Below are 111,542 nucleotides of genomic sequence, written 5' to 3'. Positions count from 1 at the left end.
GCGCCGCGCACGCGGAAATCGGGCGGCATCGGCTGGCCGCGGCCGAAGCCCTCGGCCGCCTGCGCGAGCTTCTGGATCGGGCGAATCTGGTTGCGCAGGAACAGGATCGCGATCAGGATCAGCACCAGCGACGTGCCGACCATCCAGAGCAGGAAGATGTGGCTGTTGGAGGCGTAGGCCGAATTGCGGGGCGCGAAGATGCGCAGCATGTGGTCCGGCAACTGGATTCGGATTTCGACGATCCGGGACTCGCCGAGCGTGTCGATCCAGAAGGGCCGATTGATCTGCCGGGTGATCTCCTCCGACAGGATGCCGTCGAGAATGTTGAAGAAGGGCTTGGGCGCCGGGGCGGGCAGGGGCTCGGGCGGCAGCACGAGGACGTTCAGCGCCAGGCGCTCGCGCGCGATGCGCGTCACCTCGGCATACTCGCCCGCCGGGTCGGGATAGGTCTGGATCATGTCGATCACGGCCGAGATGTCCTGCACCACCGAGGCCGAAAGGCGCTGCGTCACCGTCTGCCAGTGGCGCTCCATGAAGACGAAGGCGACCACCGACTGGAGCAGCACCATCGGCGCGATGATGATGATCAGCGACCGGGCGTAGAGGCCCTTGGGCGTGCGACGCGAGACGAAGCGCCGAACCTGCCGCGACAGGCCGCGCAGCGACGCGCCCCAGCCCCGCCGCGGCGGCGGCCGCTTCGGTCCGGTCTCGCTGCCCGCCTCGGCGATCACCGAGGCGTCGATGACGCGTTCAATCGACATTCAGCCGGTAACCGATCCCGCGAACCGTCTGGAGCCACAGCGGATTGGCGGGATCGCTTTCGATCTTGCGGCGCAGGCGGTTGATCTGCACGTCCACCGTACGCTCGCCGACCTCGGTATCGTTGGTGAGGAGATCCTGGCGGGGAATGGTGTCGCCCGCCTTCTGCGCGAACTGCGTCATGATCTCCTGTTCGCGCTCGGTCAGGCGGATCACCTCGGGCCCCCGTCGCAACTCCTTGCGCGACAGCGAGAACGAGAACGGCCCGAAACGGACGTGCTCGACCTTCTGCACCGGCGTCGTGCCGCCGCGCTTCAGGATATTGTTGATGCGCAGGAGAAGCTCGCGCGGATCGAAAGGCTTGGAGAGATAGTCGTCGGCCCCGGCCTCGAGGCCGAGGATGCGGTCGTCGGTTTCCGAGCGGGCGGTGAGCATCAGGATCGGAATGTCGCGATGGGGCGAGACGGACCGCACGAGGTCGAGTCCGCTCTCGCCCGGCATCATCACGTCGACGATCATTAGGTCGAACTCGAGGCCCTGGAGGATGCGGCGCGCTTCGGCCGCGTCGGAGGCGACCGAGACGCGGAAGCGGCGCTCCGACAGGAAGCGCGACAGGAGGCCGCGGATGCGCCGGTCGTCGTCGATGATCAGGAGATGCGGGGCATCGTCCATCGATTCGTCGGTCGCATGGTCCTCGGCGAGCGTCATGTCAGCGATTCTCCCTTCCGATGCCCTTGCGCGCGAACCAGTCCCGCGTCGCCTTCCGGTCGGCGCCCATCTCCAGGAGAAAGTCGTTCACGAGGCCCGGATCGTCCAGTGCGGCCGCGCGAAAGGCGGCGTCGATCCGCCGTCCCTGCGCGCGGGACAGTTCGAGCGTCAGATCGCGGCCTTTCTGCGTCGGATAGAGCCGGCGCTGGCGCCGGTCGTCGGTTCCCTGCACCTGCGCGATGAAGCCGTCGTCGATCAGCTGGCGCAGGACGCGCGACAGGGATTGCTTGGTGATCTCCAGAAGGTCCAGGATCTCGGCGATGGTCATGCCGGGGTCTCGGTTGACGAAATGCAGGATGCGGTGATGCGCCCGCCCGAACCCGTAGCGCTCCAGGATCGAGTCGGCGTCGCCCGTGAATTCGCGATAGGCGAAGAAGAACAGCTCGATCAGCCGGAAGTCGAGTTCGCCGCGCGTGGGCAGCGCGTCCTCGACGATCGCATCGTCCGGGGCTGGGGCATCGGCCAAGGGCAGGTCCATCGGAATAGGTCAGCAGTGTTGACGTATCTACCGCCCATTGTTACACCTGCGCAAGCGCTCGCAAACAGCGATCGCGTTTCGAAAGGCTCGGCAGACGCCCGCACGAGCGGCGTGCGCGGGGCCTGCCGCAATTTCATCCCATGAGCGCCGCATCCTTGCCGGGACCGACGGTCATGCCACCGCGCCCGGGCGGTCGGGAGGGTCGACGCATCGCCGGGTCGATGCGTGAACGAGACAGGAAAGGGCGCCTTCGGCGCGGTCCCACAAGATGAGCAGCGTTCCCTTCGACCAACTCGACGGCCAGATCTGGTACAACGGCGAATTCGTGCCCTGGAAGGATGCCAAGGTCCACGTGCTGACGCACGGCCTGCACTATGCCAGCGCCGTGTTCGAGGGCGAGCGCGCCTATGGCGGCGAGATCTTCAAGCTGCGCGAGCACACCGAACGCCTGATCGAGTCGGGACGCATCCTCGGCTTCGAGATCCCCTACAGCGCCGAGGCGATCGACGCGGCCTGCAGCGAGCTCCTGCGCCGCCAAGGCTTCCGCGACGCCTATGTCCGCCCGATCGCCTGGCGCGGCTCGGAATCGATGGGCGTCTCGGCGCAGAAGAACACCATCAACCTCGCCATCGCGATCTGGCAGTGGCCGAGCTACTTCGACCCCGAGCAGCGGATGAAGGGCATCCGCCTCGATCTTGCCGAGTACCGCCGGCCGGACCCGAAGACCGCCCCGTCGCGCGCCAAGGCCGCCGGCCTTTACATGATCTGCACGATCTCCAAGCACGCGGCCGAGGCCAAGGGTTACGCCGACGCGCTGATGCTCGACTGGCGCGGCCGGGTCGCCGAGGCGACGGGCGCCAACGTCTTCTTCGTCCAGGACGGCGTGATCCATACGCCCGATCCGGACTGCTTCCTCGACGGCATCACGCGCCGCACGGTGATCGATCTCGCCAAGCGCCGCGGCTACGAGGTGCAAGTTCGCGCGATCATGCCGGAAGAGCTCGAGGGCTTCACCGAGTGCTTTCTGTGCGGCACCGCCGCCGAGGTGACGCCGGTGGCCGAGATCGGCCCCTATCGTTTCATGCCGGGCGAGGTGACGCGCCGTCTGGTCGAGGACTACGCCGCCGAAGTGCAGCCGAAGCGCCTCGCGGCCGAATAAAGGGTCCCGCCATCAGACCACCGCAAGGGCTCGCCGCAGGGCGGGCCCTTTTCTTTTCGAGGTCGCGGATCATCATCCCTCGACCCGCCGTCTCAGGATTCGCTTCATGAGCCTTGCCGCCGAGATCGTCCCCGTCACCCCGTTCCAGCAGAACTGTTGCATCCTCTTCGACGACGGGGACAAGTCGGCCGTCGTGGTGGACCCCGGCGGCGACGTCGAGCGGATTGAGGCGGCGGTCAAACGGCTCGGCGTGACGGTTCAGGCCATCTGGATCACCCATGGCCATATCGACCATGCCGGCGGTGCGATGGACCTGAAGGACGCGCTGGGGGTCGAGATCGTCGGCCCGCACCGCGCGGACGAAATGCTGCTCGGTCGGCTGGAGGATCAGGCTCGCATGTTCGGGCTGCCGGGGACGTTCCGCAACTGCACGCCGGACCGCTGGCTCGACGAAGGCGAGGCGCTGACGCTCGGGTCTCACCGTTTCGAGGTCATCCACGCGCCGGGCCATTCGCCCGGCCACGTCGTCTTCTTCCAGCGCGAGGCCCGGTTCCTACACGCGGGCGACGTGCTCTTTGCCGGCTCGATCGGGCGCACCGACCTGCCGGGCGGCGATCACGACCAGCTTCTCGCCACCATCCGCGTCAAGATCCTGCCGCTCGGCGACGAGGTCGGCTTCATCTGCGGCCACGGGCCCGGAAGTCGGCTCGGCGTCGAGCGCCGCACCAATCCGTTCCTGCGCTGACGTCGTTCAGGGCTCGCTGGTGCAGAAGCGTCGCTGGCCCGCCTCGTTGGTGTAGGTGCCGAGCGAGGCGTCGAAGTTCGGATGGTGCGCCACGCAGTCGCGCAGCCATTCGGCCGACCACGGCTCCAGAACCGCGCCCGCCGGGGTTGAGGCTTCCACAGCGCCACCGGTCGCCGGTGCGGCGACCGCCGCGCGGCGCGAGGCCGGCGGATCGACCGGGCGCTCGATCGCTTCGGGATCAGGGAACACCGTCACCGCGCGCTCCTCCGGCGGCAGTTCGGCAAACGGCGTCGGCGCGTTCTCGTCCGCCTCGGAGGCGGACGGCAGGTCGCGCCCCCTGCGGAAGTCCGGAGCGATGCGGATGATCTTGGCGGTCCCGACATGCGCGACGGCCAGACCGTCCTTGCCGTAGGGTTGGCGGTCGAGGCGATCGGCATGGACGTTCAGGATCTTCGGACCACCGCCGAGACCGCCGTAACGCACCGAGGGCAGAGCGGTCGCATCCGTCGGCAGGCCGACGACGATCACGGACGAGTTCGCGGTTCCCGCAGTCCCGTAGAAGCTGCCACGCTCGATGGCCCCGCCGTAGGTGCTCACATCGACGAAGGAGCCGATCCGGCGGTAGCGGCTGCCCTCGTTCCAGCGTTGGTCGCCTCGACGATAGAGGTCGTCGCCGACGTGATGAACGGAACCGTGGCGCCCGCCGCGGACGGCCTCGCCGCGAGTGTAGCGGTCGTATTCCTCGGCGGTGGACCGCTCGTACCGGGCGTGGCCGCTGACGGCGGGCGCGATGCTGGTATCGTTGCTGCCGCGGGCGACCGCCGGGTAGCGATCGAGCGTCAGCCCGCCGTCGAGGGCCGACGCGGCCTCGGGCGCGTTGACGGCGAGGGCTGCGGCGAGCGCCTGGAGAATCCGCTTCATCTGACGTCCTGCCTCGTTAATCCTCCATTAAGGATTGTGTGAGGGGGCTTCCAAGTCAAACGTGCGGGGGGAATGAGTTAAAACGGAGTTAACACGCAAAACGGCCCGCCGAGGTGCGGCGGGCCGTTTCAGAATGGGAAGGGCAGCCGGACGAGCCGGGCCGCGGGTGGGCAGGCTCAGTCGGCCGCCTCGAGGTTCACGGCCTTGGGGCCCTTGCCGCGCTTGTCCGGCTCGGTCTCATAGGAGACCTTCTGGTTCTCGACCAGACCCGGCAGGCCCGAAGCCTGAACCGCGGAGATGTGGACGAAGATGTCGGCGCCACCGTTGTCGGGCTTGATGAAACCAAAGCCCTTCTCGGTGTTGAAGAACTTGACCGTGCCGGTCTGAGACATGTCGTATACCCTTTTCCTTGGGCTATGTATGGTCCCCTTACGGGGTTTGCAGGCAAGTCTTGATGCGAGGAAAAGGAACAGATACATCGCGGCCCGCTTTCACGGCCCACTCGAGGGATGCGCCCCCGATACGCAATTCGTCCATCACCCGAGTTCGCGAAATTGCCCGAACAAGAAAAGTGTGCAAGCACTCGCTTGACTTTGCAAGCGAAAGTTTCAGCCGCCCCGTTCCTGTCCGCCGCCCGTGTCCATTTGGTCTGCTTTGTGACGCCCAAGTGGAGATAGATCGTTAGACTGACCAAATGGTCAGCGCCTCGGTTTCGCCCCGCCGCCGACGCGGCGACGCCCCCTTTTCGGTGGGGCGGCGGACCCTTGGCCGGGTCACGAAAACCGCCGGAACGATCGCGGCCGGCGGCGCTTCTTCTCCCGAACCCCCTGACGGGGACCAACGATAGGGAGAACGAACATGAAGCGGATCCTGACCGCCACGGCCGCCCTGGCCTTCCTCGCCGCCCCGGCGCTCGCGCAGTCCACCGACGGTGGCTCGACCTCGGGCGGCACGACGATGATGCCGCCGGCGGGCGCGACCGGCACCACCACGACGGGCGGTGCGGACGCGATGGGCGACGCGGCGCGCACCGGCAACACGGCGGCCCCGACGGGCGGCGCGGCGATGGGCATGGACGACACGTCCACCAGCTCGACGACGCCGGAAGCGCCGATGGCCAACGGCACGCCGACGCAAGGGATGGACCCGGCCGCGGGCGCGGCGGCGAGCAGCTCGACCCCGTCGGGCGGCATCGTACCGGGCCAGACGCCGGACTGATCCGGGCCTACCCCGATCGAGGGATGCCGACGCCGCCCCGCCTTGCCGCGGGGCGGCGTTTTTCGTGGGAACGAAGGCACCAATCGTGGCATTACTGCAGCAGACTCATTCCGAAGGACTTGTCCCATGTTCCGGCCGATCGCTTCCGCACTCCTTCTCGCCGCCGGCCTTGCCGCGCCCGCCGCGGCGCAGTCGTCGATGGCGACGGACGACGTCCGCCAGACCCGCTCGGTGTCGCAGCCGGCGCAAGGGCTGCCGGGCGTCGGCATGGATATCGGAACGGCGGGCGGCGACCGCGGCCCGCGCGGCGCGGGCGGCCTGCAGAACGGCATCGGCGCCTACGGCAACATGACGCCGGACGCGTCGGGCTCGGCGGGCAACGCGCTGACGCGCGTGCCGGGCGCGATCCCGGAAGGCGGTCGCAGCGGCATCGGCATCCCGCTGGGCGGCACCTCGGCGAGCGGCGGCTGATCGCCCGCCGACCCCCGCACGGCGATGTGATCGAGGCCCGCTCCGGCGGGCCTTTTTCTTGCACTTTGTCGAGGGAACTCAAGGCTTTGCCCGACCGTTGCCACCCCAACGACACAATCGGCGCCGCGCGGCTTGCTTTCAGCCCGGCGCCCCAGCCAGGGTGGACGACGATGAAGGAATGCCTCTACGCCAGCGCCGGATTGGCGCTCCTGATCGCCGCGTTTCCGGCGCTCGCCAACGATCCGCGCGAGTCGGGCACGATCCTGTCGCCGCGCGAGCGCGAACAGGTGGTGCGCGAGGTCGTGCTGCCGGACGGGCGCGTGGTGCTGCAGACGGACAACTACGGCTATCCGGCCGCGTTCGGTCTGGGGGATGCGACGGGCAAGGCCTCGTCGGTGCCGCTGGTGAACGGGCGGACGCCTTCGGTCGAGGCCTCGACGCCGTCGGGCGGGCTCGTGCCGGGGCAGGAGCCGGAATAAGCGTCCCGACGACGGACGCGCGAAAGCGGCCCGCGCCACCTCGGTGGCCGGGCTTTTTCGTGGGGGCTACCTGTCGGTCGCCGTTCGGGGAACAGGCGACGGGCCGCCGGAGGCGAACCTCCGTGGGTAGAAAACAAAAGTGGTCCGCCTCCGGCGACCCGCGCGGTGTTTGCGGTTCGGCAGGGTGTGCGAGACCCCGCCAYCGAGCGCCTCTCGTATTGGAGGCTGAACCGGACTTGCCAGAACCGTCCGGGCCACGGTCCCCTCCGGCAGGGGGCGTGTCGCGGACACCGCCCGCCAGCCCCTCCGAACGATCCCGGTGATCATTCGCGCCTGTTCGATGGGGCGGCGATGGGCGGAAGGTTAGGGCCGGACGGCAGCGGCGGGGAGAAAACGGGGAGGGGCGCCTCGCCATGCCCCCGCGCGGACGCTATAGGCGGGGCCTTCCGGCGCGGCCGGCGATCGTCCGGCGAGCCGCGTCTCGACGGGCGGCGCCAAGGGCCCGCCGGTCCACCCCGCACCCCGCCGCCGGCCCCGCCCGGCCGCTGCGGCTGCGAAATCAAAAGGCCGCTTGCCCTTGCCCCGTATCCTCATGCTCCTCACCGCGCTCGCCCTTCTTGCCGGCTGCGCGGAGATCAACAAGCCGATCACGGCGAACGACAGCTGGCGCGAGAAGGCGACGCGCGACAACGGCATGCCGCGCTGACGGCCGTCGATCTGAAGGCAGGATGACGATCAGGTTCAGGAACCGTTCAGGTGGCTGGAGGCTTACTAGGCCATCCATTCAACGGACGGAGTTGATCCGATGAAGAAGACCGTGATCCTCGCCCTTTCGGGCATTCTCGTCGCCACCTCGATGCCGGCGATGGCGCAGACCTACCGGTCGGACGTGCGCCAGTATCGCCAGCACGACCGCATCGAGCGCGGGCTGCACACGGGCCGCATCACGCCGAAGGAGGCGCGACGCCTCGCCCGCCAGCAGCACCGCATCGAGCGCGTCGAGCGCCGGGCGCGCTACTACAACAACGGTTACGTCGACCCGCGCTCGGCCCGCAAGATCGAGCGTATGCAGGACCGCGCCAACCGCAACATTCACCGCGCAGCGCGCAACCATCACCGCTGGTAAGCGGCGGGCCGCGGCCGTGGCCTGATGGAACCGAGCGAGGGGCGCGGGAGCGGAATGGCTTCCGCGCCCCTTTGCTGTTCCGAATCGGTGCGGCGCTCGAAGGCCGATGTGTTCGGGAGAGCGTTCGCAGGGCGCGAGGGGACGGGATGCCTGTGCGTCGCCTGTGGGCCACGCGGCATTTGCATCCCGCATCCCCCGCGTCGGGCTCGATCCCGAGCGCTCACCGGCGACCACGCTGCCGCCGGCGACCCCGACCCGACGCTTTCAGCAACCGTTCAGGCGTCGGAGCGTCCTCTTCCCCGAGACGACGATACCCCCAAGGAAACACAAGCGATGAAAACGACCCTTCTCCTTTCCGCCCTGGCGCTGACGCTGACCGCCCTGCCGGTCGCCGCGCAGGACCTCGTGCTGCCGTCCGGCCCGCCGCGCAACGCGGCCGAGCAGCGGCTGCAGGACCGCGTGGACGCGCAGATCCAGATCAACCGCGAGCGCGGCTTCTACAGCCCCGGCCAGATCCGTCGCCAGGAGCGCTACGAGCGCCGCCAGCGGGCGCAGCAGCGCTGGGAGCGGGAGGAACGGCGTCGGTGGGAGAGGGAGGAGCGACGGCGGGATCGGTACTGGGGCAACTGAGTACTTACAACAATCACACGGCCCAGCGCTCAATCAATGATTTTATCGTCCTGGGCCGTTTATGAAAGAAAATAATATCTAAATCTAGAGAATATCGCCCATCAAGACATCGAAAAACGCGGTATTTCTCTTCTTGGCGTTATCGATAAGCTTTTCATATGACAATGCTTCGATGAATATGTCTTTCTTATCGTGATATTTATAATAACCGTTGCGATCCCATGTCTCGTCAAAATCGTGGCTCTCATAAACATCAACTAGGGATGGTTCTAAATCGGCGACAATATAAGCAAAAATCTTTGTTCCATCCGGTACGGCAATTCTCGATCCGTCAGTTGCTATGAGGGACTTGGTTTCTCGAATTTTTCCAGACGTACTCACCACCTGCGTTACAGGATCTGACTTTTCTGGGCCAAATCGATAGTCATCCCGTCCCGGCCTTTTAAACTCGATTAATACGAGGGAGCTTTCGTCCTTATTTCGATAAACAGAGCAGTCATCAAAGAAAACTAGGTCTGCTACTTTATCTCCAAGGCTTCGGCGGCCGCCATGAATGGTTCGATCGCTGGAAAGATACGAGACGAAAGATAGGCGATCGTCTATAAGCCACAAGTTATGCTCGTAGAATTTTGTTGTCTTTATATCTTGATGCCGAGGGTGAACCAGATCGTGGAAAACATCCTCGAGGCTCATCTTTCCTGATGGCTGGATTCCAATTGCCTTCTGCGCGATATCAATGACCGTTCGCCTATGGACAACGTAGGCGGCTAAAGAGTCTCTGTTCTCTTGCTCAATCCGATCTAGAAGTTGCCTTCTGCGATCCTCCATTTGTTTGGGGTCTTTAACAACGTTTTCAATCTCTCTCTCCCAACTGCTCTGTTTTCGGTAGCGTCTCAGAGAAAGATCGGACACGAACTCCTCGGCTGACCAACTCATTGGTTTCGAAGAAATGTAATCATCTAACGAGGTCTCATGCAACGATGCCCTAAGCAGCGGGTTTCGTTTGAGGACATGAACAACATCCGTCCGCTGGGTGCTTCGCTTGCGCTGAACGAAGTCTTTTTCCTGCAAAAGAAGCTGAGAGGTAACGTGCGAGACAATCTCGTCGATTTCGGCTTCAGGAGCTTCGATGTCTGTTCGAGCGTTGTTGGCTCTTGTGTCTAAATAATCGCTTTTCACAGTGATCACTGCGACTGTTTGTTTCCCTTGATCGTCGAGGAAAAAGGGGGCTCCAATCTTTCGCTCTATGTTGCGGCCGCTGCCGATGATTCGGTCATCAGCAAAAAACAGAATGGAATGAGTATTGAAAAGGCTGCCCTTCGGCGACTTTGATACGCCAATCTCGAACGGCAAGAGCTCACCATTAACTGTAATCATTTCGATGGATGTCGTGTCGCTTTTGATTGCCTCCGAAAACCTATCGCGCGGATCATAGGTTGTGCCATTGTAATTAACGGCAATGTTAGGCATTCTCCCAGTAGCGAAATATGGCAGAAAATATCTAACTATCGAATCGATGAAGTCTTCTGCGGTTATTTTACCCTCTACCCATTGGAAATCTTTGCGGAGTTGTGAAAACTCAACTGTGCAACCCGATTCGCGCAGCTTTGGGTCAAATGGTCGCCTAAACTGAAACTCATTCTGAGAGACCAGCTTAAAATCAAACGCAATTCGTCCACTTGCTCCATCTCCCGCCATGTATTGAGAGTCATAGGAGATTGAGTCAAAGACCTTGGAGGCAATAAATCTTCCAAATCCCTTTCCGCCCTTGCGAAGCTTATGGCCCGTAAATGGAGTCCGAAACTCGTCGAAATTCCTGACGTTAAGACCAGGACCGTTGTCTCGTACTCGGACAACCAATGGGCTTGAATACACCTCAATATCTATACGCGGAATTCCAATAAGCGGAGATGACGACTCTAAAATTGCGTGAAGGCTATTTGATATGGCTTCGAAGATGGGCAACATGAAGCCGTTGAAATCGTTCCGTAAATTCGTTCGTGAAACAACGGCTATCATATCAGCGTGTTTCAATGGCAACGATTCGTCGATTACGGCGCTCACAGAACCCCCAGCGCTTAGCGCATTCCCAAATGAGATAATTAGGTCTGTTTAACAGAACAAATTCAAGGGCTCATCGTGCCGCTTGAGGATTGCTACCTTCCCGGCCGCCCCGTCTTCGCCTTCCGCCTCCCGCGCTTCTTCTCATCCGCCGGGTCCTCGTAGCTGCCCAGCCCGATCTTCTCGCGGCGGATGGGCTTGAGGTCGTCGCCGGGCTTCGGGGGGAGGGGACCTGAGGCGCGGGGCTTTTCCGTGCGGCCGACGGTCATCTCGTCCAGCGTGTTCTTGCGGAAGAGCGTGCGGTTGGGCGTCGCCGTGTCGGTGCCGGGGCCCATGTCGTCGAGCGAAGGCTTGGCGAAGTAGGAGGCGCCGTCGCCCCGGTCGGAGCGCAGGCCCTGGACCTCGCCGATGGCGGCGTGGCCGCGCGCGGCGGGCGGCTTGATGCGGGCGGCGAGGGGCTCGCCGTTGGGGCCGAAGCGCGGGTTCTGGTGGTTCACGCCCTTCTTGCGGCCGCCGCGCGATCTGGCGCTGCCGCCGCCCTCGGAGAACATGTCGACGTCGAGGTCGCGCGCCATCGGGTCGTCGGCGACGGCGAGCTCCGTCGCCTGGAGGCGCTTGATCTCGTCGCGCAGGCGCGCGGCGGTCTCGAAGTCGAGATCGGCCGCGGCGTGCCGCATCTCCTTTTCCAGATGCTCCAGATGGCTCTTGAGGTTGTTGCCGACGAGCGCGCCCTCGGCCGCGTGGGCCCCGGTCGGCACGCGCACGTGATCCTTCTCGTAGTAGCTGTCGAGAATGTCGGCGATCTTGGCCTTCACCGATTCCGGCGTGATGCCGTGCTCGCGGTTGTAGGCCTCCTGCTTGTCGCGGCGACGGTTGGTCTCGGCGATGGCGCGCTCCATCGAGCCCGTCACCTGGTCGGCATAGAGGATGACGCGGCCGTCGACGTTGCGCGCGGCGCGGCCGATCGTCTGGATCAGCGAGGTCTCGGAGCGGAGGAAACCCTCCTTGTCGGCGTCGAGGATGGCGACGAGGCCGCACTCGGGGATATCGAGGCCCTCGCGCAGGAGGTTGATGCCGACTAGCACGTCGAAGGCGCCGAGGCGCAGGTCCCGGATGATCTCGATGCGCTCGAGCGTGTCGATGTCCGAGTGCATGTAGCGCACGCGGATGCCCTGCTCGTGGAGATACTCGGTGAGGTCCTCGGCCATGCGCTTGGTGAGCACGGTGACGAGGGCGCGGTAGCCCTTGGCGGCGACCTCGCGGATCTCGCCGAGGAGGTCGTCGACCTGGGATTTGGCGGGCCGAATGTCGATCGGGGGATCGGTGAGGCCGGTCGGGCGGATGACCTGCTCGGCGAAGACGCCGCCGGCCTCCTCCAGTTCCCACTTGCCGGGCGTCGCCGAGACCGCGACGGTGGGCGGGCGCATGGCGTTCCACTCCTCGAAGCGGAGCGGGCGGTTGTCCATGCAGGAGGGCAGGCGGAAGCCGTATTCGGCCAGCGTCGCCTTGCGGCGGAAGTCGCCCCGGTACATCGCGCCGATCTGCGGGATGGTGACGTGGCTCTCGTCGATGAAGACGAGGGCGTTGTCGGGCAGATATTCGAACAGCGTCGGCGGCGGGTGGCCGGGCTGGCGGCCGGTGAGGTAGCGCGAGTAGTTCTCGATGCCGTTGCACGAGCCCGTCGCCTCGATCATCTCGATGTCGAAGGTGACGCGCTGCTCCAGCCGCTGGGCCTCGAGGAGGCGGCCGGCCTTGTTCAGCTCGACGAGGCGGTGCTTCAGCTCCTCCTTGATCGACTTCACCGCCTGCTGCAGCGTCGGGCGCGGCGTGACGTAGTGCGAGTTGGCGTAGATCTTCACCGACTTGAGGTCGTCGGTCTTGGAGCCCGTCAGCGGGTCGAACTCGTGGATCGCCTCGATCTCGTCGCCGAAGAGCGAGATGCGCCAGGCGCGATCCTCCAGGTGGGCGGGGAAGATCTCGATCGTGTCGCCGCGCACGCGGAACGAGCCGCGCACGAAATCCATGTCGCGGCGCTTGTATTGCTGGGCGACGAGGTCGGCGAGGAGCTGGCGCTGGTCGAGCCGGTCGCCGACCGACATCTGGAACGTCATCGCCGTGTAGGTCTCGACCGAGCCGATACCGTAGATGCAGGAGACCGAGGCCACGATGATGACGTCGTCGCGCTCGAGCAGCGCGCGCGTCGCGGCGTGGCGCATGCGGTCGATCTGCTCGTTGATCGAGGATTCCTTCTCGATGAACGTGTCGGAGCGCGGGACGTAGGCCTCCGGCTGATAGTAGTCGTAGTAGGAGACGAAGTACTCGACGGCGTTGTCGGGGAAGAAGTTCTTGAACTCGCCGTAGAGCTGGGCCGCGAGCGTCTTGTTGGGCGCGAGGATCAGCGCCGGGCGCTGGGTGCGCTCGATGACGTTGGCGACGGTGAAGGTCTTGCCCGAGCCGGTGACGCCGAGGAGCACCTGCGTCTGGTCGTTCTGCTCGGTGATGCCGGACACGAGGTCGGCGATGGCCGTCGGCTGGTCGCCCTTCGGCTCGTATTCCGAGGCAATGCGGAAGGCATGGCCGCCTTCGGACTTCGAAGGACGCTCCGGCCGATGCGGGATCCAGAGCTCGCCGTTCTTGAACAGCGGGTTGCCGGAGGTGATGAGGTCCTGCAGCGCCTGGACGGTGGCGGTGACGCCGCTCTCGGGCAGCGCGGCCGCGTCCTCCAGGCTGACGTTCATGCCGGACACGGGATTGAGGCCGGCGCGGGCGCGCTCGGCGGGCGAGTTGGCGAAGCCCATCGACGTGCCGCGCGCGGTCTTGCCGGGCTTTGACTTCGGCGCGTCCGCCGGGGCGGAAGGCTTCTTCGCCTTCCGGGCGGGCGCGGCGGCCTTGCGCTCGGCCTGCTCTTCCAGATCCTGCGCGATCTGATCCGCCCAGCCGGACAGCGGGCCGGTCAGCGGCGTGCCGTCGAGATCGGGCTGTGGCGCCTCACCGAAACCCGGATGCAGGCGCTCGGAGGCGTCGGAATAATCGAGAAGCGGCGAGCGCTTGGGGGACTGCTTGGGATCGGCCATGGGGCCGAATATGGGCCGGGAGCGGGGCGGAATAAAGGGGGAACGGAGTAGCATCTGATGCGCGGGGCGATGCGCCTGGAGCAGGCCGTTCTGGCGATCGTCCGGCCAAAGCCCATCTGGATTTCAGATGTCTACGCTATCGCGTCGATCGGCTCGATCCGTCGTCTCGGTTGTGGGATATGCGGGAGCGCTGATCCGGCGCATGGTGACGCGGTTCTTGCGCCAGCGCTCCAGCCGCCCGAATGGCACGCCTAACAACTTCATGGCGAAAACCGCCGCTACGCAGATGATGGCGCCCGCGACGCCATGCACGGCGTAAAAGAACATATAGGCATCATGCGGGTCATCGGACGCCTGGATCGGGGACATCCAAGGGCCGAGCAGATATACGCTGGCCATCACCCCGAGCAGCCAGCGGGCTCGCCACGTCCGAAGCTTTTTGATGGCAGGTGAAGGGGCGGGCGGCTTCCACCACTTCGACGGTTCCGATGGTGTCGCCAAAAGACTACTCCTGCTCAGGGGCTGGAGTCTTAGCGCTCTCCGGTTAGTGGCTGATTGAAACCTTACCTCGAATGATCTTTATGGAAAGGGCCTCGAAGAGCGATCGAACCATTCAACGGTCGTCACTGTCGCGCTCTGATCCGCATTCGATCGAACCCGTTCATCATTCGTTGACCAAGCCGACCCTATCCTCCGTCTCGTCCGCTCGAGTTTCGCGGAACTGAGGGCCAGCCGGATGGTATCGAGTCGAACCGGATGGCGTATCGTCACGCTCGCCGTCGCCGTGTCCGCGGCGGCGAGCGCCGATCGCCCGCTGCGGGCCATGGATTTCAAGCCCGTTCCCCCCGCCGACATTCCGGGCGAACTGCCCGTCGCGCGCGATCCGCAGACCGGCGCGCGTCTCGTCTGGGGCGGCCCTGTGCCGCCGGCGCCGGTGCCGGGCGCCGATCTTCCCGCCTATGCGCCGAGCCCGGCCGCCGTCGATCCCGTGCCCGAGCCCGTCTATGCCGCACCGGAGCCGAGCGCCGAGCGCGGGCCGGGCGACTACGGGCGCACCTATCCCGTTCAGGAAGCTGCGCCACCCAAGATGCAGGAGGCCGCGCTGGAGCCGCTCGCAGCACCACGCGTGATCGACGACGGTGGGGCGCTGCCCGAGGCGGAACTGCCCGAAAGCGGCTTCGATCCGTGGGAGGGGCTGACGGATCCGGAGGTCGAACCGCCGCCCGAGCCGAAACCCCGGCAGCCGGCGGCGCGTCAGAGCACGGTGCCGAGCTGGGCCTCGCTCGGCGGCGATCGCCCGCTCTCGCCGATCGCCCGCCCGCCGCGCGGCGCGCTGGAGAGCGAGACGCCGAGCGGATATCGCCCGGTGGCGCGCTCCGAGGCGATGTGCCGGCGCGAGCTCCAGAAGCTCGGCGTCCGCTTCACCGACATCTCGCCCGTGTCCTCGGGACGGGCCTGCGGGATCGAGGATCCCGTGCGCGTGAGCGTGGCGGTCAAGGGCATCGCGATGTCGCCGCCAGCGACGCTCAACTGCCAGACCGCGCTGAATGTCGCCCGCTGGCTGCGCGACGACGTGAAGCCCGCTGCGCGCTGGAAGCTGTGGAAGCAGCCGACGGCGCTGATCAACCTCTCGTCCTACCGCTGTTCGCGCATCGCCGGCTCGCGCACGATCTCGGAGCATGCCGGCGGCAACGCGCTCGACGTCGGGGGCTTCCGGTTCGCGGACGGATCAGTGGTGAAGGTCGAACCGAAGGGCGTATTCGCCTGGCGCGAGAAGCCGTTCCAGACCCAGATCCGCCAGGCGAGCTGCCGTCACTTCGGGACGGTGCTCGGGCCGGGCTACAACCGCGCCCATGCCGATCACCTGCATCTCGATTCCAAGACGCGGCTGCGCCCGATCTGCAAGTAGGCGCCTTTCCTTGCCGCTCCGTGTGACGGTCGGAAACGGTCCGGACCGGCCTTCAGCAGACCGGTGGAAAATAGTTTCCGCAGCGGCATGTCGCGTCGCAGGCAACGAAACGCGACGGCTCACGTTTCAGCCGGCGTGCGGTATGCCGCCGCACGCCCTGGCATAGGACACGTTGATGCTGAAGCCCTTGACCCTTGTGGCCGTTCTCATGGCCACCACGGCGCCGCTGGCGCACGCACAGGAGATGGACGACTACGGCGACCGCCTCGAGCGCGTCGATCGTGGCGACGACCGTGGCGACCTGCCGATGCGCGACGTGCGGCGCGGCGATCGCTGGGCGATGGATCGCGAAGATCGCGCGGACGACCGCGGTCCAGGCGATCGCGATCGTGACGAAGAGCGCGACCGCGATCGCAAGAAGGACGACGACAAGGACAAGGATCGCGACCGTGATCGCGCCGAGATGCGCGACCGCGATGATCGGGGTCCGCGCGACCGCGACCACCGTGGTCCCCACATGCGCGGCCCGGATGGTCCGGACGGCCGCCGTGGCCCGCCGCCCCCGCCGCCGCCGCGCGCCGGGTTCGAGATCAGCCTCGGTGGTGGTCAGACGATCCGCGTCGACTGCGGCGACGAGCCGTTCGCCCGCTGCATCGAGGCGGCCAAGCCGATCATCGATTCCGCGCGTGATATGGCTCGTGGTGGCCCCGCCGCCGGTGGTCCGGAAGCCCCGGTGACGCAGGTTCCCCCGCCGCCGGCCGACCTCGTGACGCCGCCGGCCGGCGAAACCCCGCCGCCGCCCGCGCCGACCCCGGCGAACTGACGCCGACAGCCATGAGACAGGACGCCCTCCCTTTGCGGAGGGCGTTTTCGTTTGAAGGCGGGCGAGCCGAGGGGCTCAGTCGAGCTCCGGCGGGATCGGAGTCGGCTGCCCCGCCGCGTCGAGCGCCACCATCACGAAGCTGCCTTCGGTGACGAGCTCGCGCCGCTGCGAGAGATAGCGACGAGCCCAGGCCTCCACGTGCAGCGTGACCGAGGTGCGGCCGACCTTCTCGATCCGCGCGTAGACGCAGAGTGTGTCGCCGATCTTCACCGGCTTGCGGAAGGCGAGCGACTGGACCGCCGCGGTCACCACGCGCCCGCCGACCCTTTCGGCGCCGCGGACGCCGGCCGCGAGATCCATCTGCGACATGACCCAGCCGCCGAAGATGTCGCCGGCCGCATTGCTGTCGGCCGGCATGGCCTGCACCCGGATGATCAGGTCGCCGGTGGGCTTGTCTGGCGAATCGGACATCGTGCGCTCCTTGAATTTGCCTTGATCCTACAAAGATCGCGCGGACTTGCCGACCGACTTGTCAGGGAGCCCGCGGACGGCGCACCCTGCGGCGGGTTCTTCGGGAGGACGCGATGAGATCGAGACTTTGGGCCTGCGTCGCTCTTCTCGGGGCCGGGTTGCCGGCCGCCGCTGAGACGGGCGGTACGTTCCGCGACTGGGCGCTGACCTGCACGCCGGGACTGCGCTGCACGGCGGAGACCTTCGCGCCGGCCGGCGCGGCGCTCTACGGGCTGGGTCTCGAACGCTCGGTCTCGGCGGATGCGCCGCTTCGGCTTGTCCTGTCGCTGCCGTCCGATGCGTCGATCGCCGGTCCGGTGACGCTGTCCGTCGCGGGCGCCGACCCGGTGTCGCTGTCCGCATCCGCCTTCGAGGCGGACGCGGCCGGCCGCATCCGCAGCTCGGGCTTGTCCGTCCCACCCGACCTTCTCGGCCGGATGCGCGACGCGGCCACGGTGCGTGCCGCCGTCGACACGACGTCCGGTCGGCTGGAGCAGACGTTCTCGCTGTCCGGGCTCGTGGCGGCCTTGCGCAAGATGGACGACGACCAGGGGCGCATCGGCACGCCCACCGCCCTGACGGACCGGGGCGACAAGTCCTTGCCCGACCGCGCCGGACTGCCCGCCGACATCGCGACGCCCGAGGACCTGCCCGCGCCGGTGCGAGCGCTCTGGCAGGCCGGCGGCGACTGCGCGGACCGCGGCGACGTCGCCGACGCGACCGACCTCGGGTTCTCGATGCCGATGGGCGAGGGGACCCGTCTGTTCGTGATCGCCTGCGGCATGCCGGGCGCCTACAACTACCCGTCGCGGCTGTACCAGTATTCCGACGGTGCCGGCACGGCGGATGCCGTGCCACTGGTCTGGATGACCACCGAGGGACCGACCGCCGATCTCGCGATCTGGAACGTTGACCTCGACGGCGACACGCTGTCGTCCTTCTTCAAGGGCCGCGGGATCGGCGACTGCGGGCGCTTTTCCACGTGGCGCGTCGAGCCCGACACGGCGCAGGTCGTGCTCGTGGAGGCTAGAGAGAAGGAGGACTGCGATGGCGACGCGGGCGACGGACCGGAGAGCTGGCCGCGTCTGTGGCCGCCAAGCTGACGGAGGCGCGATCCGCGTCGGGTCGTTGGAACCGATCACGCCGCAGTGCCTTTAGCTGACACGCGCCGGGCCCATGCGGGCTTTGGTCGCAGATATCAGCCAAGAGGTTTGTTCATGAAGTCCTTCGTCCTCGCCGCCGGCCTTGCCACCCTGATGACCGGCGCCGCGCTCGCGCAGACCTCCACCACCACGACGACCGGCGGCACGATGGCCCCGGCGGCGACCACCACGACGACGCCCGCGACGGCCGCTGCCGGCGGTCCGTTCTACACGGTGCAGGCCCCCGCGAGCGGCCAGATGTCGATGAGCCACCTCGCCAGCGACCTCGACGACAAGGACGTCTACGGCGCCAACAACGAGAAGATCGGCGAGATCGAGGACTTCGTCATCAACTCGGACGGCACCGTTGCGGCGGCCGTGATCGAGGTCGGCGGCTTCCTCGGCATCGGCGAGAAGGACGTGCTCGTGAACTTCTCCGAGCTGCAGATGGCGATGGACGGCAACAAGATGCGCATCAACGCCCCGACGCTGACGCGCGAGGCGCTGACCAACGCGCCGGACACCGATCTCGACACCGTGTTCCCCGACCACGACTGATCCACGATCCTTGGATCGATCGGGCCCGCATCGGAGACGATGCGGGCCTTTTTCGTGCGCGCGACCCGGACGCGCCGAAGACGGTGGGGTTTGCCCGGCACCACGTCCTTTCATCTTGCGCCGCACACGGTGCGCGACTAGGGTCCGCCCGCCTCGGTCGGCAGCGGGTCCGGCGTGGGGCGCGATCCAATTCGACCCGCTTCGTCAGTTCAGAACGGAGCCGTTCCATGGCCTTCCTCGCCGCTTCCCTCGACCGCGTGAAGCCTTCCGCCACGATCGCCGTGTCGCAGAAGGCGCGGGAGCTGAAAGCGCAGGGCATGGACGTCATCGGCCTCGGCGCCGGCGAGCCGGACTTCGACACGCCCGACAACATCAAGCAGGCGGCGGTCGAGGCGATCGCGCGCGGCGAGACGAAGTACACCCCGATCTCGGGCATCCCGCGGCTGCGCGACGCGATCTCCAAGAAGTTCAAGCGCGAGAACGGCCTCGACTACAAGCCGGAGCAGACCATCGTCTCGACCGGCGGCAAGCACGTCCTGTTCAACGCCTTCATGGCGACGCTGAACCCGGGCGACGAGGTGATCATCCCCGCGCCCTACTGGGTGAGCTATCCCGAGATGGTGTCGCTGTGCGGCGGCACGCCGGTGGTGGTCGAGACGCGCCAGGAGGACGGCTTCAAGCTGACGGCCGAGGCGCTGGAGCGGGCGATCACGCCGAAGACCAAGTGGTTCCTGTTCAACTCGCCCTCGAACCCGACGGGCGCGGCCTATACCCATGACGAGCTGAAGCGCCTGACGGACGTCCTCATGCGCCACGAGCATGTGTGGGTGATGACCGACGACATGTACGAGCATCTCGTCTACGGCGACTTCACCTTCGCCACCCCGGCGCAGGTCGAGCCGGCGCTCTACGAGCGCACGATCACGATCAACGGCGTCTCGAAGGCCTATGCGATGACCGGCTGGCGCATCGGCTATGCCGGCGGGCCGCTGAAGTTGATCAAGGCGATGGACATGATCCAGGGCCAGCAGACCTCGGGCGCCTGCTCGATCGCACAGTGGGCGGCGGTCGAGGCGCTGAACGGCACGCAGGACTTCATCCCGAAGAACCGCGTCATGTTCGAGCGCCGCCGCGACCTCGTGGTGTCGATGCTGAACCAGGCGAGCGGCATCGAATGCCCGTCGCCGGAGGGGGCGTTCTACGTCTACCCCTCGGTCAAGGGCACGATCGGCATGAAGACCAAGGCCGGCAAGGTGATCGCGACCGACGAGGATTTCGTCACCGCGCTCCTCGAGCAGGAGGGCGTTGCGGTCGTCCATGGCACGGCGTTCGGCCTCGGTCCGAACTTCCGCCTGTCCTATGCGACGTCGGACGAGCTGCTCGAGGAAGCCTGCTCGCGCATCCAGCGCTTCTGCGGCAGCCTGCAGCGCTGAGCGCATCGAAAGCTCGAGGTTGATCGGGGCGGCGGAGCGATCCGCCGCCCTTTTTCATGCGATGAGCTGAGCGACCAGCGCAGCGCCTGCACTTGCCGCGACGACGAGAAGCGGTGGCAGGCGGGCGACATGGAGCGCGGCGAAGGCGAGGGCGACGATCAGCCCGTCCGCCGGGGATGCGATCGTGCCACCGAGGACCAGTCCGACGAGGGCAGCCGCGAGAAGGCCGACCACGGCGGCGTTGGCACCGGCCAGCATGGCACGGGCGGCCGGTGAGGCGCGAAGGCGTGTCCAGGCGGGGAGCGCCGCAAGGAGAAGCAAGAAGCCCGGCAGAAAGATCGCAGCGAGCGCGACCGCCGCACCGACGGCGGGCGAGGGGGCGGGCGCTGCGAGCGCGCCGAGGAAGGCCGCGACGGTGAAGAGTGGACCCGGCATCGCCTGCGCCGCGCCGTAGCCGGCAAGGAAGGTCGACATGTCGAGCCAGCCGGGCGCCACGAGTTCGGCTTCTAGAAGCGGCAGGACGACATGACCGCCACCGAAGACCAGCGAGCCGCTGCGGAAGAAGGCGTCGAAGAGGTCGATGAGGGAAAGCGCCCCGTTCGCGGCAAGTAGCGGCGGCGCGATCGCGAGGGCGGCGAACAGCGCGAGCGCGATGAGGGCCGCGCGCGGGGAGAGGCCGAACTCGTGGTGCTGCGTCGCAGGAGGCAGGGCGGCGGCGTGGCCGAGCAGGCGGTAGGCGAGCGCGCCGGCGGCGATCGCCAGAACCTGCGCGAAGGCGCTTGCGACGAGAAGCACGATCGCCGCGGCAAGGAGCGCGATCACGCGGCGCGACAGGTCGGGCGTCAGCGTCCGCGCCATGCCGAGCACCGCGTCGGCGACGACCGCGACGGCCGCGAGCTTCAACCCGTGGAGCAGCGCCGCGCCGAACGGACCCTCGATGCTGGCCGCGCCGAGCGCGGCGGCGAACATGAGAAGCGCCGACGGGAGCGTAAAGCCGGTGAAGGCGGCGAGCGCACCGAGCGGGCCGGCGCGGGCGAGGCCGATCGCGAAGCCCACTTGGCTCGACGTCGGCCCCGGCAGGAACTGGCAAAGCGCGACGAGGTCGGCATAGGACGCATCGTCCAGCCAGCGTCGCTTCTCGACGAAGGCGCGACGGAAATAGCCGAGATGGGCGATCGGGCCGCCAAACGAGGTAAGGCCGAGAACGAGGAACGCGCCGAAGACGGCGCCGACGCTGCTCGGCCGGTCGAGGGGGTGCGTGGTCATGGCGCAGCCTTACGACGATTCGACGAAAGGTCGGTGACGGCGGCGCGGCGCCGGGATGCGGGCAAGAAAAAAGCCGGGCTCACGAAGAACCCGGCCGAAAAATAAGGGGCTTTCGAAAAAGCAAACCCTTGGGAGGAAACAGTCGGGAGCGAAGCAGCTTGGGAGGAGGTAAGCCCTCCGCGACCCGACTGAGAAGAGTTATAGAGGAGCGAGGACGCAGGACCATCGTTCATTCGACATGTCAGGCATGCGGTGAGCGCATGCAACGTTTGGGAGCCTTGTGCCCTCGCGCGAGCGACGTCAGTAGGACCAGGTGCGCGCTTTGCCGATCAGGAAATCGCGGAAGACCTTCAGCTTGGCCGCGTCGCGCAGCTGTTCGGGATAGCAGAGGTAGGTGTCGAAGGACGCGAGGTCGAGGTCGGGCAGGACCTGAACCAGCTTCGTGTCCTTGTCGATCATGTAGTCGGGCAGGAGGGCGAGGCCGATGCCGCGCTCGATCGCCGACTTCATCGCCATCAGGTTGTTGATCTGGAGGATCGGCGCGCGGCTCTGGCCCTCGGGAAGCCCCGCGGTCTCCAGCGCGTTGAGGTTGCGCAGGTAGTTCGGCGCCGGCTCGCCGAAGGTGATGATGCGGTGCCGGTCGAGATCGTCGCTCGTCTCCGGCGTGCCGTAGCGGGCGAGGTAGCTCGGCGCGGCATAGACGTGGAGATGCACCGTGAAGAGGCGGCGCTGAATGAGATCGGGCTGCTGCGGCTGGCGCAGGCGGATCGCCGCGTCCGCCTTGCGCATCGTCAGATCGATCTCCTCGTTGTCGAAGACGAGCTGCAACTCGAGCTCGGGATAGAGCTCCAGGAACTCCTGCGCGCGCTGCGTCAACCAGCCGGAGCCAAGGCCGACCGTGGTGGTGACGCGCAGCTTGCCCTGCGGCTTCTCGCGCGTTTCCGTCAGCTGCATGCGCACCGTTTCCAGCCGCTTCAGGACGTCGGTCGCGGTCTGGTAGAGGAGCTCACCCGGCTCGGAGAGGACGAGGCCGCGCGCGTGCCGGTGGAAGAGGGGCGCGCCGATCTCCTGCTCGAGCGCCGCCACCTGACGCGAGATCGCGGACTGCGACAGGTTCAAGCTGTTCGCGGCATGGGTGAACGACCCGGCTTCGGCGGCTGCGTGGAAGATCCGCAGCTTGTCCCAGTCGAGCGCCATTGGTCCGCAGCCTCCCCCGAAGCCTCAAGAGTTCGTCGTTATTCGGCGGCTTGCCGCGTTTCGGTGACGGCCTGCGCGGTCAGCCAGCGCTCGGCCTCGAGCGCCGCCATGCAACCGAGGCCGGCCGCGGTGACCGCCTGCCGGAACACGTCGTCCGCGACGTCGCCGGCCGCGAACACGCCCTCGATCGAGGTGCGCGTCGTGCCCGGCTCGACCCAGAGGTAGCCGCCATCCTTCTGGCGAAGCTGGTTGCCGAAGACCTCGGTCGCGGGCGCATGGCCGATGGCGACGAAGACACCGTCGGTCGCGATGTCGCGCGTCTCTCCCGACATGCGATCGCGCAGCCGCACGCCCGTCACCGATTTCATCGGCTTGAGGTTGCCGAGCACCTCGGCGACCTCCGCGTTCCAGACGACCTCGACGTTGTCCTTGGCGAACAGGCGGTTCTGCAGGATGCGCTCGGCACGGAACCCGTCGCGACGGTGCACCACGGTGACGGACTTGGCGATGTTCGAGAGATACAGCGCTTCCTCGACCGCCGTGTTGCCGCCGCCGACCACCACCACGTCCTTGCCGCGATAGAAGAAGCCGTCGCAGGTGGCGCAGGCCGAGACGCCGAAGCCCTGGAAGGCGGCTTCCGATTCGAGACCGAGCCAGCGCGCTTGCGCGCCGGTCGCGATGATGACGGCATCCGCCGTGTAGGTCGTGCCGCTGTCGCCGCGGAACGAGAACGGGCGGCGCGAGAGGTCGGCCTCGACGATCAGGTCGGCCGCCATCTCGGCGCCGACGTTGAGCGCCTGCTGCTTCATCTCCTCCATCAGGAACGGGCCGGCGATCGGGTCGCGATAGCCGGGATAGTTCTCCACGTCGGAGGTGATGGTGAGCTGTCCGCCCTCCTGCAGGCCGGCGACGAGCAGCGGCTTCATCATGGCGCGCGCGGCATAGATCGCGGCCGTGTATCCGGCCGGGCCGGAGCCGATGACGAGAATTTCCGCGTGGCGCTGGGTCATGACGAGACTCTGGCTTCCGATACCGCGCCGGACATGGGCGCAACCCTTGTCGTCTTCAATAGATCACCGGCGGCAAGCCCACAACACGATCCGTTGCGCCCGCGCAACACATCCCCATCGAACGCCGCGCGGGCTGGACGCGATTCGGCCCCGTCGCTATGGTCCCCGCTCTTTCCGCGACGAACCCGAAGGGAGGGCGCATGAACATCCATCCGTCGATCCTTCGCCCTGCCGGACTGCGACCGCTCCCGCCTCAGGCCTGAGCGCTCCTCCGCCACCCGTCGCGCCGGTTCCGCCGGCCACTTCCTTCCGATCGAACGCTCCGAGGCGCCCTTGATGCGCCGCGTGGGGCAGGGACGGCATCCGTTGCCGTAGTCGAGCCATGTCCGTGACCACCAAGGCCGATCGTGCGGGCGCGATCCGCAGAACGCTATCCTTCACCGTCGCCAACTGGCGGGACGAGCGCCCGCTGGCGTTCTCGGTCGCCGGCTGCATCACGCTGGCGACGCTCGCCGACATCCTGATCCCGTTCTACGCCGGCCGCCTCGTCGATGCGCTGTCGGCGACCGGCGAGACGCGCGAGCTCGGCCCGGCGCTGCAGGCGCTCGGCGCGATGGCCGCGCTCGGGATCGTCTTCGTCGCGGCCCGCCACTGCGCCTGGGCGAGCGTCGTGCCGATGACGCTGCGCATCATGCGGCGCGTCGGGGAGGGGACGTTCGGCCGGGTGCAGCACTTCTCCGCCAGCTGGCACGCCAACAGCTTCTCCGGCTCGGTGGTGCGGCAGATCACGCGCGGCATGTGGGCGCTCGACCTCCTGCACGACATCCTGCTCTTGGCGCTCCTGCCCTCGATGGTGATGCTGGTCGGGACCGTGGCGCTCCTCAGCGCGCAGTGGCCGGTGATGGGGCTCGCGATGGGAACCGGCGCCGTCCTCTACGTCGCGATGACCGTCGTCCTGTCGACGCGCTGGGTCGCGCCGATCTCGCGCATCTCCAACCGGCTCGACACGCGGGTCGGCGGCGTCATCGCCGACGCCCTCGCCTGCAACGGCGTCGTCAAGGCGTTCGGCGCGGAGGCGCGCGAGGAGGCGCGGCTCGGCGAGGCGCTCGGGGCCTGGGCGATCGGCACGCGTCGCACCTGGATGCGCGGCACCTGGCTGGGCACGCTGCAGACGGTCGTGCTCTGGGGCATCCGCATCGGCATCGCGGGGGTCGCCGTCCTCCTGTGGTGGCGCGGCGAGGCCTCGCCCGGCGACGTCACCTACATCCTGACGACCTACTTCGTGCTGCACGGCTACCTCCGGGACATCGGCATGCACGTCAACAACCTCCAGCGCTCGGTCAACGAACTGGAGGAGCTGGTCGATCTCCACGACGAACGGCCGGAGGTGCGCGATGCCCCGAACGCGCCCGCCATCGTGCCGGGGCCGGGCGCGATCCGCTTCGAGGACGTGCGCTTCCACTACGGCGCCCACGCGACGCCGCTCTATGACGGGTTGTCGGTCGCGATTCCGGCCGGACAGCGCGTCGGGCTGGTCGGGCCCTCGGGGTCGGGCAAGACGACCTTCGTCAAGCTCATCCAGCGGCTGCACGACGTGGCGGGCGGCCGGGTGCTCGTCGATGGGCAGGACGTGGCCGCGGTCGCTCAGGTCTCGCTGCGGCGGCGGATCGCGGTGGTGCCGCAGGAATCGATCCTGTTTCACCGGACGCTCGCCGAGAACATCGCCTATGCCCGGCCGGAGGCGACGCGCCAGGAGATCGAGGCGGCGGCGCGGCTCGCCCATGCCGATGCCTTCATCGCCCGGATGCCCGACGGCTACGACACGCTGGTCGGCGAACGGGGCGTGAAGCTCTCTGGCGGCGAGCGCCAGCGCATCGCGCTCGCCCGCGCCTTCCTGGCGGATGCGCCGATCCTCGTCCTCGACGAGGCGACCTCGGCGCTGGATTCGCAGTCCGAGCACCTCATCCAGGCGGCGACCGAGCGGCTGATGGCGGGCCGCACCGCGCTCGTCATCGCGCATCGGCTGTCGACCGTACGCTCGCTCGACCGCATCCTCGTCTTCGACCGGGGGCGGATCGTCGAGGACGGCGCGCCGGCCGAGCTGATGCTGCGCTCCGGCGGCCTCTACCGCGCGCTGGTCGAGCAGCAGTCGGCCGGCATGATCGGGGGATGATCGCGGCGGCGCGGGGGGACGGCTTGTCTCCCCCGCGCCCCGACCTCTAGAAGCAGGGAAGGTTCGGCCGGCGGGGCGGCGCGGCCGCTCGTCGGGGAAGCAGGGCCATCGTCAGGACCATCAGCCATGTGGCCGCGATCTTCGGGCTGATCCTGTCGGGGGCGATGCTGCTGCCGGCGCTGGTCGACCTGTCCGACGGCAACCGCGACTGGGTCGTCTTCGTCGGTACGGGCGGCGTCGTCGGCGCGGTCTGCACGCTGATCGCGGTCGCCACGCGCGGCGCGAGCGTGCGTCCGACACCGCGTTTCGGGTTCCTGCTGGTGACGACGATCTGGCTGGTCTCGACCGTCACGGCGTCGCTGCCGCTCTACTTCGCCGAGACCGAACTGTCGTTTGCGGCTGCCGTGTTCGAGGCGATGTCGGGGCTGACCACGACCGGCGCGACGGCGCTGTCCGGCCTCGACGCCCTGCCGCGCGGGCTGCTCCTCTGGCGCTCGCTCCTCAATTTCCTCGGCGGTATCGGGATCATCGGCATGGCGCTCCTGATCCTGCCGTCGCTGCGCGTCGGCGGCATGGCGCTCTTCCAGCTGGAGAGCTCCGACCGCTCGGGCAAGCTCCTGCCGCGCGTCAGCCAGCTCGCCTCCGGCATCGTCGCCGTCTACGGCGTGATGACGCTGGTCTGCGCGATGCTCTATTTCGCGCTCGGCATGAGCCTCTTCGACGCGTTCAACCACGCGATGTCGACGCTCGCGACGGGCGGCTTCTCCACCCATGACGAGAGCCTCGGCTTCTTCCAGAGCGACGCGATCCTGATGGTGGCGACGGTGTTCATGATCGCCGGTTCGCTGCCCTTCGTGCTCTACATCCGCATCTTCCTGCCCCGGCGCTTCCAGCGCTGGCGCGATCCGCAGGTCGTCCTGTTCCTCGTGCTCTGCGTCGTCCTTTCGCTGGCGCTCGCGGTGACGCGCGTCTTGATCAACGAGGTGCCGATCGACGAGGCGCTCCTGTCGTCCACCTTCAACCTCGTGTCGGTCATCACCACCACCGGCTTCGTCTCTGAGGACTTCACGCTCTGGTCGAACGCGGCGATCGGCATCTTCTTCCTCGCCATGTTCATCGGCGGCTGCGCCGGGTCGACGGCCGGCGGCATCAAGGTCAACCGGATCATCATCCTCTACGCGCTGATGCGGGCGAACTTCGCGCGCGTCATCCGGCCCCATTCCGTGCAGCGGCTGAAATACGGCCACGACGACATCTCGATCGAGACGCTGCAGAGCGTCACGATCTTCATCTTCCTGTTCTTCCTGTCGCTGCTTCTCGGCACCACGGCGCTGTCGATCTGCGGGCTCGAACTCCTGACCGCCTTCTCCGCCTCGCTGACGGCGGTCGGCAATGTGGGCCCGGGCTTCGGGCAGGTCGTCGGGCCGGCGGGCAACTTCTCCTCGCTGTCGGCGCCCGCGCTCTGGATCCTGTCGTTCCTGATGCTGATCGGGCGGCTCGAGATCGTCACCGTGCTCGTGATCCTGTCGCCGGGTTTCTGGAGGGACTGATGCGGGTGGTGTTCATCAATCTCGACCGGGCGGTGGAGCGCCGCGCCTTCATGGAGGCGCAAGGGGTGCGGCTCGGCCTGGTGCTCCAGCGCGTGCGGGCGGTGGAGACGGGCGACATCTCCGCCGACGTGGACGCGCGGCTGAACGGGCGCTGGGAGCGGCCCCTGAGCGGGCCGGAGCTCGGCTGCTTCCTGTCGCATCACGCGATCTGGCAAGAGGTTGCGCGGGCGAGCGGGCCGGTGCTGGTTCTGGAGGACGACGCGGTCCTCTCGCGGCGGATCGGGGCCGCATTGCCGGCGCTGACGACCTTCAAGGGCGCGGACTTCCTCAACCTCGAGAGCTTCGACCGCAAGCGCTTCGCGGCGCGGCGGGCGACGGTGCTCGGCGGCGGCGGCTTTGCTGTGCGACGCATGTATCGCGACAAGTCGGGCTCGGCCGGCTACCTCCTCTGGCCGTCGGGGGCGGTCAAGCTGCTCGAACGCACCGAGCGGCGTGGGGCGGCACCGGTCGACGCCTTCCTGCATGGATTCGCCGGGCTCGTCTCCTGGCAGGCGGAGCCGGCGCTTGTGGTGCAGGCGCATATCCTGGAGGCGCGGGGGCTGAAGGCCGGCGTCGATCCGGCGACGTCCATCCAGGCCGTCCGCAAGCGCTCCAGCCTCCGCCGCGAGAACTGGCCGTTTCTCCTCCGCAGGATCGGCACACAGGTCGGGCTCACGCGCTATCACCTGATGCGGCTGGGCATGGCGCGATACGAGCGGACGACGTTAGACTGGAACGACTTTGTTTAGGGGCGTGTTAGATCCATGGATCTGAGGTCGCGGGACATCGATTTCTTCCCTATTGGAGGGAACACATACATGATCCAGTTCTTCCGTTTCGAAGGCATCCCGGATCATGTCGAATTCGACCAGTATCGTCATGTGGAATGCCAGATCGAGACCGGAAATGGAGTTTCTCACTGCTTACTGGGGACGATCTACAGGCCAAAGAACAGACGTAATGTCGTGGGAGTTCGGAACGAGAAGTATCTGATTTTGCTGTTGGAGGTCGATCTCGGCGCGGAGCAGATGTTGGCAGCCAGAATCAAAGTGAACGCATTCGGCACGGTTCTCTCGGAGGGCGAGATCCAGGAACGAAACCAGCACGTTCGAAATCAACTGGATGCCCACAAGCCTTCGTAGACGGCGATGATCTCGTCGGCTTCGCGGGCGAGAGCGAACTCGGTGCGGGCCTTGGCGAGGGCGGCGTCGGCCGCCGTTGTGCGGCGTGGCTCGTCGTCGAGGAAGGGTTCGATGGCGGCCGTCAGCGCCGGCAGGTCGTTCGACGGGACGATCGTGCCGCATCCGTCCGTCACGACGTCGGAGAAGACGCCGACATCGGCGGCCACCACGGGCACGCCGCAGGACATGGCCTCCATCGGCGTCAGGCCGAAACCCTCCCAGCGCTGGGGCGCGACGAAGAGGTCGAGCGCCTCGTACCAGCGCTCGATGTCGCGATGCTCGCCGACGAAGAGGATGCGGTCCGAGAGACCGGCGGCCGCGACCTTGCGCTTCAGTTCGGCCTCGAAGGCGATGTGCTCGGCGGTCGCGCGGCCGGCGACAGCGGCCTGCCAGCCGGGGCGGCGAGGGAGGAGCGCGATCATCGCGTCGACGAAGAGATCGGTGCCCTTCTGGTGCCGCACGCGGCCGAAGCAGCCGACGGTGCGTCGGGCCGGGTCGAGGCCAATCTCGCCGCGCGCGGCCGCCGCGCCTTCGGGATGGGGGCGGAAGCGGGCGAGGTCGATGCCGTGGTGGATCACCGTGTGGGGCACGGTGAGATAGGCGCCCGAGCGCGCCGAGGTCGCGATCACCGCGTCCATCCGGTCGATCAGCCAGCGCGTGTAGCCGGTGTGGCGGCGCTGCGAGGCGGAGGTAAAGACGAGGCGCAGCGGCATGCGCAGGACGTCGCGCAGAACGATGCCGGGCAGCATCTCGACGTTGCGGCGGGCATGCCAGATACGGAACGGCCGGCCGTTCGGCCGGTGCCGGAACCGGAGGAGATCGCGCCAGCGCAGTTTCGGCAGGTGTTCGGGGAGGCCCGGACCGAGGGCGGCGATCGGCAGTCGCTTGGCCTGTTCCGGCACGAGCTGGATGATGGTCGAGGTGACGCCCGACAGGCGGCGCTTGAAATTGGGGGCGACGACGAGGATGTCGGACGGGGATACTTCGGGAGGAGCCACGCGTCGATTCAGGCCAGCCGCTGTGCCGGCAAAAGGCCCGTCCCGTCATAGATATCGGCCAGCGGCAAATCGAGCGAATACCCGTCGAGATCGATCGCGACGCTGCCGGCAAGCACGTCGTCCTGAGGCACCAGTCTGTTGCCTTCGTCGCGGAGCCAGAGGCTCACCCGGAGTTCCGACTGGGAAACGCAGATGTACTGACGGATGAAGGGCACGCGCTCGTAATCGCGAAGCTTGCGCGTCTGGTCGTACCACCCCGTCGACTGAGACAGAACTTCGAAGACGACGCGCGGCTCCGAGGCGTCGTGCGCCTCGGGCCGGAAGGGACCGCAGTCGACCGTGACGTCGGGATAGCGGACGTTGCCGGTCTCGACGATGGGGATGCGCAGATCCGAGCCGCCGGGGCGGCACGGCGAGCCGCGCAGGAGCGGGCGGAGGCTCGAGACGATGTTGGCTGCGATGAGCGCGTGGGCCTGGGTGCCCCCCGCCACGAGAACCGCCTGGCCCTCGACCAGCTCAAAGCGCCGCTCCTGTCCCTCTTCCCAGAGGAGGAACTCGGAAAGCTTCCAGATCCTGGCCTTCGCCTCGCTCATAGCCTCTCGCCGATCAAACCCAGCGCAGCTCCAGGATCTCGTAGGAGCGCGCGCCGCCGGGGGCGGCGACTTCCACCGTGTCGCCTTCGCCCTTGCCGATCAGGGCGCGGGCGATGGGGGAGGAGATCGAGATGCGGCCCTGCTTCACGTCGGCTTCCTGGTCGCCGACGATCTGGTAGACCTTCTCCTCCTCGGTGTCCTCGTCCATCAGCTTGACCGTGGCACCGAACTTGACCTTATCGCCCGACAGCTTCGAGACGTCGATCACCTCAGCTCGCGCCGTGTAATCCTCGAGTTCGGCGATGCGGCCCTCGTTGAGGCTTTGCGCCTCCTTGGCGGAGTGATACTCGGCGTTCTCCGACAGGTCGCCGTGGGCGCGCGCTTCCGAGATGGCCTCGACGATGCGCGGACGCTCTTCCTGCTGACGGCGGCGGAGTTCCTCCTTCAGGGACTCGAAGCCGGCACTCGTCATCGGGACCTTTTCCATGCCCTCAACCCTTACCTGTCGCGGCATCCGGCTCGGCAGTCGGACGCTCTCTCGTGGAGCCCGACCCGGCCGCACAGGTGCCGGGCAGGACATAAGAACGGCCGGACCCCAGCGGGGACCAGCCGGCACACTCTGCATGAGGCCCGGGCCGGAAGACCACGGGCCTTCCTGACGATCAGGCTGCCGAGAAGTAGGATTGCAGGGACCGGACTTCAAGGCTGCCGGCCTTCAGGGCCGCGATCGCCTCGGCGGCTGCCTGCATGCCTGCCAGCGTCGTGTAGTACGGCACCTTGTGCATGAGGGCGGCGCGACGCAGCGACCGTGAATCCGACAAGGCCTTGGCGCCCTCCGTCGTGTTGAGCACCACCTGCACCTGCCGGTTGCGGATAGCATCCTCGATATGCGGGCGGCCTTCAAGCACCTTGTTGACCTTCTCGGCGGCAATCCCGTGGCCGGCGAGGAACCGGTGCGTGCCTTCGGTCGCCGAGATGCGGAAGCCGAGCTCGGCCATGCGGCGCACGGTCGGGAGCATCTTCTCCTTGTCGCCGTCACGCACCGAGACGAACAGCGTCCCGTCGCGCGGCAGATCGACGGAGGCGCCGAGCTGGGACTTGGCAAAGGCGAGGGCGAAGTCGGTGTCGAGGCCCATCACTTCGCCGGTCGAGCGCATTTCGGGGCCGAGAAGCGTGTCGACGCCGGGGAAGCGCGCGAAGGGGAAGACCGCTTCCTTGACCGCGATATGCTTCAGGTTCTTCACGTCCGGCTTGCCGCCATAGGCCGCAAAGGCCGCTTCCAGCGTCTCGCCCGCCATGATGCGCGCGGCGATCTTGGCGATCGGCGAGCCGACCGTCTTGGCGACGAAGGGAACGGTGCGCGAGGCGCGCGGGTTCACCTCGAGGACGTAGATGTCGCCGTCCTTGATGGCGAACTGCACGTTCATCAGGCCGCCCACCTTCAGGGCCAAGGCCATCTCGCGCGTCTGGCGCTCCAGTTCGTCGGTGATCTCTCGGCTGAGCGAGTGAACGGGCAGCGAGCAGGCCGAGTCGCCCGAGTGGATGCCGGCCTCCTCGATATGCTCCATGATGCCGGCGACGAACGTGTCGGTGCCGTCGCAGAGACAGTCGACGTCGACCTCGGTCGCGTCCGACAGGTAGCTGTCGATCAGCACCGGCGACTTGCCGGAGACGACGACCGCCTCCTTCATGTAGCGCTCGAACTGCGTGTCTCCGCGCACGATCTCCATCGCGCGCCCGCCGAGCACGTAGGACGGGCGGATGACGACAGGGTAGCCGATGCGCTCGACGATCGTGCGCGCTTCCTCGACGGAGCGGGCGATGCCGTTGTTGGGCTGGCGCAGGTTGAGGTCGTGCAGCAGCTTCTGGAAGCGGTCGCGGTCCTCGGCGAGATCGATCGCGTCCGGCGAGGTGCCGAGGATCGGGATGCCGGCGTTCTCCAAGGCTTCGGCGAGCTTCAACGGCGTCTGGCCGCCGAACTGCACGATCACGCCGTGCAGCGTGCCGCGGCTCTTCTCGACGCGCAGGATCTCGAGCACGTCCTCGGCCGTCAGCGGCTCGAAGTAGAGACGGTCCGAGGTGTCGTAGTCGGTCGAGACCGTCTCGGGATTGCAGTTGACCATGACGGCTTCGAGGCCGGCGTCGCGCAGCGCGAACGCGGCGTGGCAGCAGCAATAGTCGAACTCGATGCCCTGGCCGATGCGGTTCGGGCCGCCACCGAGAATGACGACCTTCTTACGGTCCGACACGCCGGCTTCCGAGCGCACCTCGCCCGCGAAGGGCCGCTCGTAGGTGGAGTACATGTAGGGGGTCGGCGAGGCGAACTCGGCGGCGCAGGTGTCGATGCGCTTGAAGACGGGGTGCACGTCGAGCCGCTCGCGCAGCGCCGTCACCTCGGCCTCGGACTGGCCCGACAGCTTGGCGAGGCGCGCGTCGGAGAAGCCCGCCGACTTCAGGAAGCGCAGGTTGTCGACGTCCTGGGGCAGGCCGTGCTCCCTGACGCGGGTCTCGAGGTCGATGATCGCCTGGAAGCGGTCGATGAACCAGGGATCGATCTTGGAGGAGCGGTGCACCTGCTCCTTGGTCGCACCCTCGCGCAGCGCCTGGGCGACCATGCGCAGCCGGTCCGGGGTCGGGACGCCGAGCGCGGCGCGGATCGCGTTCTTGTCGTCGCCTTCGCCGAGGCCCGGGATCTCGATCTCGTCGAGGCCGTCGAGCCCGGTCTCGAGGCCCCGAAGCGCCTTCTGCAGCGATTCCTCGAAGGTCCGGCCGATCGCCATCACCTCGCCGACCGACTTCATCGCGGTGGTCAGAACCGGCGAGGCGCCCGGGAACTTCTCGAAGGCGAAGCGCGGGATCTTGGTGACGACGTAGTCGATCGACGGCTCGAACGAGGCCGGGGTCGCGCCGCCGGTGATGTCGTTCTTCAACTCGTCCAGTGTGTAGCCGACCGCGAGCTTGGCGGCGATCTTGGCGATCGGGAAGCCGGTCGCCTTGGAGGCCAGCGCCGACGAGCGCGAGACGCGCGGGTTCATCTCGATGACGACGAGGCGGCCATTCTCCGGGTTCACGGCGAACTGGACGTTGGAGCCGCCGGTCTCGACGCCGATCTCGCGCAGCACCGCGATCGAGGCGTTGCGCATGATCTGGTATTCTTTGTCGGTCAGCGTCAGCGCCGGCGCGACGGTGATGCTATCGCCCGTGTGGACGCCCATCGGGTCGACGTTCTCGATGGAGCAGACGATGATGCAGTTGTCCGCGCGGTCGCGGACGACTTCCATCTCGTATTCCTTCCAGCCGAGCACCGATTCCTCGATCAGCACCTCGGTCGTCGGCGAGGCGTCGAGGCCGCCCTCGATGATCTCGAAGAACTCCGAGCGGTTGTAGGCGATGCCGCCGCCCGTGCCGCCCATCGTGAAGGAGGGGCGGATGATGGCGGGCAGGCCGACATGCTCCAAAGCTTCCGCCGCGGCGCCCATCGCGCGCGCCATGTAGCGCTGCTTGCGGTCGGTCTCGCCGAGGTTCCACTCGGTCTCGAGCAGGCTGAGCGCCTCGTCGCGCGCCGGGCCGGCTTCGGTCGAGCGGATCGTCTCGGCGCGCTTCTCCTCGTGCGCGAGGCGGTCGGCCTGCTTGGCCTCCGTTGCGTTGGCGAGGTAGCTTTTCGGCGTCTCCAGCCCGATCTTGGCCATCGCCTCGCGGAAGAGGGCGCGGTCCTCGGCCTTGTCGATCGCCGTCGCGTCGGCGCCGATCATTTCGACGTTGTATTTGTCGAGGACGCCCATGCGCTTCAGCGACAGCGCGGTGTTGAGCGCGGTCTGGCCGCCCATCGTCGGCAGGATCGCGTCCGGCCGCTCCTTGGCGATGATCTTGGCGACGACGTCGGGCGTGATCGGCTCGATATAGGTGGCGTCGGCGAGATCGGGATCGGTCATGATCGTCGCCGGGTTCGAGTTGACGAGGACGATCCGGTAGCCTTCGTCGCGCAGCGCCTTGCAGGCCTGCGTGCCGGAATAGTCGAACTCGCACGCTTGACCGATGATGATCGGACCCGCGCCGATGATGAGGATCGTCTTGAGGTCGTCGCGTTTGGGCATGGCGGTCCGTCTTTGTTTCGTGCGCGCGGATGGCCCCGGCCGCGGGGAGCGGACGAGGGTCTGGGGCGAGGCATTCTTCAGGCTAAGGCCGGCTTATAGGCAAACCCGCCGCGCTGCGAAAGAGTGAACCGTCAGTCGATCGACGCGATTGTGGATGGATCGGGCACGGAACGCGCGCGGCCCGCGAGATCGGCGGCGCTTTGGGGCAGGGGACGGCCGTCGTAGTGGCGCGCGCCGATCGACAGCGCGAGGCACGCGAGTTCGACGGTCAGCGGGATCTCGACGCGCTTTCCGTCGCGGTCGCCCTTCTCGTAGTACTGGATGACCCGCTTCTTCAGGCCGAGACGGTCCGCAGCGTCCTTCTGCTTCCAGCCCATGGAGCGGCGCCAGTCGCGGAAGCTTTCCGAATCCATCATCGAATCCATTCGATCTCGGCCGTTCAGCCCGGCTTAAACTTCGAGGCGCATGATTCGTCATGCCCGGTCCGACCCCGTAATCAGAACGGTCAGTCGGCACAAGAAAAATGCACGCTGTGCGCTTCTTTCGTATTCCAAAAGCGCACAGAGTGCATATCTTATCATCGTGAAGGCCCGTTCGACCTTCGATCAGCGAGGACTGACAACCCGAAAGGAATAGACCCGATGCTTGCCGACCTCATCGTCAGCCGCTCCGCCCTCGGCGCCGACCGCGGCCGCGACGATCTCCACCGCCACGCCACGTTCAGCTGCGGCATCCATGCGATGGTCCGCCGCGTTCTTCACTTGTTCAAGGCTGCATGACCTCCAGCACGAGACGGTCGTCCCACGTGTGCGAAAACGAATAAGGGCGCCGGATCCACTCCGGCGCCCTTATTCGTTTTCGGCTCTTTGTCTGCGGTCAGGCCGCGGTCTTCCTCCGATGCCCGTCGATCATCTCGAAGAAACGGGCGAAGAGGTAGTGCGAGTCCTGCGGTCCCGGCGAGGCTTCCGGGTGGTGCTGCACCGAGAACACCGGGGCGTCCTTCATGCGCAGGCCGCAATTGGTGCCGTCGAAGAGCGAAACGTGCGTTTCCTCGACGCTCTCGGGCAGCGTGTCCGCCGCGACCGCGAAGCCGTGGTTCATCGACACGATCTCGACCTTGCCGGTCGTGAAGTCCTTCACCGGATGGTTCGCGCCGTGATGGCCCTGGTGCATCTTCTCGGTGCGCCCGCCGAGCGCCAGCGCGAGAAGCTGGTGGCCGAGGCAGATGCCGAACATCGGAATGCCGGACTTGGCAAGTTCCTGGATCACCGGCACGGCATATTCGCCGGTCGCCGCCGGGTCGCCCGGGCCGTTCGACAGGAAGATGCCGTCCGGCTCGTGCTTCAGGACGTCGGCGGCCGAGGCCGTCGGCGGCACGATCACGACGCGCGCGCCGTGGCCCGACATCAGGCGCAGGATGTTGCGCTTGGCGCCGTAGTCGATCGCGACGATCGTGTAGGCCGGCTCGCGGCCCGCGTCGTAGCCGCGGTTCCACGACCAGGGACCCTCGACCCAGGCGTCCTCCTGCTTCGACCCGGCGTCCTGCGCGAGGTCGAGGCCGACGAGCCCGCTCCAGGCGGCGGCCTTGGCGCGCAGCGCCTCGATGTCGAAGACGCCGTCCGGGTTGTGCGCGATCACGGCGTTGGGCATGCCCTTGTCGCGGATGAGAGCGGTGAGCGCGCGCGTGTCGACGCCGGACAGCGCCACGACGCCGCGCTTCTTCAGCCAGGCATCGAGACCGCCGGCCGAGCGGTAGTTCGACGGCGCCGACACCTCGGCGCGGAAGATCGCGCCGACCGCGCCGATCGTGTTGTCGGGCACGAGATCCTCGATGTCCTCGTCGTTGGCGCCGACATTGCCGATGTGCGGAAAGGTGAAGGTGACGATCTGCTTGGCGTAGGAGGGGTCGGTGAGGATCTCCTGGTAGCCGGTGAGGGACGTATTGAAGCAGACCTCGCCGAGCGCCTCGCCCACCGCGCCGATGCCGTCGCCCTCGACCACCGTGCCGTCGGCCAGCACGAGCAGGGCCGTGGGCTTCCTCTGCGTCCAGGCGTCGCTCATCGTCTCTACTCCTTGAGATCCTTCGGGGGCCATCGGCGCGTGGAGCGCGGGCGCACCCTTCCGGAGCGTCCATATCGCGCCATCGGCCCTTCGGCGCAACCCTTCGCGTGGCCGAGAGCCCGGATCATGCATGACTGTGGAGCATGGCAGGCGTACGCTTGCCAAAGCCCGCAGGCGTCATTAATCCTTCATCAACCTTGATCGCGGCGGCGGCCGGCAGAGCCATGCGGCGATCGGTGAACGCCTTGAGTTATCCACGGGATTCGACAAGCGCCAGGGCTGCGGACCGCTTCCGGTCATCCGAAACCACACCATTTTCCCACAAGCTGACACGATCATTCTCGTCCGTCTCGGACGGGAGGGGATCGACCTGCGCAAGAGAGCGCCGCAAAGGCGCCCGCGCCGACGAACAGGACGAGTTGGAATGCGCGATCAGATCGCAGACGCATTGCAGGCGGCCATGGCCAGCGGCGACAAGCGCCGCATCGCGACGCTTCGGCTGGTCGCGGCCGGTCTCAAGGACAAGGAGGCGGCGTTCCGCGAGGCCGGCAAGGGCCGCCCCGAGGACGCCGACATCGTGGGCTTCCTCCACTGCATGATCCGCCACCGCGAGAGCGCCGAGACGACGCTTCGCGAGGCCGGCCGGGTCGAGGAGGCCGCCGCCGAGCACGCCACTGCCGAGATGATCCGCAGCCTGCTCCCGGCACCCGTGCCGAGCGGCGAGATCGAGGCGGCCTGCCGGCAGATCGTGTCCGACACCGGCTCCAAGGGGCTGCGCGATGTCGGCCGCTGCATGAACGCGCTGAAGGAGCGCTATCAGGACAAGCTGAACCTCATCGAGGCCGGCAGCGTGATGCGCGGCCTCCTCAGCTAGCCGCGCGCCGCCAGAACCTTTTCCCAGTCCGCCTTCGCGAGCCGATGGCATTGCCAGTCCGTCGGCTGGCCCGACAGGTCGAGCCGCGCGTCGTAGGCGTGGACCGCTCCAAGCTTGGCGGTCGCCTTCTGCGAGCGGATGTTGCTCGGCGCGATGTGAAACCAGACCTCGTCGAAATGCCGGAAGGCATGGGTCAGCATCAGCGTCTTCAGTTCGAAGTTCGCGGGGCCGCCCCAGTGGCTGCGGTCGAGGAAGGTGAAGCCGATCGCGATCGAGCCCGGTTGATCGGGCGGCACGTAGAACCGCGATCCCCCGACGATCCGGCCCGCCTCGCGGTCCTCCACCGCGACCGCGCCGCCGAGCGCGATGAGCGTCGTGAAGAACGGCTCGAACACCTCGCGCTTCCAGCGGTCCTTTGCGGGATGGCCGGCCCAGATTCCGGGATCGGACGCCGCAGCGTGAAGCCCGTCGAGATCGCCGGGCGCGAGCTTTCGCACCGTCAGGCGCGTCCCTTTGAGCGTCGCGCCGGGATCGAAGGCCGCGGCGCTCATCCTGCCGACTTCTCGGCGAGTTCTCGCGCCGCCGCCTCGTGGTAGCGGATCACCTCGCGCACCACGAAGGCGAGGTACTTCTCGGCGAAATCCGGGTCGAGCTGGGCGGAAGCCGCAAGGTCTCGCAGCCGCGCCACCTGTCGCTTCTCGCGCGCCGGGTCGGCCGGCGGCAGGTCGTTTTCCGCCTTCAGGACGCCGACGCGCTGGGTGCATCGGAAGCGCTCGGCCAGCATATGGACGATCGCCGCGTCGATGTTGTCGATCGAGTTCCGCAGCGACTGCAACTCGGGCAGGATGGCGGGGGTCTGGTCCATGGGCTCTGGTGTCCGGCGTTTCTCTCCGGCCTCTGGATTAAGCGCCCGGCCACGATCCGTCAAAGCCGGACCGCGCCTGTGGATCGAGGTGGACAAGCGGCGAACCCAGCGAAACCTATGGCATTCGGCGCCGCGTGAGCCGATATGAACTCCATGCGCTTTCCGCCCCAGTTCCTCGACGAGATCCGTGCCCGCATTCCGATCTCGGACGTGATCGGACGGCGCGTCGTTTGGGATCGCCGCAAGACGCAGTCGTCGAAGGGCGACTGGTGGGCGTGCTGCCCCTTTCACGGCGAGAAATCGCCCTCGTTCCACTGCGAGGACGCCAAGGGCCGTTACCACTGCTTCGGATGCGGCGTGTCGGGCGATCATTTCCGCTTTCTCACCGAACTCGAGGGCATGAGCTTTCCCGAGGCCGTCGAGCGGCTGGCCGGCGAAGCGGGCCTGCCGATGCCCGCGCGCGACCGCGAGGAGGAGAAGCGTCAGGACGCCCAGGCGACGCTCCTCGACGCGCTGCGCCTGTCGGCCGAGTTCTTTCGCCAGACGCTGCAGGAGGCGGACGGTGCGAAGGCTCGCGCTTACCTGCGCGACCGCGGCCTCAACCCCGTCGTCCAGAAGGCGTTCGGCATCGGCTATGCGCCCGACAGCCGCAACCGGCTGAAGGAGTTCCTCGCTGGCCGCGGCGTCGGCAAGGCCGAGATCGAGGGCGCCGGCATGGTGGTGCACGGCGAGGGGATCGCGGTGTCCTACGACCGGTTCCGCGACCGCGTGATGTTTCCGATCCTCGACGTCCGCGAACGGCCCATCGCCTTCGGCGGCCGAGCGCTGGCGGCGGGCGTTCCCGCCAAGTACCTCAATTCCCCCGAGACCGACGTCTTCCACAAGGGGCAGGTGCTCTACAACCTCGCTTCCGCCCGGCGGGCGTCCAAGGGTTCGAACACGCTGATCGTGGCCGAAGGCTACATGGACGTGATCGCGCTGCACCAGGGCGGCTTCGAGAATGCGGTCGCCCCGCTCGGCACGGCCCTGACCGAGCGCCAGCTCGACCTTCTCTGGCGCACCGTGCCCGAGCCGATCCTCTGCTTCGACGGCGACGCGGCGGGCCTGAAGGCGGCCAACCGGGCGGCGGAGCTGGCGCTGCCTCTCCTTCGCCCCGGCCGCTCGCTGCGCTTTGCCCTCCTGCCCGACGGCAAGGACCCCGACGATCTCCTGCGCGCATCGGGTTCGGAAGCGATGCGCGAGGTGCTCGACCGCGCCCGCCCGCTCGCCGACCTCATCTGGATGCGCGAGACCGGCGGCGGCAGCTTCGACACGCCCGAGCGCCGCGCCGAGCTGGAGGGGCGCCTGAAGGGCATGATGCGCCAGATCGGCGACGAAAGCGTGCGCCGCCACTACCTCCAGGACGTCGAGGAGCGGCTGGCGGGTTTCTTCGGCCCCGCGCCTTCGCGCGGCGGGGGCGGGCGCGGGGACTGGAACAACCGGCGGCGCGAGGACGGCCGCGGTGGAGGTGGGGGCGGCGGTGCCCGCCGAAGCGCGGCGCCGGGGGCCGGTCGCCGGTCGCCGGTGTCCGACCGTCTGGCCCGCAGTGCGCTGCTCGGCGGCGGCGCTCGGGCGAGCGCGGCGCCAATGCGCGAGATGTCGATCCTCGTCGGTTTCGTGAACCACCCGCTGCTCCTGCGCGAGGCCTTCGACTATTTCGCCGATCTCGAACTCACGAGCCCCGAACTCGAACGCCTTCGCTCGGCGGTGATCGACGTCTATGCCGACGGTCAGCCGCATTCGCGCGACGAAATCCTCGCCGAACTCGACCGGCGCATGCTGCTGGTGCCCTTCCAGGCCTGCGAAGCCAAGCTGCAGGCGGTGCGTCTCTGGAGCTTCCTGCCGCACGCGGCGCTGGAAGACGCGCGCGAGGCGGTGCGCCAGGCGCTGCACTTGCAGCACCGATACCTGTCACTACATAGGGAGCTCCGGGCGGCCGAGGCCGCGCTGGCGACCGACGGAGACGAGCTCGCTCATGCGCAGTTGGTCGAGATCCATCGGGAAATCAACAATTTGGCGGGAACCGAGGCGCTGATTGACGGGTTTGGACTGCTGTCTGGCCGGCCGGCCAAGGGTATCTGAAATCCCGTCGGCGACCCCCCGCGAGGATGGGGCGTCGGCTCCACGAATTCATTCGCGATGCTTCAAACCCTTGACTTCGCGGCAGGAAAGACGAAACACGCATCGGCCGGATGCCGGCGCCCGCTCGATGCGGGCCCGGCTCTTCCGCCGGTTGGAAATGGTTTGAACCGACCGATCGACCGCGACCCGCCGAGGGTCATGGTTAATCGATCATTCACGGCCGGCGGTTATGGCTGGCGGGAATAGGCGCGGGAGGCGTCGCTTTCCGCAAGCCGCACCGCGCCAGATGGAGACGAATGCACATGGCGACGAAAGTCAAGGAAGGCGAGGCCGCCGTCGAGGAGCGTCAGGAGACGCCTGACAGTCCTCTGCTGGACCTGTCGGACGACGCCGTCAAGAAGATGATCAAGGCCGCCAAGAAGCGCGGCTTCGTGTCGATGGACAAGCTGAACTCGGTTCTGTCCGCCGAGGACGTGACCTCCGAGCAGATCGAAGACCTCATGTCGATGCTGTCCGACATGGGCATCAACGTCGTCGAGGACGAGGAAGGCGACAACGAGGAGGAGAAGGAGTCCGAAGAGTCCGGCTCGACCGAAGTCGCCGAGGCGACGACGGGAACCGTCGCCACCACGACCAAGAAGGAAACGTCTGACCGGACCGACGACCCGGTGCGCATGTACCTGCGCGAGATGGGCTCGGTCGAGCTTCTGTCGCGCGAGGGCGAGATCGCCATCGCCAAGCGCATCGAGGCCGGTCGCGAGACGATGATCGCGGGCCTCTGCGAGAGCCCGCTGACCTTCCAGGCCATCATCATCTGGCGCGAGGAGCTGAACGAGGGCAACATCATGCTCCGCGAGGTCGTCGACCTCGAGGCGACCTATGCCGGCCCCGAGGCCAAGATGCCGTCCGCGCCGGTCGAGGGCGCCGAGGTGGGCGGCGTTCCCGCGCCGAACGGCGAGCTGCGCCCCGGCGAGGAGGAGGAGGACGACGAGGACGACCTCGAGAACTCGCTCTCGCTCGCAGCGATGGAGGCCGAGATCCGTCCGCAGGTCATGGAAACCTTCGACGCGATCGCCGAGAACTACAAGCGTCTGCGCAAGCTGCAGGACCAGCAGGTCGAGAACCGCCTGGCGGCTCAGGGCACCTTGTCCTCCTCGCAGGAGCGTTCGTACCGCAAGCTGAAGGAAGACCTCGTCGCGGCGGTGAAGGGCCTGTCCCTCAACCAGAACCGCATCGACGCGCTGGTGGCCCAGCTCTACGACATCAACAAGCGGCTCGTCGGCAACGAGGGACGGCTTCTCCGCCTCGCCGAAAGCCACGGCGTGAAGCGCGACGAGTTCCTTCAGACCTACCAGGGTTCGGAGCTCGACCCGAACTGGACGCAGTCGATCGCGAACCTCTCGGGCAAGGGCTGGCTGAAGTTCGTCCAGAACGAGAAGGACGGCATCCGCAACCTCCGCCAGGAGATCCAAAACCTCGCCACCGAGACGGGCCTCGAGATCACCGAGTTCCGCCGCATCGTCCACATGGTGCAGAAGGGCGAGCGCGAGGCCAGGCAGGCCAAGAAGGAGATGGTCGAGGCGAACCTGCGCCTCGTGATCTCGATCGCCAAGAAGTACACCAACCGCGGCCTGCAGTTCCTGGACCTCATCCAGGAGGGCAACATCGGCCTGATGAAGGCCGTCGACAAGTTCGAGTACCGCCGCGGCTACAAGTTCTCGACCTATGCGACGTGGTGGATCCGGCAGGCGATCACCCGCTCGATCGCCGATCAGGCGCGCACGATCCGCATTCCGGTGCACATGATCGAGACGATCAACAAGATCGTGCGCACCTCGCGCCAGATGCTGCACGAGATCGGCCGCGAGCCGACCCCGGAAGAGCTGGCCGAGAAGCTGGCGATGCCGCTGGAGAAGGTCCGCAAGGTCCTGAAGATCGCCAAGGAGCCGATCTCGCTCGAAACGCCGGTGGGCGACGAGGAGGATTCGCACCTCGGCGACTTCATCGAGGACAAGAACGCGATCCTGCCGATCGACGCGGCGATCCAGGCGAACCTGCGCGAGACGACGACGCGGGTGCTGGCGTCGCTGACGCCCCGCGAGGAGCGCGTCCTGCGCATGCGCTTCGGCATCGGCATGAACACCGACCACACGCTGGAAGAGGTCGGCCAGCAGTTCTCGGTGACGCGCGAACGCATCCGTCAGATCGAGGCGAAGGCGCTGCGCAAGCTCAAGCACCCGAGCCGGTCACGGAAGCTTCGCTCGTTCCTCGACAGCTGAGGCCAGGCGGACGGACGACGGATCAAAGGGCGCTCCCTCGGGGGGGCGCCCTTTTTCGTATCTCCATCAGGCGGTCGCGTTGCGGATGCGATCGGTCGCGGGGGCGGTGCGGGTGCGGCGCGACAGGAGCGCTGCCACCATCATCGCGCCGATCACCGTGACATGCTCGGTCGCGGTGTGGAAATGGCCGATCGCCTCCGGTCCGGTCATGGTCCAGAAGTCGTGGACGAGGAGGATCGTCAGGCCGGTGAAGGTCGCGAGCATGCCGGCTCCGAGCCAGGCTGCGCGGTCGACCACGATCAGGGCGGAGCCGACGAGCTGCACGACGATGACGAGAACGGCAATCAGCGCGGGCGGCGAGAAGCCGAAATAGGCCATCTCGGCGGTTGCCGCGTCGAAGTCGGCGAGCTTCGCAAGGCCGCTGCCCCAGAAGCAGAAGGTGAGGATCAGCCGGGCGAGCGGCGGAAACCAGCGCGTGTCGAGGAGCTTCGCGATGACGGTCGGCATGGGGTCGTGTCCCGGTCGGGCCGGCGCAACGGGGCCGGATCGAACGGGATCATAACAACTCCAGGTTTCAAGCGCACTGCCTGAGATCGCGGTCGAGGAAGCGCAGGAGATCCGCCTTCGGCATCGGCCGCGCGAGGTGATAGCCCTGGAACAGGGTGCAGCCTGCGGCCCGAGCCAGCAACATCTGCCGCTCGGTCTCGATGCCTTCGGCCACCACCGAAAGGCGCATGGCATTGGCAAGGCTCGAAAGGGCCGAGACCAGGACGTTGTCGGTCTCACTGTCGCCCAGGCGCGCGATGTAGCTGCGGTCGATCTTGATGCAGTCGACCGGCAGGTGGCGCAGGTAGTCGAAGCCGCTGAAGCCTGTGCCGAAGTCGTCGAGCGCGATGCGGATGCCCATGTCGCGCAGCGCCTGCAGGCGGCGGCAGATGTCCGGCGTCGTCTGGATCGCCGCCGACTCGGTGAGTTCGAGGGTCAGGCGGCTCGGCGCATGGCCGGTCTCGGCGAGAACCCGCGCCACCATGTCGACGACGTCGTCGCGCTTCAGCTGGTTGGCCGAGACGTTGACGGAGATCCGGAGGTCGGAAAATGCACGGGCGTCCGACAGGGCCCGGCGCAGGACCCACTCGCCGAGCTGGTCGATCAGCGCCGTGCTTTCCGCGATCGGGATGAAGCGGGCCGGTGAGATGTTGCCCCGCGACGGGCTCTGCCAGCGCAGCAGAGCCTCGACCGCGACGAGCTTCCCGTCGAGGCCGCTGATCGGCTGGTAGTGGACGTCGAGTTCGTTGAGGAGGATCGCCGCCCGCAGTTCGCGCTCGATCAGGCGGCGGTGCTTGAGCTCGGCCAGCATGTCGGCGTCGAAGACGGCGGTCTTGTTGCGCCCGGCGCTCTTGGCCGCGTAGAGCGCGACGTCGGCGAACTGCATGGCTTCCGACAGGTAGACCGTGCGCTCGGGCACCATCACGACGCCGAGGCTCGCCGAGAGCGACAGGCGCCGTCCGCCCGCCATGACCGGCGTGTTGAGCGCCTGGCCGAACCGTGCGCCGAAGGCCAGCGCCTCCGCCTCGTCGGCGCAGGGCAGGACGAAGGCGAACTCATCGCCGCCGAGACGCCCGGCGGTCACGCGCGGCACGAGGCGCTTCAGCGTCGTTGCGATATGAGACAGCGCGAAATCGCCCGCGCGGTGGCCGAAGCTGTCGTTCAGGACCTTGAGGTTGTCCATGTCGAGCGCGAAGAAGGCGAGCGAGGTGCCGCCGTCGCGGTTCTTCATGCCCGCGCTCGCCGCCTCGAGAAAGGCGCGCCGGGTCAGAAGTCCGGTGATCTCGTCGATGACGTGGCGCTCGACCAGCGCCTCCTGCTCGTCGCGCACGCGGGCGAGTTCCTGGTGGGTGCGATGAAGATCGCGACGCAGGTGCGCGAGGACGAGGACGGTCGCGACGCAGCCGGCGAGGGACAGCGGCGCGATCCAGGGCGCGGTGAACGCCAGAATCGCCGTGACGAAGAGCCATGCAGCGGCGAAGGCGGCATGACGCGCGCCGAGATCCCGCATGACGTTGGCCTGCTCGTTCCAGAACGACGTGATTTTCTGCATATCGTCCGCACCTGTAACCCTGGCACACGCTACGGTGTGTCCGTGAACGCTTTGCGTCGGGCAATGGTGCGGCGCGGCAAGAACCCGCGGTTTTCTCCCCATGCTGAACGAGGGATGAACGGGGCGGACGGCGGCAATTCAGGAAGGCTGGCTTATCTCATGCGTCACGACGCGCGTTCGGCGCGCCTTGTTCGACAGGAGATTTGTCCATGCTGTCCAGCCTGATCCGTTCCACCCTCGTCGCGGCGACGCTTCTCGGCTCGTTCGGGGCGGCCAGTGTCGCGAGCGCTGCGCCGCGCGATGCCGCCGGTATCATGCTTGTCGACTCTCGGGGCGAGCGCCACGACCGGTGGGAGCATCGCGGCCCGCGCCATGGCGAGCGCTGGGGCGACCGGGGTCCGCACCGCGCAGAGCGCTGGGGTGACCGCGGCCCGCGCCGTGGCGAATGCTCGCCGCGCCTCGCCCTGCGAAAGGCCCGCGACATGGGCGTGCGCGGCGCCGACGTGGTGCGGGTGAACAACCGCGCGGTCGTCGTGGCCGGCTACAAGCGCGGCTACCCGACCTCGCTGCGCTTCGCGCAGGATCGCGGCTGCCCGGTGATCGGCTACCGCTGAACCTTCGAGGCGTCGAAATGATGAAGGGGCAGTTCTTGCGGGCCGCCCCTTTTCGTGTGTGTCAGGGCTGGAGTTCGTAGACGATCCGCACCTGCGCCGAGATCGTGTTCTCGCCGGCCTCGACCGGAACCTTGGCGGAGCTGTTCGCCATCATCCGCATCTCGCCCATCGGCATCGGCGGGGGAAGGGGAACGAAGCCGCTGGCCGTGTCCTCGATCGTGACGACGCGGCCGAGCTTCAGGCCCGCCGCTTCGGCGAGCACCGTGGCGCTGGAGCGCGCGCGGGCGACGGCGTCGCGTCGCGCGGCATCGCGCAGAGCCGCATCGTCCTCGATCTGGAAGGAGATCGATCCGCCCTCGTTGACGCCGAGCTGCACCGCGCGATCGAGGAGTTCGCCGAGCTTGGCGAGGTCGCGGACCTTGACCGACAGGGTGTTGCGGACCTCGTAGCCGGTCAGGACCGGGGGCGCCTGCGTGCCGTCGGATCGGTTGTCGTAGCGATACTGCGGCGAGATCTGGAAGCCCGAGGTCTGCAGGTCGCGGGCCTCGACGCCGAACGAGGGCATCGCGCCGCGCACGGCGTCCATCGCGGTGTTGACCTGCCCCAGCGCGTCCGCGGCGGTTGCGGCCGAGCGCATGACGGTCAGCTGCGTGACGGCAAGGTCCGGCGCGCCCCGGGCCAGCCCCTCGCCGGAAACGCTGACGCGCGCGGGCGGCGGGGCCGGGGGTGGCGGCGCATCCTGCGCCAGGACGGGCGAGGCGAAGGCGAGGGCGGTGCCGAGAGCGAGAGGGGCGAACAGGCGGACTGCGGACAAGGCCGATTCTCCGATGGGTTTCCGACGCTCGTCTTGTGGGTGACGAATGCGGCGAAAGGTCAGCCGTGCCGTCCTGCCACTCAGGCTTCGGCCAGCCATTCCCGCAGTTCGGTCCGCCCGTCGTTGGCCGCGAAGGCGTTGAGGAGCGCGGTATGGCGATAGAGGGGATTGCCGGTCACCTCGCGCCCCACCCAGTCGGGCACCGCGAAGACCTCGTCGGGGTGATGGAGCTCGACCTCGGCCCAGACGAGGCCGGCCAGGGCCCCGCGGAAGACGTCGACCTCCCAGAGGTGCCCTTCGTGCGGAACCTCGAACCGGTCCTTCTCGATGATCTGGCCGGTGCAGACCCCACCGAGCATGTCTTCCGCGTCCGCGACCGGGATCTCGTACTCGAACTCGCTGCGGCAGATGCCCGAGCGCGCTCCCTTCACCGTCAGCCATGCCGTCTCGCCGTCGCGGCGCACGCGGACCTTGCCGTTGGAGCCCTGGCTGACCAGTCCGTCCCGAAGGGTCCTGACGCGCACCGCGCGCTCGCGCCAGGCATTGCCGATCACAAGAAACTTGCGCTCGATTTCGACGGCCATGAAGCCTCTTCACCCGACGCGGGACGCCCCTCGGCGACCCGCAGATTCCGACCGGCGGCTCCCTTGTCACCAAACGGGGCGGAAAGCAATTGTCCGCGTTATCGACCACGACCGCTCACCCGAAGGTTCACGCGCCCCAGCCGACGACCCCCTTGATCTCCAGGAACTCGTCCAGCCCGAACTCAGCATATTCGCGCCCGTTCCCCGACTGCTTGTATCCGCCGAACGGCGCGCCCGCGTCCCAGGCGGGATAGTTGATGTAGACGTTGCCGGTGCGCATGCGCCGCGCGAAGGCGCGCGCCCGCTCCGGGTCGGCCGACTGGACGTAGGACGCGAGCCCGTAGACCGTGTCGTTGGCGAGCTCGGCCGCCTCGTCCTCGGTCTCGTAGGAGAGGATCGACAGCACCGGGCCGAAGATTTCCTCGCGAGCGATGGTCATGTCGGGCGTGACGCCCGCAAAGACGGTCGGGCGCACGAAATAGCCGCGGTTCAGGCCGTCGGGCCGGCCGGGGCCGCCGGCGACGAGCCGCGCACCCTCGCGGATGCCGGTCTCTATCAGCCCTTGGATCTTGTCGTACTGGACCTGGCTGACGACCGGGCCGAGCTGGGTCGAGGTGGCATCGGCCGGGCCGACCTTGAAGCCATCGGCCGCGCGCGCGGCGATGGCCGCCGCCTCGTCGTGACGGTCGGCCGGCACGAACATGCGCGTCGGCGCGTTGCAGCTCTGACCCGAATTGCCGAAGCAGCCCTGCACGCCCTTCGTGACGGCGGTCTCCAGATCGACGTCGGGCAGGAGGATGTTGGCCGACTTGCCGCCGAGCTCCTGATGGACGCGCTTGATCGTGTCGGCGGCGCCCTTTGCCACGAGAATGCCGGCCCGCGTCGAGCCGGTGAAGGACATCATGTCGATGCCGGGATGGCGCGACATGGCTTCTCCGACCCCCGGCCCATCGCCGTTGACGAGGTTGAAGACACCCTTCGGTAGGCCCGCCTCGTCGCAGATTTCGGCAAAGAGGAGACCGCTCATCGGCGCGATCTCGGAGGGCTTCAGCACCATGGTGCAGCCGGCGGCGAGCGCGGGCGCAACCTTGCACATGATCTGGTTCATCGGCCAGTTCCACGGCGTGATCATGCCGACGACGCCGATCGGCTCGCGCGCGATCAGCGTCGTGCCGCGCATCTCCTCGAAGACGTAGGTCTCCAGCGTCTCGATCATCTTGGCGAGATGCGCCGTGCCGATCCCGGCCTGACTGCCGAGCGCGAAGGGGAGGGGCGCGCCCATCTCGCGGCTGATCGCCTCGGCCATCTCCGGCAGGCGCGCCTTGTAGACCACGTGAAGGCGGCGCATCAGGGCGAGGCGTTCCTCGCGGGTGGTCTGCGAATAGGACCGGAACGCGCGGCGGGCGGCCGCCACCGCACGGTCGACGTCGGCCGCGCCGCCCAGCGCGATCTCGGCGAAGGCTTCCTCGGTCGAGGGATCGATCACCGGGAGGCGGGCGTCGGTCGCGGGCGCGACCCAGGCGCCGTCGATGTAGAACTGCAGGGCGTGGTTCATGTCGGTCCCTCCCGAACGCGCGTCGGTAAAGGTGTAGAACCCCGCGCGCTTCACGGTCCAGCCGGCAGGAGGGCGGGACGTAAAAAACCCCGCCCGGGCTGCGGCCCGGACGGGGATCGGGACGGCCCTCGGATATGAATCAGCGGCGGTGGCGGCGGGCGAGGTCCACGAGGATCGCGATGAGGACGACGAGACCGACGATGACGCGCTGCCAGAAGCCGGACACGTTGAGAAGCACGGTGCCGTTGGCGAGCATGGCCAGAAGAAGGGCGCCGAGCGCGGTGCCGACGATCGTGCCCTGGCCCCCGCGAAGCGACGTGCCGCCGATGATCGCGGCGGTGATCGCCTGCAGCATCCAGCCTTCGCCGACGGACGGCTGGCCGGCGTCCATGCGGCTCGCGTAGAGCATGCCGGCCATGGCGGCGAACATGCCGGCGAGGCCGTAGACCAGAAGCTCGACGCGGCGGATGCGGATGCCGACCAAGACGGCGGCGTCGCGGTTGCCGCCGATCGCGAAGATGTTGCGGCCGAACTTGGTGTTGCGCAGCACCCAGATCAGGATCGCCGCCGACACGAGGAAGAACCAGACCGGCACCGGTAAACCGAGGATCTCGCCCTGACCGAAGACGCGGAAGCCGGCTCCGAGGGGGCGGATCGGGTAGCCCTCGGTGATGACGAGCGTCATGCCCGCGAAGATCTCGCCCGACGCCAGCGTCACGATGAACGGGTTGAGCTTGAGGTAGGCGATGAAGAAGCCGTTCACGAGGCCGAGGCAAAGCCCGAACAGGCAGGCGAGCGGGATGACCAGCCAAGGATGTACCCCCGCCGAGGTGAGCAGAAGCGAGCCGACGATCGCCGAGAGACCGGCCGCCGCGCCCACCGACAGGTCGATGCCGCCCAGCAGCAGCACCAGCGTCTGGCCGAGCGCCACGAGGCCGACGAACGCGGCGGCGCGCGCCACGACGGTCAGGTTGTAGGCCGACAGGAAGTTCGGCGCGGCGATCGACAGGATGATGGCGAAGAGCCCCAGCGCGATCAGGATGCCGCTCGCCTCCCAGCCCTTGAAGCGGGACCAGAGGGAGGGGGCGGCGGAGCGGGCCCGCGCGGGAGACCCAAGAGCGGTGTTGGTCATGGCTCGGGTTGCCTTTCGATCGGGAGGCGGGCGGTCAGGAAATCGCGCGCGTGGCGCGCGTCAGCTCATGGCGAGACGCAGGAGCGATTCCTGCGTCATGTCCTCGGTGCGCGGGGTGCCCTTCACGCGGCCCTCGTGCATGACGAGGATGCGGTCGGAGACGTTCAGCACCTCCTCGAGCTCGGACGAGATGTAGACGATCGAGAGGCCCCCGGCGGTCAGGCTGTCGAGGACGCTCTGGATCTCGGATTTTGCCGCGACGTCGATGCCGCGCGTCGGCTCGTCGAGGATCAGGATCTTGGCGTTCTTGGCGAGCCAGCGGCCGAGGATGACCTTCTGCTGGTTGCCACCCGACAAGGAGGTGATCGGGTCCGACGCCGATCCGATCTTGATGCGCAGGCGATCGACATAGTCGTCGACCGTCGCCGCCATGCCGCGGAAATCCATCCAGGCCGGACCCCGGAAGCGGTCGAGCGTCGCGATGGTCAGGTTCTCGGCGATCGAGAGAAGCGGGAAGATGCCCTCCTGCTTGCGCTCCTCCGGCAGATAGACGAGGCCGCGCTGGATGGCGTCGGCGGGGTCCGTCACCGGCCGCGCGTCGCCGAAGATCTCGACCGTACCCGCCTTCTGCCGCGTCAGTCCGAAGATGCACTTGGCGACCTCGGTGCGCCCGGCGCCGACGAGGCCGGAGACGCCCAGAACCTCGCCTTCGTGAAGCTCGAACGACACGTCCTCGAACTCGCCCGGCCGGGACAGGCTGGACACTTTCAGGACCACCGGGCGGTCCTCGAGGCGCCGCGGCGCGTGCGTGGACAGCGCGACCTCGCGGCCGGCCATCAGCGCGACCATCTCGTGCTTGGACGTGCGCTTCGGGTCGAGCTCGCCGACATAGGCTCCGTCGCGCAGGACCGAGATCCGATCGGACAGGTCGAGGATCTCGTCGAGGCGGTGCGAGATGTAGAAGGCCGAGCCACCGCTCTCGCGGAAGCGCCGGATGAAGGCGTAGAGCTTTTCGGTCTCGCGCGTCGTCAGCGCGGCGGTCGGCTCGTCGAAGATCAGGATGCGCGCCTTGGTGGCGACGGCGCGGGCGATCTGCACCAGCTGCTGCTGCGCCTTGGACAACTCGCCCGCGCGGGCGTCGCCTGCGATCGTGTCGTCCACGGCATGGAGGTGGGTGAGGGCTTCCTCGCGCGTCGCCCGCCAGTCGATCGCCGGCCCGCGCGTGATCTCGGCGCCGAGCATGATGTTCTCGGTGACGGTGAGAGCCGGGACGAGATTGATCTCCTGCGGCGCGATGGCGATGCCTGCGCCCTGCGCCTCGCCGGGCGAATGGAACTGCACGGCGGCGCCGCCGACGAGAAGCTGGCCGGCGGTCGGGCGGAGCCGGCCGCAAATGATGTTCATGAGCGTCGACTTGCCGGCGCCGTTCTCGCCGATGATCGCGTGCACCTCGCCGGGGCGGATGGAGACGGACACGCCCTTCAGGGCATGCACGACGCCGAAGCTCTTCGACACGTCTCTCGCCTCGAAGGCGGTGGCCGTCGCGTCCATGTCAGCCTCTCCCTCGACCGGAACCGAAGGGGAGCCGGCGGACCGGCTCCCCGACCTCGTCTTTAAAGCTGGTCCTTGGTGATGAAGCGCGAGCCCGTGTTGTGGTCCATCGGGATCGTGTGGTTCTGGTTCATCGCGACCATGTACTTCACGGCCCAGTAGCCGATGTCCCACTGACGCTGCGCCTTCAGCGCCGTGATGACGCCCTCCTTCACGAAGTCGACGGCCTCCGGCAGGTCGTCCATGCCGACCACCGCGACCGTGCCCGCCTTGCCGGCGTTCTGGACGGCGCGGGCGATGCCGATCGGGTTCGAGGCGTTGCAGCCGAAGAAACCCTTGATGTTGGGATGGGCCTGGAGCGCGTTCTCGGTGAGCGAGACGGCTTCCTCCAGCACGTCGTTGTCGGGCTGCTCGAACACGATCTTGACGTTCGGATAGGCTTCCAGCGCCTTCTTGAAGCCCTTGATGCGCTCGACGTGGTCGGTCGCGGTGAGCGAACCCGACAGGATGCCGACCTCGCCCTCGCCGCCGATGTGGTCGGCGAGATACTTGCCGAGGTCGAAGCCGTCGCCGTAGCTGTCCTTCTGGCCGACGAAGGCGAAGTCGGGCGAGCAGAACGAGTTGAAGGTGATCGTGTTGACGCCGGCTTCCTTGGCTTCGTTCAGGAGCTGGACGTTGGTGGCCTGATCGAGGCAGGCGACGGCGAGACCGTCGGGCGCGCGGCCGATATTGGCCTCGATGCGCTGGTTCTGGTCGGCGACGTCGGCCTGCGGGGGCTGGTCCCAGATCATGTTGATCTTGATGCCCTGCTTGGCGAACTCGTCCACCGCGTACTGGCCACCCTGGCGCACCACGTCGTACCACGGGTGGATCACCTTCGGGATGAAGACGAAGGTCAGTTCCTTGTCGATCGGCTTGATGAGGTCTTCCTGCCCCTCGGCCGAGGCCGGCAGGACCGCGCCCATCAGCGCGGAGCCGAGAACGAGGGCGGACCAGAATCCCTTGCGCATGTCGTCTTCCTCCCGAAAGGGGCGCCTCCCGCCCCGGACCCTTGGCGGCTGAGAGCCGCCGGGCGCGCCGTCTTCCCCGGCACGCCTGTTCGTTTCGTCTCGCGCACTTTCCCGGCACCGTCAATACATTTGATCGGAAGGAATGCAGTTTGTGCATTGCAATAGCGGGTTCATGTCATCTGAGCCCGGCTGCCTTGCCAGTGTGACAGGACATTCCGAGGGATAGACAGGTACTTTGGCACATCGGAACGAACACTCTCGAAACTTTTGCGCTTTACAAAAAACAAAGTTGCGCGATACATCTCGACGCAAGGCGCTGCCGATGCGCCGCTCCCCAGCTCGGATGGACCGTCATGAAAGCTGCCCTCTTGCGCGCTCCCAACGACGTCCTCTTCGGCGACGTCGCCGATCCGACGCCCGAACGCGGCGACCTGGTTCTGAAGGTTCGCGCCGCCACGATTTGCGGCACCGACATCCGCATCGTCTCGGGCCGCAAGACGATGGGCGTGCGCTACCCGTCGGTGCTCGGCCACGAGTTCTCCGGAGAGGTGGTGGATGCCGGCGGCTCGGCGCGGTTCAAGGTGGGTGACGCCGTGTGCGTCGATCCGGCGATCGCCTGCGGCCACTGCGCCTACTGCAAGCGCGGGCTGGAAAACGTCTGCGAGAACCTCACCGCGATCGGCTATGAGGTCGACGGCGCCTTCGCCGAATACATCCGCATTCCCGGCCGGGCGCTGGAGACGGGCAACGTCTTCGCGATGCCCGACGGCGTCTCGTTCGAGGAGGCGGCGCTCGCCGAGCCGCTCGCCTGCGTCATCAACGGCCAGGAGAAGGTCGGCGTCGAGCGCGGAGACGTGGTGGCCATTCTCGGCTCCGGCCCTATCGGCCTCCTGCACGTCAAGGTCGCGCGACTGTCCGGCGCGCGCCGCATCATCGTCTCCGAGCCGAACTCGGCACGCCGCGAGGCGGCACTGCGGGCGGGCGCCGACGTCGTGGTCGATCCGGTCAACGAGGATCTGAAGGCGATCGTGCGGGGCGAATCGGGCGGCATCGGCGCCGACGTCGTGATCGTCGCGATCGGCGTGCCCTCGCTCGCCAACGACGCCCTCGGCCTCGCCCGGCTGCGGGGCCGCGTCTCGCTGTTCGCGGGGTTCAACAAGGGCGAGATGGCGCCGCTCGACGTCAACGCGATCCACTACAACGAGCTGATCGTGACCGGCTCCTTCGGCCTGACGCGTCTTCAGTTCGAGAAGTCGCTGAACCTCATCGCGTCGGGGCAGCTTGATACCAAGCCGTTCCTGACGCATCGTTTCGCCCTACCGGCGATCGGCGAGGCGCTGGAGACCGCCGCCCGAGGCGATGCCATCAAGGTCGCCATCGTATCCTGATCATGAGCACTGCTTCTTCCCCCGCGCGCCACTTCCCGGTCGTCATCATCGGCGCCGGGATCAACGGCATCGGCACGTTCCGCGACCTCAGCCTGCAGGGCGTCGACTGCCTGCTGATCGACCGCGGCGACTTCTGCTCGGGCGCGAGCGAATCGTCCTCGCGCCTGATGCACGGGGGCCTGAAATATCTGGAGACGGGCGAGTTCCGGCTGGTGCGACAGTCGGCGGAGGAGCGCAACATCCTCTTGCGCAACGCGCCGCACTTCGTGACGCCGCTGGAGACCGCGCTCCCCGTGCGCTCCTGGTTCGGCGGCATCGTGCCCTCGATCAAGCGCTTCCTCGGCCTCAAGGCCAAGCTCAACGACCGCGGCGCGATCATCACCAAGCTCGGTCTGACGATGTACGACGCGTTCGGCCGGCGCTTCCGCACCATGCCGGTGCACCGCTTCATCGGCGGACGCCGCGCCCGGGCCGAACTGAAGGGCCTCGATCCCGCGATCACCGCGGTCGGCCTCTACTACGAGGCCCGGCTCGACCACGCCGAGCGGCTCGGCCTCGAACTCGTGCTCGATGCTCTCAAGGACAATCCGCGGAGCGAGGCACGCAGCTACACCAAGGTGCGCTCGGCGGCCGGCGGCGCGATCGAGATCGAGGACGTCCTGACCGGCGCGCGCGAGCGGGTGCGCGGCGACGTGGTGGTGAATGCTGGCGGGGCTTGGATCGACGGCGTCAACGCCGCGCTCGGCCTCAACACGCGCCACATGGGCGGCACCAAGGGCAGCCACGTCGTGGTGGATCACCCCGAGCTCCTGGCCGCGCTCGGCGGCCGCATGGTCTATTTCGGCTCGGCCGACGGCCGAGTGAACCTCCTCTATCCCTTCAAAGGGCGCGTCCTGATCGGCTCGACCGACATTCCCGTCGCCCATCCGGACGAGGCGCGGGTGAGCGAGGCGGAGATCGCCTACATGATCGGCGTCGTCTCCGAGGTCTTCCCCCAGATCGTCATCCGGCGCGACGACGTCGTCTACGCCTTCTGCGGTGTGCGCCCGCTTCCCAATGCCGATGTCGACGATCCCGGCGCGATCAGCCGCGACCATTCGATCGCCGAGGAGCGGCTGCCGGGCACCGACGTGCCGGTCCTCTCCCTGATCGGCGGCAAGTGGACGACCTATCGCGGGTTTTCCGAGGAGGTCACGGACCGGATCCTGCCGCGCATCGGGCGAGCACGCCGCGCTTCGACGGCGGAGCTTCCGATCGGCGGCGGCGCGGCGTTCCCGAAGGACGCGGCCGGCCGCCAGCGTCTGGTGCGTGAACTCGCCGAGACGGCGGGCGGGCCGGAGGCGGTCGGGGAACGTCTCCTTCGCCGTTACGGCACGCGCGCCCGCCCGATCGCCGAGGCGATCCGCGCGTCGGACGGGCGCACGCTCAAGGCCGCGCCCGACCACCACGTCGCCGAGATCGCCTGGATCGCGGCGAACGAACAGGTCCGCACCGTGGACGACATCCTGCGCCGGCGCACCGACCTCGCCCTGTCGGGCCGGGTGACGCCGGCCCTGAGCGACGAGGTCGAGGCGATCCGTCTCGCCGCGGCCTGACATTCACACACCCCGCCGGATCGGGAAGGGGTCCGTCATCTTCTGGGAGGAACGCGCGATGCGCTACGACTACGCTTCGATCGGCTTCTACACGTTCGACTGCCTCGGCCGCCCCGTCGGCGCCATTCCGCCGGGCGGCGGCACGCAGTTCATCGAGGAGATCGATCTGGCCGTTTCCGGCGCGGCGGGCGCGGCGGTGATCGCGGCGGCCAAGCACGGGCTGAACTGCCTTGCGGTCGGCGCGGTCGGCGACGACCTGATGGCCGGTTGGGTGATGGACCGTCTCGCGAGCTTCGGCGTCGACACCTCGACGATGCAGCGCCTGAAGGGCGTCGGCACTTCGACTTCCATCGTCCTGACCCGCGCCGACGGCTCGCGCCCGGCGCTTCACATGAAGGGCGCCACCGGCGCCTTCGTGATCACGCCCGACATGTGGGACCAGGTGCTCGACGCCACGGTCGTGCATCTCGGCGGCGTCGGGCTGATGGACCGCATGGACGGGGCCCCGAGCGCCGAGCTCTTTGCCGAGGCGAAGCGCCGTGGCGCGATCACCACGGTGGACGTCTTCGCGGCGGCCGAGAAGGATCTCGACAATGTCGTCGGCCTCCTGCCGTACACCGACTATTTCCTGCCCTCGATCGAGGAGGCGCGGGTCCTCTCGGGGCTGGAGGACGTCGAGGACGTCTCGCGCTTCTTCCTCGACAAGGGCGTGACCTGCTGCATCCTGACGCTCGGCGAGAACGGCGCCTACTATCGCCATTCCAACGGCGACCGCTTCCTGATGCCGGCCTTCGACATCGAGATGATCTGCTCGTGCGGCTGCGGCGACGCCTTCAATGCCGGCATCGCGACCGGTCTCGTTCGGGGCATGGACCCGGAATCCATGGTGCGGTTCGCGCAGGCGACCTCGGCGCAGAACGCGCTCGGCCTCGGCAGCCAGGCGGGCGTCACGTCCTTCGAGCAGACGCTGGCCTTCACCAGCCGCGCGACGCGCACCCCGACGATCGAGGTGCACGGCATCGCCCGGACGGCGGCGTGAGCCGGTCGGCCGTCCGCCTCGCCGTCGCTGCGGGCTGAACGATGGGCTGGCGCGCACGTGTCGGCCCGGCGGGGCTGTCCGGACCCGCCGGCGAAGGGCTAAACCCGAGGGAGACGATTTCCTCGGGCGAAAGGCTGGCCGTGTCCTCCACCGACAGCGACGACATCAAGGCGCGCGCCGCCTGGCTCTACTACATGGAAGGGCTGACGCAGGATCAGGTCGCCAAGATCCTGGGGCTGACCCGCACGCGCGTCCTGCGCATGCTGGCCGCCGCGCGCGAGGACGGCACGGTGCAGATCCGCGTGACCTCGCCGATCGCCCGGTGCGCCAGGCTCGAGCGCGAGGTGCGCGCCCGCTTCGACATGGAGCGCGTCGTGGTCGTGCCCGACCCGCAGGACGAGGCGCAACTGCCCTCCATGATCGGCGCGGCGCTCGGCCAGCTGCTGCCCGACCTTCTCGCCGACGGCATGACGATCGGCCTCGGCTGGGGGCGGACGCTGTCCTCGTCGCTGCCCTTCGTCGAGCCGCTGGTCTACGCCCGCTCCACCACGATCTCGATGCTCGGCGGGCTGACCCATGTCAGCCTGTCCAACCCGTCGGAGTTCGCCTGGCGCTTCGCCGACCGCATCGGCGGCGACTGCTACATGCTGGCCTGCCCGGTCTTCGCGCCGGACGGGGCGACGCGCGACGCGCTCCTCAATCACCGCGGCATCGCCGAGGTGTTCCGGCGCACCGACCGGCTCGACCTCGCGATCCTGTCGGTCGGCGACTTCACGCGCGATTCGATCTTCGTCCACTACGGCCTTCTGGAGCGCGCCGACCTCGACAGCCTGGAGCGGGCAGGGGCCGTCGGTGACGTCCTGTGCCGGTTCATCGACGCCGAGGGGCGGGTGCTCGACCATTCGGTCAACGACCGGGTGCTCGCCGTCGATCCGCGCCGTCTCGTCGATGCGCGGCGCACGGTGCTCGCCAGCGGCGGCTGGTCGAAGTTCCCCGCGATCCGCGCGGCGATGACGCTCCTGTCGCCCGAAATCCTCGTGACCGACGAGCGGACGGCCGAGCGGCTGCTCGACGGCTGAAAAATCCGCGTCGAGCCGTTTATGAACTCTTGTCTTCATGAGAAGACAAATGTACTTATGCTTCCTAAGGGAGGAACAGCGATGACGATTCTTCAGGTTGGCCTCGCGGCCGAGCTCCAGGCCTATGCCGACAAGAACGGCCCCGTGACCGTCGGCCTCGCCGGCTCGGGCCAGATGGGCACCGACATGGTGGTGCAACTGACCCTGATGCCGGGCGTCCGGCTGGGTGCCTTGTCGGAGCTGAACGTCGCGGGCGCGGAAGCCGCGCTGCGCATGGCGGGCACCGAGTTCGTCCACGCCGCCGGCACCAGCGACATCGACCGCGCGATCGAGGGCGGCAAGGTCGCGCTGACCGAGGACTACAAGGCGCTCTGCTCGTCGGGCCATATCGACGTCATCATCGACGCCACGGGCAACCCGAACGTCGGCACGCTGATCGCGCTGGAAGCCTTCCGAAACGGCAAGCATGTCGTCATGCTGAACGTCGAGGCCGACATCACGATCGGCCGTTTCCTGCGCGAGGAGGCCGCCAAGGCCGGTGTCGTCTACACGGGTGCGGCGGGCGACGAGCCGGCCGCCACGATCGAGATCATTGGCTTCGCCCAGTCGCTCGGCTTCGACATCGTCTGCGCCGGCAAGGGCAAGAACAACCCCCTGAAGTTCGACGCGACGCCGGACGCCTACGAGGAGGAGGCCCGCCAGCGCAACATGAACGCGCGCATGCTGGTCGAGTTCGTGGACGGCTCCAAGACCATGATCGAGATGGTCGCCGTCGCCAATGCGACCGGCCTCGTGCCGGACGTTCCGGGCATGCACGGCCCCGCCGCCACGCGCGACGAGCTGGCCTCCGTGCTCTGCACGAAGGAGGACGGCGGCGTCCTGTCGGGCACCGGCAAGGTCGACTACTCGATCGGCAAGGGCGTCGCCCCCGGTGTCTTCTGCATCGTGAAGCCCCGCCACGACCGCGTGCTGGAGCGCATGAGCGATCTCAAGATGGGCCCCGGCCCGAACTACACGATCTTCCGCCCCTATCACCTGACCTCGCTCGAAGTGCCGCTTTCGGCGGTGCGCGCGGTGGTGAAGAAGACGCCCGATCTGATCCCCGCCGACCGTCCGGTCGCCGAGTGCGTGACGCTCGCCAAGCGCGACCTCAACCCCGGCGACACGCTCGGCAAGATCGGCGAGTACGACTACCGCGGCTTCGCCATGACCTGGGAAGGCGCGCGCAACGAAGGCGCCTTGCCGCTCGGCCTCGCCGAACGGGCCCGCGTCATCAAGCCGATCAAGGCCGGCGAGAAGCTGACCTATGCCAACTGCGAGCCGGACGACAGCCTGGTGATCACCCAGATCCGCCGTCGTCTCGACCAGGCCGACGGGCGTTTCGCCGCCGCGGCCGAGTGATCCGATCAGGAGAGACAGGCCATGTCCGTCATGCCCCAGGTTTCCGAGGTCGCCGACGCGGCGCCCTCGTCCTCCGGCGCGCGCGAGGGGGATAACCGCCCCTTCGCCTTCCGCCACTTCGAACCGGCGGTCCTGAAGGACGCGCTGCGCCAGATGCATCTCATCCGCCGCTTCGAGGAAGGGGCGGAGGAGAGCTACACGCGCGGCCTGATTCACGGGACGATGCACCTGTCGATCGGCCAGGAAGCCTCGGCGGTCGGCATCTGCCTACCGCTGACCGACACCGACCAGATCACCTCCACCCACCGCGGCCACGGCCACTGCATCGCCAAGGGTGCCGAGGTCGGAAAGATGTTCGCCGAGTTCTTCGGCAAGGAGACGGGCTACTGCCGCGGTCGCGGCGGCTCGATGCACATCGCCGATGTCACCAAGGGCAATCTCGGCGCCAACGGCATCGTCGGCGGCGGTCTGCCGATCGCGGTCGGCGCCGCGCTCTCGATGAAGATGCAGAAGCGCGACGACGTCGTCGTCTCGTTCTTCGGCGACGGCGCCAACAACGAGGGCGCCTTCCACGAGGCCTTGAACATGGCCTCGATCTGGAAGCTGCCGGTCGTGTTCGTGTGCGAGAACAACAAGTACGGCATGTCGGTCTCGACCGAGCGCTCGACGGCGGTGAAGAACATCGCCGAGCGGGCCGTCGCCTACTCGATGCCGGGCGTGACGGTGGACGGCAACTCGCTGTCCGACGTCGCGGAGGCCTCCGTCACCGCGATCGAGCGGGCGCGCCGCGGCGAGGGGCCGACCCTCATCGAGTGCAAGACCTACCGCCACCGCGGGCACTCCAAGAGCGATCGCAACCGCTACCGCACCAAGGAGGAGATCGACGACTGGATCTCCAAGGACCCGATCGGCCGCTTCGAGGCCGAGCTGATCCAGTACGGCATCGTCTCGGAAGGCGACGTGGAGGAAATTCGGGCCGGCGTCGAGCGCGAGATCGCCGAGGGCATCGAGTTCGCCAAGAACTCGCCGTCGCCCGACCCGTCCGACGCGACGCGTTTCGTCTACACGGTTTAACGGCCCCGTCGGCCGACCCAAGGAACTCACCGATGAGCGAACTTGCGAACGCGGCTGGCGGCCGCGAGCTTTCCTATGCCCAGGCGATCCAGGAAGCGATCGCCATCGCCATGGAGGAGGACCCCCGCGTCTTCATCATGGGCGAGGACATCGGCGTCTACGGCGGCGCCTTTCAGGTGACGGGCGACCTCGTCCACCGCTTCGGCGCGGACCGGGTCATCGACACGCCGATCGCCGAACTCGGCGGCGCGGGTGTCGCGGTCGGCGCGGCGCTTACCGGCATGAAGCCGATTTACGAGTTCCAGTTCTCCGACTTCGCGACGCTCGCGATGGAGCAGATCGTCAACCAGGCGGCCAAGCTCCGCTTCATGCTCGGCGGCAACGTCTCGGTGCCGCTGGTCATGCGCTTTCCCGCGGGCTCCGGCACCGGCGCCGCGGCCCAGCACTCCCAGAGCCTCGAGGCCTGGCTCGGCCACGTGCCGGGGCTGAAGGTTCTCCAGCCCTCGACCCCGCATGACGCCAAGGGCATGCTGCTCGCCGCGATCGACGATCCCGATCCCGTGATGATCTTCGAGCACAAGATCCTCTACAAGTCGAAAGGCATCGTGCCGGAAGGCCGCTACACCGTGCCGATCGGCAAGGCGGCGGTGGTGCGCGAGGGCAACGACCTGACGATCGTCGCCTCGGCGATCATGGTCCACAAGGCTCTCGCCGCTGCGGAAGAGCTGGCTAAGGACGGCATCGACGTCGAGGTCGTCGACCTCCGCACCGTGCGCCCGATGGACCGCGAGACCATCATCGCGAGCGTCATGAAGACCGGGCGGCTCGTCTGCGTCTACGAGGGCGTGAAAACGCTCGGCGTCGGGGCGGAGATCGCGGCGATGATCGCGGAAAGCGAGGCCTTCGACTATCTCGACGCGCCGATCGTGCGCCTCGGCGGCGCGGAGTCGCCGATCCCCTACAATCCCGAGCTGGAAAAGGCGGTCGTGCCGCAGGTTCCCGACATCGTTTCGGCCGTGCGCGCACTCCACAAGAGGGAGCGTTGAGGCCATGCCGACCGAAGTGATCCTGCCCAAGGTCGACATGGACATGGCGACCGGCCAGATCTCGCGCTGGTTCTACAAGGAAGGCGACGCGATCAAGAAGGGCGAGCCGCTCTTCGAGATCGAGACCGACAAGGCGGCCATGGAAGTGGACGCGCCGGCGAGCGGGACGCTGCGCAACGTGACCGGCGCGGAGGGCGTCGACATCGCGGTCGGCGCGCCCGTCGCCTGGATCTATGCCGAGGGCGAAGCCTACGACGCCGCCGCGGCCGGTGGCTCGGTCGAGACCAAGGTCGAGCCCGACCCCGACGTCGAGACAGACTCCAAGCCCGCACCGGCCGAGGTGGTCCCGGCGGTCGCAGAGTTTGCACGGCCCGAGGACGCGAAACAGGGGTCCGAAGGCGAGCGCCGCGGGGTGCGTGCGACGCCGCTCGCCCGCCGCATCGCGCGCGAGCACGGGATCGATCTTGCCACCGTGACCGGCAGCGGGCCGCTGGGCCGCATCGGGCGCGACGACGTGGAAACGGCGGCTGCCGCCAAGTCCGAGGTCAAGGCGCTGCAGTCTGCCGCCGCGGCGCCGCAGCCGGCCTTCTCCTGCACCCCGAAGACGGCTCCTGCCGCACGGGCCCCGGCATCGGCGGGCGATGCGGCGACACCGCTCGCCGTCACGCGTCTGCGCGAGGGCGAGGGCGTTCCGATCGTCCTCGTCCACGGCTTCGCATCGGAAACGGCAAGCTGGCGGCCGCTGCTCGGCGAGTTGACCGGAGGCAACCCGGTGCTCGGCATTGACCTGCCCGGTCACGGCGCGTCGCTCGATCGGGAGGCGGACGGCTTCGACGCGCTGGTGTCGAGCGTCGAGGAGACGCTGATCGCGCTCGGCGTCACGAGCTGCCATCTCGTCGGCCATTCGCTCGGCGGCGCGGTCGCCATGGCCGTCGCCAGCGGCACGGCCACCGACGTGCGTTCGCTGATGCTCCTGTCGCCGGCCGGCTTCGGTCCCGACATCGACACCGGCTTCACCGAAGGCTTTGCCCGCGCCACCGCCGAGGCGCCGGTGCGCATCTGGCTCCGCCATCTGGTCTCGGACGCGGGCGCGATCTCCGACGGCTTCGTGCGGGCGACCGCGCGCGGACGGGCCGACGGCCGACAGGCGGACGCGCAGTCGCGGCTCGGCACGCACCTGTTCTCGAATGGCGCGCAACACGTTTCGGTGCGCGACCTCCTGGCGCACCTGTCGATGCCGGTGAAGCTGGTTGCCGGCGCCGAGGATCGTGTGATCCCGGTGCGCCATTTCACCGGCCTGTCGGGGCGGATCGCCTTGCATGTTTTCCCGAGGACGGGACATATGCCGCAGATCGAGCAGAAGGGCGACGTCGCCCGCCTGCTCCACGAGCTGACACGCTAGTCCGTCGTCCGGTCGGCGCGCATCCGCCGCACTGGGTCACACGATGCGAAGGTGCCGCAAGGCCGCTCCGGTCCGCCGGGGCGGCTTTGCGCATCCCGCGTTCGGGCGCCGACAAGGGGGAGACCATCCATGGCCGAGTTCGACGGCATCATCTTCGATTGCGACGGCGTGCTGGTCGACAGCGAGGTCCTCGCCCGCCGCGCGATGCAGTCGGTCTACCGGCAGGCCGGCATCGAGGTCACGGCCGACATGGTGAATGCCGTGGTCGGCATGAAGATGGCCGATATTCTCGAGCGCATCGAGATCAAGACCGGCCGCGCGCTCGACCAGGAATACCATCCGCGCTTCTGGACGGAGACCAAGGCGCTGTTCACGCAGGAGCTCCGCCCCACGCCGGGCATCGTCGAGTTCCTCGAACGCTCGGACCTGCCGCGCTGCGTGGCGTCCTCCTCCGACCACGAGCGCATCCGGCACAGCCTGACGGTGACCGGTCTCGACCGCTTCTTCTCGCCCGACGCGATCTTCTCCTCGCACGACGTGAAGCGCGGCAAGCCCGAGCCCGACCTCGTGCTTCACGCGGCAAGCCGCATGGGCTTCGACCCCGCCCGCTCGCTGGTGATCGAGGATTCGCGCTTCGGCGTCATGGGCGCCAAGGCTGCCGGCATGGTCGCCTACGGCTTCCTCGGCGGCGCCCATCTCCTCGCTAACACCGGCGACGCACTGCGCGATGCCGGCGCCGACTTTGTCGCTCGCACCTACGAGGAGATCGTGACGGAGATGACGCGCTGAGAGACTGCTGACCCGGCCAAGCGGCGTCGCTGCTCTTCCGATGCGAGCTGGTCGTTCGAAGCCCGCCCTCCGTGCTATCATGAGCTGGCGTAAGCGCCGTCGCGCTTGTAAAGGGGAGACGTGGGATGGCTGCCGAGCAGATTGTCGTGGAAACCGACGTGCCGGTCACTCAGGCGGAGGCGTGGGACGCCTACACCGATCCCGAACGCATCCGGCAGTGGAACTTTGCGTCGGACGATTGGCACTGCCCGGCGGCCGTCGTCGATCTGCGCGAAGGAGGCCATTTCTCTTCGCGAATGGAAGCGAAGGACGGAAGCATGGGCTTCGATTTCGCAGGGACCTACACGAACCTCGTGCCGCACGAACGGATCGAATACGAGTTCGGCGGTCGTCGGGCGAGCATCCGTTTCACACCTCACGGCGACCGCACGCATGTCCGCGTGGCCTTCGATCCCGAGACGGAGCATTCCCTCGACCAGCAGCGCAGCGGCTGGCAGGCCATTCTGGACAATTTCGGCAGGCACCTGGGCGCGGCGGGAGCGTAAGACACGTCGATACGGATCGATCGGCGCGTTGCAACCGCCCCGAACCGCGATCTCCTTCCAGACGGCTAGTCCTCAGATTTCCGTCACGCACTTCTTGGCGCGGGGGATGGATGCGGCGCTCATCGAAAGTTCGGTGACGCCGTTCTCGACGAAGAAGGGGATGAGGTCGGGGCGGGCGGCGGCCTCGCCGCAGACGCCGATCCAGATGCCGGCCTCGCGGGCGGCCCTCGCGGCCATGCCGATCGCCGCCAATACGGCCGGATGCTCCGTGCGGTTGAGCTTGGCGACGCGCGGGTTCAGCCGATCGGCCGCCATGACATATTGCGTCAGGTCGTTGGTGCCGACGGAGAAGAAGTCGACCTCGGCCGCGATCTCGGCGGCGACGAAGACGGCGGCCGGCGTCTCGATCATGACCCCGAGCTCGAACGCGCCGTGAGCGTGGCCGGCCGCATCGAGCTCGGCGCGGCATTCGTCGAGGAGGGCGCGCACGGCACGCACCTCGCCGACGTCGGCGATCATCGGGAGCAGGATCTTGACGTTGCCGACGACGCTCGCGCGCAGGAGCGCGCGCAGCTGCGGCTTGAAGACGTCCGGCCGTTCCAGGCACATGCGCACGCCGCGCCAGCCGAGGAACGGATTGTCCTCGTGCTCGAAATCGATGCCGGCCACCGGCTTGTCGCCGCCGATGTCGAGCGTGCGGATCACCACCGGATGGGGTGCGAAGGCCTTCGCGAGCGTCGTGTAGGTGTCGGCCTGCTCGTCCTCGCCCGGCAAGGTGCGCCGCTCCATGAACAGGAACTCGGTGCGGAAGAGGCCGACGCCCATGGCGCCTGCCGTCTGCGCCGCCTCGATCTCGGCGAGCGAGCCGAGATTGGCGGCGATCTCGATGCGCCGTCCGTCGCGCGTCTGCGGCTCCACCGTGCGATAGGCCTGAAGTGCCGACCGCTCCTGCGCCTCGCGCGCGATGGCGCCGGTGAAGCGGGCGGCCGTCTCTGCATCGGGGTCGATCGCGACCTCGCCGCTCGATCCGTCGAGGGCGATCGTCCTGGCGGATTTCAGCCGCGCCTCGTCCACGGGGAAGCCGAGGACGGCCGGGATGCCATGGGCGCGCGCCATGATGGCGACATGGCTCGTCGCCGCGCCCTTGCGGCAGACGATGCCGCCGATGTCGGCGAGCGTCGCCTTCGCGAGGTCGAGCGCCGCGATCTCGTCGGCGACGATCACGGCGCCCTTCGGCAGATCCGCCAGCGTCATGTCGCGGCGGCCGAGAAGGGAGAGGATGATCGCCCGCGTCACCGAGCGGATGTCCTCGGCGCGGGCGCGAAGGTACGGGTCGGTCAGCGCCTCGAAGCTCGCTGCGATCGAGCGGCCCGCCTCCTCGACGGCGCTCGGCGCATCCCGTCCCCCACCGATCGCGCCGTCCACGGCGGCGATGAAATCGGAGTCCTCGGCGACCTCGACCAGTGCGTCGATGATCGCTGCGTCGTCGCGGCGCAGGCCCGGGCGCGTTCGCGCCTCGCGGAAGGAGGCGACGGTGGCGGCGAGGGCGGTGCGGTAGCGTGCCTGTTCGGGCGCGATCTCCTCCGGGCCGAGGTGACGCGGCTGAATGTCGAGGCCTGCGGGAAAGAAGGCGAAGGCCGGGCCGATCGCGGTGCCCTCGCTGGCCGGCACGCCGCGATCGGCGGAGGTGGCCTGCGGAGCGGGCGAGACCGGCACCGACGCGGCGGCCGGCTTGGCGGCAGCCGTCAGATCGATGTCGCCGGCGTCGGGCGTCTGCAGGAAGGTCGCGAGCGCGGCGACGGCGTCGGCCGCGTCCTCGCCCTCGGCCCTCAAGGTCGCCTCGTCGTTCTCCTTCACGCCGAGCAGCATCAGCTTGACGGCGTTCTTGGTGCTGGCGCCCCGGCCGTTGCAGCGGATCTCGACGTCGCAGGCGAAGCTCTTGGCGAGCTTCACGAACTGCGTGGCCGGGCGTGCATGGAGACCGTCGTGGACGCGCACGACGACGGAGCGCTCGATCATGGCTCGAAATCCGATGGTGAGGGCAGGGAGGCTCAGTCGCCGATGACGATCTCGGCGCCGGGCTGGAGGGCGGCCGCAAGCTTGCCGCCATCGACCGCGCTTGCCGTCAGCTCGCCCGGGCGCTCGGGCGCGGCGAGGCCGTTGAAGTTGATGACGACGTGGCCGATGTCGCGCACCTTGGCCCAGGCGAGATCGCCGATGCCGGTCAGACGGGCTTCGACCGCACCGACACGGATCGGGACGCCGGCGGCCGGCGCGTCGACGGTCGGCTCGCCGACCACCGAATGCAGGACGGAGACTTCGGCAAGCTCCGGCGGGGCGCCGTCGGCGAAGAGGATGAGGACGCCGCCTTCCAGAAGGTCGGGAACGTCCGGACCGACGGCGGTGACGCGGGTGCGCAGGAACTGGGTCATGAAGGCTCCTCGGGCGGGCAGGGCCCGCAGTCAGGGATAGGGCGGGGCGGGCAGAGATGCATCCGCCCCGCCTTGTCGTGTCAGAGCAGGAAGCTGGCGCCCCAGGCGATCAGGACGGCGATCGGGCCGGTGATCTGCCGGCTGATGAGCACCGCCGGCACGCCGATCTCGATCGTCTTCGGCTTGGCTTCGCCGAGCGCGAGGCCGACCGGCACGAAGTCGCAGCCGACCTGCGCGTTGTAGGCGAACAGCGCCGGCAGGGCCATCGCCGGGGCGATGGTGCCGTTGGCGATCTGCGGACCGATGATGGCGACGCCGATGACCTGCGCGATGACCGCGCCGGGGCCGAGGATCGGCGACAGGAACGGCAGGGCGCAGATCGCCGACAGGACGATCAGGCCGAGGATGTTGTTGGCGAGCGGTCCGAGCGGTGCGGCGAGGAGATCGCCGATGCCGGTGTAGAGAATGATGCCGATCAGCATGGTCACGAAGGCCATGAACGGCAGCACGTTGCGGACCACCATGTCGATCGTGCGCCGGCCGGCGTTGAAGAAGATGCCGACCGCGCGGCCCATGACGCGGCCGACGCTGGTGATCGCGCCGATGAGCCCGCCCTGGTTGGAAGCCGGCATCGCGCCGCCGAGCGCGGCGGTCGCCTCGGCGGGCGAGGAGAACGAGCGGGGCGCGGCGGTCGGCTGCCCCATCGCCGCGGGCGAGGCGGCCTGTTGTCCGGTGGGCGCGGCCGAACCGTCGGCAGGCTCCATGTCGGCGGGCGTCACGCCCGAGACGTAGATATCCTCGGTGATGAACTGGGCGAGCGGGCCGCTTTGTCCGACCGGCATGATGTTGATGGTCGGGATGCGCTTGCGGGCGTAGACGCCGCAGCGGGCCGTGCCGCCGCAATCGATCACGACGGCCGCCATCTCCGATTCCAGCGGCGGGTTGCGGAACCCGTCCACCACGGTCGCGCCGGTCAGCTCGGCGAGGCGCTGGGCGACGGCCGGAATGCCGCCGCCGGTCACCGCCACGATCTTGTCGCGCTCGGGCGTCGGCTGGATCACCAGCGGGCCGCCCCAGCCGCCCTTGCCCTGCGAAACGCGAATGGCCTTGAAGGTCTTGGTCATGGTTCGATCCTTCCCGGGGGCCTTAGAGCGTCACGCCTTCGCGCGCGGCGAGAAAGCGCGTGACGCGCTCGGTGACGATGCCGCGCAGGAGGATCACCACCACGCCGACGATGAAGTAGTAGATCGCGAGGTTGATGTGGTAGCCGGCGGGGATGACGCCGCGGTTCTCGAGCTCCAGAAGCGCAACGAGCACGCCGCCCCAGACGAAGTATTCGCCGGCGTTGGCGTGGGGGAAGAGCCCGAGGATCGGGTGACAGAACGAGACGGCCGAATCGTAGAAGGCCGGCTTGTGCTTCTCCTCCAGGAAGGTGCCGAACGTGTAGGCCATCGGATTGGTGAGGAAGAACATCGAAAGGACCGGCAGCACGGTATAGCGGGTCAGCGCGATCCGGCCGGCCTTCTGGGCAAGGCCGTGGACGCGCTCCTCGCCGATCATGCCGGTGAGCGCGTAGAAGGCCGTCATCAGCACGACCAGCGTCGGGATGATGCCGGTGACGAAGCCGAGGAAGACCTCGCCGCCTTTCTGGAACACGCCGATGAAGTGGCGGCCGATCGTGGCGAGCCAGCCGAGCTGCTCTTCCTGGTTACCGGTGGCCGAGAGCTGCTGCACGCGCCGGGCGTATTCGTCCGCCGAGATCGCGCCGCCGCCGGTGGCCGGAGCGGTCGCTGCCGCGGTGCCGGCCGCGCCGGGGTCGGTCGCCTGGGCGAGCAGCGTCGCGCCGTGCTGCGCGGCGTCGGCGGCGCCGGCGCCGTGATGCGCGGCCATGTCGGCCAGCGATGCCGCGAACGCCGGATCGCCCAAGCCTTGAGCGTGAACGGCGCCGTGGGCGGCGAGATCCGCTGCCCCCTGCGCCAGGATCATCATCGTCAGCATGTTCGGCCCTCCCAGCCGTGCCCTCGTCGGGGCGTTGCGACGTCGGTATCGTGAATGTTGATGTCGTCGGCGACTCTCAGGCCGTCAGCGGCTCGCCGTGTTCGGTGTCCGGTTCGGGACTGCGGCGCGAGCGCGCCTGATCGATCTGGTCGAAGGCGCTGAGGATCGCGGCGGCGAGCGGCTCGCGGCGACGCGTCCCGGCCTCGGCCCGCACATCCGCCATCGTCCGGCCTTCCAGGTCGGGCAGGCGCCGGGCCTTGGCGAAGACCGTGCGGCCCTCGAGGCTCGTCGCCCGGCGCACCCGGCCGTCCGGCGAGACGGTGATCATGGCGATGGCCGCGCCGCGCAGGGCGCCGCCGCCCTTGCCGACACCCATCCACCCGTCATCCGACGAGCCGCTGAGGTCGCGGAACGCGTCGCGGTAGCGCCGCACCTGAATCACGGTTCCAACGCACTGAAGCGCCCAAGCCAGCGCCAGGAGCGCCAGCGCGATCTGCCAACCCGTCATGCCCTTCGCCTCCCGGAAAGCGTCCGTCCCCGCTTTCTTTCGGTCAAGTGAACATTTGACTTGCGTTGTGTCAACATGTTCGTTGAAAGGGCTCGGGTCAGTCGAGAAGCCGCTGGGCCGTGGTCTCGTCGGTGACCAGCACCGTCGGCTTCAGAAAGGCCAGGGCGGCCTTTAGGACCGCGATCTTCTCGGGGCCGCCCGATGCGAGGATCCGCTCGGGCGCCCTGCGAATCGCCGCCATGTCGGCGGAGACGATGCGCTCGTTGATGGCATGATCCACCAAGTTTCCGTCGCGGTCCAGAAAATGAAACAGAAGATCGCCCACCGCGCCGGCCTTCTCCAGCGAACGCCGCTCGGCCTCGGCGATATAGCCGGTGCGGTAGGTCGTCGCGTTCTTCTCGATGCCGCCGACGCTGAGGACCACGAGGTCGAGCTTTTCCGCCATCTCCAGCGTCGAGCCGAGGCCGCAGCGCTCGACGAGGGCGGTCTTCGTCTCCGGGCTGTCGACAATCGCCGGGGCGCTGAGAAGGAAGGCGTCGCCGTTGAAGATCTGCGCGAAGCGCCAGACGAACTCCGCGGGGTTGAAGCGATGCGCCTGGTTGATGCCGCCGAGCAGCGAGACGACGCGCATTTCCTCCAGCGCGTGCGGCTCGATGAAGGGCAGCGATTCGAGGAGCGTGCGACCCCAGCCGAGCCCGACCGTCATTCCGCTCGCCACCGCGCCGGACAGGACGCCGCCGATCGCCGCGCTGATGGCGCTGGACGGGTCCTCGCCCTTGCCGGGCGCCGGAGCGACGACCGCGCTGCGCAGGCCGTAGCGGCGTTCCAGCGCCCGCTCGGCCTCGGTCAGCTCGGCCAGCGCCCCGGACACCGAGATGCGCACCTCGCCGCGCGCCCGCGCCTCGGCCAGAAGGCGCACCACGCTGACACGGCCGATGTCGAGCGCCGCGGCGATGTCGCTCTGCGTCATCTCCTCGACGTAGTACATCCACGCCGCGCGCACGCGCATGCGGTCGGCGCGGGTGTCGGTGGCCGGCGCTTCCGCGCCGTTGCGCGAGCGGCCCTTCACGGAAGCCCCCGGCGCGAAGCATCGCATGCAGGCCGTCGCGCGTTGGAGGGGCGGGTCTGCGCGCTGTCAGGAAAACGTCTCATGCTTCCGCCGTTCGTATGGTATTCGTCGGACCAGTTCGGAGAGCTTCATGTTGCCCCATCCCCATAATCTGACGCTGCCGCTCAAGGAAGGCATCCGGGACCTGCGGACGTCGATTCGCCAGGAAGCAGCGGCGGGCACGATCTCGGCCCGGCTGATCGGCACGCCGGAGCCGGCCCGGCGTCTCGCCCGGATGGCGGACGGGGTGCTGTCGCGCGCCGAGAAGGTGGCCGAGCGCGTCATCCCGCGCGGCGGCGCCGACGTGTCGCGCACGCTCGACCGCATGGCGACTTCGCTGATGGGGGCCGGCGCGCCGGTCGAGAGCGCCGATCTCTATGCGCTGTGCCGCGAGGTCCTGTCGCTCGGCGGCCCGCGCGACGCGGTGGTGTCGGAGTTGCGGCTGGCGATGGCGTCCGAGGATCTCGGCCGTCGCGTCCGCGACGAGGACACGGTGACGGCGGCGGCCCGTGCGGCGGGGCGCCTTGCCGCGGTTGGCGCGGCGCGGCCCTGCCTCACCAGCGCGCTGGGTCCCGTCGATCCGGAAGACAGCGCGGCGGTGAATGATCACATGGCGCTGGCGGTCTGGCTCGGCGTCCTCGTGCGGCGCGACAGCGGGGTGTCCGGCGAGCGTGTGCTTCTGGGCGCCCAGCGCGCAGTGGAGGCGGAAGGATCGCAGTGGCGCACGCTCCTGCGCGACGGGCGCTTCGCCGAGCTTGCCGCTGCCTGGCGCGCCACGATCCCCTATCTTCCCTGATCCCCCCGAAAGAGAGGCGCCGCGTCCCGTGAACGATCCCGTCCTGACGCTCAGTCTCGAGACCGCCGATGCCGGCGGCCGTCAGTCGCTGCGCCGCTCGATCCGCCGGCTCGGGGACTTTTCGCGCACGGTCGATCTCGCGCTCGCCCAGTTCAATGCGCGCTACGGCGTCGACATGGCGCTGACCCAGCGCAGCCTGACGCGCGCCTTTCTCGAATGGATGCGCCAGTTCGATGCGCAGCGCTCGCTGGCCGACCGCGACCGACGCGACTTCAGCCATTTCGCGGCCGGCATGCTCCTGTCGAGCCTCATCCGCAACCGCCCGGTGACGGGCGGCGCGGCGCGGCCGAAGGGCGGCGATCTCGCGCGCCCCGAGGAGGCGCTCGTCGCCTTCTGGCCGGAGGGGGTGTTCTATTTCGAGTTCTGCATCACGGTTCTCGACAAGGTTCTCGTCGAGCAGGACCTCGAGGGGATCCATCTGTCGGCCGAGGCGCTGGAGCTCAGGTCCTGGGCGTCGTTCCGGGAGAACGTCGCGAGCGACCCGGACCTTGCGATCCCGTTCCTCGACCTCTTCCTCGGCGGCGATCCGAACTGGGATTTCCCGAAGGCCGCGCGCTTCCGCTCGGCGCTCAAGGGCCGGATGCTGGACTGGGACAAGCGCCTCGCCGGACCCGCCGCAGCGGGGACCTGATCCGTCAGATCATGTCCGCCACGCGGTCCCAGGCGCGGGACAGGTGGCGGGTCAGAATTTCGGACAGGGCAGGGCCGTCGCGCCGTTCGAGCGCGGCGATCATCTCCTCGTGCTCGGCGACCGCCGCCGCCCACTTGTCCGCGCCTTCGTGCGCGATAAAGCGAACGCGCTTCAGCCGCATCTGAAGTCCCGCGTGGACATGCGCCAGCGCCGCATTGCCCGTCAGCTCGACGATGCGGCTGTGGATTTCCTGGTTGAGCTTGTAATAGGCGAGGCGGTCGCCCGCCCGGTAGCGCTCGATCATCGCGTCGTGCGCACGGCGCACGGCGGCGATGCCCGCGTCGCTTCCGGCCTCGCAAGCGAGCCGGCCCGCCAGATGCTCCAGCTCGCGCAGGACGACGAGCATGTCGTGGACATCCTTGCGGTCGAACCGCCGCACCACCGCGCCGCGGCTCGGCACCAGTTCCACGAGGCCTTCGCTCGCCAGATACTTGATTGCCTCGCGAAGCGGCGTGCGCGAGACGCCGAGCTGCTCGCCGAGCTGACCCTCGTGCAGGCGCGAACCGGGCTCCAACGCTCCTTCGATGATCATGTCGCGCAACCGCCCGACGATCGTGTCGTGCAGCGAGGTGCGCGAGATGCGCCCGAGGTCCGGTCCGGCTGCGCCGTCGACCGAACGCGACGCTGACATCGTATCGCTCATCGATCCCTCCCTTCCGGACAGAATGCGGGCCACCGACGGCCTGTTCGGGCTCGTGGCGAATGCGTTCACACACATCACAAACACCTGAAATCGTCAAACGCGAATGCTGTATGCAGAATACAAAATGAAAAAGGCTTGATGCGTGCATGCGAATAGGGTAGCGCTATGGGCAAGCTTCATTCGGGAGGACTGGGAATGGCTTTTGCGACCAACGCGGCGGATCGTCCGATCGTGGCTCTGGCCATGGGTGACCCGGCCGGCATCAGCCCGGAGCTGGCCGCCATGCTGCTGGCCGATCCCGAGACAAACGAGCGCGCCCGCGTCGTCGTGTTCGGCGATCGCCGCATCCTCGATCGCGGTGCGGCCGAAGCCGGCGTGACGCTCGACCTCGGTGAAGCCAGCGACGTCGGCGCGATCGGCGACGGCTCACGCGCCGTGATGATCGATCTCAAGAATCTGGCGGTCGAGGACGTGCGCCGCGGCGAGGCGACACTGGAAGGCGGCACCTTCGCCACCGCCAATTTCCGCCGCGCTCTCGAGATGGCCCATGCCGGCCAGGCGGACGCCGTGATCTTCACGCCGTTCAACAAGCAGGCGATGCGCCACGCCTATCCCGGCTACGACGACGAGATCCGCTTCGTGGTCGACGTCACCGGTTTTGCCGGCAAGGTGCGCGAGTTCAACGTTCTGGAGAAGGTCTGGAACGCGCGCGTCACCTCGCACATCCCGCTGAAGGAGGTCTCGGACCACTTGTCGGTCGAGGCGATCCTCGCCGAGGTGAAGCTCACCCACGATTGCCTGAAGCAGTCGGGCATCGAGCGTCCGCGCATCGCGATCAATGGCCTGAACCCGCATGCCGGCGACGGCGGCGCCTTCGGCATGGAGGAGATCGAGATCATCGAGCCCGCCGTGCGGGCCGCCAAGGAGGCGGGCTACGAGGTGGACGGGCCGTTCCCGGCCGACACGGTGTTCCTGCGTGCCTTCAAGGACGGCTGGCACGCGGTGCTGACCATGTACCACGACCAGGGCCAGATCGCGATGAAGCTGATCGGCTTCGACAAGGGCGTGACCATGATGGGCGGCCTGCCGTTCCCGCTCTGCACGCCCGCCCACGGCACGGCCTACGACATCGCCGGCCAGGGCAAGGCCGATCTCGGCGCGACGCGCGAGGCCTTCCGTCTGGCCGTGCGCATGGCCAACCAGCGCCGCGCGCTGGCCGCCGCGGCCGAGTGAGCGCCGACGGCCGAGCCTTGAAGCGTCCGCATGCGTGAGGGAGGAGTGCGCGTGTCTGAAGGAGCCGGGCGAGAGCTCGACCGAACCAACTGGCCGATCGCGGCCGCGATGATCCAGTATCCAGGCACGTTGCCGGACGGCCGGACGACGCAGGACCAGTCCGCCGAGGAGTGGTCCGCGACGCTTGCCGACGTCGCCGACGCCGGTTTCACCGAGCTCGACCCGACCGACGGCTGGCTGCGCATCGCCGACCTCGAGCCCTCGCGTCTCGACGAGTTCATGGGCGTCGTCGCCTCGCACGGGCTGACGATCCCGGCGATCTCCACCGCGCGCAAGAACCTCATCGACCCGTCGCTCGGCGAGGCGCATCTGGCCTACGGCCACCGCGTTCTCGACACGGCCGCGAAGATCGGGGCGGGCGCCGTGTCCTTCGGCTTCTTCGGCCCGCTCACCGACGCGCAGAGACAAGCACTCTGGTTCTGGACGGTGGAGGGCGAGCGCAGCCCGACCGATGCCGGCACCTGGTCGCTTGCCGTCGAGCGGCTGCGCGATCTCGGCCGCCACGCGGCCGACCTCGGCCTCGAGATCTCGTTGGAGATGTACGAGGACACGCTGATCGGCACGGCCGACGGCGCGGTGCGCTTCGTCACCGACGTCGATCTCCCCAACGTGAAGATCAATGCCGACATCGGCAACCTGATCCGCCTCCATCGTCCGGTCGAGCACTGGCAGGTGATGATGGAGAAGATCGCGCCCTTCGCCGGCTTCTGGCACGTGAAGAACTACACGCGCATTGAGGACGAGACGACCGGGGCGATCATGACGGCGCCGGCGCCCCTCGAGTTCGGCACGATCAACTACCGCACCGCCATCCGCATGGCGCTCGCCCACGGCTTCCGCTCGCCGTTCCTCGTCGAGCACTACGGCGGCGACGGCCTGTCGGTCAGCGCCACCAATCGCGATTATCTTCGCCGCATCCTTCCGCGTCCGGAGACCACGGCATGACCCTCATTTACGACGAGCCCGAGCGTTTCGCCCAAAGCGCCCTCGAAGGCTTCTGCGACATCAACGCCCATCTCGTGCACCCCGTGCGCGGCGGCGCCGTGCGGGCGACTGAGACGCCCGAGGGCAAGGTCGCGCTGGTGATCGGCGGCGGCTCCGGCCACTACCCGGCCTTCGGCGGCTATGTCGGAATCGGCCTCGCCGACGCGACGGTCGCCGGCGACGTCTTCGCCTCGCCTTCGACGGAATCGGTGGCGCGCATCTGCCGGCAGGCCCATCGCGGCGGCGGCATCGTGCTGGGCTTCGGCAACTATGCCGGCGACGTCCTGAACTTCGGCGCGGCGGCGACGCGGCTGCGCGGGGAGGGGATCGACGTGCGCGTTCTCGCCGTCACCGACGACGTGGCGAGCGCGCCGAGGGAAACGCCCGAGCTTCGCCGGGGTGTCGCCGGCGACGTGCCGGTGTTCAAGATCGCGGGCGCGGCGGCGGAAGCCGGCATGACGCTCGACGAGGTCGAGCGTCTGGCAAGGCTCGCCAACGCGCGCACCCAGTCGTTCGGCATCGCCTTTTCCGGCTGCACCTTGCCGGGCGCCGACGCACCGCTCTTCACGGTCGAGACGGGTTCGGTCGCGGTCGGCCTCGGCATCCATGGCGAGCCGGGCATCCGCGACGAGACGGCGATGTCGGCGAAGGCCTTGGCCGACCTCCTCGTCGATCCGCTGCTCGCCGAGCGTCCCGCCGGCGCAAGTGGACGGGTCGCCGTGCTCCTCAACGGGCTTGGCGCCACGAAATACGAAGAGCTGTTCGTCCTCTGGACCCATGTCGCCCGCCGCCTCCGCGACGCAGGGCTGACCCTGGTCCAGCCCGAGGTCGGTGAGTTCGTCACCAGTCTCGACATGGCCGGCTGCTCGCTCACGATCACCTGGCTCGACCGGGAACTGGAGCCGCTTTGGCTGGCGCCCGCCCACGGTGCCGCCTTCCGGCGCGGCAATGTGGAGCCGCGCGCAGCCGCACCGAAGCCCGTGGAAGGAAACGCGGAAGCGCTGTCCTTCGCAGCGGCATCGGACGCGTCGCAGCAGGACGCGGCCAAGGCTTGCGCCATCGTCGAGCGGCTCGCCGCCGTGCTGGCGGACGCCGAGGAGGAACTCGGCCGCATCGACGCGGTGGCCGGCGACGGCGACCACGGTCAGGGCATGCGTCGCGGATCAGCCGCGGCTGCCGAGGGCGCCCGCAAGGCGCTGGCCGCAGGCGCGGGGGCGGGCTCGCTTCTCGCCCATGCCGGCGACCGCTGGGCGGACACGGCCGGCGGCACCTCCGGCGCGATCTGGGGACTTCTCCTGCGCGGCTTCGGCACGGCGCTCGGCGACGACGCTCCCGTGGACGCGGCCGCTGCGGCCCGCGCCGCCGCGGCCGGCCGGGACGCCGTCACCACGCTCGGACGCGCCCGGGTCGGAGACAAGACGCTGGTCGATGCGCTGGTGCCGTTCGTCGAGACGCTCGACGCCGAGGTGAAGGGCGGCGCGCGCCTTCGCGATGCCTGGAGCCGGGCCGCCGAGGCTGCGACGCGCGCCGCCGACGAGACAACCCGACTAACGCCCCGGCTCGGCCGCGCGCGCCCGCTCGCCGCCAAGAGCATCGGCCATCCCGATGCCGGCGCCGTCTCGCTGGCGCTCTGCGCCCGCACGGTCGGCGAGGTCCTCAAGGCCGGCTAGCCGGCTCTCCATTCCCCGGCCGGACGACCGGCCGGGTCCTCTTTTCTTCAACGATCCGTCTGGGAGGCATGATCCAATGAAGCTCTTCGCAACCACCGCCCTCGTCACGCTTGCTCTCGCCGCGCCGGCCATGGCGCAGTGGGCTCCGACCAAGCCGGTCGAGTTCATCGCGGCCGGCGGCGCCGGCGGCGGCACCGACCAGTTCGCGCGCCAGATCCAGGCGGCGATCGCCAAGGAGAACCTGTCGCCGACCAACGTCGTCGTCTCCAACAAGGGCGGCGGCTCGGGCGCCGAGGCGTTCATCTACGGCGCGGGCTCGGAGGGCGACGACCACAAGCTGATCCTCGGCACCTCCAACGAGTGGCAGCTGCCGCTCGTCACGCGCCTCGGCTACAAGTCCGAGGACCTGACGCCGGTCGCGACGCTTGCCGTCGACGAGTTCGTGGTCTGGGTGCAGGCCGACAGCCCCTACAAGACGATTACCGACCTCGTGGAAGCCGGTAAGGCTTCGCCGGGCAAGATCCGCTTCGGCGGTTCGCAGTCCAAGGACGTCGACCAGACGCTGGTCCGCCGCATCGAGGCCGCGACGGGGGCGAAGTTCCTCTACATCCCCTTCAAGTCGGGCTCCGAGGCCGCCGTGCAGCTCGCCGGCAACCATATCGACGCCAACACCAACAACCCGGCCGAGAATGTCGGCCAATGGCGCGCAGGGCAGGCGAAACCCCTCTGCGTGATGGCGGCCGAGCGGATGGCCGACACGACCAAGGTCACCGAGACCATGTCGTGGAACGACATCCCGACCTGCCGCGAGCAGGGCCTTGGCGTCGATGCCTACCAGATGCCGCGCACCGTCTTCGCTCCGGCCGACGTGCCCGCCGAGGCCGTCGCCTGGTACACCGATCTCCTGAAGAAGGTGTCCGCGACGCCGGAATTCCAGGCCTACCTGAAGAACACCTCGCAGACGGCCCGCTTCATGACCGGCGACGAGTTCAAGTCCTACATCGCCGCCGACGTCGAGCGCTCGCGCACGCAGTTCGAAGCGGACGGCTGGCTCGTCAACTAAGCCGATCGCCGGTGTTGCGGGCGGCCGGCCGACGGTCGCCCCGTTCGCCGGCCCGTTTCGCAAAAGGGGAGGACGCGCGATGGTCACCCGCCGTCACATCGAAGTCGCGACCGGCCTTTCGGCAACCCTTCTGGGTGTCGTCACGGCCTATGGCAGCCTGGAGAACGGCACCGGCTGGACGGACTTCGGTCCCTCCGCCGGCTATTTCCCGTTCCGCATCGGCATCATCCTGACGGTGCTCGGCCTCGTGATCGCCGTCAAATACGGCCTCACGGGGCGTCGTCGCGCGCCCGCCAACCTTGAGGCGCAGGCCGCGGGCGGCGCCGTCGCGCTGCACGAGCCGACCGGCCTCGACGAGCGCTTCCTCAAGGACGGGGCGCTCGGGCGCATCGCCTCGGTCTTTGTGCCGACAGCGATCTCCGCCGCGCTCATTCCGTGGCTCGGCGTCTATCTGTCCGGCGCGCTGTTCCTCGTCTTCTCGATGATGACGCTCGGCAAGGTCGGCGTCTTGAAGGCGACGGTAATCGCGGTCGCGACGATGGCCGTCTTCTTCGTCACCTTCGAGTTCTGGTTCCAGGTGCCGCTCGCCAAGGGCGTCGTCATGCCGCTGCTCGGCATCTATTGAGGAGATCGATCCATGGCTGACATCGCCAATCTCCTGCACGGCTTCTCCGTCGCCTTCTCGTTCTACCATGTCGCGCTCATCGTCATGGGCGTGCTGCTCGGCATCCTCGTCGGGGTGCTGCCGGGCCTCGGCGCGCCCAATGGCGTGACGCTGCTCCTGCCGCTGACCTTCACGATGGAGCCGGTCTCGGCGATCATCCTCCTGTCCTCGATGTACTGGGGCGCACTGTTCGGCGGATCGACGACCTCGATCCTCTTCAACATTCCCGGCGAGCCGTCGTCGGTGGCGACCACTTTCGACGGCTACCCGATGGCGAAGCAGGGCCGGGCGACCGAAGCGCTGTCGACCGCCTTCTTCTCGGCCGGCATCGGCGCGCTGACCGGCGTCATCGTCATCACGCTTCTGGCCGGCTGGATCGCCGAGTTCGCGCTGCGCTTCTCGAGCCCCGAGTTCTTCGCGATCTACCTTCTGGCCTTCTGCTCCTTCATCGGGCTCGGCGGCGGCGATCCGATCAAGGCGGCCGTGTCGCTGCTCGCAGGTCTCGCGTTCGCGACGGTCGGCATGGACACGGTGTCGGGCGAGCTTCGTCTCACCTTCGGCTGGCCGGACCTCCTGCGCGGCATCTCCTTCCTCGTCGCCGTGATCGGTCTCTTCGGCATCGGCGAGCTCCTGCTCACCGTGCAGGAAGAGCTGAAGTTCAAGGGCGTCTCGTCCAAGATCGAGGTGCGCGAGATCTTCCGGGCGCTCGCCCGTCTGCCGCACTACTGGGTGACCTTCCTCCGCTCCGCCGCCGTCGGCGTGTGGATGGGCATCACGCCCGGCGGACCAACGGCCGCGTCCTTCATGAGCTACGGCCTCGGTCGCCGCTTCGGCAAGTATGGCCGGAACTTCGGCAAGGGCGAGCCGGAAGGCGTCATCGCGCCGGAAGTCGCCGACCATTCGGCCGGCACCTCGGCGCTCCTGCCGATGCTGGCGCTCGGCGTGCCTGGCTCGGCGACGGCGGCCGTCATGATGGGCGGCCTGATGATCTGGGGCCTCCAGCCCGGCCCGCTTCTCTTCGTCGAGCAGCCGGACTTCGTCTGGGGCCTCATCGCCTCGATGTACCTGTCCAACATCATCGCCGTGGTGCTGGTGCTCGCCACCGTGCCGCTCTTCGCCTCGATCCTGCGCATTCCCTTCGGCATCATCGGGCCGATCATCATCGTGGTCTGCCTGATCGGCGCCTACACGGTGGCGAACGCCGAGTTCGACGTGATGATGGCGGTGGCCTTCGGCATCGTCGGCTACGTCTTCAAGCGGCTGGACTACCCGATCGCGCCGCTGGTTCTGGCCATGGTGCTCGGCGACAAGGCCGAGGACGCGTTCCGCCAGTCGATGCTCTATTCCGGCGGATCGCTGTCGATCTTCTGGTCGAACGGGCTGGTCGGCACCCTGATGGCGCTGGCGCTCCTGCTTCTCGCCTGGCCACTGGTCTCGAAGGCGATCCAGATGATCAGGCCGGCACACGCCGCCTGACCGGCCGAAGACGTCGCACAAACGAAAAGGGGCGCCGATCCGGCGCCCCTTTTGTTATCAGGCGGCCAGTTCGCGAGGCCGCTTGGCGTCGAAGGCGGCGGCGATCAGCGTGCGGGTGTAGTCCTCGCGCGGGGCGGAGAAGATGTCCTCCGTCGCGCCTTCCTCGACCAGCTTGCCGTCCTTCATGACAAGGATGTGGTCCGAGATCGCCCGGATCACCGCGAGATCGTGGCTGATGAAGACGTAGGACAGGCCGTGCTCTCGCTGGAGCTTGCGCAGAAGCTCGACGATCTGCACCTGCACCGAGCGGTCGAGCGCCGAGGTCGGCTCGTCCAGCACCACGACCTTCGGCTTCAGGATCATCGCGCGCGCGATCGCGATGCGCTGGCGCTGCCCGCCCGAGAACTCGTGCGGGTAGCGGTTGCGCGCTTCCGGTGGCAGGCCGACCTCCTCGAGCGCGGCGGCCGCACGGCGCGAGCGATCCGTGGCCGACAGTGCCGGCTCGTGAACTAGCAGGCCCTCGGTGACGATCTCGCCGACCGTGAGGCGCGGGCTGAGCGAGCCGAACGGGTCCTGGAACATCAGCTGAAGCTCGCGCCGCAGCGGGCGCATGCGCCGCCGGTCGAAGACGGTGATGTCCTGGCCCTCGAAGCGGTATCGCCCGTCGCTCGGCAGGAGGCGCAGGATGGCGCGGCCCAGCGTCGACTTGCCAGACCCCGATTCCCCGACGACGCCGATCGTCTGGCCGCTCTTCAGGGCCAGCGAGACGTGGTCGACGGCGCGGAACGTGTCGGGCCCTTTCGAGAAGAGACCCTTCGATCCCCGCAGGTCGTAGTCGACGACGACGTCCTGCGCCGACAGGACGAGCGGCGCGCCCTCGGGCACCGGCGGCTTGCCGCCCTGAGGTTCGGCGGCGAGCAGCATCCTAGTGTAGTCGTGCCGGGGCGAGGAGAAGATCGCCTCCGTCGGCCCTTCCTCGACCACCTCGCCGCGACGCATGACGACGACCCGGCCGGCGAAATGCCGGACGACGCCGAGATCGTGGGTGATGAGGAGGATCGCCATGCCGAGACGCTTCTGGAGATCGGCGAGAAGCTTCAGGATCTGCGCCTGCACCGTCACGTCGAGCGCGGTCGTCGGCTCGTCGGCGATCAGCAGCTCGGGATCGTTGGCGAGCGCCATGGCGATCATCACGCGCTGGCGCTGGCCGCCGGAGAGCTCGTGCGGGAAGCTGTCGATGCGCCGCTCGGGCTCGGGGATGCCGACGAGGCGCAGGAGTTCGAGCACCCGCGCCCGCACGGCCGAGCCGCGCTTGCCCGAATGGTGGCGGATCACCTCGCCGATCTGCTTGCCCACGGGATAGAGCGGGTCGAGCGAGGTCATCGGCTCCTGGAAGATCATCGAGATCTTGGCGCCGCGATAGCGGTTGAGCTGGCGGGCAGGGAGCCCGAGGATCTCCTCCCCGCGATAGCGCGCCGAGCCCGAGGCTCGACCGTTGGCGGCCAGAAGCCCCATCACCGCCATCATGGTCTGGCTCTTGCCGGACCCCGATTCGCCGACGACCGCCAGCGTTTCGCCGGGCGCGACCTCGAAGGACACGCCCTTCACGGCATCGAGTTGGCCGTCCTCGGTGTCGAAGGCGACGCGAAGGTCGCGGATGGAAAGCACCGTCTCGGCCATGTCAGCGGTCCCTCGGATCGAAGGCGTCGCGCAACCCGTCGCCGATGAAGTTGAGCGCGAAGAGCGTCACGCAAAAGAGCACCGCCGGAAAGAGCAGGAGCCAGGGGGCCGCCTGGATGGTCTGCGCCCCGTCCGAGATCAACGCGCCCCAGCTCGTCAGCGGCGCCTGAACGCCGAGGCCGAGGAAGGACAGGAAGCTTTCCAAGAGGATCACCTTCGGCACCACGATGGTGACGAAGACGACCACGGGGCCGATCGTGTTGGGCACGATGTGGCGCCGCACGATCTGCCGGTCGGTGAGGCCCATGGCCTCCGCCGCGGCGACGAACTCGCGCCGCTTGATGGTGAGCGTCTGGCCCCGCACGATGCGCGCCATATCCAGCCACTCCACGAGGCCGATCGCCACGAAGATCAGGACGAAGGACCGCCCGAAGAAGGCGACCAGCATGATCACCATGAAGACGAAGGGCAGCGAGTAGAGGATCTCGACGAGACGCATCATCAGGTTGTCGACGCGCCCGCCGACATAGCCCGACACCGCGCCGTAGGTGACGCCGATGACCAGCGACACGAGACTGGCGAGAACGCCGATCACGAGCGAGATCTGCCCGCCCACCATCGTGCGGACCATGAGATCGCGCCCGTTGCCGTCGGTGCCGAACGGAAAATACTGCTGCCCGACGGTGCCGGACACGACGAGCTCCCGCCCGTCGTCGCGCGTTTCCGTCACTTCCGCCGCGGTGCCCAGCTGGCCGGACCGGTCGAAGTAGCGCAGGACGCGCGGGTCGATCGACTCGTCCGAGCGGATCGTCGCACGGTATCGCCCGTCCTCGACGTCGAAGGCGGCGAGCGTGACGCGTGCCCGCTCGGCGACGCTTTCCACCGCGCTCTGGAGGTTTTCCTCCCGCGGCCACGCCTCGAGCGAGGGCGGCACCGAGACGTAGGACTGGAACACCTGATCGTAGCGATGATCGGTGAATTGCGGCCCGAGGAACGAGAACAGCGCGACGAGGATCAGGATCACGAAGCCGGCCATAGCAGCGCGGTTCCGGCGCAGGCGCAGCAGCGCCAGCTGGAACAGCGAGCGGCCACGAACGTCCTGCGGCGCCACGGGCAGGTCGCCGGGCAGCGGGCCGGGATCGGGCGTGGTGGAGGCGAGGTCAGTCATGGCGGATCCTCGGGTCGAGGAAGGCATAGAGAAGGTCGACCAGCAGGTTGAAGGCGATGATGAAGACCGAGATCAGCACCACCGTGCCCATCACGAGCGTGTAGTCGCGGTTCAGCGCCCCTTCCACGAAGTAGCGGCCGACGCCGGGGATGGTGAACAGCGTCTCGACCACGGTCGAACCGGTGAGGAGCGCCGCGCAGCAGGGCGCGAGATAGGTCACGGCCGGCAGCATCGCGCCGCGCATCGCATGGGTGACGACGACCGAGCGCCAGGGCAGACCGTAGGCTTTCGCGGTGCGCACGTGGTCGGTGCGCATCGCCTCGATCATCGAGCCGCGCGTCAGGCGCGCGAAGACGGCGAGTTGCGGCAGGCCGAGCGCGATCACCGGCAGGACGAGGTTGCGGAACGAGCCGTCTCCCCAGCCGCCGGCCGGAATCAGCGACAGGATGATCGCGAAGACGAGGGTGAGCACCGGGCCGATCACGAAGTTCGGCACCGTGATGCCGACGGTGGCGACGCCCATCACGAGATAGTCGACCCAGCCGTTCTGGCGCAGCGCGGCGACGACGCCGGCGATCGTGCCCCCGATCACGGCGAAGGCGAGCGCCCAGAGGCCGAGCGTCACCGAATAGGGCAGGGCCTGCAGGATCAGTTCGGCGACCGAATAGTCGCGATAGACGAAGCTCGGTCCGAAATCGCCGCGAACCGCGTTGGAGAGGTAGGTCCAGTACTGGACCACCAGCGGCTGGTCGAGTCGGTAGGTGGCCATGAGATTGGCCATGGTCGAGGGCGGCAGCGGGCGTTCGAGGTTGAACGGGCCGCCGGGGGCCATGCGCATCAGGAAAAAGGACAGGGTGACGACGATGAACAGCGTCGGCACCGCGCTGAGGAGGCGGCCGAAGACGAAACGGGTCATGGAAAGGGCTCTCGGGACGGAGGGACGGCGCCAGAGCGCCGCCCGTCGGACCGCCGGTTAGCGGTTGACCGAGAGGTACTTCGACAGGTGCTCGTCGGCGACGTTGTCGCCCCAGCCGGACACCTTGTCGGACACCAGCCACAGCGAGGCGGAGTTCAGGAGCGGGACGATCGGCTGTTCCTTGAGGATCAGCGTCTCGGCCTGATGCAGGAGCTCGGCGCGCTTGGCGGGGTCCTTCTCCTCGTAGGAGGCGGCCACGAGGCGGTCGTATTCGGGGTTCGACCACTTCGAATAGTTGAACGTCTTGTTGCCGGTGGTCGTCAGCGCCAGGAAGTTCTCGGCGTCGGCATAGTCGGCGACCCAGCCGGCGCGCGCCACGTTGAACGTGCCGCCCTCCTGCAGGTAGGCGTAGTGCGAGGCAACGTCGGAGTTCTGCAGCGTGACGTTGGCGCCGAACTGGGTGCGCCACATGTCGGCGATCGCGGTCGCCACGCGCTCGTGGTTGGTGTTGGTGTTGTAGCGGATCGAGATGTCGAGCGGCTTGCCGCCCTCGCCGTAGCCCGCGTCCTTCAGGAGGCGCAGCGCCTCGTCCTCGCGGTCGAGCTGGTCCATCGAGGCATAGGTCGGCTCGCTCGGCTTCTCGTAGCCGGGAATGCCGGGCGGCACGAAGGAGAGGGCGGGCAGGCGGGCGCCCTGGAAGATCTCCTTCGACAGGAAGTCGCGGTCGATCGCCATCGACAGGGCGTTGCGCACGTTCACGTCGTCGAACGGCGCGGTGCGCGTGTCGAAGGCGTAGTACTCGGTCGAGAGCTTGGGCGTCACGCGGACCTGATCGCCGAATTCCTTCTTCAGGAACTCCAGCTGGTCGGCGGCGAAGTCGAACGTCATGTCGATCTCGCCGGCCTGGAAGCGGCGCTGGGCGGCGGCCGCGTCGTCGATCGGATAGAAGATCACCTCGTTCAGCTTCACGTTCGCCGCGTCCCAGTAGTCCGGGTTCTTGGAGACGGTGATGTGGTCGTTGGTGACCTGCTCGGTGAGCTTGAAGGCGCCGTTCGAGACCATCACGCCCGGACGCACGAAGTTGTCGCCCTGCGCCTGGACGGTCGCGGGGTGGACGGGCAGGCCGGTCTGGTGGGCCAGAAGCTCGATGAAGAACGGCGTCGGCCGCTCCAGCGTGATCTCGAGCGTCTTGTCGTCGACGGCGCGCACGCCGATCTGGTCGAGCGGCACCTCGCCCTTGTTCGCCTTCTCGACGTTCTTGATCGGGTAGAGGATGTTGGCGTAGGGCGCGGCGGTCTTCGGGTCCTGGATGCGGCGCATCGAGAAGACGAAATCACCGGCCGTCACCGGATCGCCGTTCGACCACTTCGCGGCGTCGCGGATCTTGAACGTGTAGACCGTGCCGTCGTCCGACACCTGCCAGCTTTCCGCCGCGCCCGGCACGATCTTGCCGTTCGGGTCGTAGATCGTCAGGCCCTCGTAGAGATCCTTCAGCACGAAGGCCTCGATGTTCACCGAGGTGCGCGCCTGGTCCAGCGTCTGCGGCTCGCCCGCGTTGCCCCGGTGCAGCGTCTGGGCGAGTGCCGGACCTGCCAGAAGGGTCGAGGTGAAGAGGGCGGCGCCGATGAGCGCGTGGATCGGGCGAAGGGTCATCAGGTGACGTCTCCATGTCTGTTGGTCGCCGGGAGTCCGCAATGCTGCAGACTCGACCGGTCGAGCGGAAGGCATGGTTGAAGCATGGGGCGGGAACGATAAGCAAGCGGGACGATATACGGGGCCGGCGCGGCGATCCGTCTTGGCGGACGGCGCCACAACCGTCCGTTCTGCGCGGGCCGCGCGCGTTCCACTTCCGATCGTTGGGATTGTCTTCCGCAATACTTTCAGAGCCCGGCGATCGACCTCAGACGCCTCGCGGCGCTCGCGCAGGTTTGAAGTGACGGGGCGCGCACGACCGGGCCCTGTCCGTTGCCGGCGATGCCCGCTACATATCGACCGATCCCTCCCATGCCTCCGATCCCGCCGGCCATGGGCCTGCCCGGAGTGCGCGTGCGTCAGTTCCAGCTCCTGTCCGCGATGCCCGCCTGGTGCCGCACGATCCTGCCGCTCGTGCCGGGCGTCGCCATCCTGATCGCGGTCGTGTCGATGCTCGACCGGGGGCAGGTGCTCGATCGGCTCGGCCAGGCCGATCCCCTCGTCTTCGCGCTCGCGGTGCTTTCGGTCCAGCCGCAGATCGTCCTGTCGGCGCTGCGTTGGCGCTTCACTTCCCGACGCCTCGGCCAGCAGCTTCCGGCGCGCCGGGCGATCGGTGAATATTATCTGGCGAGCCTCCTGAACCAGGTCCTGCCCGGCGGCGTCGCCGGGGACGCGGTGCGAGTGGTGCGCGCGGCGCGCGAGGGCGAGGGCGATCGCTGGACCGGCCGTGCGGGGCAGGCGGTGGTGCTCGATCGCCTGTCGGGGCAGCTCGTGCTCTTCACCGCCGCCGGCATCGGCCTTCTCGCGGCGCCCTTCGTCTTCGGGGTCACCCCGCCGGGGGGCGCGGGACTTCTGGTTCTCCTCGCGGCCGTCGCCGGTCTCGTCGTGGTCGGCTGGGTGGTGCTGCGCCTCCTCGGAGACCGGGCGGCGCGGTTTCGCCGCGCGTTCGGGCCGCTGCTCGCCGAGGTCTTCGTCCGGCGCAGGGCCTGGGCCATCCAGGGCGCCTTGTCGCTGGCCGTGGTCCTCTCCTATCTCGCGACCTTCGCGCTCGCCGCAAGCGCCGTCGGTGCGCCGCTCGGGCTCGCCGGCACGCTGCTCCTCGTCCCGCTCGTGCTCCTTTCGATGCTCCTGCCCGTCTCGGTCGGCGGGTGGGGACTGCGCGAGGCCGCCGCCGCCGCGATCCTGCCGATCGCCGGCATCACAGCCGGCGGGGCCTTTGCCGCCAGCGTGATCTACGGCATCGCCTCGCTGGTGGGGGCGCTGCCGGGACTGCTGCTTCTCGCGCGCCACGCCATCGGCGGGCGCAGGCGCGCCGCCGCCTGACGCAGGCGGCCGTCAGGTCTTCGGCAGGGCAAGGACGTCTGAGTGCCCGACATGGCAGTGGGCGGGATGGGCGCTGCGCGCCGCCTGCCAGGCGTCGATCCGTCGCGCCTCGACGCGTCCGGTCTCCCGGACGGCCGCCACGAAGCCCTCCCGAAGCGCCGCCTCCAGCGCACGCTGACCGTCATCGAGCCGCCAGGGACTCGGCGCGAGGCGAACCTCGTAGCCGCGTCGCTCGAAGGCGGCGCGCAGCGCCTCGGCGGCCTGCGGCCCGAGCGCCGGCCCCAGACCCTTGTCGGTCGTCTGGTGTGCGTTGAAGGCCGCCAGCATCGCGTCGTCGCCGTCGACCGGCGGCTCCCAGCGGTTCACGCCGTCGTAGTTCAAAGCCGCGTAGAGGCCGATCCCGCGTTCCGTCAGGAGATCGGCGACGCGCTCCACGAGGTCCTGCGAGGCGAGATCGAAGAGTGCCGAGGCCGTGACGAGGCGCGCATCCGCCACCACGACCGGGTCGAGATGGCCGAGGTCGGCCTCCATCCGCTCGACATGCGCGAACCCGCCGAGACGCGAGACGGCGGCTTCCAGAAGCCGCGGATCGTGGTCGACGAGGCGCCAGCGCGTCGGACCCTCCGGCCCGAAGGCGCGCAGCGTCGAGCCGGTGCCCGAGCCGAGATCGACGGCGAGCGGCGAAGGCCCGCCGGCACGCAGGAACTGGCGTGCCGCCTCGAGTAAGGCGGGGTCGCGCGCGGCGTGGTCGGCGGGCTCGCGGAAGTCCAGCCAAGTCGTATCGAAACCGCTCATCGTACGGCCTCCAGAGCGTCGGAGAGGATCTGGGCGGATGCGCCCCAGGTCGGCAGCGCGGCGGCGGCTGTGCGGGCCCCCTCCGCCATGCGCCGGCGTTCGGCGGGATCGCGAAGCAGGGCTCCGAGCGCCCGCGCGAACCCGGCCGCGTCGCCCGGCTCGACGATGGTGCCCGCCGAGGCCGGAACCACCTCCGACACCGCGCCGCCATCGCAGCCGACGACGGGAAGCCCGTGCGCCATCGCTTCGGCGAACGCCATGCCGTAGCCCTCGAAGCGCGAGGGCAGGGCGAAGATGTCGGCGGCGCGATACTCCGCCCCGACATCCCGGACGGGGCCGACAACTGTGATCCGCCGCTCCAGTCCGGCGTCGGCGATTTGCGTCTTCAGTGCGCGCGCGGTCGCGGGATCGGCGGTCTCGCTCCCCACGATGCGGCAGCGCCAGGGAAGCTCCGTCAGCCCGGCCAGCGCCTCGACGAGAAGCGCATGGTCCTTGCGTGGGATCAGCGAGCCCACCGACAGGATCGTCGGCATGCGCGACGGCGAGCGGGAAGGCGGCGACGTCGGCTGTTCGGTGCCGGGCGGGGCGACGGCCACGTGGGTGCCGACACCGAACCCGATCGACAGAAGCCGCGCCGTGGTCCGGCTGGTCGCGACGACGGCGCGGGCATGCGCGAGCGCCTCGCGTTCGCTCGATCGCAGGGCTTCGGCGACCGGGGGAGACAGGACGTCCTCCAGCGCGAGGGGATGGTGGACGAGGGCCGCAAGACGCAGCCGGCGTCCCTCGCGTCGCGCGACATCGGGAAGCGCGCCGAAGGCGAGCCCGTCGACCATGACAAGCGCGTCGTCCGGCAGGGCTGCGAAGGCTGCGGCGGCCGCCGCCATGTCCGCGTGCCCCGGCATCGGAAACGAGGCCGGGAGCGGCATGACGTCGACCTGCCAGCCGAGCGCCCGCAGCTCCGCGATCATGCGCCGGTCGTAGCCGTAGCCGCCGCTCGGCGCGTCGAGGTCGCCCGGAATCGCGAAGACGAGATGGCGCGACGGGCTCGCGCTCAAAGGTCTCCCTCGTACCAGGCGCGCGCCACGTGGCTCTCGTGCAGCGTCACGCGGATGCGCTCGATGCGCCCGCTGCCCGGCCCGAAGGCGCCGTCGCGGATGCGCGCGGCGAGCGCGTCGAAGACGTGGCGGGCGAGGACCTCGGTGGTGGTGACGCGGCCGCGGAAGACCTCGAGTTCGTCGAGGTTCTGGTAGTTCAGCGGGGCGAGGACCTCCTTCAGGACGGTGATCGCAAGACCCATGTCGACGCCGAGGCCGTCCGCGTCGACGTCGCGCGTGAAGAAGGCGGCGTCCACCTCGAAGGTCGCGCCGTGCATGCCCTGCGCCGGGCCGAAAACGGCGCGCGGCAGGCTGTGGGCGATCATGATGTGGTCACGGACTTCGACGGCGTACATCGGCGGGCCTTTGATCGGGGAGGAAGATGAGGGGACGGGCGCGGCCTTACGGCGCGTAGCGGATGCGGTGGCAGAGCGTATCGGGATCGGACAGGATGGCGGCGTAGTCGCGGTCGAGGTGCCCGAAGGCGCTTTCCCCGGAGAACATGCGATCGAGAAGCGGATCGGCGAGGAGGCGTAGCGCCGTGTCGAGACGTCGCCCGGTGGTCCAGCGGGCCTGGCGCTCCGCCGGAACGCGTCCGACCTGCGAGGATACGAGGCGCAGCCGCCGGGAATGGAACGCACCGCCGAGCGGGACCGCGACGTCTTGTCGCCCGAACCAGCTGGCTTCCACGACCCGCGCCTCAAGGCCCGCGCACTCGAGCGCCGCCGACAGGCCCTCCGGCCGCCCGGATGCGTGGACGACGACGTCCCGGTCCCCCGGAAGCTCACCCGGCGGGACGAGATCGCAGCCCCAGCCCGCGAGCGCCCGGCGGCGGGCGGCGTTCGGATCGGCCAGCGTCACCTCGACGCCCGGAATGCGCGCCGAGAGGTAGGCGACGAGGCACCCGATCAGGCCGGCCCCGACCACGGCGACCCGGTCGCCCGGCGCGACGGCGGCGTCCCAGACGATGTTGAGCGCGGTCTCCATGAACGGCGCGAGCACCGCCCGTTCCGGCGGGACGCCATGCGGCACCATCCGGAAGGCCGCGGCGGGTGCCGTTAATCGCTCCTGATGGGGGTGAAGGCAGAACACCACGCGGTCGACCGGAGCATCGTCTCCATCCTCGACGATGCCGACGACGCTGTAGCCGTATTTCACCGGAAACGGAAACGCGCCTTCCTGGAGCGGCGCGCGCATGCGCTCGTATTCCTCCTCCGGCACTCGGCCTTCGAAGACCAGCCGCTCGGTTCCGCGGCTGATCGCGCCGAACCGGCTGCGCACCCGCCACTCCCCAGGCCCGGGCGCCGGGGCGACGCTTCGACGCAGAACCGCTTGGCCAGGCGCCTCGATCCAGAGGGCCCGACGTTCCGTTTCGCCTCGAATGTTTGTCGACTCAATGGTTTGCCGGGCAACGATGACCGTGTCTCCGCTTGCGTTGCCAGTCGTGGGGTTACCCTTCGAACGGCTCTCATCACGTGCTTGTTCGCGACCCAATCTGGATAAAAAGCAGGCGTCGTCTAGCTGTCATTCGAGAGCGACCCGGCACCACGACGCCGCGCGATCGCCCGTTTCCGTGGGTTTCGAGGAGTAGCAGGCGATGAGCGAGGGCAGTTCCGACATCCTCTTTCGGGATGAAACCGACTCGGAGTTCGCCAAGGTGAACACGGAACGTGCGGTTTCAGAGCTTCGCTACGGGCGCTCGATTCTCTTGCACTCCGGCGCGGCCGAACATGCCGTGCTGTCGATCGACGCGGCCGCCACCGGCGACGTCGACCGCTTCTTCGGCGACGCGCCGGACGAGGTCGGCCTCTACCTCAGCGCGCATCGTGCGCGGGCGCTCGGGATTTCCACGATCGGCCCCGTCTGCCTGACGACCGGCACCGCCGATCTCTCCGAACTGTCGCGGATCGCCTTCGGGGCGGAGACCCGTTTTCCCGGCGACTGGCGGCCGGCGTCCGAACTCGCCTGCCTCAACGATCTCGCGCGGCTCGCGCTGTTGCTTCCGGCCTTCCTGGTGCGGCCGGCGCGCGCCGACGACCGGATCGGTGGGCGCTGCCTGTCGGTCGCGGACGCCGAGGTGCGCGCGGCCCTCGTCGAGGAAACCCGCTTCACGGAGATCGTCCGCACGGCGGTTCCGCTGCGCGACATCTCGGACTGCCGCTTCGTGGTGTTTCGCGGCGGCCTCGCGCAGCGCGACCAGCTCGCCATCATGGTGGGCGAGCCGGACCTGTCGCGGCCGGTGCCCGTACGCATTCACTCGTCCTGCATCACGGGCGACCTCTTCGGTTCCCTGAAGTGCGACTGTGGCGACCAGCTCCGCAATGGGTTGCAGCTGATCGCACAGCGCGGCGGCGGCGTTCTCCTCTACCTCGATCAGGAGGGCCGCGGCACGGGGCTTGCCGCCAAGATGCGCGCCTACGGCCTGCAGCACGAGGGTTTTGACACGATCGACGCCGATGCGCAGATCGGCTTCGAGCCGGACGGGCGTCGCTACGGCGCGGCCGTCGCGATGCTTCGCTCGCTCGGCATCGGCTCGGTCGAGCTGATGACCAACAACCCGACCAAGATCGCCGCTCTCCAGTCGGCCGGCATCGAGGTTCAGGCCCGCACGGCCGTCCTCGGCACCGTGACCGCCGAGAACCAGGGCTACCTCGTCACCAAGGCGCGGCGCGCCGGCCACCTTCTCGACTGGCCGGCGATCGCGGCCAAGCTCGGCTGAAACGCATGCGCTTCGACCCGATCCATCTTCCGGCACGGGCCGGAGCGCGCTTTCCCGCTGCGACACGCGCCGACGTGCCGAGCCTGCCGGGCGCCTGCACGACGCTCGCCGCGACCGCGCTTCTCCTGACCGTCGCCGCCAGCCTTCTCGTCTCGCATGCGGGGCTCGGCTGGCAGACGCTGCCGCTGTCGCTGGCGCTGTTCCTGCCGACGGCCGGTTTCGTGGTCTGGCGCCTCGACGACCATCGGCACGCCCGCTTCGGTCCCGCCAACATCGTGACCACGGCTCGCGGCGGCATGGCGGCCGTGATCGGCGCCTGCGCCTGGGAATACGGGCGGTTGACCGCGACCGACAGCGCCCTGCAGTGGCTGCTCGTCGGGTCGGCGCTCTTCGCGCTGGCGCTCGACGGCATCGACGGGTTCCTGGCGCGCCGGTCCGGGCTCGCCTCGCCGTTCGGCGAACGGTTCGACATGGAGGTCGACGCCTTTCTGATCCTGATCCTGTGCGTTCTGGCGCTCGCCTGCGACAAGGCGGGTGTTTACGTGCTGGCGATCGGGCTGATGCGGTACGCGTTTCTCGGATGGGCGGCTCTCGACCCGAGGCTCGCCCGGCCGCTGGCTCCTTCGATGCGGCGCAAGACCGTCTGCGTTCTCCAGATCGGGCTCCTCTGCGTCGCCCTTCTACCGCCCGTGTCGTCGCCCGTTTCGGACGCATTGGCGGTTCTGGCGCTCGGCCTTCTCACCTGGTCGTTCGCGATCGACATCCGCGCGCTCCTGAGCCGCCCGGCATGAGGCGGCTTCTCCAGCGGGCGGGCGTCGATCCCGCGACCCTCGGCCTGTGGCGCTCGATCGTCGTCTACAACGGCCAGCCCTGGCGTCGGCGCGGGATCGACCGGTTCCTGTCCGCGCTGATCCGTCCGGGCGACCTCGCCTTCGACATCGGCGCCCATGTCGGCAGCCGCGCCCTCGCGCTGGCGCGCGCCGGGGCGCAGGTCGTCGCCTTCGAGCCGCAGCCCCTGTTCGGCGACTATCTCGCCCGCCGCCTCGACCCGGCGCGGATCCGGCTCGACCGCCGCGCGGTCGGCCGCGAGCCGGGCCATGCGACGCTCGCGGTCTCGGCCTATCACCCGACGGTTTCGACGCTCTCCAACGACTGGCGCGACCGCGTGGCGACGGACGACGGGTTTCGGCATGTCGAGTGGGATGGCCGCGTCTCGGTCGAGGTGACGACGCTCGACCATCTGATCGAGGAGTATGGCGAGCCCGCCTTCTGCAAGATCGACGTCGAGGGCCACGAGGCCGAGGTGCTCGCCGGCCTGTCGCGACCGCTGCGCTGCATCGCTTTCGAATACACGCCCGCGACGCTGGACCTTGCCGCCCAGTGCATTGATCGGCTGGCCTCGCTCGGCCGCTACGAGTTCAACCTCGTGATCGGCGAGGACGCGCACTTCCGACTGCCTTCGTGGATGCCGGTCGAAGCGTTCGGCGCGCGTCTGACGGAGGAAGCCGCCCGCAATCGCCGCTCGGGCGACGTCTACGCCCGCCTCGCGGAGAGCGCGGCTTGAAACGGAACGATCGGCGAAATGTGGGGGACGCGGCGTTCGAGCCTGGGAAGGGGCGCCTGCGCACAGGGCTGCGGGTCGGTTTCGGCCTTGGCCTCCTTCTCGTCGTCTGCGCCCTTCCGCCTCGGTTGGGACCGGTCGGCGATCTTAGGTTTCCCGTCGAATGGTTGTGGATCGTCGGAGCGCTCGCGCTCGTGCGCGGCCGCGGCTTCGGCCTTCTGGCTGCGCTGGTGCTGGCGTTTGCAGCCTCCAGCACCGTCCTGAAGCTGGCCGACTGGGGCACGCTCGCCGCCTTCTCGCGCCCGTTCGATCCGGTGGTCGATCGCTCGATCCTCGTGGCGGGCTGGCACCTACTGTCGGGAACGATCGGCAACGGCGCGGCCTTCGCCGCCCTGGGATCGGCCGTCGTCCTGTTCCTCTGCCTCGTCCTCGTCCTCGCCTACGGCCTCTCCGGTGTACGGCGGCTGGCGCGGCGCATGCGTGCGCGGCTCGGAACCGCGATGCTGGCGGGCGGCGCACTGGCGACGATCGCGCTCGCCTTCATGCCGGCGAACACGCTGCCGGTGTCCGCCGCTCTCTCGGCTTACGCGGGCGAGAAGCTCGCCGCCGCCCGGCAGTCCTACGCGGCGCAGGCTGCCTTCGCGCGCGAGGTGGCGACCGACCCCTTGCGCGAGGCGCCGCCCGACCGATTGCTGGCGGCGCTCGACGGGCACGACGTCCTTCTGGTGTTCGTCGAATCCTATGGCCGCAGCGCGATCGAGAATCCCTTGTTCGCGCCGCGTACGCTGGCGCGCCTCGGCGCGGTCGAGGCCGATCTCGCGCGCGTCGGCGTATCGGCGCGCAGCGGCTGGCTGCGCTCTCCGGTGGCCGGTGGACAGAGCTGGCTCGCCCACGGGACTATGCTGTCCGGCCTCACGATCGACAACCAGACGCGCTACGAAAGCCTGCTCCAGAGCGACCATGACAGCCTCAACGCGCTGTTTCGGGGCGCGGGGTGGCGGACGGTCGCGGTGATGCCGGCCATCACGATGCCTTGGCCGGAGGCCGGCTGGTTCGGCTACGACGAGGTGCTCGCCGCGAAAGACCTCGATTATCGCGGCCTGCCGTTCAACTGGGTCACGATGCCCGATCAGTTCACGCTGCTGCGGATCGGCCAGATCCTCCAGCGCACGAACCAGCCGGTGATGCTGCAGACGGCACTCATCTCCAGCCATGCGCCCTGGACGCCGATCCCGGCGATGGTGCCGTGGGAGGCGATCGGCGACGGGCAGGTGTTCGACGCGCAGGCGACGGGCGGCGTGGCGCCCGAGGTCCTGTGGCGCGATTCGCAGCGGGTGCGCGAGAACTACGGCCTGTCGATCGACTACGCGATGGAGGCCGTCGGCGCCTTCGTGGACCGGTTTGCGCGCGATGCCGTCGTCATCGTCGTCGGCGATCACCAGCCGGCCGAACTCGTGACCGGACCCGACGCGACGCGCGACGTGCCGCTGCACATCCTGTCGTCCGACCCGCGCATCCTGCAGCGCCTCGACGGCTGGGGGCTCGTCCCCGGCATGGTGCCGGCGCCGGACACGTCGAGTTTGCCGATGAAGGATTTCCGCGAGCGTTTCGTGCGCGCCATGAGCGGCGGGGACCACGCGACATGAGGTCTGTCGACGTGTCCGGCGACGTCTGGGCGGCGCTACTCGCATTGCGCGAAGGCCGGGAAGAGGATGGGGGCGCCGCCGATGACCCGGCCTGGTCGATCTACGAGCCGCTGGCGCGTCGGCGCGGCAAGCCGTTCGTGCTGGCTCAGGTGGGGCAGAGCCTCGACGGCCGCGTCGCCACGGTGGACGGAGACGCCGCGCCGATCTCGGGGCCGGACGGCTTCGCCCATCTGCACCGCCTGCGGGCGCTCGCCGACGCGGTCGTGGTCGGAGCCGGCTGCGTCGTGGCCGACGATCCGCGCCTCACGGTGCGCGAGGTCGCGGGGCCTTCACCGGTGCGCGTGGTGATCGATCCGAGCGCCCGCATTCCGCCCGACGCCCGCTGCCTCTCGCCGGAAAGCCGGACGATCCTCGTGCGCGGGGAGGGCTGCGCGGCGCCGGCATCTCACGAGACGATCTGTCTGCCGCGTGCCGGCGACGGCCGCCTCTGTCCGGTGGCGCTTCTCGATGCGCTCGGCGATCGGGGCCTGCACCACATTCTGGTGGAAGGCGGGGCCGCGACCATTCGTCATTTTCTCGAGGCGGGGGTGGTCGACCGGCTGCATGTCTGCGTGGCGCCGATCATCATCGGGTCGGGCGCGCCGGGCTTGTCGCTGGCGCCGATCTCCCGGCTCTCGGAGGCGCTTCGCGCGCAGACGCGCGTCTTCGATCTCGGCAGCGACACGCTTTTCGACTGCGCGTTCGATCGGGACTGAAAGTACTGCTGCCTGACAATTATTCGCGAACTCACCAATTCCGACCAAACGGTTTAAGGTCCCGTTAGAACCTGAAAGCCCACAACTCCTCCGCATGATATCGCGGTTGATCAGGTCCTCGGGAAGCAGACGCGGGGTGTTCGGCGGTTTCCGCCGCGACACGCGAGGAAATGCGGCCGTGGAGTTCGCGCTGATCGCGTTTCCGTTCTTCTTTCTTCTCATGGCGATGATCGAAACGGCTTTGGCGACCACCGCCGGGGTGATGCTGAACAATGCGGTGGGCTCGGCGGCCCGACAAGTCCTGACGGGTGCCGTGCAGAAATCCGACATTGATGCGGACGGTTTCCGCAAGCTGATCTGCGGCAACATCGACATGCTGATGTCCTGCGACCGCCTCTCGCTGGACATGCGCACCTATCCGGCCGGCACGCCCTTCTCCGGATCGGTCTCCCTGCGGGACGGCTCCATCGACGACTCGACATTCTGTTTCGACCCGGGCCGACAGGATACGATCACCGTGATCCGCGCCTACTACGAATGGCCCTGGACCACGTCGGTCCTCAACCAGCTGACCGAAAAGACCAAGGGGAACCTGATCCTCGGGGCCATGGCCGCCTTCATGAACGAGCCGTTCGGCGGGGCCGTCTCGTCCAAAGCCAGCTGCTGAGGCGCCCGATGACGGGTCGAACTCGCCTGATGCGACTGCTGCACGACCGGTCCGCGACTGCGGCCGTCGAGTTTGCGATCATCCTGCCGGTGATGCTGGTGCTCTACCTCGGCACCTTCGAGGCCTCCCACCTGATCATGACCAAGCGGAAGGTCGAAAGCGCGGCCGAGGCCGTGGCGGGGATCGTCGCGCGCTCGCCAGAAATGGACATGACGCGATTGAGAAACGTCCTCCTCGTTTTCGACGGCATCGCCGGCGACGTCGAGGGTGATGATCCGAAGATCACGATCACCACGGTGAGGACGGATGCCAACGGCAAGGCGACCGTGGACTGGCAGCGCGTCGGCACGGCGGCCGGGGTCGCGGCCGGAACGCCGTTCCAGCTTGCCGACGATCTGGCCGGGCTGGCGGACACCTACTTCGTCGTGACGAGGGTCGAGTACCGCTTCGCCCCGACCTTCGATTTCGGAGGCATGTTCAAGGCGATGAAGTTCGATCGCACCTTCAGCTTCCGGCCTCGGAAGGGCGCCGAGGTTGCTTGGAAGTGACCGCGCGACAGCCCCGCCATCCCGCACGAGGACATGCCGTGAGCATCATAGGCTCTTTCGCACGCGCCACCTCCGGCAATGTGGCGATGATCTTCGCACTGACCCTGCCGGTCATCGTGGTGGTCACCGGCATGACCGTCGATACGTCCCAGGTGGAGGAGGCGAAATGGAGCCTCCAGAGCTCCTCGGACGCTGCGGCGCTCGGCGCTGCCAAGCAGTTCGGCAAGACCCAGGATCCGGTTCAGCTGGAGAAATGGGCCAAGTCGCTCTTCTTCGCCAACGAGGGCAAAGACGACAAGGACACGCGCTTCACCTACGAGGGCGTGACGCGCGTCGAGGGCAACAACGTGGTGCGCGTGTCGGCGACGCGCGACGTGCCGACCTTCTTCGGCAAGGCGGTGAAGGCCGTGACCGGCGGAAAGGTCGACCTCGAGACCTGGCACCTTTCGGTCGCCAGCGAGGTGATCGTCGCCAACCGCACGGTCGAGCTGGCCCTTGTGCTCGACAATTCCGGATCGATGCAGAATCCTCCTGTGGGCGGCACCACGCCCAAGATCACGACCCTGAAGGATGCGTCCCAGAAGCTCGTCAAGCAGATGCTGTCGGCCTATCCGCAAGCCAATTCGACGGATCCGGTGCGTATCTCGGTCGTGCCGTTCGCCGCGTCGGTGAACGTGGGCACGAACAATGCCACGGCGTCCTGGATGGATACCGGCGGCTTGAGTTCCTCGAACAATGACGATTTCGATTGGGGGGGAGCAACGCTTCCCGTCGTCCATTCGAAATTTGCCGTCTTCACTGCGCTCGGTCTGCGAAATTCCAATTGGAGATGGGGAGGCTGCGTCCAGTCACGACCCTCGGGCTACGCCGTCACCGATGACGCTCCGACGCTGACGAAGCCCGACACGTTCTTCGTCCCGTTTTTGTCTCCGTCCGAATACAATTGGGGTGGATCGCTATCCTCGGTGAAGAACGACTACCTTCCCATCGCCGGCGGGTCCGATGACATCGCGTCGCTGAAGCAGCAGCGGAACGTGAACCGCTACTTCGATGTCTTCGCTTCCGCCAACTTCGATACCAGCAAGGGACCCAACAACGGCTGCACCACCGCGGCGTTGACGCCCCTGACCGCGTCGCAGTCTACGGCACTGAACGCCGTGACCGGAATGATAGCCAAGGGCGGTACCAACATCGCCGAGGGTCTGGCATGGGGTTGGCGCACGCTCACAAGTGGCCAGCCTTTCGTCGAAGGGCGAGCGCGCAACACGAAGGAAAACCTGAAGGTCATCGTGCTGATGACGGACGGCGAGAACACCTACAACGCCGCCTACACGTCGGGCGAGCAGATCGAACTGTCGAGCGCCAACCGGTCGCAGTTCGGCACCTATGGCTTCGGCCAGTATCTCGATACGAGCAAGGGAACCGCAAAGCTGGTCAACGGCCGCATGTTCGACGCGACCAAGACGACGACGGCCAAGCCCGCCATCGCCAACATCACGGCGGCGATGAACGAGACGATGAGCATCACCTGCGAGAACATCAAGAAGGACGGCACGAACGACGAGGGTGGCGACGGGATCGTGATCTTCGCGATCGCCTTCGACCTGAAGGACGGCAGCCCGATCAAGGACCGCCTGCGCAACTGCGCCTCGAACGGCATCGACGGAAAGAGCAACAAGCTCTACTACGACGCGAAGAACTCGAACGACCTCTTGCTCGCCTTCTCGGCCATCACCGACGAGATTTCGGCGCTGCGCATCTCGCGCTGAGCCGGGTGGGCCCGGCAGGACAGCCAAGATGGAACAAAATCAGCCGATTAACAGGTCGCGTTAGCCAGGCCGGTTCCGCCTCTGTTCGTCGATCCGGGGCTAACTCTTCTGCCGAAGGCGCACGACATGGGCCATGCCATCGCGCGCCAGGCGCGACCGCTCGGCATCGCGGGAATACAACTCGGCGTGTTCGATGTCGTCGTGGCCGAGGACTTCCATCAGCTGGCGCGTCGAGGCACCGCTCTCGGCGAGGATGCGGCCGAGAGTTTTGCGCAGGCCGTGCAAGGTGCAGCCGGGTTCGCATCCCGCGGCCTTCGTCCAGACCTGCATGCGCTCGCCGAGCGCCTTGTCGGAGAACGGCTTTCCGTAGCGCGTGAAGAGGATCGTCTCGCCGCGTCGCTCGGTGGCGTCGAGGACCTCGCGCAGCATCGGCGTGATCGGCAGGACGACCTTGCGCTCGGTCTTCGCCGTCTGCTCGATCTCGACCGTCTCCTTCTTCACGTCCGACCATTTCAGGCGGACGAGATCCGAGCGGCGATGGCCCAGCCACAGGCCGAGCGCATAGACCAGGCGCGGCGTCGAGCCGATCGGCCAGCGCGCCTCGTACTTCTTCAGTTCTTCATCGGTCCAGGCGCGCCAGCCCTTGTAGCTTGGCACCCACTTCAGCTTGAACGTCGGGTCGGACTCGATCCATTCCTCGTCCATCGCCGCCACAATCAGCCGGCGGATCGCCGTCAGCATGTGCTTCGCCTTGTGCGGCGTGGCGGCATGCTCCGACAGGATGATCTTCGCGTGCCGGCGCTTGAAATCGGAGACCAGAACGTCGCGCCACAACACCTCGGCGTCGGGCACGACGCGCGAGGTGAGAAACATCTCGGAGAGGTGGGTGTTCTTGGAGTGCGTGGCCGCACTGAACGCCTTCCACTCTGGCGACGTCTTCACCAGTCGCCACGCGGCGCCGAACGACTTCGGGCGAGCTGCACCGGGCAGGGGGGTGACGACCGCCAGCTTCGGATCGTTGCCATGAAGTGCTGCGCGATAGCGCGCCTCGAACTCCGGCTCGCCCGGCTTGCCGCGCAGCGAGATCGTCTTGCCCTCGCGACGAAAGCGCCAGCGGAGCTTGCCGCGGCTGTCGGTGTAGCTCGATAGGAAAGGGCGCTCTAGGTCCATGCCCGACCCTATGCCGAGCGACGGCTCCGCGCCAATAGGGCGTCGATCTCGTTCGCGCCGCCTTCTTCCGGCAGGTCGCAGAACGCGGCCTCGATCGACAGGCGATTCCAGATGCGCCGGCGCCCAATCAGCTTCGGCTTCGGCATGGCGCCATCGGCCACCATCTCATCGAACTTCGTCACACCGACGCCGATGTGGCGGGCGGCTTCGTCGCGGGATAAGCCGAGTGGAGCCCACGGAAGATCTACATGCGTCCTCACTCTGCAGCCTCCATGACCTGCGCGGCCAGATGCCCGCAGTTCGCTGCCACCAACGCCGCGGCGAGCGGCGGGCAGACCGAGTTGCCGCAGCACGAGCCCTGTATCGTTGCCGAGATCGGGGAGCCGTCCGGGCGGCGGTCAATGATGTAGCCGTCGGGGAAGCCCTGCGCGCGGAAGCGCTCGCGGGGCGTCAGCATGCGCATGCCAATGTCTGCGATCGCGTGGGGCTCACCGTCGATGTCCACGGTGACGAGTCCGAAGCGGTCCTTCGTCGTGTCGGTGTGCAGCGGGGCGTCCACTGCCGCCCCGTCGCCGGTGCCGTAGTACTTCGTCAGGAAGCCTGAAATCAGGGCGGACTTGTTGACCGTCGCCGTGTCGGTGCGGGCCGGCTCGTCCAGGTCGTGGCCGATGCTCGTTCCGAACTGGCGCATCATGTGGGCGGCAATCACCGCCTGCTGCGCGCCCGTCGCAGTGACGGTCGCCAGCGGCTCAGTCGCCTCGCGGCCGGGGTTCACGCCGCCGATCCGCCGGCTGTCGTTGTTGTGCTGTGCGAGGAAGGCCGAGACGACGCCGAACTTCGGAGCGCCGGCCATGACCGTGTCGACAGGCTCGTCCATCGCCGAGCCGACGCCGTTCTGGGTGAAGCGCGACAGACTGGCTGCGACGACGGCGTGCTTGGCCGCACCGCCGACCTGCGTCCCGATCGGCGCGTCAATGTCGAGACAGCGCGGCGCCTGCCCCTCGCGCTCCCCGTACCCGGTCTGCACCATGGTCGCAGCGATGACGGCGTTTTGATCCTTCGGGCTGGCGGTGATGGTGTGGATCGGTGCGTCGGCCGAACGAACGGACCCGCCCTGCTGCGCGGCCGTGATGACGGGGGCGAGTAGCGCATGGTTGTTCCCGCCGGCGTGGATGGTACCGAGCGGTTCCTCGATTCCATATTCGCGGCGACCGCCGGAGAAGCCATGCGCCAGTCCGACCACGGACGGCACGACGACGCCGAGTGGGGCCGCGCCGCCGGGGCGCTTCACGTAGCTGTTGGCCGTCACCGTCGCGAGCGGCTCGTCGATCGCATGGCCGGTCGAGCCGGTTTGATACTTCATGACGAAGGGCTTGGGTGCCTCCAGCACGTAGCGAACGACGCCGCGGGCGATGCGGCGCATGGTGGCGTCGGCAAGCGGGCGCACCGCGCGGACGCCGTGACGCGCCATGATCTCGGCCGAGGTGTCGAAGATCGACGGGCACGGCAGCGACCAGTCGATGATCTCGGCGGCCGTGCGCCACGGCTTCAACTTGCCCTTGGCGATCAGCTTCGCGTCCTCGGCCTTCTTCGGGTCGCCGTGCGTGCGCTTCGGCCAGATGATCGGCAGACCATCGCGGCGAGCGATCATGAAGAAGCGCTTGCGGATCGTCGGCGCGCCGTAGTCGCAGGCGCGCAGCTCGCGCCACTCGGTTTTGTAGCCCGCGCGCTTCAGACGGCGCAGCCATTCCTCGAAGGTGTGGCCCCGCAGCTCGACGATCGGCCTGCCGTCCTCGTAGAGGGGTCCCCAGGTTCGGAACTCCTCGACGTTTTCGAGGATGATGACGTCGGGCTTCGCCTCCTCGGCCCAGCGCACTACGACCCAGGCGAGATCGCGGATGTTCCGGTCCATGGGCTTGCCGCCCTTGGCCTTCGAGAAGTGCTTGCAGTCGGGCGACGCCCAGAACAAGCCGAGCCGGCGACCCTTCGTCACCTCGAGCGGCGACACGTCCCAGATGTTCGAGTCGAGGTGGACCGTGTCGGGATGGTTGACCGCGTGCATGGCGAGCGCGTCTGCCGAGTGGTTGATCGCGACATCGGGCGAGCGGCCGAGCGCCATCTCGATGCCGGTCGAGGCCCCGCCGCCGCCGGCGAAGCTATCGACGATCATCGGGCGCGTGAGGCCGAAGGGGTGCGCGTTCATCGCGTGCTCTCCATCGCGGCCACGATGCGGCGACCGGCAGGGGTAATTTTCAGGGCGGGGGTGCGCGGCTCGTAGTCGGTGCGGGCGAAGCCGTGCAGGCGGAGGATGGCGGCGTTCTGGCCGGAGATGCGCGCGGCCGGTGTGCGCCAGTCGTTCTTGAAGCGGGGCATGCCCCACGGGCGCGCGGCTTCGAGCTTGGCCAAATCCGAGCGGATCTGCGCAGTGACCGGGTCGGGGCCCAAGTCGAAAAGTGGGATCTGCTCGGGGCGCGCCATGATCAGGCGACCTCAAACTCGGGGAGGTCGCGCAGGTATCCCTCGGCCCGCAGTGCGGCGACGATGGCGGCGGCGTCGCGCTCGGCGATGTCCATCGCGCCGGGCTCGGCGGCGTAGTCTTCCAGCGCCGCGAGGATCGTGGTGGTCGCCTCGTCGAGCGGCGAACCGTCGCCGATGTCAAGATAGCCCGCCACGGTCAGCCGGCGGAGCACGCAGTAGAGCGCCAAGCCGAACGCCGCGACCGGCCCGCCCATGCGTCGCACGGGGTCGAAGGCGGCGATGTCCGCTCGCAAGACGCGGCGCGACAGCTTCTCCTGTTCCTGCCAGAGCAGCCCGGCGATCGTGTCCCGGCGCGCTTCCTCAAGGCGCGCGATCGTCGCCTTGACCTCGGGGTCCGCCTGGTCAGTCGCGCCCGCTTCCACGACGTGGATCCACTGGTCGATGAAGACGACCTGCTCGGCGCGCTGGCGCTCGGTGAGGCGTGCGACCATCGTCACACCCTCATCGGCATCAGGACGACGAGGCGGGCGTCATCGGTGGGATCGGTGATCAGCGCTGCGGCGCCGGGGTCGCCGAGGGCGAAGCGGAGGTGCTCTGCTTCGAAGGTTGCGAGGACGGCGGCGATGTAGGCCGAATTGAAGCCGATCGTCAGTTCGAAGGGCTCGTGGGGCGCAACAGTGATGTCCTCTCGCGCCTCGCCGGCATCGGGCGAAGTGACGGATAAGGCCATCGTGTCGCCCTCTATCTCCAACTTCACGGCGCGGCCGCGCTCGCTTGAAACGGTCGAGACGCGGTCAACGGCGCCGGCGAGGATCTCGGGCCGAACGTCAACCGTGTTGGGGTTCCCGCTTGGGATGACGCGGCTGTAGTCCGGGAACGTGCCGTCGATCAGTTTCGACACAAGATGAAAGCCGCCGGCACGAAAGCCGATCTTGGTCGCGTCGCATTCGACTTCGATCGCTTCGCCGTCCGGACACCAGCCAGCCATTTCCTTGAACAAGCCGACGGTCTTGCGCGGAACGATGATGCCGATCATCTCGGACAAGTCGGCGTCGACGTCCTGGACCAAGCGCGACATCCGATGCCCGTCCGTCGCGACGGCGCAAAGCGGAACGGCGTCCTCCCCTTCCTTCGCTAGTCCGTGAAGGTAGACGCCATTGAGGTAGTAGCGCGTCTCTTCCGTCGAGATCGCAAAGCCGACTTCAGACGAAATGCGCTGCAGCTGCTTCGGCAGCAGATTGAAGCGGGTCGCTGTGCCCAAATCGACCCCGGCCATCACCGGAAAGTCGTCACAGGGGAGCTCCAGAAGCTTGAACCAAGCACGGTTCGCCGAGAGCGTTGCGGTCCGCTCGTCGGACTCGTAGGTGACCGTGGTCCTGCCGATCTTCCGGAGGATGTCAGCCAAGAGGCTCGCCGGGACGGTGCTCTGACCGGGGTGAACCACGGTCGCCGTGCCGGGCACTGTCTCGAGCCTCAGCCAAATATCCAGATCGGTCCCTTCAACCGCGAGCGAGCCATCAGCGTGCGCCGTCACCATGACGTTGGAGAGGATCGGGATCGTCGTGCGCTTCTCGGCGACGCGGCGAACTGCGGTCACGAGATGAAGCAGGACCTCTTGGGCGACGGAGAACTCGACGGCCATCGTTGGTGTCCTTGATCGGCCTTCAGGCGGCTTCGAGTTGCAGGGCGGGGCAGAGGGCGTGGAGAAGGTCGAGGAAGAGACGACGCGCGTCGGCCTCGCTCATCTGCCGCAGCGTGCCGCCGGGCAGGGGCAGCGGCAGGACGGTCTCGATCGGCGCATCCCACGGCTGAGGCGGGCGGGCCTTCAGTTCGTCTCGCTCGGTGCGCAGGGCGCGGACGTCGATGTCCTTGATGCGCTCGGCGTGCGCGCCGTAGCGTGACGGGTCGAGGCCAGCGGCGGCGAAGACCGCCGCGTCGATACGCTTCTGAATGGACTTGAAGCAGAGTTTCAGGTGCGCGGCGCGCGCCTGGGCGACCATCTGAACCGCCGTCGGATCGACCTGCGTGCCGAGCGCCAGTTCCTCGACCAGCGCCGCCTGCATCGGGCTGACGATGTCGCCCGTCCACGTCTCGTGTGCATCGTGGAGCAGGCAGAAGGCCGCCAATTCCATGTCGTCGTAGAGGTCCAGCGCTGCCGTCGCGCAGAGGGCCGAGTGCTGCGCCACCGAATAACGGGCGTAGGTGTGCCCGCCGAAGCGTGGCAGGCTGGCGAGGATCGGCGCGACCTCCGTCTTCAGGTGCTCCGTCGTGACGACGGGCTCTGCAAAGACGAAGGCGCGACCGGTGATGGTCTGGAGCCAAGCCGACATCAGAACTTCTCCGCTTCGGCGCTCGGCGGCTCGGGCGGCAGCTTCGCAGCCATCTCCTCGCAGACCAGGAGTTCGAGGTAGCGGCCGTGCGACACGTGGATGCTGTCCGACGCCATGCCGGGCGACCCGCGCGACCGGATGATGGCGGCGCACGCATCGATCGTGTGCTCGTCGCCAAAGCCGCTATGGCATTCGGCCGCGAAGGCGCAGCCCTCGCGCTCCTGCACCAGCGCCTGGGCGATGCGGTCGGCAAGCACCTGCGACATCTTCAGGTCGAGCCCGTTCTGCCGGACGAAGTTGTCCGCCAGATTGAAGGCGATCTCGCCAATGTCTCCCGGCACCGGGAGGTGATCCTTCGGCGACAGCATCAGTCGGCCCGCTCGACGGATGCGTAGGCCAGTTCGCGGGCGGCCTGCTTGTGATGGCGCAGGGCGTCGAGCGTCCAGCCGCGCAGGAGGAGGTCGTCATCCTCCACACCTCCCTTCACGGCCGCGATGTCGAGCATGTCGTCGGCCATCTTGCGAGCCACCGCGCCGGGCGTGGTGACCGGGCCGGGCTGCGAGAGGCGGACGCGCGTCGCGATCGGCGTCGTCTGCTCGGCGGCAAAGGCGGCGGCGCGCTGGATGATCTGGCTTCCAAGGGAGGGCATGGCGGCTTCCTTCAACTCGCGGCGCGTCAGGCGCGGGGCGCGGTGGGTTGGCTCGACGGTTCCCCGGTCGAGCTTGATCTTGCGGATGGGGAGGGAGAAGCGGCTCCGCGCTTCGGCGCGTGCCGCCTCGGGGTTCGGGGCCTGGACGAGATGCGTCGAGGCCGCGGGGTCGTCGAAGTAGACGCGGAACGCGGGCATCAGCGCGCCGCCAAGGTCACCGTGTGGGCCGTGCCGGGGTCGTTGTGCTCGACGACGAGCAGGCCGACGGACCCGATGCCGACCACGAAGGTGGCGAGCGCCGCGAGGGCGAAGAGTTCGCGGATGATGTCGCGGATCATGCGAGCACCCGCATGATCTGGACGGTCGCGGTCGCGACCAGCGCGATCAGGAGGACGACGAGGCCGGTCGTAACGGCGACGGATCGGCCGGAGGGCCACGCCTCGTCGTGCTGACGGCGTTCCATTTCGCCCGGTGCGGCGAAGTCGGGTTCGCGGCGGAGGATGTCCTCGACGCTCGCGACCGCCTCGTCACGGGGTTCCGACGCGCGTCCCGTCGACGCCAGCACGAGTGAAACGGGACGCGCGTCGGGGCCGCGCCTGCCTAGGGAGGAGGTCGGCAGGCGGGTGGGTTGGGGAAGGGTAGGAGGCATGAAGGGCTCCGATCCGAAGAGGATGGAGCCAGCGTAATGCGGACAAAAGTCCGCGTCAATTCCTTATCGGAAAATTGTCCGCATTGGCCTCAAAGGCCAAAGAGTTCGTTCGTTGTCAGGACCTTGTGCAGCCTTTGAACGGAGACGGCTGGAAGCTTCAACTCCGATGGAGGATTTAGCTTTCCGATGACCACTTCGGTCGCGTTCCGGCGAATGAAATGGCCAATGTAGCTTTCCTCCCACGACGTAGAATCGGTTTTAATCTCAACCAAAACGGTGTCGCCGGGACGTATCGGGCGGTGAGGATGCGCAAAGCGCAAGTCGCCGTGTTTGTGTTCTGGCGACATTGAGTCACCAGTGACATAAATTGCAAAGGCGTCTGAAGCGTTCTTGATGCCCGGCGGTCTGTAAACGAAATCAATAACACCAAGGCCCATACTCATGGACCCTTCATTCGAGCCTGCCGCCGTACCAAGTAAGGGCACATCGTTATTAGAAATGTCCCGCCAAATCTCGGGCTTAACGCTTGTAAGCTGAGCCAGCTGTCCGTGCCTTATTTCCTCATGGCCAGTCAAAAGCCATTGCTCGGAAACCTGCAAAGCGTCAGCAAGGCCGCGAAGGGAGTCGCCCCTCGGGTTGGCCTTCGGCCGGTCTAAGATCTTTCTGACGAGATCCGGGCCTTTTCCACTACGAAGAGAGGCCTCTCGCGCGGACAGATTTAGCGCTGTCAGGCGCGCGCGTATGCGGTCTTGGATGGTCTCGGACATGCTTGGAATATAGTCCGAACGTGATTCGGACGCCTCCGGCAAATTGTCCGTTGCCAATGAGGACATTTGTCCGTATCGTCCGACCTCATGACCCTTCGTGAGCAAATCGTCGCCCTCGCTGACGCCTACTGCCAAGCCACCGGGCGAGGAAGGGGCACCGTTTCCGCACTTGTGTTCAATCGCGGTTCCATCATCGGCCAGATCGCTGAGGGTCGCGCGGACATCACAACGGCTCGATTCGAGTCTGCGCTGTTTTGGTTTCATGCCAACTGGCCGGATGGAACTGCTTGGCCATCGCACATTGCCCATCCTTTCCCCTCTCATCCGTCGGATAATGGGCTTGGCGCGACGTCCTGTCATGTAAACACCGCCGTCACCGCTTCACTCGCGAGCGCCGCCTCGTGAGCCGGCGTCCGTCCTCTGAAACCATGCGCAACAGCCTGAAGCTCGCCACACGGCTATCGCTGACGGCTGCGGGTGGTGCGGCCGCCCTGGTGCGCGAGAAGCTGGTGCGGGTGGGTGAGGCGGCGCTGTCGTTCGCCTCGTCGCCGCACGAGGACCACGACGAGCGCTTCGTCGCGCTGGATGTGGCGCTCGATCTCGACTTCGTGGCGGGCGAGCCGCTGCACGCTCGCGCGCTCGCCGCGGCGCAGGGCTACGAGCTCCGGGCGATCGACCGTCCGGCCTCCGCAGGCGTCTTCGGGCATACCGACATTCGCAACCTCGCCCGCGAGTTCGCCGATCTGCAGGACGCGATGTTCGCAGCGCTCGACGATGGTGCGGTGTGCCGGAAGGATCGTCAGGCGATCCTCGCTGAACTGGCCGACGTCGAGCGCATGGCGCAGGCGATCCGGTCGAAGGTCGAGGCGTCAGCATGACGGGCGCTCGCTCGCCCGAAATGGATGCCTTCGTCGACGAGGCGCGGGCTGTCTCCGTCCTCCAGGCATTCGAGCGGTGCGGGTATTCGCTGCGCACGCTGCGTGGGTCGGGCGCCGAGTACGTGGGGCCGTGCCCGTCCTGCGGCGGCAAGGATCGGTTCTCGCTGAATTCGACGAAGAACGTCTTCAACTGCCGGGGCGCCGAAGGCGGCGACGCGATCAAGCTGGTGCGCCACCTGACCGGCGACGACTTCCTCGACGCCTGCGAGCTGCTGACCGGACGGGATCGGCCAAGCCGCGATGGCGGCGACGATGCCGAGCGGCTGCGCCGGCGCGAAGAGGCCGAGCGACGGATCGCCGAGCAGCGGGAGCGTGCCGCGCGCGAGGACGCGGAGCGCGAGGCCGAGCAGAACCACTATCGCGAACGGGAATGGGACCGCTGCCGCACGATCTGGCGCGAGGGCGACTTCTACGACTGCGACGGACCGTCGGCGAAGGCGTATCTCGCCGCGCGCGGGCTCGACGTGTCGCGCCTCGACGGCTCGTATCTACGGACGCATCCGCGCCTTGGCTTCTTCGCCGTGGATGCGCGCGAGCAGAAGGTAGCGATCCATCATGGCCCCGCGATGCTCGGGCTGTTCTGCCGCTTGGCAGGCGAGCGCTGGGAGCCGATCGGCATTCACCAGACGTGGATCGACCTCGAGGCCGCGCCGAAGTTCAGGCCTGCGCTCCGCTCGCCCGTCGACGGCGAGACGCTGCCCTCGAAGAAGATGCGGGGGTCGAAGATGGGCGGGCTGATCCCGGTCCTTGGACGCCTCAGCCAAGCCAAGCGCATGGTGGTGGGCGAGGGGATCGAGACGGTTCTCGGCTTCGCGTGCTTCGACGGGTTTCGGGCGGACACGTTCTATGCGGCCGCGGGCGATCTCGGGAACCTCGCCGGCAAGGCGGTGCAGGGTTGCCGGATCAAGCACCCTGATCTGACGAAGGTGACGGCCGCCGGGCAGACGCGGGCGGTCTACGTGCCGGGGTTCGAGCCGGACATGGGTTCGGCTGCGATCCCGGTGCCGGAACGGATCGGCGAGCTCGTCCTGCTCGGCGATGGGGATTCCGAGGTGGTGATGACGCGCGCGGCGCTGAAGCGCGGGTGCGCACGGCATGCACGCGAGGGGCGCACGGTGCGGGCGCTGTTTGCGCCGCCGGGCGGGGATTGGGCAGACGTGGGCGCGGCGCTGGCGCGCGAGAGCGAGGCGGCATGACGGCTACGACGTTTCTCGACGGGCGGGTGACGCTGCATGGCGGCGATTGCCTCGACATCCTGAAAACGCTTCCGGACGCCTCGATCGACAGCGTGGTGACCGACCCGCCGTATCATCTGACGTCGATCGTGAAGCGCTTCGGCGGCAAAAGCGCTGCCCCGGCCAAGACGAAGCAGACGGGCGCGTTCGCGCGGTCGTCACGCGGCTTCATGGGCAAGACATGGGACGGCGGGGATATCGCCTTCCGCGAAGAGCTGTGGGCCGAGGTGCTGCGGGTGTTGAAGCCGGGTGGTCATCTCGCGGCGTTCTCGGGAACGCGGACCTATCACCGCATGGCGGTGGCGATCGAGGACGCCGGGTTCGAGATCCGCGACCAACTGGCGTGGACGTACGGCAGCGGCTTCCCGAAATCGCATGATGTGTCGAAGGCGATTGATAAGGCTGCCGGGGTCGAGCGCGAGGTTCTGGGCACGATTGTCCGTGCCGCGGCTGGGCGAAACGATGAAGCTCAGAGCATGGGCCGAAACTATCGCATGGGTAGCGAGCAAAGCGTTACCCAGCCCGCGACTGACACTGCTCGTCAATGGCAGGGCTGGGGTTCTGCTCTCAAGCCCGCATGGGAGCCGATCTGTCTCGCTCGCAAGCCGCTCGACGGAACGATCGCCGAGAACGTGCTGGCGCACGGCGTGGGCGCGCTGAATATCGACGGATGCCGAGTTGCGGGCGCAAAGCCTGATACGACCAGGGGAGCCGGCGGACAGAACGGCGCTTATTCGCCGCTAGGCGAGCAAGGGCGGATCCTTGATGACGGCAGAGGCCGCTTCCCTGCAAATCTGATACACGATGGCTCGCCGGAAGTGCTCGCAGCGTTTCCGTCGGCCCCAGGGCAATCGGGAGCTGTGACCGGCACTGAGCCTTCTACCGGGGACCGCTATATCCTGCAGCGGCTCGGTGGAGAGCATGCGCCTCGTCTCCCCCGTGGTGATGCCGGATCTGCAGCTCGTTTTTTCTACACGGCCAAGGCGGATGCCGACGACCGCATCGGGTCGAAGCATCCGACCGTGAAGCCGGTCGATCTGATGCAGTGGCTCGTGCGCCTCATCACGCCGAAGGGCGGAACGGTCCTCGACCTGTTCGCCGGCACTGGCACGACCGGCGAGGCGGCCTGGCGCGAGGGCTGCTCGGCCGTGCTGATCGAGCGTGAGGCCGAGTATCAGGCGGATATCGCCCGTCGCATGGAATTGGCTCCGCGTAGCCGAGACGCCCGTCGAGCCGCAATCGCGGCGATCAAATCCGAGCCCGAGCTCGGCCCCCTCTTCCATCCTCTGGACGCTGCCGAGTAGGCGCGACCGATCCTATGGGCGCCTCGCGCCTGCCTTCGCACGCATGGGAATCCGCATGACAGACAGGCTTCAGGAGGGCGTCTCGCTGCTCGCGCTGTGCGCCGGCGAGGACGAGACCGATATCGGCAACGGCAACCGCTTCTGCCACCGCTACGGCGACGACGTGCGCTTCGTGACGCATATCGGCTTTCACGTCTTCGACAGCTTGCGCTGGCGCGAGGACGAGGGCCGGGAAATGGGCGGCAAACATGTGCGCCCGCTGGCGCACCGCACGGCCGAGGCGATCCGCTTCGAGTGCGCCGAGATCGTCGCCGATGACGCGCAGCTGCTGCTCGTCGAGGCCGGGAACGACGCCGAGGCCGAGATGGACCGGATCGGGCCGCCGAAGAAGGATGAGGCCGCCGAGGTGCATCGGCAGTGGAAGCTTCTGAAGGAGGCGGTCCAGCGGCGCGACGACATCGGCAAGGGGATCGACGAGGCGCGATCGCGCCGGGCGAGCTACTGCCGATCGAGCCAGAACAGCGGCAAGCTCGACAACATGCTGAAGGAGGCCGCGCCCTACCTCTCCTGCACGATCGACGAGATGAACACCGACCCGCTGGCGCTGAACTGCCGGAACGGGACGGTTCGCTTCGCCAAGTTCGAGGACCAGGAGAGCGATCCGGACGATCCGCGATTCCGCTGGCACGCGCGGCTCGACCCGCACCGGCGCGAGGACCTGATCTCGAAGCTGTTTGAGGCGGACGTGCTGGCGGCTCCCGCACCCTCGCAGGAAGGGCCCGCTCGACCGGACATCGCGATCCCTTCGGATCGGCTGATGGACGCCGAGGCGCTCCTGCGCATCGCTCACAAGGCGGCGCCGAACTTCATCGAGTTCATCCACCGGATGCAGCCCGACCTCGACATGCGCGATTACCTGCGGCGCGTGTTTGGATACATGCTGACCGGGCTCACCGGCGAGCAGGTGATCTTCTTCTTCTACGGGATCGGCGCGAACGGCAAGTCGACCATGACTGACGTCATCGGGCGGATGATGTCGGACTATTCGGTCACGCTCGGCATCGAAAGCTTCACCGGCGACGCGCGGCGGGGCGGGGCGGACGCGACGCCCGACCTTGCCCGGCTGAACGGCGCCTATGCGTGTTTCGCCTCGGAGGGCGACGAGAGCGCGCGGCTGAAGGAAGGGCTGATCAAGCTCCTGACCGGCGACGACAAGATCGCGGTGCGCAAGCTGCACCAAGACTTCGTCGAGATCCAGATCAAGGCGAAGTTCGTCATCACCGGCAACCACAAGCCGATCATCCGCGGCGACGACGACGGCATCTGGCGGCGCGTCCACCTGATCGAATGGCCGGTGCAGATCCCGCGCGAGGAACGCGACAAGGACCTGCCGGCCAAGCTCCTCGCCGAGCGCGACGGGATCTTCGCGTGGATGCTGGCGGGCGCGCTTGAGTTCCTGACGTTGGGCGGGCTGCATCCGCCAGCGGCGGTGCTGGCGGCGGTGCAGGAGCACCGGGAAGAGAGCGACCCCATCAGCGCCTATATCCGCGGCGGCTGCGAGGTCTCGGGCGACGAGAGCGACCAGGTGACGCCGGGCGAGCTTTACGAGGGCTACGTGCTCTTCTGCCGTCGGGAGGGGCTGACGCCCTTCGGGGCCTCGACCTTCAACCGACGACTGCCCGACAAGTCGAAGATGGCGTGGAAGAGCCCGGACGGGCGCATGCGCCAGTTCGTGCGCACGAAGAGCGGGGCGACCGTGTATCGCGGTATCCGCATCCAGAGCGCCTTCCGCCCCGGCTCGGGCAGCGATTGGCCGTCCGGCCGCGACGCGCCGCTGGACTGACGCCATGACGCGCGCCTCCGCACCTCCTCATGACTTCGCCTGCCGACGATCGTGGTCCCGCGCTTGCCGCCCGGATTGGGTCGCAAGGGTCGCAAGCGGCCCGGTTGGGTCGCAAGGGTCTGGCTCGCGAGGGTCTGGGAGACGCGGCGTGCCAAGGGTTTGGGCGGCTAGGGCGGCTAGGGAGGCAAGGTCTCAGGTTTCCCATGTGCGCGCGAGAGAAGGGCCTGTTCCGAATAAGAGGTCAGTCGGTCCTCATACGTAGCGTTGGACCTTGCCTCCCTAGCTTCCCTAGCAACCCACCCTGAAAATTAGCATTCAAAAACATAGGGTTAGTAAGACAATGACTTGGGCAGCAAGACAGATCGGGACCGAGCTTCCTTCCCTAGCTGCCCAAAACGCTTGGATTGAGCGGAAAGAGGTCTGGAAAGGGCAGATTGAGCGTCGCGCAGTGGTCGCGCACGATGGGGAAGCCGCCTGGTTCGTGGTTCGAACGAACCCTCGTTGTGAGGAACGGGCTGCGGCCGGGCTTCTGGCGCAGGGCTTCGAGGTCCACCTGCCGCGGGGTGTGAAGGAGATCCGGCGCCGGCATCTGCGCAAGCCGCAGGCGGTCCGCTTCCCGCTGCTGACGGGCTACCTGTTCGCCGGGCTCTCGTCTCAGACCCCGTCGTTCTTCGCACTGCGCGCCACGGACGGTGTCCACTCGGTGCTTGGTCGGCGGATGGATGACGGGTCCGTTGGGGTGCGCCAGCGCTACGTCGCGATCTCTGGTGACGTGGTGCGCGCCTTCCGCGAGATGGAGGCCGCAGGGGTCGTCGGTTCGATGGAGCCGGGCGCGCAGCGATTCGCGCATGGCGACCTCGTGACGGTCAAAGAGGGGCCTCTGCGTGGTGTCATCTTTGTGTTCGACGATTATTTCGGAAAGAACGCAGCAAAGGTGCTGGGGAACGTGTGTGGCGCGCTGCATCCGATGCAGATCGACCTTGCCAACCTCCAGAGCCTCGCATAGCTTCCCTCTCGGTCGATGCGTCGATCCTCGCGGAACCTCATGAGGTGGACCGCAGGGCGCACCCGGAAGACGCGAGAGGCGATCTTCGAGGATGGTGGTTTATGGGCTCGCTTCGGCGGGCCCTTCGCGTTTCTGGGATAGGGTTATGGCCCGCATCCCTGTCATGAAGCCCA

General features: G+C 68.0%; 110 protein-coding genes (2 of these 110 cut by a window edge). 55 read left to right on the top strand and 55 right to left on the bottom strand.

The window, feature by feature from the left end:
• The 3 genes from ASF65_RS13575 to ASF65_RS13565 form a co-directional block, all read right to left on the bottom strand.
• Positions 1-569: the beginning of an ATP-binding protein gene (locus ASF65_RS13575; protein ID WP_244486700.1), read on the bottom strand. 682 nt of this gene lie to the left of the window's left edge; only the first 569 of its 1,251 coding nucleotides appear in the window; the start codon lies at positions 567-569; its stop codon lies off the left edge, out of view.
• Between the two features lie 181 nt (positions 570-750).
• The gene (locus tag ASF65_RS13570; protein ID WP_055890140.1) at positions 751-1,467 is read right to left on the bottom strand and encodes a response regulator transcription factor; all 717 of its coding nucleotides are present in this window, start codon (positions 1,465-1,467) and stop codon (positions 751-753) included.
• Position 1,468: 1 nt separating this feature from the next.
• On the bottom strand, positions 1,469-2,005 hold the full coding sequence (locus tag ASF65_RS13565) for a MarR family transcriptional regulator (protein WP_055890137.1): 537 nt from the start codon (positions 2,003-2,005) through the stop codon (positions 1,469-1,471).
• A gap of 268 nt (positions 2,006-2,273) precedes the next feature.
• Between ASF65_RS13565 and ASF65_RS13560 the strand changes: the two genes are divergently transcribed.
• Together ASF65_RS13560 and ASF65_RS13555 are read left to right on the top strand one after the other, a co-directional pair.
• Positions 2,274-3,164, top strand: a complete 891-nt coding sequence (locus ASF65_RS13560) for a branched-chain amino acid aminotransferase (RefSeq protein WP_055890135.1) — start codon at positions 2,274-2,276, stop codon at positions 3,162-3,164.
• A 106-nt stretch (positions 3,165-3,270) separates the two neighbouring features.
• Positions 3,271-3,909 (top strand): MBL fold metallo-hydrolase, encoded by a 639-nt coding sequence (locus ASF65_RS13555; RefSeq protein WP_055890133.1) that lies wholly within the window; start codon positions 3,271-3,273, stop codon positions 3,907-3,909.
• A 6-nt stretch (positions 3,910-3,915) separates the two neighbouring features.
• Here the strand turns inward: ASF65_RS13555 and ASF65_RS13550 are convergent, their stop codons facing one another.
• Positions 3,916-4,830 (bottom strand): hypothetical protein, encoded by a 915-nt coding sequence (locus ASF65_RS13550; protein WP_055890131.1) that lies wholly within the window; start codon positions 4,828-4,830, stop codon positions 3,916-3,918.
• A 176-nt stretch (positions 4,831-5,006) separates the two neighbouring features.
• Positions 5,007-5,222 carry a cold-shock protein gene (locus ASF65_RS13545; protein WP_055890128.1) on the bottom strand — a complete coding sequence of 72 codons (216 nt, stop codon included), beginning with the start codon at positions 5,220-5,222 and terminating at the stop codon, positions 5,007-5,009.
• Between the two features lie 466 nt (positions 5,223-5,688).
• Between ASF65_RS13545 and ASF65_RS13540 the strand changes: the two genes are divergently transcribed.
• The 6 genes from ASF65_RS13540 (at position 5,689) to ASF65_RS13520 (ending at position 8,754) form a co-directional block, all read left to right on the top strand.
• Positions 5,689-6,048, top strand: coding sequence for a hypothetical protein (locus tag ASF65_RS13540; RefSeq protein ID WP_055890127.1), 360 nt, complete (start codon positions 5,689-5,691; stop codon positions 6,046-6,048).
• 126 nt (positions 6,049-6,174) lie between these two features.
• Positions 6,175-6,519 carry a hypothetical protein gene (locus ASF65_RS13535; protein WP_055890125.1) on the top strand — a complete coding sequence of 115 codons (345 nt, stop codon included), beginning with the start codon at positions 6,175-6,177 and terminating at the stop codon, positions 6,517-6,519.
• A 170-nt stretch (positions 6,520-6,689) separates the two neighbouring features.
• Positions 6,690-6,998 (top strand): hypothetical protein, encoded by a 309-nt coding sequence (locus ASF65_RS13530; protein WP_055890124.1) that lies wholly within the window; start codon positions 6,690-6,692, stop codon positions 6,996-6,998.
• Positions 6,999-7,575: 577 nt separating this feature from the next.
• Positions 7,576-7,704 carry a hypothetical protein gene (locus ASF65_RS22285; RefSeq protein ID WP_280137634.1) on the top strand — a complete coding sequence of 43 codons (129 nt, stop codon included), beginning with the start codon at positions 7,576-7,578 and terminating at the stop codon, positions 7,702-7,704.
• Positions 7,705-7,803: 99 nt separating this feature from the next.
• Positions 7,804-8,124 (top strand): hypothetical protein, encoded by a 321-nt coding sequence (locus ASF65_RS13525; RefSeq protein WP_055890123.1) that lies wholly within the window; start codon positions 7,804-7,806, stop codon positions 8,122-8,124.
• Between the two features lie 333 nt (positions 8,125-8,457).
• Positions 8,458-8,754, top strand: coding sequence for a hypothetical protein (locus ASF65_RS13520; protein ID WP_055890122.1), 297 nt, complete (start codon positions 8,458-8,460; stop codon positions 8,752-8,754).
• Positions 8,755-8,838: 84 nt separating this feature from the next.
• Here the strand turns inward: ASF65_RS13520 and ASF65_RS21500 are convergent, their stop codons facing one another.
• The 3 genes from ASF65_RS21500 to ASF65_RS13510 all read right to left on the bottom strand — a co-directional run bounded on the left by ASF65_RS21500 (position 8,839) and on the right by ASF65_RS13510 (position 14,390).
• The gene (locus tag ASF65_RS21500; protein ID WP_162239495.1) at positions 8,839-10,722 is read right to left on the bottom strand and encodes an ATP-binding protein; all 1,884 of its coding nucleotides are present in this window, start codon (positions 10,720-10,722) and stop codon (positions 8,839-8,841) included.
• Positions 10,723-10,910: 188 nt separating this feature from the next.
• Positions 10,911-13,889, bottom strand: coding sequence for an excinuclease ABC subunit UvrB (gene uvrB, locus ASF65_RS13515; RefSeq protein ID WP_055890120.1), 2,979 nt, complete (start codon positions 13,887-13,889; stop codon positions 10,911-10,913).
• 123 nt (positions 13,890-14,012) lie between these two features.
• Complete coding sequence (locus ASF65_RS13510) at positions 14,013-14,390, bottom strand: hypothetical protein (RefSeq protein ID WP_156369314.1); 378 nt, start codon at positions 14,388-14,390, stop codon at positions 14,013-14,015.
• A 235-nt stretch (positions 14,391-14,625) separates the two neighbouring features.
• On the opposite strand from ASF65_RS13510, the gene ASF65_RS13505 reads away from it, so the two are divergent.
• Together ASF65_RS13505 and ASF65_RS13500 are read left to right on the top strand one after the other, a co-directional pair.
• Positions 14,626-15,798, top strand: coding sequence for an extensin family protein (locus ASF65_RS13505; protein ID WP_244486663.1), 1,173 nt, complete (start codon positions 14,626-14,628; stop codon positions 15,796-15,798).
• Positions 15,799-15,973: 175 nt separating this feature from the next.
• Complete coding sequence (locus ASF65_RS13500) at positions 15,974-16,621, top strand: hypothetical protein (RefSeq protein WP_055890116.1); 648 nt, start codon at positions 15,974-15,976, stop codon at positions 16,619-16,621.
• A 75-nt stretch (positions 16,622-16,696) separates the two neighbouring features.
• On the opposite strand, the gene ASF65_RS13495 is transcribed toward ASF65_RS13500, so the two are convergent.
• Entirely contained in the window at positions 16,697-17,092 is a 396-nt protein-coding gene (locus tag ASF65_RS13495; RefSeq protein ID WP_055890114.1) for an acyl-CoA thioesterase, read from the bottom strand.
• A gap of 113 nt (positions 17,093-17,205) precedes the next feature.
• On the opposite strand from ASF65_RS13495, the gene ASF65_RS13490 reads away from it, so the two are divergent.
• From ASF65_RS13490 to ASF65_RS13480, 3 genes are all read left to right on the top strand, one after another.
• Complete coding sequence (locus ASF65_RS13490; RefSeq protein ID WP_082505572.1) at positions 17,206-18,234, top strand: DUF1176 domain-containing protein; 1,029 nt, start codon at positions 17,206-17,208, stop codon at positions 18,232-18,234.
• Positions 18,235-18,348: 114 nt separating this feature from the next.
• Entirely contained in the window at positions 18,349-18,831 is a 483-nt protein-coding gene (locus ASF65_RS13485) for a PRC-barrel domain-containing protein (protein WP_055890110.1), read from the top strand.
• A gap of 227 nt (positions 18,832-19,058) precedes the next feature.
• Positions 19,059-20,264, top strand: coding sequence for a pyridoxal phosphate-dependent aminotransferase (locus ASF65_RS13480; protein WP_055890109.1), 1,206 nt, complete (start codon positions 19,059-19,061; stop codon positions 20,262-20,264).
• 54 nt (positions 20,265-20,318) lie between these two features.
• Here the strand turns inward: ASF65_RS13480 and chrA are convergent, their stop codons facing one another.
• The 3 genes from chrA to trxB all read right to left on the bottom strand — a co-directional run bounded on the left by chrA (position 20,319) and on the right by trxB (position 23,737).
• Positions 20,319-21,530, bottom strand: a complete 1,212-nt coding sequence (gene chrA, locus ASF65_RS13475; protein WP_055890107.1) for a chromate efflux transporter — start codon at positions 21,528-21,530, stop codon at positions 20,319-20,321.
• A gap of 300 nt (positions 21,531-21,830) precedes the next feature.
• A complete protein-coding gene (locus ASF65_RS13470) occupies positions 21,831-22,727 on the bottom strand; it encodes a LysR family transcriptional regulator (RefSeq protein WP_055890105.1) in 897 nt (298 codons plus the stop codon).
• 38 nt (positions 22,728-22,765) lie between these two features.
• Positions 22,766-23,737, bottom strand: coding sequence for a thioredoxin-disulfide reductase (trxB, locus tag ASF65_RS13465; RefSeq protein WP_055890102.1), 972 nt, complete (start codon positions 23,735-23,737; stop codon positions 22,766-22,768).
• Positions 23,738-24,119: 382 nt separating this feature from the next.
• Between trxB and ASF65_RS13460 the strand changes: the two genes are divergently transcribed.
• From ASF65_RS13460 to ASF65_RS13445, 4 genes are all read left to right on the top strand, one after another.
• The gene (locus ASF65_RS13460) at positions 24,120-25,910 is read left to right on the top strand and encodes an ABC transporter ATP-binding protein (protein WP_055890100.1); all 1,791 of its coding nucleotides are present in this window, start codon (positions 24,120-24,122) and stop codon (positions 25,908-25,910) included.
• A 152-nt stretch (positions 25,911-26,062) separates the two neighbouring features.
• Positions 26,063-27,460 carry a TrkH family potassium uptake protein gene (locus tag ASF65_RS13455; protein WP_055890308.1) on the top strand — a complete coding sequence of 466 codons (1,398 nt, stop codon included), beginning with the start codon at positions 26,063-26,065 and terminating at the stop codon, positions 27,458-27,460.
• Positions 27,460-28,248, top strand: a complete 789-nt coding sequence (locus ASF65_RS13450; protein ID WP_055890098.1) for a glycosyltransferase family 25 protein — start codon at positions 27,460-27,462, stop codon at positions 28,246-28,248. Before ASF65_RS13455 ends, ASF65_RS13450 begins: the two co-directional genes overlap by 1 nt.
• Positions 28,249-28,317: 69 nt before the next feature.
• Positions 28,318-28,641, top strand: a complete 324-nt coding sequence (locus ASF65_RS13445; RefSeq protein ID WP_156369313.1) for a hypothetical protein — start codon at positions 28,318-28,320, stop codon at positions 28,639-28,641.
• Here the strand turns inward: ASF65_RS13445 and ASF65_RS13440 are convergent.
• From ASF65_RS13440 to ASF65_RS13420, 5 genes are all read right to left on the bottom strand, one after another.
• Positions 28,614-29,678: a glycosyltransferase family 4 protein gene (locus ASF65_RS13440; RefSeq protein WP_055890094.1), complete on the bottom strand. Its 1,065-nt coding sequence runs from the start codon at positions 29,676-29,678 to the stop codon at positions 28,614-28,616. The two genes, ASF65_RS13445 and ASF65_RS13440, sit on opposite strands and share 28 nt — an antisense overlap.
• A gap of 8 nt (positions 29,679-29,686) precedes the next feature.
• On the bottom strand, positions 29,687-30,271 hold the full coding sequence (locus tag ASF65_RS13435; protein ID WP_055890092.1) for a Uma2 family endonuclease: 585 nt from the start codon (positions 30,269-30,271) through the stop codon (positions 29,687-29,689).
• Between the two features lie 13 nt (positions 30,272-30,284).
• Positions 30,285-30,758 carry a transcription elongation factor GreA gene (greA, locus tag ASF65_RS13430; protein ID WP_055890089.1) on the bottom strand — a complete coding sequence of 158 codons (474 nt, stop codon included), beginning with the start codon at positions 30,756-30,758 and terminating at the stop codon, positions 30,285-30,287.
• A gap of 175 nt (positions 30,759-30,933) precedes the next feature.
• Entirely contained in the window at positions 30,934-34,365 is a 3,432-nt protein-coding gene (carB, locus tag ASF65_RS13425) for a carbamoyl-phosphate synthase large subunit (protein ID WP_055890087.1), read from the bottom strand.
• 131 nt (positions 34,366-34,496) lie between these two features.
• A complete protein-coding gene (locus tag ASF65_RS13420; protein ID WP_244486662.1) occupies positions 34,497-34,781 on the bottom strand; it encodes a helix-turn-helix transcriptional regulator in 285 nt (94 codons plus the stop codon).
• A gap of 225 nt (positions 34,782-35,006) precedes the next feature.
• On the opposite strand from ASF65_RS13420, the gene ASF65_RS21495 reads away from it, so the two are divergent.
• Positions 35,007-35,144 (top strand): hypothetical protein, encoded by a 138-nt coding sequence (locus tag ASF65_RS21495; RefSeq protein WP_156369312.1) that lies wholly within the window; start codon positions 35,007-35,009, stop codon positions 35,142-35,144.
• 97 nt (positions 35,145-35,241) lie between these two features.
• Here the strand turns inward: ASF65_RS21495 and carA are convergent, their stop codons facing one another.
• Positions 35,242-36,426 (bottom strand): glutamine-hydrolyzing carbamoyl-phosphate synthase small subunit, encoded by a 1,185-nt coding sequence (carA, locus tag ASF65_RS13415; RefSeq protein ID WP_055890085.1) that lies wholly within the window; start codon positions 36,424-36,426, stop codon positions 35,242-35,244.
• A gap of 424 nt (positions 36,427-36,850) precedes the next feature.
• On the opposite strand from carA, the gene ASF65_RS13410 reads away from it, so the two are divergent.
• Positions 36,851-37,300 carry a GatB/YqeY domain-containing protein gene (locus ASF65_RS13410; RefSeq protein WP_055890083.1) on the top strand — a complete coding sequence of 150 codons (450 nt, stop codon included), beginning with the start codon at positions 36,851-36,853 and terminating at the stop codon, positions 37,298-37,300.
• On the opposite strand, the gene ASF65_RS13405 is transcribed toward ASF65_RS13410, so the two are convergent.
• Positions 37,297-37,851, bottom strand: a complete 555-nt coding sequence (locus tag ASF65_RS13405) for a GNAT family N-acetyltransferase (RefSeq protein WP_082505568.1) — start codon at positions 37,849-37,851, stop codon at positions 37,297-37,299. The genes ASF65_RS13410 and ASF65_RS13405 overlap by 4 nt on opposite strands.
• A complete protein-coding gene (locus ASF65_RS13400) occupies positions 37,848-38,165 on the bottom strand; it encodes a chorismate mutase (RefSeq protein ID WP_055890081.1) in 318 nt (105 codons plus the stop codon). Before ASF65_RS13400 ends, ASF65_RS13405 begins: the two co-directional genes overlap by 4 nt.
• A gap of 153 nt (positions 38,166-38,318) precedes the next feature.
• Here ASF65_RS13400 and dnaG point away from each other — a divergent pair, with 153 nt between their 5' ends.
• Together dnaG and rpoD are read left to right on the top strand one after the other, a co-directional pair.
• Positions 38,319-40,286, top strand: coding sequence for a DNA primase (dnaG, locus tag ASF65_RS13395; RefSeq protein WP_055890303.1), 1,968 nt, complete (start codon positions 38,319-38,321; stop codon positions 40,284-40,286).
• Between the two features lie 302 nt (positions 40,287-40,588).
• Positions 40,589-42,565 carry an RNA polymerase sigma factor RpoD gene (gene rpoD / locus ASF65_RS13390; protein WP_055890079.1) on the top strand — a complete coding sequence of 659 codons (1,977 nt, stop codon included), beginning with the start codon at positions 40,589-40,591 and terminating at the stop codon, positions 42,563-42,565.
• 66 nt (positions 42,566-42,631) lie between these two features.
• Here rpoD and ASF65_RS13385 read toward each other — a convergent pair whose 3' ends face one another.
• On the bottom strand, positions 42,632-43,072 hold the full coding sequence (locus ASF65_RS13385) for a DoxX family protein (RefSeq protein ID WP_055890078.1): 441 nt from the start codon (positions 43,070-43,072) through the stop codon (positions 42,632-42,634).
• Positions 43,073-43,139: 67 nt separating this feature from the next.
• Positions 43,140-44,663 (bottom strand): bifunctional diguanylate cyclase/phosphodiesterase, encoded by a 1,524-nt coding sequence (locus tag ASF65_RS13380; protein WP_055890076.1) that lies wholly within the window; start codon positions 44,661-44,663, stop codon positions 43,140-43,142.
• A 209-nt stretch (positions 44,664-44,872) separates the two neighbouring features.
• On the opposite strand from ASF65_RS13380, the gene ASF65_RS13375 reads away from it, so the two are divergent.
• On the top strand, positions 44,873-45,277 hold the full coding sequence (locus tag ASF65_RS13375) for a hypothetical protein (protein ID WP_055890074.1): 405 nt from the start codon (positions 44,873-44,875) through the stop codon (positions 45,275-45,277).
• Between the two features lie 61 nt (positions 45,278-45,338).
• Here ASF65_RS13375 and ASF65_RS13370 read toward each other — a convergent pair whose 3' ends face one another.
• From ASF65_RS13370 to ASF65_RS13345, 6 genes are all read right to left on the bottom strand, one after another.
• Positions 45,339-46,091: an SIMPL domain-containing protein gene (locus ASF65_RS13370; RefSeq protein WP_244486661.1), complete on the bottom strand. Its 753-nt coding sequence runs from the start codon at positions 46,089-46,091 to the stop codon at positions 45,339-45,341.
• A gap of 80 nt (positions 46,092-46,171) precedes the next feature.
• Positions 46,172-46,675: a CYTH domain-containing protein gene (locus ASF65_RS13365; protein ID WP_055890072.1), complete on the bottom strand. Its 504-nt coding sequence runs from the start codon at positions 46,673-46,675 to the stop codon at positions 46,172-46,174.
• Positions 46,676-46,802: 127 nt separating this feature from the next.
• A complete protein-coding gene (locus ASF65_RS13360; RefSeq protein WP_055890070.1) occupies positions 46,803-48,230 on the bottom strand; it encodes an aldehyde dehydrogenase family protein in 1,428 nt (475 codons plus the stop codon).
• A gap of 139 nt (positions 48,231-48,369) precedes the next feature.
• Positions 48,370-49,362: an ABC transporter permease gene (locus tag ASF65_RS13355; RefSeq protein ID WP_055890068.1), complete on the bottom strand. Its 993-nt coding sequence runs from the start codon at positions 49,360-49,362 to the stop codon at positions 48,370-48,372.
• A 60-nt stretch (positions 49,363-49,422) separates the two neighbouring features.
• Positions 49,423-50,913 (bottom strand): sugar ABC transporter ATP-binding protein, encoded by a 1,491-nt coding sequence (locus ASF65_RS13350; RefSeq protein ID WP_055890066.1) that lies wholly within the window; start codon positions 50,911-50,913, stop codon positions 49,423-49,425.
• A gap of 62 nt (positions 50,914-50,975) precedes the next feature.
• Positions 50,976-51,923, bottom strand: coding sequence for a substrate-binding domain-containing protein (locus ASF65_RS13345; protein ID WP_055890064.1), 948 nt, complete (start codon positions 51,921-51,923; stop codon positions 50,976-50,978).
• Between the two features lie 353 nt (positions 51,924-52,276).
• Between ASF65_RS13345 and ASF65_RS13340 the strand changes: the two genes are divergently transcribed.
• The 10 genes from ASF65_RS13340 (at position 52,277) to ASF65_RS13295 (ending at position 63,281) form a co-directional block, all read left to right on the top strand.
• Complete coding sequence (locus tag ASF65_RS13340) at positions 52,277-53,311, top strand: zinc-dependent dehydrogenase (RefSeq protein WP_055890062.1); 1,035 nt, start codon at positions 52,277-52,279, stop codon at positions 53,309-53,311.
• Between the two features lie 2 nt (positions 53,312-53,313).
• Positions 53,314-54,906, top strand: coding sequence for a glycerol-3-phosphate dehydrogenase/oxidase (locus ASF65_RS13335; protein WP_055890061.1), 1,593 nt, complete (start codon positions 53,314-53,316; stop codon positions 54,904-54,906).
• A 58-nt stretch (positions 54,907-54,964) separates the two neighbouring features.
• Positions 54,965-55,945, top strand: a complete 981-nt coding sequence (locus ASF65_RS13330) for a PfkB family carbohydrate kinase (RefSeq protein ID WP_055890059.1) — start codon at positions 54,965-54,967, stop codon at positions 55,943-55,945.
• 140 nt (positions 55,946-56,085) lie between these two features.
• Entirely contained in the window at positions 56,086-57,024 is a 939-nt protein-coding gene (locus ASF65_RS13325; RefSeq protein ID WP_055890057.1) for a sugar-binding transcriptional regulator, read from the top strand.
• Between the two features lie 81 nt (positions 57,025-57,105).
• Positions 57,106-58,425 (top strand): homoserine dehydrogenase, encoded by a 1,320-nt coding sequence (locus ASF65_RS13320; protein WP_156369311.1) that lies wholly within the window; start codon positions 57,106-57,108, stop codon positions 58,423-58,425.
• Positions 58,426-58,446: 21 nt separating this feature from the next.
• Entirely contained in the window at positions 58,447-59,499 is a 1,053-nt protein-coding gene (locus ASF65_RS13315; RefSeq protein ID WP_244486654.1) for a thiamine pyrophosphate-dependent dehydrogenase E1 component subunit alpha, read from the top strand.
• 32 nt (positions 59,500-59,531) lie between these two features.
• Complete coding sequence (locus tag ASF65_RS13310; RefSeq protein WP_055890053.1) at positions 59,532-60,545, top strand: alpha-ketoacid dehydrogenase subunit beta; 1,014 nt, start codon at positions 59,532-59,534, stop codon at positions 60,543-60,545.
• Positions 60,546-60,549: 4 nt separating this feature from the next.
• Positions 60,550-61,947, top strand: coding sequence for an acetoin dehydrogenase dihydrolipoyllysine-residue acetyltransferase subunit (locus ASF65_RS13305; RefSeq protein WP_055890052.1), 1,398 nt, complete (start codon positions 60,550-60,552; stop codon positions 61,945-61,947).
• Between the two features lie 129 nt (positions 61,948-62,076).
• On the top strand, positions 62,077-62,736 hold the full coding sequence (locus ASF65_RS13300; RefSeq protein WP_055890050.1) for an HAD family phosphatase: 660 nt from the start codon (positions 62,077-62,079) through the stop codon (positions 62,734-62,736).
• A 125-nt stretch (positions 62,737-62,861) separates the two neighbouring features.
• Positions 62,862-63,281 (top strand): SRPBCC family protein, encoded by a 420-nt coding sequence (locus ASF65_RS13295; RefSeq protein WP_055890048.1) that lies wholly within the window; start codon positions 62,862-62,864, stop codon positions 63,279-63,281.
• A 72-nt stretch (positions 63,282-63,353) separates the two neighbouring features.
• Here the strand turns inward: ASF65_RS13295 and ptsP are convergent, their stop codons facing one another.
• The 6 genes from ptsP to ASF65_RS13265 form a co-directional block, all read right to left on the bottom strand.
• Positions 63,354-65,300, bottom strand: coding sequence for a phosphoenolpyruvate--protein phosphotransferase (gene ptsP / locus ASF65_RS13290; protein ID WP_348271178.1), 1,947 nt, complete (start codon positions 65,298-65,300; stop codon positions 63,354-63,356).
• Positions 65,301-65,332: 32 nt separating this feature from the next.
• The gene (locus tag ASF65_RS13285; RefSeq protein ID WP_055890046.1) at positions 65,333-65,713 is read right to left on the bottom strand and encodes a PTS glucitol/sorbitol transporter subunit IIA; all 381 of its coding nucleotides are present in this window, start codon (positions 65,711-65,713) and stop codon (positions 65,333-65,335) included.
• A gap of 80 nt (positions 65,714-65,793) precedes the next feature.
• Complete coding sequence (locus tag ASF65_RS13280) at positions 65,794-66,837, bottom strand: PTS glucitol/sorbitol transporter subunit IIB (protein ID WP_055890045.1); 1,044 nt, start codon at positions 66,835-66,837, stop codon at positions 65,794-65,796.
• 22 nt (positions 66,838-66,859) lie between these two features.
• Positions 66,860-67,603, bottom strand: a complete 744-nt coding sequence (locus ASF65_RS13275) for a PTS glucitol/sorbitol transporter subunit IIC (RefSeq protein WP_244486697.1) — start codon at positions 67,601-67,603, stop codon at positions 66,860-66,862.
• 184 nt (positions 67,604-67,787) lie between these two features.
• A complete protein-coding gene (locus ASF65_RS13270) occupies positions 67,788-68,219 on the bottom strand; it encodes a transcriptional regulator GutM (RefSeq protein WP_055890043.1) in 432 nt (143 codons plus the stop codon).
• Positions 68,220-68,316: 97 nt separating this feature from the next.
• The gene (locus tag ASF65_RS13265; protein WP_244486653.1) at positions 68,317-69,288 is read right to left on the bottom strand and encodes a sugar-binding transcriptional regulator; all 972 of its coding nucleotides are present in this window, start codon (positions 69,286-69,288) and stop codon (positions 68,317-68,319) included.
• A gap of 130 nt (positions 69,289-69,418) precedes the next feature.
• Here ASF65_RS13265 and ASF65_RS21490 point away from each other — a divergent pair, with 130 nt between their 5' ends.
• The gene (locus ASF65_RS21490; protein WP_055890041.1) at positions 69,419-70,123 is read left to right on the top strand and encodes a hypothetical protein; all 705 of its coding nucleotides are present in this window, start codon (positions 69,419-69,421) and stop codon (positions 70,121-70,123) included.
• A gap of 28 nt (positions 70,124-70,151) precedes the next feature.
• A complete protein-coding gene (locus tag ASF65_RS13255; protein WP_055890039.1) occupies positions 70,152-70,814 on the top strand; it encodes a hypothetical protein in 663 nt (220 codons plus the stop codon).
• 4 nt (positions 70,815-70,818) lie between these two features.
• On the opposite strand, the gene ASF65_RS13250 is transcribed toward ASF65_RS13255, so the two are convergent.
• Positions 70,819-71,505, bottom strand: coding sequence for a GntR family transcriptional regulator (locus ASF65_RS13250; protein ID WP_244486695.1), 687 nt, complete (start codon positions 71,503-71,505; stop codon positions 70,819-70,821).
• Positions 71,506-71,712: 207 nt separating this feature from the next.
• Here ASF65_RS13250 and ASF65_RS13245 point away from each other — a divergent pair, with 207 nt between their 5' ends.
• From ASF65_RS13245 to ASF65_RS13220, 6 genes are all read left to right on the top strand, one after another.
• A complete protein-coding gene (locus ASF65_RS13245; RefSeq protein ID WP_055890035.1) occupies positions 71,713-72,750 on the top strand; it encodes a 4-hydroxythreonine-4-phosphate dehydrogenase PdxA in 1,038 nt (345 codons plus the stop codon).
• Between the two features lie 108 nt (positions 72,751-72,858).
• Complete coding sequence (locus tag ASF65_RS13240; protein ID WP_244486693.1) at positions 72,859-73,755, top strand: sugar phosphate isomerase/epimerase family protein; 897 nt, start codon at positions 72,859-72,861, stop codon at positions 73,753-73,755.
• Complete coding sequence (locus tag ASF65_RS13235; protein ID WP_055890031.1) at positions 73,752-75,464, top strand: dihydroxyacetone kinase family protein; 1,713 nt, start codon at positions 73,752-73,754, stop codon at positions 75,462-75,464. Before ASF65_RS13240 ends, ASF65_RS13235 begins: the two co-directional genes overlap by 4 nt.
• Positions 75,465-75,540: 76 nt before the next feature.
• Positions 75,541-76,527, top strand: a complete 987-nt coding sequence (locus ASF65_RS13230; protein WP_055890029.1) for a tripartite tricarboxylate transporter substrate-binding protein — start codon at positions 75,541-75,543, stop codon at positions 76,525-76,527.
• Between the two features lie 79 nt (positions 76,528-76,606).
• Positions 76,607-77,152 carry a tripartite tricarboxylate transporter TctB family protein gene (locus ASF65_RS13225; RefSeq protein WP_055890027.1) on the top strand — a complete coding sequence of 182 codons (546 nt, stop codon included), beginning with the start codon at positions 76,607-76,609 and terminating at the stop codon, positions 77,150-77,152.
• A 12-nt stretch (positions 77,153-77,164) separates the two neighbouring features.
• A complete protein-coding gene (locus ASF65_RS13220) occupies positions 77,165-78,667 on the top strand; it encodes a tripartite tricarboxylate transporter permease (protein ID WP_055890026.1) in 1,503 nt (500 codons plus the stop codon).
• Between the two features lie 57 nt (positions 78,668-78,724).
• On the opposite strand, the gene ASF65_RS13215 is transcribed toward ASF65_RS13220, so the two are convergent.
• The 4 genes from ASF65_RS13215 to ASF65_RS13200 are packed head-to-tail and all read right to left on the bottom strand — an operon-like array spanning position 78,725 to position 84,084.
• Entirely contained in the window at positions 78,725-80,347 is a 1,623-nt protein-coding gene (locus ASF65_RS13215) for an ABC transporter ATP-binding protein (protein ID WP_055890023.1), read from the bottom strand.
• Position 80,348: 1 nt separating this feature from the next.
• On the bottom strand, positions 80,349-81,515 hold the full coding sequence (locus tag ASF65_RS13210; protein ID WP_055890021.1) for an ABC transporter permease subunit: 1,167 nt from the start codon (positions 81,513-81,515) through the stop codon (positions 80,349-80,351).
• Positions 81,508-82,431: an oligopeptide ABC transporter permease OppB gene (gene oppB, locus ASF65_RS13205; protein ID WP_055890018.1), complete on the bottom strand. Its 924-nt coding sequence runs from the start codon at positions 82,429-82,431 to the stop codon at positions 81,508-81,510. Before oppB ends, ASF65_RS13210 begins: the two co-directional genes overlap by 8 nt.
• A 57-nt stretch (positions 82,432-82,488) precedes the next feature.
• Positions 82,489-84,084, bottom strand: coding sequence for a peptide ABC transporter substrate-binding protein (locus tag ASF65_RS13200; RefSeq protein ID WP_055890016.1), 1,596 nt, complete (start codon positions 84,082-84,084; stop codon positions 82,489-82,491).
• Positions 84,085-84,435: 351 nt separating this feature from the next.
• Here ASF65_RS13200 and ASF65_RS13195 point away from each other — a divergent pair, with 351 nt between their 5' ends.
• Positions 84,436-85,446 carry a lysylphosphatidylglycerol synthase transmembrane domain-containing protein gene (locus ASF65_RS13195; RefSeq protein ID WP_055890014.1) on the top strand — a complete coding sequence of 337 codons (1,011 nt, stop codon included), beginning with the start codon at positions 84,436-84,438 and terminating at the stop codon, positions 85,444-85,446.
• A gap of 12 nt (positions 85,447-85,458) precedes the next feature.
• Here ASF65_RS13195 and ASF65_RS13190 read toward each other — a convergent pair whose 3' ends face one another.
• From ASF65_RS13190 to ASF65_RS13175, 4 genes are read right to left on the bottom strand one after another with little or no spacing between them, the layout of a single operon-like run.
• Complete coding sequence (locus ASF65_RS13190; RefSeq protein WP_055890012.1) at positions 85,459-86,241, bottom strand: hypothetical protein; 783 nt, start codon at positions 86,239-86,241, stop codon at positions 85,459-85,461.
• Positions 86,238-87,296 (bottom strand): glycosyltransferase family 4 protein, encoded by a 1,059-nt coding sequence (locus ASF65_RS13185; protein WP_055890010.1) that lies wholly within the window; start codon positions 87,294-87,296, stop codon positions 86,238-86,240. Before ASF65_RS13185 ends, ASF65_RS13190 begins: the two co-directional genes overlap by 4 nt.
• On the bottom strand, positions 87,293-87,691 hold the full coding sequence (locus ASF65_RS13180; RefSeq protein ID WP_055890008.1) for a 6-carboxytetrahydropterin synthase: 399 nt from the start codon (positions 87,689-87,691) through the stop codon (positions 87,293-87,295). The genes ASF65_RS13185 and ASF65_RS13180 overlap by 4 nt, the downstream gene beginning before the upstream one ends.
• Before the next feature lie 46 nt (positions 87,692-87,737).
• Positions 87,738-88,616: a zinc-binding alcohol dehydrogenase gene (locus tag ASF65_RS13175; RefSeq protein ID WP_244486652.1), complete on the bottom strand. Its 879-nt coding sequence runs from the start codon at positions 88,614-88,616 to the stop codon at positions 87,738-87,740.
• 316 nt (positions 88,617-88,932) lie between these two features.
• Between ASF65_RS13175 and ribA the strand changes: the two genes are divergently transcribed.
• The 8 genes from ribA to ASF65_RS13135 all read left to right on the top strand — a co-directional run bounded on the left by ribA (position 88,933) and on the right by ASF65_RS13135 (position 97,000).
• The gene (ribA, locus tag ASF65_RS13170) at positions 88,933-90,054 is read left to right on the top strand and encodes a GTP cyclohydrolase II RibA (RefSeq protein WP_055890006.1); all 1,122 of its coding nucleotides are present in this window, start codon (positions 88,933-88,935) and stop codon (positions 90,052-90,054) included.
• A 5-nt stretch (positions 90,055-90,059) separates the two neighbouring features.
• Complete coding sequence (locus tag ASF65_RS13165; RefSeq protein WP_055890004.1) at positions 90,060-90,845, top strand: CDP-alcohol phosphatidyltransferase family protein; 786 nt, start codon at positions 90,060-90,062, stop codon at positions 90,843-90,845.
• Positions 90,842-91,618 carry an FkbM family methyltransferase gene (locus ASF65_RS13160; RefSeq protein ID WP_055890002.1) on the top strand — a complete coding sequence of 259 codons (777 nt, stop codon included), beginning with the start codon at positions 90,842-90,844 and terminating at the stop codon, positions 91,616-91,618. The genes ASF65_RS13165 and ASF65_RS13160 overlap by 4 nt, the downstream gene beginning before the upstream one ends.
• Before the next feature lie 164 nt (positions 91,619-91,782).
• Entirely contained in the window at positions 91,783-93,261 is a 1,479-nt protein-coding gene (locus tag ASF65_RS13155) for a sulfatase-like hydrolase/transferase (protein ID WP_156369310.1), read from the top strand.
• Positions 93,258-94,016, top strand: coding sequence for a RibD family protein (locus tag ASF65_RS13150; RefSeq protein WP_055889998.1), 759 nt, complete (start codon positions 93,258-93,260; stop codon positions 94,014-94,016). Before ASF65_RS13155 ends, ASF65_RS13150 begins: the two co-directional genes overlap by 4 nt.
• 178 nt (positions 94,017-94,194) lie before the next feature.
• Positions 94,195-94,683, top strand: coding sequence for a TadE/TadG family type IV pilus assembly protein (locus tag ASF65_RS13145; RefSeq protein WP_162239494.1), 489 nt, complete (start codon positions 94,195-94,197; stop codon positions 94,681-94,683).
• An 8-nt stretch (positions 94,684-94,691) separates the two neighbouring features.
• Positions 94,692-95,231: a TadE/TadG family type IV pilus assembly protein gene (locus tag ASF65_RS13140; RefSeq protein WP_162239493.1), complete on the top strand. Its 540-nt coding sequence runs from the start codon at positions 94,692-94,694 to the stop codon at positions 95,229-95,231.
• A gap of 38 nt (positions 95,232-95,269) precedes the next feature.
• Positions 95,270-97,000 (top strand): pilus assembly protein, encoded by a 1,731-nt coding sequence (locus tag ASF65_RS13135; protein WP_055889990.1) that lies wholly within the window; start codon positions 95,270-95,272, stop codon positions 96,998-97,000.
• Between the two features lie 99 nt (positions 97,001-97,099).
• Here ASF65_RS13135 and ASF65_RS13130 read toward each other — a convergent pair whose 3' ends face one another.
• The 12 genes from ASF65_RS13130 to ASF65_RS20970 form a co-directional block, all read right to left on the bottom strand.
• Positions 97,100-98,170: a tyrosine-type recombinase/integrase gene (locus ASF65_RS13130; RefSeq protein ID WP_055889989.1), complete on the bottom strand. Its 1,071-nt coding sequence runs from the start codon at positions 98,168-98,170 to the stop codon at positions 97,100-97,102.
• A gap of 8 nt (positions 98,171-98,178) precedes the next feature.
• Positions 98,179-98,334, bottom strand: coding sequence for a hypothetical protein (locus ASF65_RS22335; protein WP_348271177.1), 156 nt, complete (start codon positions 98,332-98,334; stop codon positions 98,179-98,181).
• A 92-nt stretch (positions 98,335-98,426) separates the two neighbouring features.
• Positions 98,427-100,373, bottom strand: coding sequence for a DNA cytosine methyltransferase (locus ASF65_RS13120; RefSeq protein ID WP_055889985.1), 1,947 nt, complete (start codon positions 100,371-100,373; stop codon positions 98,427-98,429).
• Positions 100,370-100,648 (bottom strand): hypothetical protein, encoded by a 279-nt coding sequence (locus ASF65_RS13115; protein WP_055889983.1) that lies wholly within the window; start codon positions 100,646-100,648, stop codon positions 100,370-100,372. Before ASF65_RS13115 ends, ASF65_RS13120 begins: the two co-directional genes overlap by 4 nt.
• Positions 100,649-100,650: 2 nt before the next feature.
• Complete coding sequence (locus tag ASF65_RS13110; protein WP_055889981.1) at positions 100,651-101,139, bottom strand: hypothetical protein; 489 nt, start codon at positions 101,137-101,139, stop codon at positions 100,651-100,653.
• A gap of 2 nt (positions 101,140-101,141) precedes the next feature.
• Positions 101,142-102,290, bottom strand: coding sequence for a DNA polymerase III subunit beta (dnaN, locus tag ASF65_RS13105; RefSeq protein ID WP_055889979.1), 1,149 nt, complete (start codon positions 102,288-102,290; stop codon positions 101,142-101,144).
• 22 nt (positions 102,291-102,312) lie between these two features.
• Positions 102,313-102,978, bottom strand: coding sequence for a hypothetical protein (locus tag ASF65_RS13100; protein ID WP_055889977.1), 666 nt, complete (start codon positions 102,976-102,978; stop codon positions 102,313-102,315).
• A complete protein-coding gene (locus ASF65_RS13095; RefSeq protein ID WP_156369309.1) occupies positions 102,978-103,319 on the bottom strand; it encodes a hypothetical protein in 342 nt (113 codons plus the stop codon). The genes ASF65_RS13100 and ASF65_RS13095 overlap by 1 nt, the downstream gene beginning before the upstream one ends.
• Before the next feature lie 26 nt (positions 103,320-103,345).
• Positions 103,346-103,825: a hypothetical protein gene (locus ASF65_RS13090; protein ID WP_055889973.1), complete on the bottom strand. Its 480-nt coding sequence runs from the start codon at positions 103,823-103,825 to the stop codon at positions 103,346-103,348.
• Positions 103,825-103,965 carry a hypothetical protein gene (locus ASF65_RS21485; protein WP_156369308.1) on the bottom strand — a complete coding sequence of 47 codons (141 nt, stop codon included), beginning with the start codon at positions 103,963-103,965 and terminating at the stop codon, positions 103,825-103,827. Before ASF65_RS21485 ends, ASF65_RS13090 begins: the two co-directional genes overlap by 1 nt.
• Complete coding sequence (locus tag ASF65_RS13085; protein WP_156369307.1) at positions 103,962-104,276, bottom strand: hypothetical protein; 315 nt, start codon at positions 104,274-104,276, stop codon at positions 103,962-103,964. Before ASF65_RS13085 ends, ASF65_RS21485 begins: the two co-directional genes overlap by 4 nt.
• 89 nt (positions 104,277-104,365) lie before the next feature.
• A complete protein-coding gene (locus ASF65_RS20970; RefSeq protein ID WP_156369306.1) occupies positions 104,366-105,307 on the bottom strand; it encodes a S24 family peptidase in 942 nt (313 codons plus the stop codon).
• 137 nt (positions 105,308-105,444) lie between these two features.
• Between ASF65_RS20970 and ASF65_RS13080 the strand changes: the two genes are divergently transcribed.
• From ASF65_RS13080 to ASF65_RS13055, 6 genes are all read left to right on the top strand, one after another.
• Positions 105,445-105,921: a hypothetical protein gene (locus tag ASF65_RS13080; RefSeq protein ID WP_162239492.1), complete on the top strand. Its 477-nt coding sequence runs from the start codon at positions 105,445-105,447 to the stop codon at positions 105,919-105,921.
• Positions 105,918-107,177 carry a primase-helicase zinc-binding domain-containing protein gene (locus ASF65_RS13075; protein ID WP_055889967.1) on the top strand — a complete coding sequence of 420 codons (1,260 nt, stop codon included), beginning with the start codon at positions 105,918-105,920 and terminating at the stop codon, positions 107,175-107,177. Before ASF65_RS13080 ends, ASF65_RS13075 begins: the two co-directional genes overlap by 4 nt.
• Positions 107,174-108,520, top strand: a complete 1,347-nt coding sequence (locus tag ASF65_RS13070; protein ID WP_055889964.1) for a DNA methyltransferase — start codon at positions 107,174-107,176, stop codon at positions 108,518-108,520. The genes ASF65_RS13075 and ASF65_RS13070 overlap by 4 nt, the downstream gene beginning before the upstream one ends.
• Positions 108,521-108,575: 55 nt before the next feature.
• On the top strand, positions 108,576-110,363 hold the full coding sequence (locus ASF65_RS13065) for a phage/plasmid primase, P4 family (RefSeq protein ID WP_162239491.1): 1,788 nt from the start codon (positions 108,576-108,578) through the stop codon (positions 110,361-110,363).
• Positions 110,364-110,811: 448 nt separating this feature from the next.
• Positions 110,812-111,369, top strand: coding sequence for a transcription termination/antitermination NusG family protein (locus tag ASF65_RS13060; protein ID WP_055889959.1), 558 nt, complete (start codon positions 110,812-110,814; stop codon positions 111,367-111,369).
• Positions 111,370-111,514: 145 nt separating this feature from the next.
• Positions 111,515-111,542 carry the beginning of an HNH endonuclease signature motif containing protein gene (locus ASF65_RS13055; RefSeq protein ID WP_055889956.1) on the top strand. Its footprint extends 305 nt past the window's final position, so only the first 28 of its 333 coding nucleotides appear in the window; the start codon lies at positions 111,515-111,517; the stop codon falls past the right edge of the window.

Source organism: Aureimonas sp. Leaf324 (genome assembly GCF_001423245.1).
Taxonomy (GTDB): domain Bacteria; phylum Pseudomonadota; class Alphaproteobacteria; order Rhizobiales; family Rhizobiaceae; genus Aureimonas.
This window is presented reverse-complemented; position numbering and strand designations above follow the sequence as displayed.

What these genes read in the sequence shown, in the direction of transcription:
- ASF65_RS13070 (WP_055889964.1), top strand. Translation starts at nt 107,174, where the DNA reads ATGACGGCTACGACGTTTCTCGACGGGCGGGTGACGCTGCATGGCGGC.
- ASF65_RS13520 (WP_055890122.1), top strand. Translation starts at nt 8,458, where the DNA reads ATGAAAACGACCCTTCTCCTTTCCGCCCTGGCGCTGACGCTGACCGCC.
- ASF65_RS13400 (WP_055890081.1), bottom strand. Translation starts at nt 38,165, where the DNA reads ATGGACCAGACCCCCGCCATCCTGCCCGAGTTGCAGTCGCTGCGGAAC.
- ASF65_RS13225 (WP_055890027.1), top strand. Translation starts at nt 76,607, where the DNA reads ATGGTCACCCGCCGTCACATCGAAGTCGCGACCGGCCTTTCGGCAACC.
- ASF65_RS13330 (WP_055890059.1), top strand. Translation starts at nt 54,965, where the DNA reads ATGCGCTACGACTACGCTTCGATCGGCTTCTACACGTTCGACTGCCTC.
- ASF65_RS13570 (WP_055890140.1), bottom strand. Translation starts at nt 1,467, where the DNA reads ATGACGCTCGCCGAGGACCATGCGACCGACGAATCGATGGACGATGCC.
- ASF65_RS13140 (WP_162239493.1), top strand. Translation starts at nt 94,692, where the DNA reads ATGACGGGTCGAACTCGCCTGATGCGACTGCTGCACGACCGGTCCGCG.
- ASF65_RS13075 (WP_055889967.1), top strand. Translation starts at nt 105,918, where the DNA reads ATGACGGGCGCTCGCTCGCCCGAAATGGATGCCTTCGTCGACGAGGCG.
- ASF65_RS13115 (WP_055889983.1), bottom strand. Translation starts at nt 100,648, where the DNA reads ATGGCGCGCCCCGAGCAGATCCCACTTTTCGACTTGGGCCCCGACCCG.
- ASF65_RS13505 (WP_244486663.1), top strand. Translation starts at nt 14,626, where the DNA reads ATGGTATCGAGTCGAACCGGATGGCGTATCGTCACGCTCGCCGTCGCC.
- ASF65_RS13535 (WP_055890125.1), top strand. Translation starts at nt 6,175, where the DNA reads ATGTTCCGGCCGATCGCTTCCGCACTCCTTCTCGCCGCCGGCCTTGCC.
- ASF65_RS13110 (WP_055889981.1), bottom strand. Translation starts at nt 101,139, where the DNA reads ATGGTCGCACGCCTCACCGAGCGCCAGCGCGCCGAGCAGGTCGTCTTC.
- carB (WP_055890087.1), bottom strand. Translation starts at nt 34,365, where the DNA reads ATGCCCAAACGCGACGACCTCAAGACGATCCTCATCATCGGCGCGGGT.
- ASF65_RS13545 (WP_055890128.1), bottom strand. Translation starts at nt 5,222, where the DNA reads ATGTCTCAGACCGGCACGGTCAAGTTCTTCAACACCGAGAAGGGCTTT.
- ASF65_RS13375 (WP_055890074.1), top strand. Translation starts at nt 44,873, where the DNA reads ATGCTGTCCAGCCTGATCCGTTCCACCCTCGTCGCGGCGACGCTTCTC.
- ASF65_RS13220 (WP_055890026.1), top strand. Translation starts at nt 77,165, where the DNA reads ATGGCTGACATCGCCAATCTCCTGCACGGCTTCTCCGTCGCCTTCTCG.
- ASF65_RS13385 (WP_055890078.1), bottom strand. Translation starts at nt 43,072, where the DNA reads ATGCCGACCGTCATCGCGAAGCTCCTCGACACGCGCTGGTTTCCGCCG.
- greA (WP_055890089.1), bottom strand. Translation starts at nt 30,758, where the DNA reads ATGGAAAAGGTCCCGATGACGAGTGCCGGCTTCGAGTCCCTGAAGGAG.
- ASF65_RS13300 (WP_055890050.1), top strand. Translation starts at nt 62,077, where the DNA reads ATGGCCGAGTTCGACGGCATCATCTTCGATTGCGACGGCGTGCTGGTC.
- ASF65_RS13250 (WP_244486695.1), bottom strand. Translation starts at nt 71,505, where the DNA reads ATGTCAGCGTCGCGTTCGGTCGACGGCGCAGCCGGACCGGACCTCGGG.
- ASF65_RS13350 (WP_055890066.1), bottom strand. Translation starts at nt 50,913, where the DNA reads ATGGACGCGACGGCCACCGCCTTCGAGGCGAGAGACGTGTCGAAGAGC.
- ASF65_RS13470 (WP_055890105.1), bottom strand. Translation starts at nt 22,727, where the DNA reads ATGGCGCTCGACTGGGACAAGCTGCGGATCTTCCACGCAGCCGCCGAA.
- ASF65_RS13565 (WP_055890137.1), bottom strand. Translation starts at nt 2,005, where the DNA reads ATGGACCTGCCCTTGGCCGATGCCCCAGCCCCGGACGATGCGATCGTC.
- ASF65_RS13445 (WP_156369313.1), top strand. Translation starts at nt 28,318, where the DNA reads ATGATCCAGTTCTTCCGTTTCGAAGGCATCCCGGATCATGTCGAATTC.
- ASF65_RS13380 (WP_055890076.1), bottom strand. Translation starts at nt 44,663, where the DNA reads ATGCAGAAAATCACGTCGTTCTGGAACGAGCAGGCCAACGTCATGCGG.
- ASF65_RS13090 (WP_055889973.1), bottom strand. Translation starts at nt 103,825, where the DNA reads ATGCCCGCGTTCCGCGTCTACTTCGACGACCCCGCGGCCTCGACGCAT.
- ASF65_RS13360 (WP_055890070.1), bottom strand. Translation starts at nt 48,230, where the DNA reads ATGAACCACGCCCTGCAGTTCTACATCGACGGCGCCTGGGTCGCGCCC.
- uvrB (WP_055890120.1), bottom strand. Translation starts at nt 13,889, where the DNA reads ATGGCCGATCCCAAGCAGTCCCCCAAGCGCTCGCCGCTTCTCGATTAT.
- ASF65_RS13450 (WP_055890098.1), top strand. Translation starts at nt 27,460, where the DNA reads ATGCGGGTGGTGTTCATCAATCTCGACCGGGCGGTGGAGCGCCGCGCC.
- ASF65_RS13460 (WP_055890100.1), top strand. Translation starts at nt 24,120, where the DNA reads ATGTCCGTGACCACCAAGGCCGATCGTGCGGGCGCGATCCGCAGAACG.
- ASF65_RS13500 (WP_055890116.1), top strand. Translation starts at nt 15,974, where the DNA reads ATGCTGAAGCCCTTGACCCTTGTGGCCGTTCTCATGGCCACCACGGCG.
- ASF65_RS13310 (WP_055890053.1), top strand. Translation starts at nt 59,532, where the DNA reads ATGAGCGAACTTGCGAACGCGGCTGGCGGCCGCGAGCTTTCCTATGCC.
- ASF65_RS13320 (WP_156369311.1), top strand. Translation starts at nt 57,106, where the DNA reads ATGACGATTCTTCAGGTTGGCCTCGCGGCCGAGCTCCAGGCCTATGCC.
- ASF65_RS21490 (WP_055890041.1), top strand. Translation starts at nt 69,419, where the DNA reads ATGTTGCCCCATCCCCATAATCTGACGCTGCCGCTCAAGGAAGGCATC.
- ASF65_RS13480 (WP_055890109.1), top strand. Translation starts at nt 19,059, where the DNA reads ATGGCCTTCCTCGCCGCTTCCCTCGACCGCGTGAAGCCTTCCGCCACG.
- ASF65_RS13190 (WP_055890012.1), bottom strand. Translation starts at nt 86,241, where the DNA reads ATGAGCGGTTTCGATACGACTTGGCTGGACTTCCGCGAGCCCGCCGAC.
- oppB (WP_055890018.1), bottom strand. Translation starts at nt 82,431, where the DNA reads ATGACCCGTTTCGTCTTCGGCCGCCTCCTCAGCGCGGTGCCGACGCTG.
- ASF65_RS13555 (WP_055890133.1), top strand. Translation starts at nt 3,271, where the DNA reads ATGAGCCTTGCCGCCGAGATCGTCCCCGTCACCCCGTTCCAGCAGAAC.
- ASF65_RS13215 (WP_055890023.1), bottom strand. Translation starts at nt 80,347, where the DNA reads ATGGCCGAGACGGTGCTTTCCATCCGCGACCTTCGCGTCGCCTTCGAC.
- ASF65_RS13315 (WP_244486654.1), top strand. Translation starts at nt 58,447, where the DNA reads ATGTCCGTCATGCCCCAGGTTTCCGAGGTCGCCGACGCGGCGCCCTCG.
- ASF65_RS13195 (WP_055890014.1), top strand. Translation starts at nt 84,436, where the DNA reads ATGCCTCCGATCCCGCCGGCCATGGGCCTGCCCGGAGTGCGCGTGCGT.
- ASF65_RS13295 (WP_055890048.1), top strand. Translation starts at nt 62,862, where the DNA reads ATGGCTGCCGAGCAGATTGTCGTGGAAACCGACGTGCCGGTCACTCAG.
- ASF65_RS13285 (WP_055890046.1), bottom strand. Translation starts at nt 65,713, where the DNA reads ATGACCCAGTTCCTGCGCACCCGCGTCACCGCCGTCGGTCCGGACGTT.
- ASF65_RS13160 (WP_055890002.1), top strand. Translation starts at nt 90,842, where the DNA reads ATGAGGCGGCTTCTCCAGCGGGCGGGCGTCGATCCCGCGACCCTCGGC.
- ASF65_RS13235 (WP_055890031.1), top strand. Translation starts at nt 73,752, where the DNA reads ATGACCCTCATTTACGACGAGCCCGAGCGTTTCGCCCAAAGCGCCCTC.
- ASF65_RS13410 (WP_055890083.1), top strand. Translation starts at nt 36,851, where the DNA reads ATGCGCGATCAGATCGCAGACGCATTGCAGGCGGCCATGGCCAGCGGC.
- ASF65_RS13435 (WP_055890092.1), bottom strand. Translation starts at nt 30,271, where the DNA reads ATGAGCGAGGCGAAGGCCAGGATCTGGAAGCTTTCCGAGTTCCTCCTC.
- ASF65_RS13245 (WP_055890035.1), top strand. Translation starts at nt 71,713, where the DNA reads ATGGCTTTTGCGACCAACGCGGCGGATCGTCCGATCGTGGCTCTGGCC.
- ASF65_RS13230 (WP_055890029.1), top strand. Translation starts at nt 75,541, where the DNA reads ATGAAGCTCTTCGCAACCACCGCCCTCGTCACGCTTGCTCTCGCCGCG.
- ASF65_RS13335 (WP_055890061.1), top strand. Translation starts at nt 53,314, where the DNA reads ATGAGCACTGCTTCTTCCCCCGCGCGCCACTTCCCGGTCGTCATCATC.
- ASF65_RS13100 (WP_055889977.1), bottom strand. Translation starts at nt 102,978, where the DNA reads ATGTCGGCTTGGCTCCAGACCATCACCGGTCGCGCCTTCGTCTTTGCA.
- ASF65_RS13165 (WP_055890004.1), top strand. Translation starts at nt 90,060, where the DNA reads ATGCGCTTCGACCCGATCCATCTTCCGGCACGGGCCGGAGCGCGCTTT.
- ASF65_RS13305 (WP_055890052.1), top strand. Translation starts at nt 60,550, where the DNA reads ATGCCGACCGAAGTGATCCTGCCCAAGGTCGACATGGACATGGCGACC.
- ASF65_RS21495 (WP_156369312.1), top strand. Translation starts at nt 35,007, where the DNA reads ATGCTTGCCGACCTCATCGTCAGCCGCTCCGCCCTCGGCGCCGACCGC.
- ASF65_RS22335 (WP_348271177.1), bottom strand. Translation starts at nt 98,334, where the DNA reads ATGGTGGCCGATGGCGCCATGCCGAAGCCGAAGCTGATTGGGCGCCGG.
- ASF65_RS21485 (WP_156369308.1), bottom strand. Translation starts at nt 103,965, where the DNA reads ATGATCCGCGACATCATCCGCGAACTCTTCGCCCTCGCGGCGCTCGCC.
- ASF65_RS13530 (WP_055890124.1), top strand. Translation starts at nt 6,690, where the DNA reads ATGAAGGAATGCCTCTACGCCAGCGCCGGATTGGCGCTCCTGATCGCC.
- ASF65_RS13560 (WP_055890135.1), top strand. Translation starts at nt 2,274, where the DNA reads ATGAGCAGCGTTCCCTTCGACCAACTCGACGGCCAGATCTGGTACAAC.
- ASF65_RS13085 (WP_156369307.1), bottom strand. Translation starts at nt 104,276, where the DNA reads ATGCCTCCTACCCTTCCCCAACCCACCCGCCTGCCGACCTCCTCCCTA.
- ribA (WP_055890006.1), top strand. Translation starts at nt 88,933, where the DNA reads ATGAGCGAGGGCAGTTCCGACATCCTCTTTCGGGATGAAACCGACTCG.
- ASF65_RS13485 (WP_055890110.1), top strand. Translation starts at nt 18,349, where the DNA reads ATGAAGTCCTTCGTCCTCGCCGCCGGCCTTGCCACCCTGATGACCGGC.
- ASF65_RS13490 (WP_082505572.1), top strand. Translation starts at nt 17,206, where the DNA reads ATGAGATCGAGACTTTGGGCCTGCGTCGCTCTTCTCGGGGCCGGGTTG.
- ASF65_RS13120 (WP_055889985.1), bottom strand. Translation starts at nt 100,373, where the DNA reads ATGAACGCGCACCCCTTCGGCCTCACGCGCCCGATGATCGTCGATAGC.
- ASF65_RS13355 (WP_055890068.1), bottom strand. Translation starts at nt 49,362, where the DNA reads ATGACCAACACCGCTCTTGGGTCTCCCGCGCGGGCCCGCTCCGCCGCC.
- ASF65_RS13540 (WP_055890127.1), top strand. Translation starts at nt 5,689, where the DNA reads ATGAAGCGGATCCTGACCGCCACGGCCGCCCTGGCCTTCCTCGCCGCC.
- ASF65_RS13420 (WP_244486662.1), bottom strand. Translation starts at nt 34,781, where the DNA reads ATGATGGATTCGGAAAGCTTCCGCGACTGGCGCCGCTCCATGGGCTGG.
- ASF65_RS13130 (WP_055889989.1), bottom strand. Translation starts at nt 98,170, where the DNA reads ATGGACCTAGAGCGCCCTTTCCTATCGAGCTACACCGACAGCCGCGGC.
- ASF65_RS13200 (WP_055890016.1), bottom strand. Translation starts at nt 84,084, where the DNA reads ATGACCCTTCGCCCGATCCACGCGCTCATCGGCGCCGCCCTCTTCACC.
- trxB (WP_055890102.1), bottom strand. Translation starts at nt 23,737, where the DNA reads ATGACCCAGCGCCACGCGGAAATTCTCGTCATCGGCTCCGGCCCGGCC.
- ASF65_RS13525 (WP_055890123.1), top strand. Translation starts at nt 7,804, where the DNA reads ATGAAGAAGACCGTGATCCTCGCCCTTTCGGGCATTCTCGTCGCCACC.
- carA (WP_055890085.1), bottom strand. Translation starts at nt 36,426, where the DNA reads ATGAGCGACGCCTGGACGCAGAGGAAGCCCACGGCCCTGCTCGTGCTG.
- ASF65_RS13065 (WP_162239491.1), top strand. Translation starts at nt 108,576, where the DNA reads ATGACAGACAGGCTTCAGGAGGGCGTCTCGCTGCTCGCGCTGTGCGCC.
- ASF65_RS13340 (WP_055890062.1), top strand. Translation starts at nt 52,277, where the DNA reads ATGAAAGCTGCCCTCTTGCGCGCTCCCAACGACGTCCTCTTCGGCGAC.
- rpoD (WP_055890079.1), top strand. Translation starts at nt 40,589, where the DNA reads ATGGCGACGAAAGTCAAGGAAGGCGAGGCCGCCGTCGAGGAGCGTCAG.
- ASF65_RS13365 (WP_055890072.1), bottom strand. Translation starts at nt 46,675, where the DNA reads ATGGCCGTCGAAATCGAGCGCAAGTTTCTTGTGATCGGCAATGCCTGG.
- ASF65_RS13345 (WP_055890064.1), bottom strand. Translation starts at nt 51,923, where the DNA reads ATGCGCAAGGGATTCTGGTCCGCCCTCGTTCTCGGCTCCGCGCTGATG.
- ASF65_RS13495 (WP_055890114.1), bottom strand. Translation starts at nt 17,092, where the DNA reads ATGTCCGATTCGCCAGACAAGCCCACCGGCGACCTGATCATCCGGGTG.
- ASF65_RS21500 (WP_162239495.1), bottom strand. Translation starts at nt 10,722, where the DNA reads ATGTTGCCCATCTTCGAAGCCATATCAAATAGCCTTCACGCAATTTTA.
- ASF65_RS13280 (WP_055890045.1), bottom strand. Translation starts at nt 66,837, where the DNA reads ATGACCAAGACCTTCAAGGCCATTCGCGTTTCGCAGGGCAAGGGCGGC.
- ASF65_RS20970 (WP_156369306.1), bottom strand. Translation starts at nt 105,307, where the DNA reads ATGAAACCAAAACAGCGCAGACTCGAATCGAGCCGTTGTGATGTCCGC.
- ASF65_RS13150 (WP_055889998.1), top strand. Translation starts at nt 93,258, where the DNA reads ATGAGGTCTGTCGACGTGTCCGGCGACGTCTGGGCGGCGCTACTCGCA.
- ASF65_RS13210 (WP_055890021.1), bottom strand. Translation starts at nt 81,515, where the DNA reads ATGACTGACCTCGCCTCCACCACGCCCGATCCCGGCCCGCTGCCCGGC.
- ASF65_RS13550 (WP_055890131.1), bottom strand. Translation starts at nt 4,830, where the DNA reads ATGAAGCGGATTCTCCAGGCGCTCGCCGCAGCCCTCGCCGTCAACGCG.
- ASF65_RS13270 (WP_055890043.1), bottom strand. Translation starts at nt 68,219, where the DNA reads ATGACGGGTTGGCAGATCGCGCTGGCGCTCCTGGCGCTGGCTTGGGCG.
- dnaG (WP_055890303.1), top strand. Translation starts at nt 38,319, where the DNA reads ATGCGCTTTCCGCCCCAGTTCCTCGACGAGATCCGTGCCCGCATTCCG.
- ASF65_RS13180 (WP_055890008.1), bottom strand. Translation starts at nt 87,691, where the DNA reads ATGTACGCCGTCGAAGTCCGTGACCACATCATGATCGCCCACAGCCTG.
- ptsP (WP_348271178.1), bottom strand. Translation starts at nt 65,300, where the DNA reads ATGATCGAGCGCTCCGTCGTCGTGCGCGTCCACGACGGTCTCCATGCA.
- dnaN (WP_055889979.1), bottom strand. Translation starts at nt 102,290, where the DNA reads ATGGCCGTCGAGTTCTCCGTCGCCCAAGAGGTCCTGCTTCATCTCGTG.
- ASF65_RS13240 (WP_244486693.1), top strand. Translation starts at nt 72,859, where the DNA reads ATGATCCAGTATCCAGGCACGTTGCCGGACGGCCGGACGACGCAGGAC.
- ASF65_RS13405 (WP_082505568.1), bottom strand. Translation starts at nt 37,851, where the DNA reads ATGAGCGCCGCGGCCTTCGATCCCGGCGCGACGCTCAAAGGGACGCGC.
- chrA (WP_055890107.1), bottom strand. Translation starts at nt 21,530, where the DNA reads ATGACCACGCACCCCCTCGACCGGCCGAGCAGCGTCGGCGCCGTCTTC.
- ASF65_RS13275 (WP_244486697.1), bottom strand. Translation starts at nt 67,603, where the DNA reads ATGGCCGCGCATCACGGCGCCGGCGCCGCCGACGCCGCGCAGCACGGC.